This is a genomic window from Nitrospira sp., from assembly GCA_029194675.1.
GTDB lineage: Bacteria > Nitrospirota > Nitrospiria > Nitrospirales > Nitrospiraceae > Nitrospira_D.
This window is the reverse complement of record JARFXP010000001.1, coordinates 1,722,603-1,825,351: the sequence shown is the minus strand read 5'-3', so window position 1 is coordinate 1,825,351 and position 102,749 is coordinate 1,722,603. Positions and strand designations below refer to the sequence as shown.

Genomic DNA, 102,749 nt, shown 5'->3' with positions numbered 1-102,749 from the left:
GAGACGGAGATGAAGGAGAAGAAGGCCCGGGTCGAGGACGCGCTGCATGCCACCAAGGCGGCAGTGGAAGAGGGGATCGTCCCCGGAGGCGGCGTGGCCTATCTCCGCTGCGTGAAGGCGCTCGATGGACTCAAGGATGTCCCACTGGAGCAGAAAGTCGGGCTCGACATCGTCCGGCGCGCGCTCGAAGAGCCGATCCGACAGATCGCCGCGAATGCCGGGGCGGAAGCATCGGTCATCGTCGGCAAGGTTCGGGAAGAGAAGAACGTCAATGGTGGGTACAACGCCGCCACGGACGAATATGTCGACATGATCAAGTCCGGCATCATCGATCCGACCAAGGTGTCGCGGACGGCGCTACAAAACGCCGCCAGCGTGGCGGGTTTGATGCTCACCACCGAGGTCATGATCACCGAACTCCCCGAGGAAAAGAAAGAACCGGCTATGCCGGGTGGCGGACACAGCCACGGCATGGAGGGAATGTACTAAACTCAGTGCTGAGTGCTGAGAATCTGGACATGCGAAGGGCTCGGTGGGAAACCATCGGGCCCTTTGTGTTTCCAGATCGATCATACCCCGGCAACACCGTCACCACACGTACCACAGGCTCACATCTTTCATTGCCGATATGTACGATCTGGACCGATCATGATTATTTGAGAAGTGGCCTGCTTTCCACTGTTCTTGAGAAGATTCGCAAGAAGCTCAGTCGCATTCGATCGAGATAGAGATAGACGACCGGCGTTGTATAGAGGGTAAGCAACTGACTGACGAGTAGGCCGCCCACGATTGCGATTCCGAGTGGCCGTCGCAACTCCGATCCCACACCCATTCCTATGGCCAATGGCAAGGCGCCGAACAAGGCCGCCATCGTCGTCATCATAATCGGCCTGAAACGCAGCAGGCAGGCCCGGTAGATCGCCTCCTCCGGCTGTTCGCCGTCCTTCCGCTCGACATCCAAGGCGAAATCGATCATCATAATGGCGTTTTTTTTCACGATTCCGATGAGCAGAATGATGCCGATGAGCGCAATCATGCTCAATTCCGTCTTGAACAGGAGCAGCGCGAGCAAGGCGCCGACGCCGGCGGACGGAAGCGTGGAGAGGATCGTCAGCGGATGGATATAGCTCTCGTACAAAATGCCCAACACAATGTAGACCGTCAGGAGCGCGGCAAGAACCAGCACTGGTTGATTCTCGACGGATGATTGGAACGCTCTGGCTGCTCCCTGAAAACTACCTTGAATACCGGCCGGCAGTCCAATCTCCCGCATCGACTTCTCAATGGCCTCCACCGCCTCGCCGAGCGAAATGCCGGGTGCCATGTTGAACGACAGCGTCACGCCGGGAAATTGTCCCTGATGGTTGACGAGCAGCAGCGTGTTCGTTGGTTCAAACCGCGTCACCGCGCTCAGCGGCACCTGTTCCCCCGTCTGAGACCGCACATAGATCTCCTGAAGCGTGGACGGGTTCTGCCAGTATGGCGGTGCCACTTCCATCACGACGTGATACTGGTTCAGCGTCGTATACAGGATGGAAACCTGGCGCTGGCCGAATGCATCGTACAATGTGTCATCGATGAGCTGAGGGCTGAGCCCGAGTCGAGAAGCGGTGCTCCGGTCGAACACGACCAGCGACTGCAGCCCCTTGTCTTGCTGATCGCTATTGACATCCACAATTTCGCTGAGCGTTCGAAGCCGGCGCTCTACTCTGGGCGCCCAGGTGTTCAGCTCGGCTAGGTCCACGCTTTGAAGGGTATATTGGTATTGCGCGCTGCTTACCCGACCGCCGATGCGCAGATCCTGAATCGCCTGCAGCACCGTCGGCGCGCCCGGCACCTGGGCCAGCTTGGGACGCAAACGCGCGATAACATGATCCACGCTGATCTGCCGCTCCTGAAGCGGTTTCAGCGTAATGTACATGCGGCCTGAGTTCGTGCTCCCGCTGCCGCCGCTGAATCCTGTCACCGTTTCTACCGCTGGATCGCTCTTGATGAGATCCACAACTTCGGTAAGCTTCTCACGCATGGCTTGGAACGAAATGTCTTGTGCCGCCTGAATGAACCCGAACATGCGACCGGTGTCCTGCTGCGGAAAAAATCCTTTGGGAATGACGGTGTAGAGATATACGCTCAAGGCCATGGTGGCCAGCGTGAACGCGAGCATTCCGCGCGGATGGCGGAGAACCCAGGAGAGACTCCTAGCGTATCCGGCGCGCATCCCTTCGAAAAACCCCGCGCTCAGGCGGTAGCACCAGCCGTGAGATTGTCCCTGGTCTGGCCTCAGCACCCTCGCGCACATCATGGGCGTCGTGGTGAGCGACAGGACGAGCGAAACGAGAATCGCCACCGAGAGTGTGACGGCAAATTCCCGGAACAGCCGACCCATCATCCCCCCCATGAAGAGGATGGGGACAAAGACGGCGACCAACGACAACGTCATCGACAGGACGGTAAACGTGATCTCCCGCGCACCACGCAGAGCGGCCTCCATGGGAGCCATGCCCTGCTCACGATAGCGGCTGATGTTTTCCAGGACGACGATCGCGTCGTCTACCACAAATCCTGTCGCGATCGTGAGCGCCATCAGTGAAAGGTTGTCGAGACTGTACCCGAGGAGGTACATCACCCCGAACGTGCTGATCAGCGAGACAGGGACCGCCACACAGGGAATGAGCGTGGCACGGACGTCCCTGAGAAACAGGAACACCACCAGGATCACGAGGAACACGGAGATCGCCAGCGTCCGTTCGACGTCATGCAGGGAGGCACGGATGGCCGGTGTGCGGTCGCCCATGACCGAGAGTGTCATCGTCCCGGGAATGGACGCTTCCAGCTGTGGAAGCATGGCCATCACCCGGTCGACAGTTTCGATAATATTCGCTCCGGGCTGCCGGCTGATAATGATAAGCACCGCCGGGGTCCCGTTCGCCACACCCATGGTTCGTAGATCCTCGACCGACTGCTCCACAGTCGCGATGTCCGAGAGTCGTACGGCTCTACCTTCGCGATAACTCACGATCAGCGGCAAATAATCTTCAGCCTCGTAGAGCTGGTCATTCGTCCGAATTTCCCATGTCCGCTTCCCATTGGAGAGCTGACCTTTCGGACGATTCACGTTCGTCTCGCTCAACATCCGACGGACGTCGCCCAGTCCGATCCCGTACTTGTGGAGCGACGTCGGGTTGAGATCGACGCGCACGGCGGGAAGCGAGCCTCCTCCCACATAGACCTGACCAACACCGTCGATCTGCGACAGGTTCTGCTGAAGGACACTGGAAGCAACATCGTACATCCGGCCGCGACTCACGATCTCCGAGGTCAAGGACAGGATGAGAATCGGCGCATCGGCTGGGTTGATCTTGCGATACATAGGCTGGCTCGGGAGGTTGGCCGGCAGATCGCTGCGCGCCGCCATGATCGCTGCCTGAACATCGCGCGCAGCCCCGTCGATATCGCGGCTCAGTTCGAACTGTAGAGTGATGTTCGAGGAGCCGAGCATGCTGGTGGAGGTCATCTCCGTTACGCCGGCGATACGCGTGAACTGGTGTTCAAGCGGTGCCGCGACCGAAGTCGCCATGGTTTCAGGGCTCGCGCCGGGCAGCCCGGCCGACACGTTGATCGTCGGAAACTCCACTTGCGGTAGAGCGGCAACAGGAAGGAACCGGAACGCCACGACGCCGATGAGGGTCACGCCGACGGTCAGCAAGGTCGTGGCCACCGGACGCCGGATGAATGGCGAAGAAATATTCATAGCGTGCCGGGAGTCACCGCTTCCGTCCTGAGTGTCGAAGACTGCCGCAAACGGAGACGGCGCGCCAGTCGGTCGAATGCGAGGTAGACGACCGGCGTGGTGTACAGCGTCAGAGCCTGACTCAGTACGAGCCCGCCGATGATGACGATTCCGAGCGGATGCCGCAGTTCGGATCCGACTCCGGAACCGATGGCCAGCGGCAGTGCTCCGAGCAGAGCGGCCATCGTCGTCATCATGATCGGCCGGAAGCGTAACAGGCAAGCCTCGTAGATCGCCTCTACCGGCGGTCGTCCTTCCTTGCGTTCCGCGCCGAGCGCAAAGTCGATCATCATGATCGCGTTCTTCTTCACGATCCCGATCAAGAGAATGATCCCGATCAGTGCGATCACACTGAATTCGGTTTGGAAGAGCATCAACGCCAGCAGTGCGCCGACCCCCGCCGATGGCAGCGTGGACAGAATCGTAAGCGGGTGAATGTAGCTCTCGTACAGAATCCCGAGTACGATGTAGACGGTGACGAGCGCTGCGAGTATCAGCCACGTTTCGTTCGCCAACGATGCTTGGAACGCCTGGGCGGTGCCTTGAAAACTCCCCCGGATGCTGGCCGGCAGCCCGATCACTTGCGTCGCTCGTTCGATCGCCGTCACGGCCTCACCGAGGGAGGTTCCCGGTCCCAGATTGAATGACAGGGTGACGGCGGGAAACTGCCCCTGACGGCTGATCGCCAGCGGGGTCGTCGTTTCGGAGAACTGGGTAAACACGTTCAGCGGAACCTGACCTCCGGTCCACGACCGGATGTCGAGAAACTGGAGAGCCTGCGGGCCGTTCTGGAATTCCGGCATCACTTCGAGCACGACGCGATACTGGTTCAGCTGAGTGAACATCGTGGAGACCTGTCGTTGCCCGAACGCGTCATATAGGGTGTCGACGATCAGTTGAGGTGTGATGCCGAGCCGCGAGGCGGTGCTGCGATCGATGACCAAGAGGGACGCGAGCCCCTTGTCCTGTTGGTCGCTGCCCACGTCGCGCAATTCGGGCAAGGCCTGCAGCGCCTCGACCAACGTGGGAGCCCATCGATTCAATTCCTCCGGATCCGCGTCTTCCAACGTATATTGATACTGGGTGCGGCTGACACGATCCTCGACGGTCAAATCCTGCATCGGCTGCAGGAACAAGGTAATGCCATCCACGTTCGCCACATGATCTTGCAGCCGAAAAATCACGTCCTGTACGCCGACCCGGCGTTCGGCCAAGGGTTTCAGATTGATCTGGATCCGTCCGCTGTTGAGCGTCGTGTTGATCCCATCCACGCCGATGAAGGAAGACAGGCTGGCCACGGCCGGATCGGCGAGGATGGCGCGGGCCAGTGCTTGCTGGCGTTCGGCCATGGCGGTGAACGAGATCGACTGGGCCGCTTCGGAAATGCCCAGGATCGCCCCCGTATCCTGCACGGGGAAGAAGCCCTTGGGCACGGCCACATACAGCACGATCGTGAACAGGAGCATCCCGACCGCCACTGCCAGCGTGGCGGACTGATGGTTCAGTGCCCATCGGAGCGTCCTGCCGTAGGCCGCGATGGTGCGGTCGAACACCCCTTGCGTCCGGCGGTAAAAGGCTCCCTGTTCCGCCGCACGGCGGTGGCGCAGCAGTCGGGCGCACATCATCGGTGTCACCGTGAGCGAGACGACGGCCGAAATCAGGATCGTGATACTCAGCGTGACGGAAAATTCTCTAAATAAGCGCCCCACCACGTCCCCCATGAATAGAAGCGGGATCAGCACCGCGATGAGCGAGATGGATAGCGAGAGAATCGTGAACGCGATCTGCTCCGATCCTTTGAGCGCGGCCTGAAACGGTGACTCACCCCGCTCAATGTATCGCGAGATGTTTTCGATCATGACGATTGCGTCGTCAACGACGAACCCGGTCGAAATCGTGAGGGCCATCAAGGTCAGGTTGTTGAGGCTGAACCCCATCAGGTACATCGCGCCGAAGGTGCCCACGAGCGACAATGGAACCGCCACGGCGGGAGTGGCCGTAGCCGACAGGGTGCGAAGAAAAAGAAAAATGACCATGATCACGAGGGCAACGGCGAGCATGAGCTCGAACTGCACGTCGCGGACGGATGCCCGGATGGAGGTGGTCCGGTCGGTCAGCATCGTGACCTGCACGGAGGACGGCAACGCGCTCTGGAGTTGCGGCAGGATCTGCTTGATTCGATCCACCACTTCAATGACATTGGCTCCCGGTTGCCGTTGGATATTGACGAGGATGGCCGGCGTCTCGTCCATCCAGGCCGCCAGCCTGACGTTTTCCACGTCGTCGACGACGTCGGCGACGTCGGATAAGTGGACGGGCGCGCCCTTGCGGTAGGCGACGATCAGCGGCCGGTACTCGCGGCTCGACAGCAACTGATCGGTCGCGTTGATGATGGAGGCTCTCCGCTGTCCATGGAATGCGCCTTTGGCCTGATTAACGTTGGCGGCGGCCACGGTCATGCGCAGATCTTCCAACGTCAGTCCGTAGGCCGACAGGGCTCGGGGATTCGCCCGGATACGCACGGCCGGCCGCTGGCCGCCGCTGATGCTGACGAGCCCCACGCCGGAGACCTGGGAAATTTTCTGCGCGAGCCTGGTTTCGGCCAGGTCCTGGACCTGAGGCAACGGCAACGTACTCGACGTCAAAGCCAGGGTCAGGATCGGCGCATCGGCCGGATTGACCTTGTTATAGACCGGCGGGTTCGGAAGATCGCGCGGGAGGAATGTGGAGGCGGCATTGATCGAAGCCTGTACCTGTTGCTCGGCCACATCCAAGCTCAGATCGAGGCCGAATTGCAGCGTCACCACTGAACAGCCGTTCGAACTCGTTGAGGTCATCTGATTCAGACCAGGCATCTGCCCGAACTGTCGTTCGAGCGGCGCGGTCACAGACGATGCCATGACGTCCGGACTGGCGCCTGGATAAAAGGTCAAGACCTGTATCGTGGGGTAATCAATCTGGGGAAGGGCCGAGACCGACAACTGACGATAGGCCAGCACTCCGGCCAGGAGGATGGCAACCATCGATAAGGCGGTCGCCACAGGCCGCATGATGAAGAGCCGGGACGGATTCACGATCTGGCGCCTTGCTGCGGCATCTCGGATCCGGATGGAAGCGCATCAAGACCTTTGACTGGCTGGTCGTTCTGGTTCCGCACTTCGACCTTGCTGCCTTCGCGGAGTTTCTCAGTGCCGTCCACCACAACCAATTCATCGGGCGAGAGACCGGAGGTAATCGATGTGTCCTCGCCTTGAGATGCACCGACCGCAACGGTCCGTACGGCCACTGTCCAGTCGTTATTCACAATATAGACAAAGGTGCCTCTTGCTCCCCGTTGAACGGCGACGGATGGCACGATCGTGACGCCATGTTTCACTTCCAACAACAGGCGGGCGTTGACGAACTGATTCGGGAACAAAGCGCCGTCCTCGTTCGGAAACACCGCCTTGAGTCGCACGGTGCCGGTGTTCGGATCGATCTGATTGTCGACCGTCAGGAGCACGCCGGTGGCCAGTTTCTTCTTCTGCTCCCGATCGAACGCGTCGACGGTCAGTCGTTCGCCCATTTTGAGTCGTTCCAAAACTCCCGGCAAATTATCCTCCGGAATGGCAAAGACGACCCCAATCGGCATGAGTTGTGTGATGACCAGCAGACCATTGTTGTCGTTTGCGTGGACCATGTTGCCGGGGTCCACCAGACGCAAACCCACCCGCCCGCTGATGGACGCTGTGATGTGGCTATAGCCCAGTTGCAATTTGGCATTGTCGATCTGGCTTTGGTCGGCCTTCACGATCCCTTCCAGCTGACGCACCATGGCATCCTGAGTATCCAGTTGTTGCTTGGGAACGTATCCCTGTTCATACAACCCCTTGTACCGCTGCCAGTCCAGCCGCGCATTGGTCAATTGCGCCAGATCGCGAGCCATCTGTCCCTCAGCCTGGAGCAATTGTACTTCGAACGGTCGCGGGTCGATCTCCGCCAAGAGGTCGCCCTTCCGAACGAGCTGCCCTTCTTGAAACAACACCCTCATGAGTTGTCCATCGACCCGGCTCTTCACATTGACGGTATTCAACGGCACAACCGATCCGAGTCCGTTGAGATAGATACCGATGTCGCCTGTTTTTGCCGTCGCCACCACCACCGGAAATGGGCGTGCGCCTCCCGATGCCTGACCGGCGCGTGACGGATTCTCGCCTGACTTCGCCAGGAGTGCATACCCTCCCAGGGCAAGGAGACAGGCCGCGGACAGCCCTAACACCCAACGTTTCAGTGTAGTTGCAAAGCGAATCGGTTCAGACATGCCGCTGCCTACTAGGGCTGTGCACCCTTTTTGTGAATTTCCAGATAGCCACGGGAAAGTTGCCACCGCTGTTGCAGTCCCGCATACATCTCATCCAGTTCCGACTGCTGCTCCGGGGACAGCTTCTCCTTTATGTCCGCCAGTCCCTCGCTCAAGATCTGTTCAATTTCCCCTTGATGCGAAAAGCGCAGCTCGAGAATTGCGACATGAGCGCGACTGACGATCGGCTCGATCTCCAGTTGCTGTCGGGTCGTGAGCGACAGTCCCTGCGTGAGACGTTTCATGATCCGCTCGTGCTGGGCAGCCGGGCCCCTCTCTCCCCGATGCACCCGTTCGGCGTCTCCGTATAGGGAGGTTCAACAGGCACATTCCCGAAATTGCAGGCACCTCTCAGATCGATAATGCGGCTCATGATACCACCCCACGTCTGAATCGAACCACCGAGGAGCCTGTCCGACATTGACCTGAGCGCCGGCTGATCGTTCCAGGTGAGCCCGTATTCGCGGACCCACAGACGGATGCGCCTACGATCTTCGACTACCCGTAGACGTTCCGCTCCGCCTTCCGGCTTCTGCCCACTGCCCGTAGCCCCTCGCCGGGGCGTCGCCGTTGCCGACAGAGGGCGGTCCAGAGCTTACGCACATTGGGGGTCGGACAGATCAGCGCCCATTCCCCACGCACCTGCCGCATCCCGCGTAACAAGAACTGCCGATAGCCCCGGCCCTGCGTGATCTGACCGAAGACCGGCTCGCCAATCGCTTTGCGCTGAGCATAGCATCGTCGCCCGCGCGTCGTGCGGAGCGTGCGGCGCATCCGATCGGCGACCGACAAGCCCGCGGGCGGTCGTCCACGGGAAGCTCTCAGCACCACCGGGCTATGGAGTTGGCGATCCGGCGGGATGAGCGGCGTACAGCCCAGCGCCGTGAGGGCCATGACGTTCGCCTCGCTGCAAGAGCCCGCGTCCATCGTCACGATCCGGGGGACCTGCTCGGTATTCACCAGCACCTGCTCCAGCACGGCCTTGGCGGCCCGAATGGTCTGGAGCCGCTGCTCGCGGCGCGCAAGTTCGGCGGGCCGTTCATCGCCCCGCCGGTCGGGGCCATACGCCGCATCGTCCTGAGCATCGGTGGCTTCCGCCTGCGTCAACAGCCGTTCGACTTCCGCCGTGAGCCGCGCGGCTTCCGTCACCATCCGACCATAACGCATGGCCTTGTTCGAGGCATTGGCCTTGACCTTCGTCCCATCCAGCGCGATGTGCCTCAGCTTCACCAAGCCCGCCCGCTGGCAGAGCTTCAGGACCTGCACAAACCGATCAGCCAATGCTGTCAGATGCGGCTTCCGAACGTCACTGAGGGGCCGGAAATCCGGCCGCTGATTGGCCGCCAGCACCCGAAACGCCACATCCTCTTCCAGTTCCCGCGCAATCTGCCGCGAGGCCGGAATCCCCACGGCATAGGCATACCGCAATACCGTGACCAGCAGCTGGGGATGATACGGCACCGTGCCACGCGTTACGCCGCCATAGGTGGCGAGGATGGGCGTGAGATTCAGTTCCTCCACCAGATCCGTCACGAAGTACGCCAGGTGGTCCTCCGGCAACCACTCGCGCGGTGACGGCGGCAACAGTCACAAGTCATCAGGATCGTAGGGGCGAAAGGTTCGAGTGGTCATCACGTAGCCGCCTCACTCGGCACTCCGTCGATGACCGAATCCACGGCTGCACACAAGTGGGGGGTCAATGTCGGCCAGGCTCCTAGAAGGAGGTATACGGTGAACGTGGAGCACAACGTGACGAGCGTCACCGTCACCGCGACCCTTCAGGACACAAATGCCAGCATGGAGGTCAATGGACAGGAAACCAGCTCAGGCCAGGCGCGTGAAATCTTTCTTGGAGATGAGGGGGTCGAGCACCAACATTATCATTCGCGTTAACCCGCCGAATGGAAACGCCAAGACCTACCGCATAACCGTTAACCGCGCATCCAAGGGAGATAACGGAAACAATGATGGAGACGGAACCAGCGATGACAATTGAAATAGAGGGCAGAATGGAGACCATGAATATAAAGAAGATGACGACTAACGCAAATGGGGCTCTTTAGTTATCAGACCGGGTGATGACGAGATTCTTTCCATGTAATTCCAACCCTCGCTCGTATCTCGATCACGACGTACCCATTCATCTCGTTCAGATTCGAACCGGGACCACCCGGAGAGCGGTCACACTATCCAGCATCTGGTCGCCCTCGCACTAGCAGAGGTAGACCGGACCGATTATCCTCCTGTAATATCGGCATCCATGGGTGCGGTTCAAAAAAATGAACAGTTCCCCACTCACAACATCGAATGAACACGACCGGCTTTACATGAGACGGAATCATATCTACCCTGGACAACGGTTCGTCGCCGTCCTTATCTCCGCAATCGGCTTGAGCGCTTATGGCTGCAAAGACTCCGCGTCGATCTCGGATGAAGTTCAGGTACCGCTTTCCAGCCTGGCGGTCACTCCCGGCGACCTCCAGCCGGCGTTTTCCAGCAATACTACCGACTATACGGTCGATGCGCCGACATCGGCGACCGCCGTCACCGTGACAGCCGCCCCTAAGGACAGCACGACAACCATGACAATCAATGGGACCCCAACCTCTGTCGGGCAGGGGAGGTCCGTGCCGTTAGGCGCACCGGGAACAACCACAACCGTCTCCATCGTCTTAACGTCACAGACGGGCCAGGAAAGCACCTATACGGTCACCGTCACGAGACTCTTATCGAGCGACAACAATCTGTCGGCGTTGACGGTGGAGCCAGGCTCCCTTGCCCCCGCATTCGCTGCCGGCACACTGAGCTACACGGTGAATGTTGCAACCGACGTCGCCAGCGTGACTGCCTCCGCCACCAAATCCGATCCGAATGCCGTGATGTCTGGTTCGCTGACTGCTGGGGCTGGAATCGCAACCGGACAAGCCACCATTCCGCTCGGTGGGCCGGGAACAGCCACCCCTGTGTCAATCGAAGTAACCGCACCAAATGGCAACAAAAAAACCTACCACATCACTGTGAACCGCCTCTCAGGCGACAATAATCTGTCAGCCTTGACCGTGACGCCGGGATCTTTGACTCCTGCTTTTGTTGACCCGAATCACCTAACCTACGCCGTGGACGTAGCGACCGAGGTCACGGAGGTGACGGTCTCCGCAACCAAGTCAGACCCGAATGCGGTCCTGTCCGGTTCGATCGCTGATCCCGGGGTAGGGCAAGCCACCGGTCAAGCGACCATTCCACTCGGTGGGCCAGGGACGTCGACACCTGTGATCATCACCGTCACTGCCCCGAATGGAAACAGTAAGACCTACACCCTCACGGTCAACCGAGCGGCGCCCTCGAGTGACAACAATCTGTCGGCCTTGACGGTGACGGGAGGCTCCTTGGTTCCTGATTTTGCTCCAAGCACGACAGCCTACACGGTGGGCGTTCCACCCAGTGTCGCCAGCGCGACGGTCTCCGCGACCAAGTCTGATTCAGATGCAGTGTTGTCCGGTGACGTCACGGCTGGGACAGGGGTCGCAACAGGCCAAGCAACGTTTCTACTCGTACCATTGATACCAAGAACGGTGTCGATCATCGTCACGGCACCGAATGGAGCCTCAAAGCCATACACCATTACCATCACCCGAGCACTCTTATAGTACGCTTCACGCCTCTAGCAGGCTGCGGAAAAACTTGGTTAACGCCCACAATATGACTTTGAATTGTCCATATGGTGATCACGTCAGAATACCTTCAGGATGCTCAAAAAGGCTGTCCAGCAAGGCCGCAGCGAGCGAAGAGGCGAGGCGTACGCTTCGGTACGTTGAGCCTCTGAACGATGCGAGAACGCCGCTGGCGGACTGTTTCAGCATCCTGCTAGAGAAAGAGACTAATACCCCATGACCATGCATACTGTGACCGTCGTGAGACAGTATCTAACCGCCGTCTTGCTTATCGTGATCGGCTTGATAGCCGCTGGCTGTGGGGACTCGGCGACCGTAAATCCAGTGGTCGAACTCGCCAGCTTGACGGTCACTACCGGAACCACTACCGCAACACTCCAACCGGCCTTTACCGGCGGCACCACTGAATACAATGTCAACCTCACCAGCGACGTCACGAGTGTGAGGGTCACCGCACAACCGGCCGTAGCGGGCGATACGGTCACGATCAATGGCCAGGCCACGACAAGCAGCGTTATTCCCCTGGGCGCGGCAGGCACGACGACGCCGGTGAGCATCGTCGTGTCGGAATCGGACACGAATTCGAGGACCTACACAGTCCTTCTGGTGAGAGCCGGCCCAAATGGGAACAACTCGTTACAGAACTTAACCGTTTCGCCGGGCACCCCGCCCATCGCATTCAATGAGAACACACTCAACTACACAGTCGATGTTGCCAGCACCGTCGGAAGCGTCGAGGTAACGCCGACCCTTCAGGATCTTGCCGCGACAATAGCGGTGAATGGGCAGGCCGCAACCTCCGGGCAGGCCCGGCCAATCACCCTCAATCCCGCCGGTCAGAACACTCTCATTACGATCGAAGTGACAGCCCAGGACGGAACTAAGAAAAGCTACACGATTCTCGTGAATCGTGGCGGGTTATCGAGCATTAACACCTTGCAGAGCTTAACTGTTTCATCGGGAACTGGAACTACAAACCTGATCTCGTTCAGCCCTACCACAACCAGTTACCCGGTGAACGTCGCAAGCACCATAACAAGCGTGACGGTGAGGCCGGAGCTGCCACCGAATTCCAATGCGAGCATGAGCCTAATAGTGAACAGCGGGCAGCCATCCAACATTAACTCCGGAGAGGCTCGCCTCATTGCGTTGGGCCAACCGGACTCGAACACCATTATCAATATAATAGTCACCGCACAGAACGGGAATCGGAATATCTATGTCGTAGTTGTCGATAGGGCTCCGTCAAACGACAACAACCTGTCGGCATTGATAGTGAGGTCAGGCAACGCGATTCAAACCTTGTCTCCACCCTTTGCTCGGAATGCCACGACCTATAGGGTGGACGTTGCATCCAACGTCACCAGCGTGACGGTTTCAGCAACCAAGTCGGACCGGAATGCCGGCATGACCATTGGTAGCGTAACGGTTCCGGCTGGGACCGCAACGGGGCAAGCACACGTTACACTGGGCGAGCAAGGATCAGAAACACCTGTGTCGATCACAGTCACACCCCAGATTGGAAGCCCAAAGACATACAACATCATCGTAAGGAGGCTCTCGAGCAACAACAACCTGTCAGCCTTGACCGTGACGACAGGCACCGTGGCTCAAAATTTGTCTCCGACCTTCGCTCCGAACATTACCGCCTACATGGTGAACGTGGCGACCGGCGTCACCGAGGTGACCGTGTCAGCTACCAAGGCCGATCCGATTGCAACGATGACCGGCTCAGTGACTGCCGGAGCAGGGCTTGCAACGGGACAGGCGACCATTTCGCTGAATGGAGCAGGGACACCCACATCAGTGTCCATCACCGTAACGGCCCAAGATGGAACCCCGCAAATATATTCCATCACCGTAAACCGCGCAGCATCGGATGACAATAATCTGTCGGCCTTGACGGTGGAAGGCTCCTTGGTTCCTGGCTTTGCTCCAAGCACGACAGTCTACACGGTGGGCGTTCCAGCCAATGTCGCGAGCGTGACGGTCTCCGCGACCAAGTCTGACTCGAATGCGATCCTGTCCGGGTCGATTGCTGATCCCGGGGCTGGACAAGCGACCGGTCAAGCGACCATTCCGCTCGGTGGGCCGGGGACGGCCACACCGGTGACGATCACCGTCACGGCACCGAATGGAGTCACAAAGTTCTACACCATTACCATCATCCAAGCACTCTTGTAGAAACGATATCGCTATCGCATTTAAGGAGTCCAACAGATCAGAGAAGACGCCCGTTTGGCATCGCCACAAGAACAGATCTGCGAAGCGTCGCGCGACCAGTCTGATTCCGTATCAGCTTCTCTCGAGGAGAAGACAACGAAGTACCAGCAGGATCGGTTATAACTTTATCCTCTCAGCTCTACCGTCGGTCTTGAACCAGCTCAACTTGCTCATGCCGGCTCCCTACCTCTCGAACAGGAGCCTCGACCTCACCAGGAAGATCGGCCCTAGGCATACTCACTAATAAGCTCTATGCCTAATAGGGCTGCTCGCCATTCGCCCTTATACCTAAGTAGGTATGGACCAATCTTTAGGCCTCCCGTAATATCCGCTATCTTAACTTAGGTTAGCTATTAATTAAGAACACGATCCTTATCGCCTCTAAAGAAAGAGGTCAAGTCACCATGATGCGTACCATCCACGTCGTGAAACAGCATCTCGCTACCGCCTTTTTCGTCGCGATCGGCTTGATGGCCTCTGGATGCGGGGACGTAGCGACCGTCACCCCTGAGGTGGAACTTGCCGGCTTGACGGTCGGGCTCACGAGTGGCCCGGCAACACTCCAACCGGCTTTTAGCCCTGCAACGACAAACTACACCGTTAGTCTATCCAGCGACATCCAGAGCGTGACTGTGACAGCTCTACCGGCTGTATCCGGTGACAGCGTGACGATCAATGGACAAGCCACGACGAACAGCGTCATTCCCTTAAACGAAGCCGGAAAAACCACGGTCATTAATGTCATCGTGTCGGAATCGACCGCCAAGTCGAGAACTTATACGGTCGTGATCAACAGGGCAGGCTTAACAGGCGACAATTCGTTACAGAATTTGACCCTGTCGCCGGGGACCCTGCCTCCCCCTGGATTCAATCGCAACACGTTGAACTATTCGGTCGATGTTGCCAACAACGTCGAAAGCGTCAGTGTCACCCCTACTCTGTCGGATTCTGCTGCGAAGATGACTGTGAATGGGCAAGCGGCTCCCTCTGGGCAGCCTCGCACAATCACCCTCGGTCCTGCAGGTCAAACCACCAATGTCACGATCGTGGTTACGGCCCAGAACGGAAATCCAAAAACATACCTCGTTACGGTGAGTCGCGGAGTGTCCAGTAATAACAACTTGCAGAGCTTGACCCTATCACCGGGAACGTTAAACTTCAGGCCTAATATCACTAGTTACACCGTGAATGTGGCAAGCAATGCGACCAGTGTTGTAGTCACGCCGAGACTACAAGATGCCACCGCCAGCATGACCGTGAATGGGCAATCCACCAACTCCAGCCAGGCCCGAACCATTCCATTGGGCGCACCGGGTTCGAATACCATTATCAACATTGTTGTAATCGCACAGAACGGCACCCAGAGAATCTACTCCGTCAACGTCATTCGTGCCGCACTTGGCGGGAACAATAATCTCTCGGCGTTGACCGTATCGCCCGGCACCCTAACGCCCGCCTTCAGCGCTGGGACAGAGGACTATACCGTTCACGTGGGAAGTACCGTGACCAGCGTCAGGGTCACGCCTCGTGTGCAAGATACCGCGGCGACCACGACTGTGAATGGGCAAGGCACCAACTCCGGTCAAGCACGAACCATAACGTTGAATGGAGCAGGATCGAATACCTTAGTCAATATCGCTGTGACCGCCCCGAATGGCAGCCAGAAAACATACTCTGTCAACGTCATTCGTGCGGCCCTTGGCGGGAATAACAATCTGCGGAGTTTGACCGTGTCGCCAGGCATCCTGGCTCCCGCATTCAGGGCGAATCGGACCGGCTACTCGGTGAGCATCGGTAGTAACATCGACAATCTCACCGTGACCGCTACCTTGGAGGATGCAGGGGCAACCGTGATGATTAATGGTCAAGGAGCCGGCTCGGGTCAGTCACGCCCAATTCCATTAGAGCCGCCCGGCTCAACTACGGAAATTGCCATTATAGTGGTCGCTCCGAATGGAAACCCTAGGACATACCAAATCGACGTCAACCGCGAGGCGCTCGGGGGCAACAATAATCTGTCAGCGTTGACCGTGTCGCCAGGCACCTTGGCCCCCGCCTTTAATGCAAACACCACGGGATATACGGTGAACGTCGGGAGCGCCGTTACCAGCATTAATGTCTCTGCAACCAAAGTCGACTCGAATGCCGTGATGTCCGGTTCGGTGACCGCCGGGACAGGTGTCGCAACAGGCCAAGCCGCTATTCCGCTGAATGGAGCAGGGACAAGCACACTCGTGTCAGTTACCGTGACTGCTCCGAATGGTAGTTCCAAGACATACAGCATCAACGTCAACCGAGCGGCGCCAACGGCACCACCGGCGCCGGCAAGCGCACCGGATCTGACGCCGGAGAGTGACTCCGGGTTCCTCCCCGGCCAGGATGCCGACAATATCACCAACGACTTGACGCCGAGCTTCACAGTGGCCCCGCCTGCAGCGGGAGAAACTCCGAGCCTTTACATAGATGGGGTTAAAGTCAAAGAAGGGTTCGATCAGGGAGCCAACACCCTCACGCCGATGAACCCGCTTCCTGGCGGTGAATACGATATTACTGTTACCAGCACGGTGACCAATGCAGCCGGCCTTGAGTCTCTCCATAGCCCGTCCTTGAGCGTGCATATTGACAACGTAGCCCCGGGATTCCAGTAGGCCCGGGACCATGCCGATGTGAGCAATACCGCCAGGGGGATCGCCCGATTCTCCTCGTGCCATTCACATCCTCATGGCTCGTGATCCGGTCTGTTGCCTCTTGCCCCGACCAGCACAATCACTGATACGTTCAGCGTACTTTGCCTTACCTAAGTAGGTCTGGACCAATCTCAAACCCTCTCATACCATCCGAATCTGTCATCTGACCTTTTCAGGGATCGAGAGACGCATCACTTCACGCATTTCGAGAAAGTGGAGCAACACGACCATGAGGGGTACTCTGACCTTTGCAGGACAACGCTTAACCGCTGCTCTTATCATCGCGATCAGCTTCAGCGCCTCAGGCTGTATGGACTCGGCAACCGTGAACCCAGTGGCCGAACTCGCCAGCCTGACGGTCACCCCCGGAACACTCCAACCGGCCTTTACCGGCGGAACAACTCAATACACCGTCGATCTCACCCGCGAGGTCACAAGTGTGAGGATCACGGCGCAACCTGCCGTGGCGGGTGATACCGTCACGATCAATGGCCAGGCCACGACGAGCAGCACCATTGCCCTTGGTCCGGAAGGGTCGACCACTTCCGTAAGTATCGTCGTGTCGGAATCAAGCAACAATTCCCGTACCTATATCGTGCTTCTCAAGAGAGCGAGTTTATCCGGGAACAATTCGTTGGCGAGCTTGGCCGTGTCGCCCGGCACCCTGGCTCCCGCATTCAACGCGAACAGACTGAACTACAGCGTCGATGTCGCTAACAATATCGGAAGTGTCGATATAACCCTCACACTCCAGAATCTCGCTGCGACGATGAGCATAAGTGTCAACAACGGACCACCCACCAACATCAACTCCGGGGAGACACGAACCATACCGTTGGGGGGAACGGGTTCAAGCACCCTTATCGATATAGCGGTGACCGCTCAGAACGGCAATCAGAAAACCTACCGCGTAACAGTAAATCGCGGAGGATCAGGCAATAACTTCTTGCAGAGCCTGGCGATTTCACCAGGCACGTTGGTCCCGGATTTCAGCCCCGGCATAGAAGGCTATACAGTGAATTTGCCGAGCATTTTACCGGGCAACCCGACCAGCATGACGGTAACGCCAACGTTGCAAGATCTCACCGCGAGGATGAGCATAAGCGTCAACAACGGACCACCCACCAACATCAATTCCGGGGAGACCCGAAGCACTCCGTTGCCCACCCCTGGTTCAACCACCTTTATTGCTATAGTGGTAGCCGCGCAGAACGGCACCACGAAAACCTACTCCATCAACGTCATTCGTGTCGCACTTAACGGGAACAATTTTCTGTCGGCGTTGACCATTTCACCAGGCACGTTAGCCCCCTTCTTTAGCGCTGGCATAGAAGCCTACACAGTAGATGTGGCGAGCAGCGTGTCCAGGATTACTGTGACACCGACGCTGCAGGATGCCACGGCAAGCATGACCGTGAATGGAACTCCCACCAACTCCGAACAAGCTCGAACCATTTCATTGGGCGGACCTGGCTCGAACACCGTTATCAATATCGTGGTGACCGCGCAGAACGGCACCCCGAAAACCTACTCTATCAACGTCACTCGTGCCGCACTCAGCGGGAACAACAATCTGTCGGCGTTAACCGTGACACCCGGCGCCTTGTCACCTGCTTTTTCATCGAACACCTTGTCTTACACGGTAGGAGTGGCGAGCGACGTGACCAGCGTCACAGTAACCGCGACACTTTCGGATACAAATGCAAGCATGATGATCAATGGACAGGGAACAAGTTCAGGTCAGGCACGCACCATTTCGCTGGGAGCTGACGGATCAAGTACGGCAATAGAAATCATCGTGACGCCTCCAAATGGCAACTCCAAGACCTACACTGTTACCGTAAACCGAGCGGCGCTCTCCGGTGACAACAATTTGTCGGCCTTGACAGTGACACCAGGCGCCTTATCACCTGCCTTTGCTGCTTCGGCGCAGGCCTATACGGTAGGAGTAGCGAGTGACGTCACCAGCGTCACAGTAACCGCCACACTTTCGGATACAAATGCGAGCATGACGATCAATGGACAGGGAACCAGCTCAGGCCAGGCACGTGACATCGGCCTGGGAGCTCCTGGACCGACCTCAATTCAGATTGTTGTGATTGCCCCCAATGGAATCTCCAAGACCTACACCGTCACGGTGAATCGCGCGGCGCCGGCAAGCGACAACAATCTGTCGGGCGTGACGGTGACACCAGGCTCCTTGGTTCCCACCTTTGCATCAAGCACGACGAGCTACACGGTGGACGTGGCGACCGATGTCACAGAAGTGACCGTCACTGCTACGAAGTCCGATCCGAATGCTGTCCTGTCTGGAGCGATCACTGATCCAGGGGCGGGGCAAGCGACCGGTCAAGCGAACATTCCGCTCGGTGGGGCGGGGACAACCACTCCTGTGACGATCACCGTGACTGCCCCGAATGGAAACAGCAAGGCCTACACCATCACGGTGAATCGCGCACCGTAAACCAACGCCAGCGGACTCTATTCGACCATATCCATACCGACTGTTCCACTATGGCGAAGCCCTTCTGTCGCCAGGCCGAACCGCGAAATACAAGCTTGGTACTGAAAAGCCCGGCATCGAACCACTCGGATCGTACACACATCGGGTCACTACCTCTCGATTAGAAATCGATTAGAAGTCTTGACCTCATCAGTAGGATTGGCTATATTCGAAAATCCTGCTCAGTGCTTGCAGAGTTTGGGACCCTCTCGTAGCCTCGACATCTACCGTTTGGGTTCACCGCAGCAATCTATCGTTCCATGCACCAAAAGAAGTGACCGGTATTACTATGACGCGCATGTTCACCATCACCGGACAATATTTCGCCCTTATCATTCTTGCCATCATGGGTTTGCTTTCCTCTGGTTGCGGTGATTCCGCGTCGGTCTCGCAAGGGCCAGATGTGCCTCTCGCCAACTTGACGATCAGTCCTGGGGCGCTTCAGCCGCCTTTTTCGAGCAACACCGTCACGTATGGAGCCAATGTGTCACCGGCAGTCGGCGCTGTTACGGTGACGGCCACCCCTCAAGACAGCACGGCGACGGTCACGATCGCTGGAACAGCGACTCAAAGTCTTACGGTTACACTCGGAGCGCCAGGATCGAGCAAAGATATCACGATCATAGTGACGTCGACGAACGGAAGTCAGAGTACCTATACCATCACGGTCCACAGAGCAGCCTTATCAGGGAACACCGCCTTATCGGCACTGACTGTGACACCCGGCACCTTGGCTCCCGCCTTTACTCCAAGCACCATGAACTACACGGTGGACGTGGCGATGGATGTCGCGAGCGTGACGGTCTCCGCGACCAAGGACGATCCAAGTGCCGTCTTGTCCGGCTCCATCCCCAATCCCGGGCCGGGACAAGCAACAGGGCAGGCGACCATTCAGCTGGGTGCGCAGGGGTCAGCCACACCTGTGTCGATCATCGTCATTGCACCGAACGGCAACTCCGATACATACCGTATCATTGTGAACCGAGCTGCGCCGTCAAGTAACAACAAACTATCGGCCTTGACCGTGTCCGCCGGCACCTTGGTTCCGGCGTTTTCCCCTGATACGGAAAACTATACGGTGGGTGTGGCAGCTGCCAACGGATCCGTGACTATTTCTGCGACCAAGTCCGATCCGAATGCCGTGATGGCGCTGGGTTCGGTGATCGTCGGGGCGGGGACGCCGACAGGTCAAACGTCCATCCAATTGGGCCCTGGGGCAAGCCTACCAGTGAACATTATCGTGACGGCGCAGGATCAAATAAGCATAAAGCAGTATACTGTTACCGTGAGCCGACCGTTATCGTGAACCTCTTCGAATGCGAATCCCCTTGCCGGACAGAAATTCCTACCGTTTTGGATCCAGCTCGATCAAGCCCTTCCGGATGGCGAGGATGGCGGCTTGCGTGCGATCGTAGACTTGCAGCTTGTGGAAGATATTCCGGACGTGATTCTTCACCGTCTTTTCGCTCAAATCAAGGTTGTTGGCGATCTCTTTGTTGGTTTTTCCGTCGGCGACCAATCGTAGCACCGTAATCTCTCGATCCGTCAAATCATGCTCGGCCCAGGCCGACTTCTTGCCTTTCTTTTGGGCCATCAATGAGAATTCCGCCAAGATTTTACTGGCCACGGACGGATGGATCAGCGATTCGCCTCGATAGATGGCACGAATGGCCGCAACGATCTGGGACGATTCAGAGTCTTTCAAAAGATATCCGGTCGCTCCCGCGCGGACCAGATCGAAGATGTACTGTTGTTCTTCGTACATGGTCAACGCGACGATGCCGATGTGTGGAAACTCGCGCTTGATTTGTCTCGTCGCCTCGACGCCGCCCATCCGCGGCATGCTGACATCCATGAGAATCACATCGGGGAGCAGCGTACGCGCTTTTTCCACCGCTTCCATCCCGTCTTGCGCTTCGCCGATGACCTGAATGTCTTCCTTGGTCTTGAGAATGGCGGCCAAGCCTTCCCGAACCACCCGATGATCGTCGGCGATCAGAACCTTAATTTTTTCCATTCCCTGGCTCCTCCTTGTGACCCAGCGGCACCTCGACGATGATTTTCGTGCCTTTCCCCGGTTTGGACTGGACGCGCCCTTCGCCACCCACCAAGCGAGCTCGTTCCAAGATCCCCTTGATGCCAAAATGATCCCACTTTTCGGGGTCACGCAGAACGGTTTCCAGATCGAACCCGATGCCATTGTCGGAAATCGTTACGCGCAACAGATCCATCTCGATGTCCAGGTTGATTGAGACTCGGTCGGCCTTGGCGTGTTTTTCGACGTTGCTCAAGGCTTCCTGAATGATTCGAAAAAGAAAGATCTTCGTCCGTGGAAAGAGAATCTGCTCATCCCCCGTGACCGAAAACTTCGTGGCGATGTGGGTCTGGGTCTGATACGACTTGAAATAATTCGTGAGGGCTGGAATCAATTCCATCTTGTCGTAGTGCAAGGGGCGCAGATTGAAGATGACTTGGCGGGCTTCCTGTATGGCCAGCTTCAGTTGGGCCTTACTCTCCTTGAGGGTCGCCAAACTGGCTCGCGGGTTCTTCCGAAGAAGTTGCTGGCAAAGATCCAGCTTGAAGTTCACCCCCGCTAAGCTCTGCACGAGTCCGTCGTGGATCTCGCAAGCGATTCTGGTTCGTTCTTCCGTCACTGCAGCTCCGGTTTCTTTGACGTACAATCGATAGAGCGATTGGTACTTGTTCAGTGCCTTTTCAATCTCCCCGGTCGCGCGAATGCGGGCTTCGATGAGTTCCCACATGAATTTCGCGCTGGCACCGCCGATGATGGTGACACCCATACGATGAAAATCTTGGAGAAACTTCCGGACTTCTCCATCACCCGATACATCGATGATCAGATCGACAGGTTCCATCGTCAGCAGCTGTCGATAGTTGCGCGTAATCGGGATGTTGAGCTGTTTGGCCAATCCTAATCCCGGCGCTTCCGGATCACGTTCGGCAACACCGACGATCTGCACCAGTGGATCAATTGCAAAAATCTCCATGAGCGCGGTGCCCCCGCGGCCGGCCCCGATAATTGCGACGCTCGTCGCTCCGGACGTCGGCGTGTTCCGCCTGGCACGCTGCTGGGGAACCGTCTTATTCATGGATTCCACACCTCCTACACAGCTCATCGGGGTCAACAACGGACGAATGTCGAATCGGACGGGATTCCCGAGAGCTGGAAAGAGAAAGGATGGGGTCCGAAGTTGCGTCTTAACGTTCGCGACGCTGCTGAGTAAGCGTCTTCAACTCGTCCATGAACTGGTCGATGTCCTTAAATTCCCGGTACACGGATGCAAACCTGACATAGGCGACCTGGTCCAGCTGATGCAACTCCTTCATGACTTCTTCACCGACGACCCGGCTTTCAATTTCCGTCTCGCCCATCTCCTGAATCCGTTTTTCTATCCGGTCGGTGACGGCTTCGATGGTACCGATACTGATCGGCCGCTTTTCACAGGCTTTTTTCAGGCCGACGAGAATCTTATTGCGGTCGAACGACTCGCGGCGACCGTCCTTCTTTACGACAACGGGAAGAATTTCTTCGACCCGCTCGTAGGTGGTATAGCGGCGTTTGCAACCAAGGCACTCCCGGCGGCGACGAATGACCTCGCCTTCCTTGGCCATACGAGAATCGACTACCTTGTCCTCAACTTCATCGCAGAAGGGACATTTCACCGCCGTCGACCCTGCTCTCTACTATGGGCGTATCGGCCGGATGACCAAAAAGGCCATCGTTCCCATCCGCCTCACCCCGCCGTCCCAAGACGCGCCGTTCCACAGGCAAGGCCACAGCGAGCGAAGAGGCGAGGCATACTCAGGTCCGTATGGTGAGCCTCTGAGCGACGCGAGAACGAAGCTGGCGGACTTTTTCAACATCCTGTCAGTAGGAATGAATGATGGGAAACCCAGCGCACAACGCTTTGGCTTGTCTGCGAACTTCTTCCAACACCGCCGGCTCTTGTCGGTGCTGGAGGACACGATCGACTAATTCGACGATCCGCTCCATTTCCGGTTCTTTCATCCCGCGCGTGGAAACGATGGGCGACCCCAGGCGGATCCCGCTGGCCACCGCCGGCGGCTTTTCATCGTACGGCACGGCGTTCTTATTGACGATAATGCCGGCGGTGTCCAGCGCGGCATCCGCCTCCTTCCCGGTGATCCCCTTGTTCGTGAGGTTCAGGAGCATCAGGTGCGTATCGGTTCCCCCTGAGACGATCCTATAGCCGCGATCGACGAACCCTTGTGCCAAGGCCTTCGCATTGGTCAAGACCTGCTGCTGATAACGCTTGAATCCCGGAGACAGAGCCTCTTTGAAGGCGACCGCCTTGGCCGCGATCACATGCATCAAAGGTCCGCCCTGTAGCCCAGGAAATACCAGTTTGTCGACGGCCTTCGCATACTCGGCTTTACACATCGTGACGCCCCCACGCGGACCGCGGAGCGTCTTATGAGTGGTCGTCGTGACAAAGTCGGCATAGGGAACAGGATTCGGATGAAGCCCCGCAGCGATAAGGCCGGCAATATGCGCGATATCGACCAACAGATAGGCTCCGACTGATTTGGCGATCTGCTGGAAACGAGAAAAATCCAGCACGCGGGCATAGGCACTGGCTCCGACCACGACCATCCGCGGACGACATTCCTCTGCGACCTTCTGGACGGCGTCGTAGTCGATGGTTTCGGTCCGGCGATCGACACCATAGGAGAAGACACGGAAGAGAAGACCGGAGAAATTGACTTTGCTCCCATGCGTAAGGTGACCGCCCTGGGCGAGATCCATTCCAAGAATGGTGTCGCCTGCCTTCAGAACCGACAGATAGGCCGCCATGTTGGCTTGTGAACCCGAATGCGGCTGCACATTCACGTGTTCGGCGCCGAAGATTTCTTTGCACCGCTGAATCGCCAAATCTTCGACGGCGTCGGCATGCTGACATCCACCGTAGTACCGCCTGCCTGGATAACCTTCCGCATACTTATTGGTGAGCAAGGAGCCTTGTGCGGCCAATACCGCCGGGCTGGCAAAATTTTCCGAGGCGATCAAGAGTAGCTTCTCGCGCTGACGAATTTCTTCCGCCTCAATCGCGGCGTAAACCTCGGGATCTGTAGCCCTCAGGGCATCCCATGAACCGATTGCATCGCCGACCATTTTATCCATATTCACATTCCTACGCTGAAGGCTCTTCCGGCTCTTGCTTCTTCACCACATGGACGGTCACAGTCGCCACCACATCCCTAGGCATCTTGATGGGGACCGTCACCGAACCGAGTTCCTTGATCGGTTGCGCCAATTGGATTTTTCGCCGATCCACCGTGACACCTTGCGCGGCCAATCCCTCCGCGATGTCTTTGGCGGTGACGGAACCAAACATCTTATCGTCTTTCCCGACCTGCGCTTCGATCGTCAGGGCGATCGCCGACACCTTCTTGGCGTAGGATTCGATTTCCAGCTTTTCCTTCTTGGCCTTCTCGGTAGCCACTCGTTTGGCATGTTCAACGGCCTTGATGCTTCGACCATCGGCTTCGACGGCCTTGCGACGTGGCAAGAGATAGTTCCTCGCAAATCCATCGGCGACGTTGATGAGATCGCCCAGATGCCCCACCCCTTCCAGGGTTTCTTGAAGAATGACTTTCATGCCCCTACTCCTTCACATAATAAAGTGGTAGAGGATACTGATCCGGCTGCAAAATGTCAATTCTGCGAATTGAGTCTGTCAAGCCCAAATAGAAATGTCCGCTTTCTCCCAAAGTAGAAATGTCCGGTTTATGTTCCGGCCGCCGCCGGGTGGTGTCCTCGTTCCTGCCGCCATCGCTTGCGCCATGGATGATCCGCCGGCGGTTTGATCGGGCGCTGCGATCGGGACACCGCCGTGACCGCTGCCGCCGACACAGGTCGCGCCGCGATCGCGTGAAAGGCGAGCGCCCGTCCGTGGTGCGTGAGCCGCATCGTCCCATCCACATGTTCTTCGACCACCACACGAGTGGCGCGGAGATTGTCGTGAACCTGATAGAGCCGCCCTTCATGAGCAATGGTGAAGTCCTTCCGCAGACACCGGGATGTCTTGATACACAGGCTTCGCTCCAGCACCTGGGCCGTCGGCTTCGGCCGATGCAGATTGACTGCGTGCGCCGGCCGCACCGCGAACCGGCGGTTGTAGACCGGCAGATAGCCCTCCAGGAATCGGTTCGCCGCCTCGAAGGTCCCAATCCGTGCGAGGCGCAACTCCTTGACCAGTCGATCCTGGAACGTCTTAAACAGCCGCTCCACCCGCCCCTTGGCCTGTGGGGAGTGCGCCGCGATCAGCTCAACCCCCAGCTCATCCAGTGCCCGTCCGAACTGACTCTGGGGTGCCTCCCCGGCCAGCTGCTCCGCCACCGTGGGCTCAGCTGGCGACTGGTAGGTCGTATGCTTGTCCGCATAGATGGCCAGCGGAATCCCCTGGTGCCGAATGTAGCGCTGGAAGCTGTCCATCGCCGGGATCGTGCCCTCGTACTCATAGAACCGAGCAAAGACGCGACTGCTCGCATCGTCGATGTAGGCCATCAGGACACCCCACGGGCCGCGCCCCTCCAACCAATCATGATGGGACCCATCCAGTTGCACCAGTTCCCCGACATGCGCCTTGCGCGCACGCCACGCGCGATGCGGTCGCTTCCGGCGTGCGAAATGATCAATCCCCCGCTCCCGCAACCAGCGCCGCAGAGTCTCGTCGCTGACCTCGAGTCGGTGCCGCTCCGTCAACTTCTCCGCCGCCAACGTCGGCCCAAAGTCTCCATAGCGTGTCTCATACAGCCGCAGCATCTTCGCCTTGACCGGCTCCGCGATGCGCCGATTCGACGGCTTCCCCCGTCCCCGATGGACACGTCCCTGGTCGCCCTCCTCCTTTACCCGCCCAAGAAGGCGCCGGATCTGACGCTCCGTCAGCCGCAACATGGTGCCCGCCTCCTGTTGTGTGATCCGCTTGTCCCGCACCTGGCGAATCACATGGATCCGCCGCAACTCCTTGGCACTCATCATCACCCTGTCCTCTCCCACCATCCCGTCCTCCTTTGAAGAACGGGCAGTCTATCAACGAAGAGGACATTTCTACTTTGGTGAAACCGGACATTATCATTTTGGGATTACATTCTGCGAATTGAGTCTGTCAAGCCCAAATAGAAATGTCCGCTTCTTCCCAAAGTAGGAATGTCCGGTTTCTGGTCCGGCTGCTGCCGGGTGTACGCCCCGTTTCTGTAGCAGCCGCTTCCGCCACGGATGGTCCGGCTTCGGCACGATCGGGCGCCGAGGTCGCTGACCCGCCTTGACCGTCACGGCGGGGACTGCGGGCCGCACCGCGATCGCGTGGAAGCCGAGCGCCCGCCCCTGGTGCGTGAGCTGCAGGATGCCATCAAGCTGTTCTTCCCCTGCACGTGCATGGCCCGAATCGTGTCGTGAATCTGTATAGAGCCGCCCCTTGTGCGCAATGGTGAAGTCCTTCCGCAGACATCGAGTGGTCTTGAGGCACACGCTTCTCTCCAACTCCCGAACCAGTGGCAGTGGCCGATGCAGGTCGGCAGTCTGCCCCGGAGGGACGACAAGCTGCCGGTTGTAGCGGGGCAGATACGCCTCCAGAAACCGATTCGCGTCCTCCAGGGTCGTGACGCCTGCCAGCCGCAGTTCCTTCCCACTCATGAGTACCCTGTCCTCTCCGACCATCCCGCCCTCCTTGTGAGAGCGGCCCGTCTAGCAACGAAGAGGACATTTCTATCTTGGCCAAGCGGACATTATCCTGTTGGGATTACAGATGAAGGCGGGAGGTACTGAAATTACTTCATCCGATGGAATTCGACGACGTCGCCCTGCCCATCGAGCTCCACCGTAATAGGGGTCCCTTCTCTTGTCCCACTCAGAGAAGATTTGGCAAAATCTGCCGGGTAAGTCTGTTCACCCTCAGGGGTCCAAAGCCTGACACTGGATCGATCCGGATCGGCAAATTCCAACGGACCTGTGATGAACCGCCGGATCGGTGCAGAATCCGTGGAAGCGGAGAGGTCCGCCACGAGGTGGTGGTCATGCATACGCAAGGTCAAGATCTGCCCGACCTTGGCATTTTTGATCCCTATCTTGGCGTTGACGTTGACAATGCCGATGGGAGTCCGAAAGAAAATGAAATTGGACTTCAGTTTTGAGATGGTTCCGGTCAGCAACACGTGCGCCTTGGATCCATTGGTAGCCACTTGACCGATCTGAAGGTCGAACTGGAGGTCGTGCACGCCGATGACGGTGTCCGTGCCGTCAACTTCGACCGTCACTGACTGGCCGTCCTTGCGGGAACCGAGCGCCCGTTCATATGCGCCCATGTGGAATGCCTTCTCGCCTTCCGGTGTCCAGCTCATCAACTGGGTGCCGTCCTCGTGGTCTCGCTTGAACGGTCCGGTCAGATAGCGGTGGACGAGTGCTCCATCGGTTCGCTTGACAATATCAACGCCGACATGGTCTTCGTGGATCCAAAAGAATACTTCTTGAGAGGCGGGGAGTGTTTTGAGCGTGGTCTTTGAACTGAGCGACATAAGCCCGATCGGTGTTTTCAGAAAGACGATGCCAGGCTTGGCTCGCCAGACTCGACCTGTCAGCACGATGGAAGGGTTCGCTTCAGTGAGAACGGGCGCCGGAGGACTAGGTTCCTGTTGAGCAGTCGGCGGATTGTCTGTTTGTGGCTGAGCGGCCGGAGGGTTGTCGGTCTGTGGCTGGATGGCTGGCGGATTGTCGGCCTGTGGCTGGCCGACCGGAGGAGTGTCAGGAGACTGAGGAGGCGGAGTCTCGCTGGTCTGAGGCTCTACAGCTGCAGGACTCTCATTCTTAGGGGGGGCAGGTGCAACCTCCTCGGCCTCGGGTTGATTGGGCGCAGTCTGATTAGTCTGGGGCTGCGTAGCTGTAGAGGTATCGAGCTGAGTTTCCAAGGGAGTAGGATCGGAGGGCGGTGTCTGGGTCTTCTCTCCGTCCGCGAGACTTGCTGTGGCGCACCCAGCATTGACTGTTCCCAGGAGAAGCAACGCATGCAATAACCGTCTGGTGTATGAAAACCGGTCCATAGGAGGCGAATGTGTTCAGTATGGAGGTGGTGAATCTGTTGTTCTGTCTAAACGGAAACCCTTTCGAGCTTCGAAATCATGGTGTCAAGATCAATCTCACGTCGCTGATCGTCTATGCGAATAACATGAGCTCGGGACGGAGTCAACTCCAAAGCGGGGGTTGCGCGATAGAGACCAGATCGTGGTTGTCGGTCTATTTCCAACGCTTGCACCAGCAGCGGCAAAAGATTCGCGGGCTTGATCCGCAGGACGGTGTTATTCCGTTCCAGCGTGAACGGCGTGTTCACCGGTACTCCGCCGGTCGAGAGCACCACCGTCTGCTGGGTGATCGAGGTGAACGCCACCGGCTCGGAGAAGAGGACGGTCACAGTGGCATTGACGGGAGCGTTTGCGTCCCGGTTCGCGGGCTCGCGTGCAGAACCGTCGGGTCTCTTCCCATAGTTTGCATCTTAATCGGTCTATTTCCAGTCACGGGGATTATTGGAAATCCGGCCAGTCCCTCGTCTGTCTATTTTCGGGTTCAAAGGCTCAGATAAAATATCGAGAGTCCGCAGCGGATTATGTCCGAATGGAGAGGAGGACTCAAGGATGCAGACGAATGCCGCCGAGGTCGTCCGAGCCCATGATCTCACACACGATGTCCGTGAGATCGACTTGCGATTGATCTTGCCTGCAACACTGGACTTCCGACCGGGGCAATTCATTTCCTTTGAGATTCCCGTTGAAGGGAAGCCGCATCCGATGACACGTGCCTATTCGATTGCCTCACCGCCCAGTCAACGGAGCATCCTTACATTGGTCTTCAACCGTGTGGACCACGGTCCAGGGTCGACATTTCTCTTTGGTCTCAAACCCGGCGATCAGGTCCATTTCAAAGGGCCAGCGGGAAGTTTCCGTCTGCGCGACGATACACCACGCAATCTCCTGTTTGTCGCGACCGGCACGGGGATTGCCCCGATCCGGTCTATGCTCCATACCCTGTTACCCAAAGCCACCCAGCAGGTCGTGACCTTGCTATGGGGTCTCCGAGCCCAGCGGGATCTGTACTATCAGGAGGAGCTGCACGAACTGGCGACCCGACATCCCATGTTTCACAGTACCATCACATTGTCTCGTCCGGATCCGGGATGGACCGGTCCAACCGGTCGCGTCACCGCTCTGGTGCAGGAGCGTGTCAAGACGGTGGACACCCTCGCCGTGTATCTCTGCGGAAATGGCGGCATGATTAAGGACGTGACCGACTTTCTCCGCTCGAAAAGTCTTTGCCCGATCTATCGCGAGAAGTGGTACGACGAGGAGAATGAAGAGTCATGACATTGCTGTTCATGAGCTGGGCCGGATTTAGTGGTGACCAGGCAAAGATCCGCCCAGAGCGACGCGAAGCGGACGGCTCATTTGCGTACACCTAGTCCATCAAGGCAATGGTTCCTGACACCTTTCTCTCTTGCATAAGCAGTCATCCTCTCAGCAAAAAGTGTGACTATAAGCTCTATGATATGATGAACGGGATTATCATTTCGTTTCCAATTCGATGAACCCATGCACTAAATAGAGGAGAGCAACCCATGAGACTCAAAGCGAAGGACGGTAAATTTGTGAGCGATCTGGAATCCGGAAAAGCGATGTTGGAGTACCAGATTCAACTCACGAAAGCTGAGTTGAAGATGACTCAATCTGAAACAAAGCCAGCAAAAGGGAAATCAAAAAGGGTGGTGAAGAAAGTGACCATGACAAGAATCACGCCTACAGGCGTCTCGAAGCAATCGTTCTATAAGAATGAAAAGTAGTGAGGATGATCGAGAGACTTGTATCTATGATGCAATATTTGGGTAGGGTTGAAACAAAGGGGTCGAGACCACTCTTGTCCAAGGGGTCGAAGAAAAGGGAGTCTTTTCTTAACGAATGAATATGTTGCGGAAAATAAAAGGTGTCAGGAACCATTCTTATCAGGTTTTTTTCGGTCGGCCACGGAATCGCAGTGTGGACTCCAGCGACCACCGCCCGCTCTCCTCCACGGGCACGGTAACACGGTCGAGACCATTGGCGTACAAAACGGTCGGTTCTTGCACGGACGAATCGTGCGCCGTCGGAAGACAAAAGAGGACTACGCGGGAAAGACAGGAAATTTCAAAGAGAATGTTTACTTCTTTCTGACCATGAGGCGGAGTGGGGTGCCGGTAAATTGGTATGTCTCGCGCAATTGATTCTCCAAATATTTCAGATAGGAAGGCGTGAGGTCTTCCGGATGGCCGACAAACAACGCAAAGACCGGCGGTTTGGTGGCCACCTGCGTGATATAGGCGGATTTCGTCACAGCTGACGGCTTGTGCTTGCGAACCGGCAACGGATGGCTGACTAAAATCTTCTGCAGCCAGGCATTCAGCGCGCCGGTGGGGACACGCTTGGTGAACATGCGATGCACGTCCTTGAGGAGTGGGAAGAGACGCTGGACAGATTCTGGTTTCAGGGCTGATCCATACAAGATCGGAGCCCAGGTCAGAAAGGGAAATCGTCGGTGAAGTTCGAGTTCATACGCTTGGCGCGCCTCTGGATCTCCTGCCCGCAAATCCCACTTATTGATCAACAGAATGCAGGCACGCCCTTGCTTTAGGATAGCTCCGGCGATCTTGGTGTCTTGTTCCGTGACTCCTTCCAGACCATCGAGTATGAGGATCGCGATGTCGGACCGACCGATGGCACGGAGTGATCGTAGGACGCTATAGCCTTCCACCCCGCGGTCGACCTTGCCTCGCCGTCTGATGCCCGCCGTGTCGGTGAAGACATAGCGTTGATCGTGGTGCGTGACCAGTGAGTCGATCGGATCACGTGTCGTCCCCGGAATATCGCTGACCACGACCCGTTCCTCTCCAAGCAGGGTGTTCACGAGCGTGGATTTGCCGACATTCGGACGTCCCACCACGGCAACGCGAGGGAGTTGCTGCAGCTCGTCGGACTCGGCAACAGACGGAAGGAGCGGATAAATGGCGTCCAACAGCTCGGCGACACCGAGGCCATGCTCGGCGGACACAGGGTAGAGCTGGTCGGTGCCCAATCGGTAGAAGTCGGCCAGTAAGGGCTCGGACTTGGGCGTGTCGATCTTGTTGATCGCATAGAACAGGGGTTTCGTCACCCCGCGCAGCAGCCGCACGACTTCGTGATCCGGCGGGGTCAATCCTGAGCGACCGTCCAAGAGCACGATGAGGATATCCGCTTCAGCAATCGCCAGTTCCGACTGTCGTCGAATCAAGGACAACATGCTGTCGGAGGCAGACAGATCTAGTCCCCCCGTATCGACCAGCCGAAACGTTCGATTGCGGTAGGTGGCATCGGCATAGTTACGGTCGCGGGTCACACCGGGGACATCGTCCACAATGGCGATCTTCGCGCCCAAGATCTTGTTGAACAGCGTCGACTTTCCCACGTTCGGTCGGCCGATGATGGCGACGAGGGGGGGTGGTCCGCCTTCTGTTGAAAGCAACGGCAGTGTCGATTCTTGTTCGGGAGCGGATTTCGCGCGCGGCATAAGTTTGTCGGACGGTAACATAGGATTTTTCTCAAAGACAACCCGCGTCCTTCGGGTATACTTTGCCCCATGACTCACAACTCAGCACTCAGCCCCGAGCATTTCCCCAACTGGGCGCAGATCGACGACGTGCTGCTCGATATGGACGGAACGTTGCTCGATCGTCATTTCGATAATTTCTTTTTCGAGGAGGAGCTGCCGCGTCGCTATGCGGCGTTGCACGCTCTCCCATTTAAGGAAGCTCGCGATCGCCTGATGGCGATGTATCGGTCGGTCGAAGGCGAATTAGCTTGGACGGACCTGGACTACTGGACGAAGCGGGTCGGCATCGACGTGGTGGCGATGCACAAAGAACTCGATCACATGATCGGCTTTCTCCCCGGTGCCGAGGAATTCTTGCGCCATCTTCGGCAGCTCGGGAAGCGTGTGACCATCGTGACGAACGCCCATTCTACGGGGGTGTCGGTCAAAGTCGCCAAGACCGGTCTGGATCGCTACGTCAACCGGATCGTGGATGCCTTTGAGGTCGGCTATCTCAAGATGCGACCGGAGTATTGGCCCAACTGTCAGCGTTTGTTGGGTTTCGATCCGTCGCGATCCCTGTTCATGGATGACGATGAAGGATGTCTGATGGCCGCGAAAGCATTTGGGGTGGCTCACCTTATCCACAGCGCCAAGTCGAGTTCGCAATTGCCGCCGTCTCCGCTCTCCCAGTTTTTCTCCATCACCGGATTTGCTCCGCTTCTCAACGGTCGGTCACCGGTCTAACCAGCTCCGATCGCTGTGCCTTGGTACATCTCACCGCCTAGTCTAGGCACATCCTGCATGGTGAATCGATCCAGATGTGTGATTTTCAGGCCGGCTTGAATGATGAGCCGATCGATCTGGCGATTGAGATTACATCCGCAACCGATCACGTTCTGAATCGGATTGAGCCGATCTTGCCAGGCAGCGATCTTTCGGTCGTCGCTCCGGCCATGTTCCAGGAATACAAACTTCCCTCCTGGTTTGAGGACACGCCCGACCTCTTGCAGCGAGCGCACCGGATCGGGAATCGTACAGAGTGTCCAGGTACTGACGACATAATCGAAACGTCGATCGGCATAGATGAGAGTCTCGGCGGTACCTTTTTGGATGCGAACGGGAAACGAGAGGCGGGCGCTGCGTGCTGCGATTGTTTTCGGGAGGAATTGGGCTGGGTCGACCGCATGCAGCTCTGTGACGGTCTCCGGATAGTGCGGCAAATTCAGACCGGTTCCTATCCCCAGTTCTAGGACTTCACCATGGGCTGAAGCGAGTAGCACCTTGCGCAAGCGAAGAAATTCATCACCGACCATGACCCACTCCATGAGACGGGGGAAGATATGGTCGCAGTAGAACCCCATCGCGCAGCTGGTATAGCAAAGCCTAAGAAGGTAGAGTTCGAAACTGGGTGCAGTAACTCGCTTACACGACTTGTGCGCCGTCACTGGCTAGGATGCCTAGCGACAACCCACACTCACTACTGGGTACGGTGATACATCTCATGATGTTCCGGATGGTGCTCTCACAGCGAGCGGGAAGGGGCTGGAGTAGCGAAGCGACCCTAACAGCGTTCTGGTCTCTGACGCATTGGATATTTCCGAGTCTCACCATCGGCGTGTGAATCACAGCATGGTGTCCGTCGGCAGACGAGGTCATCACATCAATGGCATTGAGAACTGCTAGAAATCATCTGATGCAGCGAGTTTCTGTAGAGCGCTGTGCAGTGCCTTTGCGGCCGTCCTTCCCATCACGGCCTCGTAACTCCGTTGGGCTTTCCGCCACTGTTTCTCTGCATCAGTATACTTTGCGGTCCCCTTTGCGGTCAGCGTCACTCGACGTGTCCTTCCGTCGGTGACATCGGGCTCTAACGCCACCAAGCCTCTGCGCAGAAGCGGTCTCACGTTATGCCCAAGCGTCGAGCGATCCATCATCAAGTATTCCGCCAATTCATTCATGGTTGGCGGTGGCGATTGATGTCGACCTAATTCTCCCAGCAACGCAAATTGAGTCGTCTTCAGTCCGGTGCTCCTGAGGTGCGCATCATAGAGCACCGTTATGCGGCGGACAACTTTTCTCAAGACGGCGCAGTAGCAAGGAGGTTGTGGCGATTTCTGGTGAGCCATAGAGCTTCAGCGACGTCACTATGATTGAACGGTGATTCATTATACTCGGTTATTGATGCCCTGTCCAAAGGGCTTGACTTCAGGTGGCGCTATCGTGTAATAGGGGCATATGCGCATATATAGGGGCATATGCACACGACTCGACACTATGATCCACAATCAACCGAGGAGGTTACCCATGGCAACATCAGCACGCCCACCCAATGAGCGGCGCTATGGTTTGTCGAAAGAGATCGCTGTCGATGCAACGTTCTACAGGATGGGATGGTTACTCGGGTTGGCCGTTGGAGCTTTAACGGCCTACTATCGTTATGCAGCCTGAACGGTCGGAGATTAGAAGAGTTCCTTATCCTCATACAAGGAGATCTGAATCATGGCATCATCAACACAAACACATAATGATCGTGGGTATGACATCTCGGAGTGGTATGACTCGAAGCCGGTGAAGATCGGCTGGGCGGCGATCCTGGGGATCGGGATCTTCTGGGTCCTGTATCAGCGGGCGTTTGGGTATTCGCACGGGTTGGATTCGATGACCCCGGAATTCGATTCCGTGTGGATGGGGCTGTGGCGGTTTAACATTTTGGCGAACGCCGTGTTCTTTGCCGTGACGATCGGTTGGATCTGGATCACACGGGACCGAAATCTGGCGAATCTCGCCCCAAAACTTGAATTAAAGCGGTACTTCTACTGGATGGGGTGGTTGGTGTGCTACATGTGGGGCGTCTATTACGCGGGCAGCTATACGCTGGAGCAGGATGCGGCGTGGCACCAGGTGATCATCCGGGACACGAGCTTCACGGCGAGCCACATTGTGGCGTTCTACGGGACGTTCCCGCTGTACATCACGTGCGGAGTGGCGACCTACCTGTATGCGCAGACGCGGTTGCCATTGTACAGTCAGGCAACCTCATTCGCCTTAGTGGCGGCAGTGGTGGGGCCGATGTTCATTCTGCCGAACGTGGGACTCAATGAGTGGGGCCATGCGTTCTGGTTTGTGGATGAGCTGTTCTCGGCGCCGTTGCACTGGGGCTTTGTGACGTTGGGCTGGTGCGGGTTGTTCGGGGCGGCGGGCGGAGTGGCGGCGCAGATCGTGAGCCGGATGTCGAATCTGGCGGACGTGATCTGGAACAACGCGCCGAAGAGCATTCTGGATCCGTTCCCCAGCCAGGTGAATCCCAACGCCAAGGCAGGGTACTAAGCAGGAAGGGTGAGCAGTCCAAATAATTAGCGGTCGGCGTGAGACCAGGGGTTCGGCGCTTCGAGGTACAGAGCGCCGGGCCTCCGCCGCCGACTGCACTCCGGGAAAGAGCTTCACGTAGATAGGCTATCTGACGCTACGGACTCATCGTAAGAGGCTACCCTTGAATACCAAAATTCAAAAACTACTGTTTTGGTCGGTATTAGGCCTGTTCCTGATTTTGCTTCTCAACCTGTGGAGTGCGCCGACGCGTGCACTCGAGGAACAGGTCATTTTTAGCGATTTCATGGCGAAGCTCGAAAATGGCGACGTCGTAAAGGTGACCATCAAGGGACATCATGTCAGCGGCGTGTTGAAGGATAACTCCCGGCTTCGAACTTACTCGGCGGACTATCCTGATCTCGTCCAGGTGCTGCGAGAGAACGATGTTCAGATCGAGGTCAAACCACCCGATGAAAGCCCTTGGTATATTAGTTTTCTCGTGACCTGGGGGCCGCTCGTTCTCTTTCTCGGTCTGTGGTTGTTCTTCATGCGCCGGATGCAGACTGGGAATGCGGCCCTGTCCCTCGGGAAAAGCAAGGCCCGCATGCTGACGGATGACCGGAAAAAGGTCACATTTTCCGATGTGGCGGGAATTGATGAAGTGAAAGAGGAAGTAGAGGAAACGGTTGCTTTTCTGAAGGACCCGCGAAAGTTCCAGAAACTCGGTGGACGCATTCCCAAGGGTGTGTTGGTCGTGGGTCCTCCAGGAACCGGGAAGACATTACTGGCTAAAGCGATCGCCGGCGAGGCAGGCGTGCCCTTCTTTAGCATCAGCGGGTCGGATTTTGTCGAAATGTTCGTGGGCGTCGGGGCCTCTCGCGTTCGGGATCTGTTCGAGCAAGGGAAGAAGCATGCGCCCTGTATCATTTTCATCGATGAGATCGACGCCGTCGGACGATCGAGGGGAGCGGGGCTTGGCGGCGGGAATGATGAACGTGAGCAAACGCTCAACCAGTTGCTGGTCGAGCTGGATGGATTTGATACAGCGGAGGGCATCATTCTGGTTGCCGCGACCAATCGGCCTGATGTGCTCGACCCGGCACTGCTCAGGCCAGGCCGATTCGACCGACAAGTGGCGGTGAATCATCCGGACCTTCGAGGCCGTTCGGAGATCCTGAAGGTGCACACGAAGAACGTCCCGGTCGCAGCCGACGTAGAGCTAGAGAAGATTGCGAGAGGGACCCCTGGTTTTTCAGGTGCCGACTTGGAAAACTTGGTGAATGAGGCTGCCCTTTGGGCTGCTCGTCAGAATAAAAATGAAGTCGGAATCGTAGACTTCGAAATGGCCAAAGACAAGATCTTGATGGGTCCCGAGCGCAAGAGCATGATTCTGACCGAAGAGGAGAAACGGGTCACGGCCTATCACGAAGCGGGGCATGCTTTGATGGCCAAGCTCTTGCCGGGGACTGATCCGGTGCACAAAGTCACTATTATCCCCCGTGGGCGGGCGCTGGGTGTCACGATGCAGCTACCGACCGAGGACCGGCACAACTACACCAAAGAATTCTTGTGCAACAGACTGGCGGTCCTGATGGGGGGGCGCGTGGCAGAAGAGCTTATCTTCAACCATGTGACGACGGGCGCGGGTAACGACTTAGAGCAGGCGACGGATCTCGCCAGAAAGATGGTCTGTGAGTGGGGCATGAGCGACAAATTAGGGCCGCTCACGTTCGGGCAGAAACACGACTCGGTCTTTCTAGGGCGGGACTTGATCGCCAAACGGGATTGCAGCGAACGCGTCGCGAAGGAGATTGATTTCGAGGTGAAGCAGTTTGTCACCGAAAACTACGAACGAGCCAAGCGCGTGTTGACCGAACATATGACCGGCTTGAAAGCATTGGCCGAGGCACTCCTGGCGAAGGAAGTGCTCGATGCGCTGGACATCGACCGAATTTTGACGGAGTCCACCACGAGAAATGTGGCTGTCTAGGGAAGGGCTCAAGATCGGCGCGTGTCCTGGTCGTCTTCTTGGAAAAATTCAAGATCGATTGAGAATCCTCGACGAATAAATTGTGGAACCCTATATCCGATAAGAGGCCAAAATCATGTTCGATTCACGTCGTGGGCCAATCTGGCCGGCCAGGGAAAACAACGCTGATGGCCAAAGTTGTTGTGTCCCATGGGGCATCTCCTCGGAACGTCATGCGTATTGACAGAAACGCGGCCCCTCCACCGGTCCCTACCCAAGGCCCATAGCCCTCTTCCACCCGCTGTCCGAGGATCTTTCCGAAACGCTCTTCCCATGCAGGCGTCAGAATCTTGTGACCCTAAGAGGGCTATGTTAGATTCGCTGAATTCGGTATCGGGTCGGCCGCCGCTCTGAGAGGAGACCGGCTGATTACCAAAGGATGAACGCTTTCCCCTTACTTGGTTATGAGCAAAGGATACGATCACCGAACGATCGAGGCGAAATGGCAGCAGTACTGGGATCAGTACCGGACGTTCCGCGTCACGGAAGATCCCGGCAAGCCGAAATTCTACTGCCTCGACATGTTTCCGTACCCCTCCGGTTCCGGACTGCATGTCGGCCATCTTGAGGGATACACCGCCACCGATATTGTCTCACGATACAAACGGATGCGCGGGTTCAATGTGCTGCACCCGATGGGCTGGGACGCGTTCGGTCTGCCGGCCGAACAGTACGCGGTGAAAACAGGCATTCATCCCGCCATGACAACAGCCGAAAATATCGCCACCTTCAAGCGCCAGATGAAGCGGGTGGGGCTCTCGTATGACTGGGAGCGAGAACTCAGTACCACCGATCCGCAGTACTATCGCTGGACGCAATGGATTTTTCTGAAGCTCTTCGAGCGAGGATTGGCCTATGTGGCGGAAGTTCCCGTGAACTGGTGTCCGGCGCTCGGTACGGTGCTGGCGAATGAAGAAATCGTCGACGGCAAGAGTGAAGTCGGCGGTTTCGACGTGATCCGCAAACCGATGCGGCAATGGGTGCTCAAGATCACCGCCTATGCCGATCGATTACTTGAGGACTTGAAACTCGTCGATTGGCCTCCCAGTACGCTGGAGATGCAAAAAAATTGGATCGGGCGATCGATTGGGGCTGAGGTTGATTTTTCACTGGTCGATCAGAACGGCGTGATCCGCGTGTTCACAACCAGACCGGACACACTGTTCGGCGCGACCTACATGGTCTTGGCGCCTGAACACCCGCTTGTCGACGTGGTCTCGAGTGGGGAGCAAAAAGCTGCCGTCCAGGCCTATCGTGAATCTGCTGCGAAGAAAAGCGATCTGCAACGACAAGAGCTTGATAAGGAGAAGACCGGAGTCTTTACCGGAGGCTATGCCGTCAACCCGGTGAACCAGGAACGTTTGCCGATTTGGATTGCCGATTATGTGCTGATGAGTTACGGGACCGGCTCGATCATGGCCGTGCCGGCGCACGACGAACGAGACTGGGCGTTCGCGCAGCACCATCATCTGCCTATCCGCGAGGTGATTGCAGGTGGGAATGTGCAGCAAGCGGCCTTCACCGACACGGATGGCGGCAGGGTCGTGAATTCTGCGACCACTGACGGCAGTTTTTCGATCAATGGTCTCACTCCATCGGAAGCGATTCCAAAAATTACTGAATGGTTGGCGAAGCAGGGCAAGGGAACCAGGGCGGTCAATTACAAACTACGCGATTGGCTCTTCGCCCGACAGCGCTATTGGGGCGAACCGTTCCCGATCGTGTGGGTCGATGGAGAGGCGCGTCCGCTTCCGGAGGAGCAATTGCCTCTCGTCTTACCGGAAACGGGCAGCTTCAAGCCCTCCGGTACCGGTGAGAGCCCACTGGCCAACTTGGATGCGTGGCTGGCGACGATCGATCCATCCACCGGTAAGCCGGCACGGCGCGAAACCAATACCATGCCTCAGTGGGCCGGCTCTTGCTGGTACTACCTGAGATTCATCGATCCCAAGAACTCAATCCAGCTCGTCGACCCGGCAAAAGAGCGCTATTGGATGCCCGTGGACCTGTACATCGGGGGCAGTGAGCACGCCGTTCTGCATCTCCTGTATGCTCGGTTTTGGCATAAGGTCCTGTTCGATATCGGCGTGACGAGCGTTCCCGAACCATTCCTGAAGTTGGTGCACCAGGGCATTGTCTTGGGAGAAGACAATCAGAAGATGTCGAAATCACGCGGCAACGTCGTCAACCCGGACGACATGATCGATCAGTTCGGCGCGGATGCGGTGCGGCTCTATGAAATGTTTATGGGCCCCCTCGAGGCAATGAAGCCTTGGAGTACAAGAGGTGTGGAAGGCGTGACCCGTTTCTTGGAACGAGTCTGGCGGCTGATGGTCGATGAGCAAAGCCGGCTTTCGAGTGCTATCGTCTCGACCGCGCCGAGCCTCGACCATCAACGCCTGCTTCACCAAACGATCAAGAAAGTCACCGAGGACATCGAGGCCTTGCGTTTCAATACGGCGATCTCCCAAATGATGATCTTCACGAACGACATGACGAAGGCCCAACAGCGGCCGCGAGCTGTGATCGAGCCGTTCGTTTTGTTGCTATCGCCGTTCGCGCCGCATCTCGCCGAGGAACTTTGGGGCATGCTGGGACACGAGCCGAGTGTTTCGCAGCAGCCTTGGCCGGCCTTCGATCCGGCGATGACAGTAAGCGAGCGCATGACCATTCCCATTCAAGTGAACGGGAGACTCAGGGCTAAAATCGATGTATCCGCAGAGGCGGCGCGTGAAGAGATTGAACGGCTGGCACGTGCGGAAGCGGCGGAGTGGCTCCAAGGCAACAAGCCCAAAAAGGTGATCTACGTCGAAAAGAAGTTGCTCAACTTTGTCATCTAGGAGTGCTGAGTGCCGGGAGCTGAGTTCACAGTGAGCGGGAATCAAGAGAGAAGAGGGCAATTCTATCTTATTCTCAACACTCTCGTCCCAGTAATCATCGCCTTGGCGCTCGTCGCCTGCGGTTATCAGTTTCGAGTAGAGGGAGCGGGACCGACTATCGGAGGAGCATCTGCCACAACGTCTAAAGAACCACGGCCACGCCTCATCATTCGAACGTTGATCAACAGTAGCTTTGAGCCGAATCTGGAAACACGATACACCAATTATTTCCGAGAAGAATTTTCCACCGGAAGCGGGGCACAGATCGTGTCGGATTCCGAAGCGGCGGATCTCGTGCTGACCGGGCAAATCCTTTCGGTGATCGCGTCGTCTCTCAGTTTTACGCTGACGGAGACGTTCGAAAGGAGGGTTGAGGTGATCGTCTCGGTTCGAGTTGAAGGCGTTCGGTCCGGCAAAATGGTCTGGACACAAATCGCAAAAGGTGCATCGGAGTTCTTCGTGTCGACCGATCTCCAATTTAATCGGGCGCTGCAGGATCGCGCGGAGGAGCAGGCGGGTCGCTTTGTGGCGGCCGACCTGGCGGCGCGTTTCCTCTTACAGCTCGAAACGAGCGGCTTCACGAAGCAAGCGTCAGCACCGGCTTCTGCATCTCAATAAAAGCGAAGGTTTACCCGATGGCATCGGCGGTGAATTACGTGCAGCTGGAGTCGGCGTTGAAACAGCGGGGCGTTGGGTCCCTGTATCTTGTCGTAGGGGAAGAAGACCTCTTGCGGGATTCTGCCCTCGCTGCCATCAAGCGCGCAGCCATTGGCAGGGAAGGGGACGAATTCAATTTCGAACTATTCTATGGAGATGAAGCGAGCGGAACCGATATCAGGGACAGTGTGTCAGCAGTACCCGTCTTCGCGGAGCGACGCGTGGTCGTCGTGAAGGGGGCGGAGAAACTGACTGCTCGAGAAAGCGACCTCCTGCTCGGCTATTTGGAAAAACCTGTGGAATCCACGACGCTGGTGTTCGTGAGCTCCAAATTGGACGGTCGGTTGAAATTCTCTCAGGCTCTGACACGAGCGGCAATCGTAGTCGATTGTTCACCTCTCCGCGATGCGCAGCTGCCCGCTTGGATCGTCCGTGAAGCAGAATGGGTCGGGCTTCGCTTGGATGATGCGGCAGCCCAAGTGCTGCAGGAGTCGTGTGGTGCATCACTGTATGGCCTGCGGCGCGAATTGGAGAAGCTGGCCTCGTATGTACCTGCCGATCGTTCTGTCACCGCTGACGATGTCCACCTGCTGCGCGGCATGGATCCCGGCGTCTCGGTGTTTGATTTGACCCTCGCCATCGCAGAGTATCGTCGGGGACGAGTCCTTTCTATCCTGGCGCGCAACCTGGAAGCAGGCGAGGCCCCGCTTCGGATCCTCGGTTCTCTCGCATGGCAGTATCGCCGCCTCTGGAAAGTCAAAGAGTCGCTGACCAACGGCGGCCGTGAAGGAGAGGTGGCCAGGAGCTTGCGCATGGAGCCCTGGAAAGTCCGCGCTTTCCTCGATCGGTTTTCTGAATCACGTCTTCAAGGGACGCTGCGCCAGTTTCTCGACACCGATGGGAGACTCAAGGGTGGAAGCGGGAGTCGTCCGAAAATCGTGCTGGAGCGTCTGCTGTTGAAGCTCTGTGAGGACACTGCCGAACGTCGCGTTGAGCCCTCTCCCCGTCCTCCGGACTCACCAAAGAAGGTTCCTCCGCGAGTCGTGTCGAACGTGCGAACGATTAAGAGCCGGAACCGGACAGGTCATTGACGCGAAGAGCCAAACGTGAAATTCGGCGGGATGCGGTGTTGCGATGAAGGATGCCTTTCGAAACAGCTTTTCCGATCGCCGAGGTCGCTTCCAGCAAGCCGGCCCTGGCCTCGTCTGCGTTCTTCTCCGACACGGCGGACTGAACCTTCTTGATGAGCGTCTTGACCGTGTTGACGGTGGCCCGATTCCGCTCATGTCGCCGCTCGGCTTGGCGAGCGCGTCGAATCGTTGATTTATGAGTCTGAGGCATCGATCACTCCTAATGGATAAAGAGGTGGATTAGTATCATAGGGCGTCGCCGATCGTCAAGGATCGGCCTGAAGAAGGAGTAATGGCACGGTGAAGATCGCGGCACGAGACCGACTCATTTTCGCATTGGACGTGCCTTCAGCGGCAGAAGCAGATCGGCTCTTGGACCACCTTCAGGGACATATCTCTTTCGTCAAGGTGGGCCTTGAGCTCTACACCGCGGCAGGCCCGGCCATGGTCCAGCGGATTGTGGAGCGAGGCATGCGGGTGTTTCTTGACTTGAAGTTTCTTGATATCGAAGAGACGGTTCGTCGCGCGACGGCACGGGTCGCGTCGATGGGAGTGGATTTCTTAACCGTTCATGCGAACCGCAAGGCGCTCACGGCGGCCGCGCAGGGGCGAGAAGGGTCATCGCTCAAACTGTTGGCCGTGACTGTGCTGACGAACTTCGACAGCAACGATCTTCGCGAAATGGGCATACAACGGACAGTGCAAGATCTTGTCACAGCCCGGGCGTTGCTGGCCTCAGAGGTCGGCTGTGACGGCGTGGTGGCATCTGGTGAAGAAGCTGCAGCCATCCGCCAGAAAGTCGGTCCGCGTTTTGAGATCATCACGCCGGGTGTGCGTCCGGCGGGCAAAGGAGTCGACGATCACGCCAGAGCGACGACTCCGACCCAGACGATCGCCTCAGGTGCCGATTATCTCGTGATCGGCCGACCCATTCGTGACGCGGCAGACCCGCCGGCGACCGTCCACGCCATTCTTGCCGAGATGCAGGCTGCGTTCGACGCTCGAGGGTGAAGAAGGTCAATGGTCATGAGTCACTCGTCATTAGTTGAGGAGTGCCAGTGGTCGAAGCGTTTCCTCCTATTGACCAATGACCCATGACTAATGACTCGTCCATCGGAGGTCCTCGGTTGCGACGGCAATCCGCGCTTTGTTAATATCATCCTTCCTCAAACCTCTCGTGGTGGGTGTAGCTCAGCTGGTTAGAGCGCCGGATTGTGGATCCGGAGGTCGCGGGTTCGAAACCCGTCATCCACCCCAAAACGCTTTGAGTTTCCAATCTCCGCTGATCTCATTGACTCATAGCAGAATTGCGGCGAGCTTGAACGCCAACTGCGCGCGGGAGTGGACCTGGCACTCATACGCGAATTCAAAGAAACGGTGGCGGGACTGGTCCACCGAGCCACTCGATTTCGAGAAGCGCTTTTCAGCGAAGCTCTCAATGCCTATCTGGCCGGCGAGGGAGCCCAAGGGAAGGCCATGCTTCGGGATCTCATCAACGCCACCAGCGGAGTCGAAGAACTGGGCGCCACCCTCCAGGTATCAAGCAAGAGCTTACACCGCATGCTTTCATCTACTTATCCCATTGTCCGCTCATCTTCTCGCCGTGTTGCCGTTACCCATCCCTTCCGATAGAGTGAGTCCTACGGAATCGGAGGGCTCATTCAATGGAATTCAGCTCGGTACGTGATACGGAGTCGGAACTCCGTGTGAGGGTCTTACCGCGCGATGAGGCCCGTGAACACCTGATTGCGATCGCGGACATTCTTGCCAAGGCGCTGGATACGACGATCAGAATTCCCGGTACGTCGTGGTACATCGGGTTGGATCCATTGTTAGGACTCATTCCTGGTATCGGGGACGTCCTGGCCAATCTCATTGGAACGATCATCCTTGGGCTGGCCGCGCGTTTGCAACTTCCCCGGATTGTGTTGGCCCGCATGAGTCTGAATCTATTGATCAATGGGACGGTCGGCGCAGTCCCAATTGTCGGAGATCTCTTTTCGGTCTGGTTTCGGAGTCACGCGAGAAATGCCGCGCTGCTTCGCGAGGCGGCCATGAAACCGGATCGGGAGACCCACGCCGATTGGTTCTACGTGGCCGGAATCATCGGAGGCACAGCAGCCCTCTTGATAGCGACAATTGCTTTCGTGGTCTGGCTGGTCATCAAGTTCTGGAGGGTGGTTGCGGGTGGATAGGAAAGGGACGTCGATTGTGGTATACAACGAGCCTTCCCGATTGACTATGTTTGCCGATATCTCCTTCTCATAATCTCATGGAACGAGAAGTCAAAACCTACGTATTGAAGCGGCCTGCTGAGGAGGCAGTCCCGCGCAAGTTGTCCATCAACTATGCGGCTGCGTTGAACGCTCAGCAATTTGCGGCGGTGACGGCGGGCGATGGTCCATCGTTAGTCATTGCAGGGGCTGGGAGCGGCAAGACGCGCACATTGGTCTATCGTGTGGCCTATCTAATTGATTCCGGCGTGGATCCCTCAAATATTCTCCTCCTCACGTTCACGCGCAAGTCCGCGCAGGAAATGTTGGAGCGTGCCGGTGATCTGATTGGGACCAGCAGTCATCGGGTGTGTGGTGGGACGTTCCACTCGGTGGCCAATCTCTTGCTGCGTCGGTATGGCCGATCGATCGGCATCGAGCCTGGATTCACAATCTTGGATCGTGGCGATGCGGAGGATTTGATCGCGCTCGTGCGGGCGCAGCTGGGGCTCAATGAAAAGGACAAGCGCTTTCCCCGCAAGGGGACCATCATGGAGATGTTCAGCAAGAGCGAGAACACACTGCGCGGTCTCGATGAGATCATTCTGGAAGAGTTCAGCCATTTCGCGGATCACTCGGAGGATCTTGGGCGACTTCTGAGGGCCTATCAAGCCGCGAAGCGCCAGAAGCAACTGTTGGATTACGACGATCTGCTGGTCATGTTGCGGCAACTGCTGTTGCTGAACGAGACGGCTCGCGCGAACATTTCCCGTCAGTATCGGTACATCCTCGTCGATGAGTATCAAGATACGAATCGGTTGCAGGCCGAAGTCATCCGCCAGCTGGCAACGACGCATCAGAATGTGATGGTGGTCGGCGACGATTCTCAATCGATCTATGCGTTTCGAGGCGCGACCTTTAAGAACATTATGGATTTTCCGGTGCTGTTCCCCGGCACGACGATCTATAAACTCGAGGAAAATTATCGCAGCACCCAGCCGATCTTGAATTTGGCCAACTGCATTATCGAGGAGGCGGCGGAGAAGTATACGAAGCGTCTCTTTACGAGAAAGATCGATGGGCCGCTGCCTGCTCTGGTAGAAGCAGCCGGGGAAAATGCGCAGTCGCGCTTCATCGCGCAGAAGATTCTGGAGCTTCGGGAAGAAGGTGTGCCGCTGGATGAGGTCGCAATCCTCTTTCGTTCGAGCTTCCATTCATTTGATCTGGAGATCGAGCTCTCCCGCAAGGGGTTGCCCTTCATCAAGCGCGGTGGGGTGAAGTTTATCGAAACGGCCCATGTCAAAGATCTGCTGGCGCATGTGCGGGTCGTTGCTAACCCGCTTGATACCGTCAGCTGGCATCGCGTGCTGATGCTGGTGGAAGGTGTGGGGCCGAAGAAAGCTCAAGACCTGCTCGCGGCGATCGTGAAGGGTGAACGACCATTCGACGTCCTGTGCGGGGTGAGCGGCCGTTCTGGGCAAGGGCTCAAGAACTTGGCCGGTACGCTGGAGGGTCTGACCGGGACGGATGAGCGATCACCCGCCGAACAGGTCAATCATATCTATGAGTACTACCTACCGATTCTCAAGGAACAGTACGACGACTACCCGAAGCGCACGAGGGATCTCGATCATCTGCACACGATCGCTGAGAACTACACCGGCATCGACGAATTTCTCGCTGATCTGGCGCTGGAACCGCCGGACGGCAGCGCGGTGGATGTGGAGGCGCCTGATCGTGATCATGAACGGCTGGTGCTCTCGACGATTCATTCCGCGAAGGGATTGGAGTGGCAATGCGTCTTTGTGATTTGGGTGGTGGACGGCAGGTTTCCATCCGCCTATTCGTTTCTCACGGATGATGAATTGGAAGAAGAGCGGCGGTTATTCTATGTGTCTGTCACCCGGGCCAAGCGGCACTTGTTTTTAACGTACCCTATCAACGTGTATGACAAGACCAGCGGGATGTTGCTTTCGAAGCCATCACGGTTTTTGGACCACGTGTCCTCGGACCTTCTTGATACACTGGCCTTGGTGGAGGAAGGTGGACGAGAAGACTGGGGGATTGAGCGAGAATCGTATTATTGATCGCGGTTCTTTGGTCGCGCATCGTTCTGCACGCCTGTATGAGTCACCTCGCAATCCGATTCTTCCTGCTGTGGTGCTGCTGGTCCGGCCCATCCTTTCTCGCCGAGATCGCCGTTGCATCCATCAATGAAGACGTCAGTGCGGGACAAGCGTGGGCGCGTCTTCTCGCTGAGGCGGAACGCTTACAGTTATCGACGAAGTTTCTAAAGACGCTGCCACCGGAATTTATTCACTTTGAATTCGAGGACCTCCGTACGTATGCCGCTGAGTACCATCCCGGCGAACACCGGATGGTTCTCAATCGTTCGTTATCCTTCAACGCTGCCGGAAGGACGCTCAGGCCTCTCGGCAAAATGACACACAAGGAATTGGAAGTGCTGTACCATGAGCTGTTCCATGCCTACATGGATTATCTCGAAGCGGTTGAAGCGTCATCCGGCGAGACCGATCACCGTTCAGAACCGCTTTTGCATTTCGCGAGAGAGCAGCAAGCCTGTCGCTATGCAGAGGTGGAGATCGCTCCGATTGCTCTGCGAAAGGATGAGACGGAATCACGCTATTTGACGCAGACAGAATCGTGGGAAGCGCTGAATGAAACATGGGCGGTCTTTATCGGCTGGGCGGTCTGGAATCAGCTTGAAGCGCGGCGCAAGACCGGGAAATCAATGGTTCACGAGCGGGAGCAGGGCGATCAATGGATACGGCGATTCAAAACGGCATTCGAGAATGGGGAGCTTCGAGGGTACTATGTTCCGGAAGCTCCGGACGAGCGGCGCATCGCTCAGAAGCGATATTTGGCCGAACCATCGAAATTGACGTTGAAAGAAGCGGTGATTTTGATGAAACAAGTCCTCGGTTTTCAGCGAGATTTTATTGAGAGGATCGAAGCGTCATTTGAGTCATCTCGTGAGTCATCTCGGACATCTGCCTGTTAGACTCTCGATGGAGGGGCGATTCAAAAAGTACATGAGTCGAATTCCCCTCTTGACATGACGGAAGTTCATCAATAGAATCCAACATTTCGTGATCTAGCCTATCCGGGCCGTCAACGAATCAATCTTTTGAGGATTGAGGAAGAAAGCGGTGTACGCGTAGGCCCATTTGTCTTTGTTGAGCGGTTGATCGACAAGAGCGTCCGCTACGTGTGCTGCAATTTGCTTTGTATAGAACAATTGAAACATCGTGGGCAGTTACCTTAAGTGGTCAAAAGGGGCAGATTGTAAATCTGCTGACTGATGTCTACCAAGGTTCGAATCCTTAGCCTGTCCACCATAACAGCGCTTGCTCGACACGTTGGTTTGTATAGAACAATGAAACATCGCGGGCAGGTACCCAAGTGGCCAAAGGGGGCAGACTGTAAATCTGCTGGCTTATGTCTTCCAAGGTTCGAATCCTTGCCTGCCCACCAAGCAGAGCAGGTAAGTGCTGAGTAGGGAGTGCCGAGTCCTGAGTGCGAAAACCGTTCGCGAATTCAAGTCTCAGCGCTCAGCACTTCAATGCTAAAGAGATGCGGGCGTAGCTCAGTGGTAGAGTTCCAGCCTTCCAAGCTGGCTGTCGTGGGTTCAAATCCCATCGCCCGCTCCAAACCGAGCTTGCTCGACCCGGAGCGCTAGAGAATGGGGCGCGACGGGAGAAGGCCAACAGTGTTGAACGCCCACGTAGCTCAGTTGGTAGAGCACGTCCTTGGTAAGGACGAGGTCACGCGTTCGATCCGCGTCGTGGGCTCCAAACCGAGCTTACTCGACCCGAAACGCTTCTTTATGATGCGCGACGGGATAGGCGCCTCAAGTGTCTGGTAATGAATCTAAGGCTTGACCCGACCAGGAACCAATAAGATTGCTCCCGGTGACAGGATAAAGGCCTCAAGTGTAAGTTTTTGGATTGAATAGGCTTGCTCATGCCGCCGCCCCAGAATATGTGGCGGAGAGATAAAGAGGGGTGACATATGGCGAAGGCGAAATACGAGCGGAAGAAGCCGCACGTGAACATCGGGACGATCGGGCACGTGGACCACGGGAAGACGACGTTGACGGCGGCGTTGACGAAAGTGTGTGCGGACAAGGGGATGGCGAAATTCATCAGTTATGACGAAGTGGCGAAGGCGAGTGAGAGCCAAGGGCGGCGGGACGCGACCAAGATCATGACCATCGCCATCAGCCATGTGGAGTATGAGACGGACCAGCGGCATTATGCCCACGTCGATTGTCCGGGCCACGCCGACTACGTGAAGAACATGATCACCGGGGCCGCGCAGATGGATGGGGCGATTCTGGTGGTGAGTGCGGCGGACGGCCCGATGCCGCAGACCCGCGAGCACATTCTGTTGGCCCGGCAAGTGGGGGTGCCCTACATCGTGGTGTTCTTGAACAAGGCCGATAAAGTCGACGACAAAGAGCTCTTGGAGTTGGTGGAGTTGGAAGTGCGGGAGCTGCTCACGAAGTACGGGTTCCCGGGGGACAAGACGCCCATCATCCATGGCAGTGCGCTCAAGGCGATGGAGGCGGATCAGGGCGAATTGGGGGTGCCCTCCATCCTGAAGCTGTTGGAGGCGGTGGATACGTACATTCCGACGCCGCAGCGGCCGATTGACAAGCCCTTTCTCATGCCGATCGAAGATGTGTTTACCATCAGCGGCCGCGGGACGGTGGTGACGGGGCGCTGTGAGCGGGGCATCGTGAAAGTGGGCGACGAAATCGAGATCGTGGGCTTGCGGCCGACGCAGACCACGGTGGTGACGGGGGTGGAGATGTTCCGCAAAGTGCTCGATGAGGGGCAGGCGGGGGACAACATCGGCGTGCTGTTGCGGGGCACCAAGAAGGAAGATGTGGAGCGCGGGATGGTGTTGTGCAAAGGGAAGACCATCACGCCGCATACGAAGTTCAAGGCGGAGATCTATGTGTTGACGAAGGAAGAAGGGGGGCGGCATACGCCGTTCTTCAACGGGTATCGGCCGCAGTTTTACTTCCGGACCACCGATGTCACGGGGGTCGTGCAGCTGAATCCGGGGGTCGAGATGGTGATGCCGGGGGACAACGTGAGTGTGACGGCGGAGTTGATCAGTCCGATCGCGATGGATCAGGGGTTGCGGTTTGCCGTGCGCGAGGGCGGCAAGACGGTCGGCTCGGGTGTCGTCACGGAGATTCTGGCGTAAGGAAGCTGATGGACGGACAGGAGTTAGCCTGACACGAGAGGTCCTCAACGTGTCAGCAGGCAGTCCCGTCAGCTGATATCAGGGAGAAGGAGATGCGCGAGATCATCGACATGGCTTGTACGCTCTGCAAACAACGGAATTACTCGTCCATGAAGAACAAGAAAAACGATCCGGATCGGTTGGAACGAAACAAGTTCTGTAAGTTCTGCCGAAAGCACACGCCTCATAAGGAAGTGAAATAAGTGCTGAGGGCTGAGATGTGAGCGTTGAGTCTTGGAAGCGACACGCGAAAACTCGGCCCTCAGCGCTCGTTCCTCAGAACTAAAAAGAGAGGGGCATGGTGTTAATGGCAGCACATCGGTCTCCAAAACCGAGAGTCTGGGTTCAAATCCTAGTGCCCCTGCCAAACCAAGCTTGCTCGTACCGTCGGCCTCCCAATCGAGGCCAACGGGATACAGCCCGCAGGTGTTTAGGGCGAAGAAACGGAGTCGCTGATGTTTAAGCGCATGACAGAGTCGGTTCGGCTGTTCGTGACGGACGTACGAGCAGAGCTGAAAAAGGTTTCATTCCCGAGTCGTGCGGAAACTATCGGCTCAACGACGGTGGTGATTGTGTTCTGCATCTTAATGTCGCTGTACTTGTCCGTCGTTGACTCATTCCTCTCATGGTTGGTCGGCAAATTCATCTAAGCCTGCCGAGAAGAGAGGTAAGTGAAGTTCAGCGGTAATTCATCGAAGACGTGAGGGTGGTGCATGACAAAGAACTGGTACGTCATCCATACGTACGCTGGTTTTGAGGGGCGAGTAAAGACCAGCCTCATGGAGCGTGCAAATCAAATGGGGCTCGTCGAGAAGGTCGGGCAGGTGCTCGTTCCGACGGAGGATGTGATTGAAATCAAGGACGGGAAGCGACGGACTTCTCGACGAAAGTTCTTCCCCGGCTATGTCCTCGTGGAGTTGGAGTCTCCATTAGGGGATGAGACGTTGCAGATGATCAAGGAAACACCGAAAGTTACGGGATTTGTCGGTGGAGGCACGGTTCCGACTCCTCTGACCAATGAGGAAGTGGAGTCTTTGCTCAAACAGGTCGATGCGGGACAGGCCGAGCCTCGGGAGCAGATTAAATTTATTAAAGGTGACAACGTTCGCATCATCGATGGTCCCTTCCTTGGGTTCAACGGTCTAGTTGACGAAGTCGATCAGTACCATAGTCGGGTAAAGGTGATGGTGAGTATCTTCGGCCGGTCGACCCCGGTTGAATTAGGCTTCTTGCAGGTGGAACGGATTTAGGCGGATCGATCCATGTCAGTTTAGATCACGATCGGGGCCTGAATATTGATTTCCGGTCGCGAAGGAGAAAGAGAACGAAATGGCGAAGGAAGTTTCGGCACAGATCAAGTTGCAAATTCCGGCCGGCAAGGCCAATCCTGCTCCTCCTGTCGGCCCCTCCTTGGGTCAGCATGGAGTCAATATTATGGAGTTTTGCAAGCAGTTCAATGCCAAGACCCAGAAGGAAGGGGACAGTATTATCCCTGTCATCATTACCGTTTACAAGGACCGTACCTTCAGCTTCATCATGAAGACGCCCCCGGCTTCGGATCTCCTGAAGAAGGCCGCAGGCATCATTAAAGGATCCGGTGTGCCGCAGAAGGATAAAGTAGGGAAAATCACCAGACAGCAGTTGAACGAAATTGCGCGGAAAAAGATGACCGATCTGAACGCGGCGGATGTGGAGGGAGCGGAGAAAATCATCGAAGGGACTGCCCGTAGCATGGGAGTTGTCATTCAAGGCTAATTTCGAGATCGAAGGAGCGTCCGGCGATGGGAAAGAAAATGAATGCAGCGATCAAGAATGTCGAGCCGCGCGTCTATGGGTTGCGTGAGGCTGTTGAAACCGTCAAGCGATCGGCCTATGCGAAGTTCGACGAATCGGTCGATCTCGCGCTCAGGCTGGGTATTGATCCGAAGCGCTCGGATCAACTGGTTCGAGGGACGGCCTCGCTTCCCCACGGAACGGGAAAAAAGGTTCGCGTTCTGGTTTTTGCCAAAGGCGAAAAAGAGCAGGAGGCGCGGCAAGCGGGGGCCGACCATGTTGGAGCTGACGACTTGATGGAAAAAATCAAGGGTGGATGGATGGATTTCGATTGTGCGATTTCCACGCCGGACCTTATGGCCTCTGTCGGAAAACTCGGTAAGGTGCTTGGGCCTCGTGGGCTGATGCCGAATCCGAAGACCGGCACCGTGACCTTCGAAGTTGGAAAAGCGGTCAGTGACATCCGGAAGGGGCGTGTGGAATTCAAGGTTGAAAAGGCGGGGATCGTGCATGTCCCGGTCGGAAAGGTATCCTTCGATCCGGCGAAGCTGTATGACAATGCCTCGGCCATCATTGAATCCGTCATCAAGGCGAAGCCCAGCTCATGCAAAGGGCGTTATCTCAAGAGTGCCACGATTGCAAGTACGATGGGTCCTGGTGTGAAACTGGATACCGTTGCCCTAACGAAGCAGTGGGGCTGAGCAACGCGTTCGACGCGAATCGTTTATTGCGATTCGCGTCGAACGGATAACGATTAGCGACCAGCGACCGGAGGGGAAGCAATGAAGAAGGAAGAGAAGGTTACGGCAGTGGAGGAGTTGACCGAAAAATTCGGTCGCGCGCGGCTGGCTATCTTGACGGAATGCGTCGGTCTTCCGGTCAACCAGGTCACCGAGCTGCGCAAGCAGCTCCGCGGGGCCAAGGCGGAGTATCGAATCGTGAAGAACACGCTCGCGACGCGTGCCGCCGAGGGGACGATATTGGCCGGACTCAAGGCACATCTCAAGGGTCCGACCGGGGTGGTCATCGGCTATGACGATCCGGTGTTGCCGACAAAGGTGCTGAAGGATTTCATCGGCGCGGAGAAGCGCGAAGAGAAGATTCGGATGACGGCCGGTGTGCTGGAAGGCAAAATTCTCCAGCCGGCTGAGCTGGCCGCCGTTGCGAAGCTGCCGAAGAAAGAAGCGCTCGTGGCCTTGCTACTGTCGGCCATGCAGGGGCCGATTCGTGGCGTGGTCTACACACTGAGCGCGGTCTTGTCGAAGTTTGTGCGAGTTGTTGCAGCCATTCAAGATAAACGGAAAGGAGAAGGGGACATGCCGGCTACGGAAGGGAAATTATCGCAGGAAGAATTGATCAAGGCGATCGAAAGCATGAGCGTGCTCGATCTGGCCGAACTGGTGAAGGGGCTTGAGGCGCGGTTTGGCGTCACGGCGGCGGCGCCGGTCGCGGTGGCGGCGGCTCCGGCGGCGGGCGGTGGTGCAGCGGCTCCTGCTGAGGAGAAGACGTCATTCGACGTCATTCTCGCGTCGGCGCCGGCCGACAAGAAAATCCAGATCATCAAAGTGGTGCGGGAGCTGACGAGTCTCGGCCTGAAGGAAGCCAAGGATCTCGTGGAGGGTGCGCCGAAACCCGTCAAGACCGGGGTGGCCAAGGAAGAAGCCGACACGACGAAGAAGAAGCTCGAAGAGAGCGGTGCCAAGGTCGAAATCAAGTAAAAGTGTCATCGGTCACTGGTCAATCGTCTGAAGCACGGTTGCATGATCCCCGATGACCAGTGACCTCTGTTCACCGCCAACCAGCGTGGAGGAGTAGGAATGTCCGAAACGACGTTACAAGAATTCGTCGAGCGGAAAGATTTTTCTCGCATCCGAACCAATATCGATATTCCAGATCTGATCGAGATTCAGAAGCGTTCCTACGAAGAGTTTTTGCAGTTCGAGGTTGAATCGGAGAGACGGAAGGATCACGGATTGCAGGCAGCGCTGGCCAGCGTGTTTCCGATTCCGGATTATAACAACACGGCCGTGCTCGAATTTTCGAGCTATACGTTGGGGACGCCGAAGTATGACGAACGCGAATGTCTGGAGCAGGGTATGACCTTCGCCGTTCCGTTGAAGCTGCGCGTCCGTCTGGTGGTGCTCGATAAGGAGGATAAGGGGCCTCGCAAGAAAGTGCTCGATGTGCGTGAGCAGGAAGTCTATGTCGGTGAATTGCCTCTCATGACCGAGCGAGGGACCTTTCTCGTCAACGGGACCGAGCGAGTCGTCGTCAGTCAGCTTCATCGCTCGCCGGGTGCGTCGTTTACGCATGACAAGGGCCGAACCCATGCGAGCGGTAAGGTGTTGTACTCGGCTCGCATTATTCCCTATCGGGGCTCATGGCTAGATTTCGAGTTCGATGCCAAGGATATTCTCTATGTGCGGATCGATCGTCGTCGGAAAATGCCGACCACCATTCTGTTGAAAGCCTTCGGTTTTTCGAGCGACGACCTGCTGAAGATGTATTACCCTGTCGAAGAGATTCGCGTGTCGAAGGGGAAGATGTTCCGCAAGCTGGATCCCGAAATCCACCACGGACTTCGGTGCTCCGTCGAGGTGACGGACAAGGGCGGGAAAGAGCCGTTGGTGCGAGAAGGGGCCAGGCTGACGAAAGGTCTGATCGCGAAGCTGAAGGCTTCGGGAGTGAAGGAGATCCCCTTACTGCCCGCTGAGTTGGTGGGCCGGGCGGTGCTCACGGAATTGGTCGACTCGAAGCAGAACCAGTTGGCGGAGAAAAATCAGCGATTGACGGCGGAGATCGTCGAGCAGATCGCCGAAAGCGATGTGGAAGAATTCAAGGTCATTTATCTGGACATGGCGACCGCGACGCCCGTGATTCTTGACACCTTGGAGATGGAGAAAATCGGCTCCAAGGAGGAAGCGATGGTCGAAATCTACCGTCGCCTCCGTCCGGGGGAGACGCCGTCAGTCGACACGGCGAGAGCGCTGTTCGACAACCTATTTCTGAATTCCAAGCGCTACGATTTGTCTCCGGTCGGCCGGCTCAAGTTGAATAAGAAGCTTGGTTTGGACTTGCCCCTCGATCAGCGCACCCTGACCGCTCAGGACATCGTGGAAGTCATCCGCTACCTGGTCAATTTGAAGATCGGCAAAGGGGAAATCGACGACATCGATCACTTGGGTAATCGCCGTGTGCGATCCGTCGGCGAACTCCTTGAAAATCAATTTAGGCTGGGCTTGGTGCGGATGGAGCGAAGCATCAAGGAGCGCATGAATCTTCTTGATATGGAAACGGTGCTGCCGCATGACTTGATCAATGCCAAACCGGTTGTCGCGGCCGTCAAGGAGTTTTTCAGCAGCAGTCAGCTGTCTCAATTCATGGACCAAACCAACCCTCTGGCTGAAATCACGCACAAACGGCGTCTGTCGGCTCTTGGTCCAGGCGGACTCACGAGAGAGCGGGCCGGGTTCGAAGTTCGAGATGTGCACCCGTCCCACTACAGTCGTATTTGCCCGATCGAGACGCCGGAAGGCCCCAATATCGGATTAATCACATCGCTGGCCACCTACGCGCGGATCAACCAGTTCGGATTCATTGAGGCACCGTATCGGAAAGTCGTCAAGGGACGCGTGACTGATGAAATCGAGTTTCTCTCGGCGATCGAGGGCGACAAATACATCATTGCTCAGGCTAACTCGAAATTGGATGGGACGGGCAGGCTGGTATCGGAAACCGTTTCCTGTCGCCACGGCGGAGACTTTGTCCAGGCCACTCCGGATAAGATTGAGTACATGGACGTGTCACCGAAGCAAGTGGTGAGCGTCGCGACCGCGCTCGTGCCGTTCCTGGAACATGACGATGCCAACCGTGCGCTCATGGGCTCAAACATGCAGCGTCAGGCGGTTCCCCTCGTGACGTCCGAGGCTCCTCTGGTTGGGACCGGGATGGAAGCGGTGGTGGCGCGAGATTCCGGGTATGTTATCCAGGCTCGTCGCGCCGGGGTTGTGGAAAGCGTCGATGCCACCCGCATCGTAGTACGCGCCGATTCAAAGGACGGCAAGAGGGGGAAAGATTCCGGGCTGGACGTCTATGACCTCATCAAATTCCAGCGCTCGAACCAAAATACCTGCATCACGCAGACCCCCGTCGTTCGCCTCGGCCAGCCGGTCAAGAAAGGACAGGTGCTTGGGGATGGGCCGGCGATTGATCATGGAGAGCTCGCGCTGGGCAAAAACGTCCTTGTGGCGTTCATGCCATGGGGCGGCTACAACTTCGAGGACGCCATATTGCTCAGCGAAAAATTGGTCCGAGAGGACGCCTTCACCTCGATTCACATCGAAGAGTTTGAGGTAGAGGCCCGGGATACCAAGCTGGGGAAGGAAGATGTGACGCGGGATATTCCCAATGTCGGAGAAGAGGCGCTGAGAAATTTGGACGAGAGCGGGATCATCCGCATCGGTGCCGAAGTGAAGCCGGGCGATATCCTGGTAGGAAAGGTGACGCCCAAAGGCGAGACTCAGCTGACCCCGGAAGAAAAGCTGCTCCGCGCGATCTTCGGTGAGAAGGCCGGCGATGTGAAGGATACATCGCTAACCGTGCCTCCGGGAGTGGAAGGGATCGTGGTCGATGTCAAAATCTTCTCTCGCAAAGGACTCGACAAGGATGAGCGGTCGAGGAGCATCGAAACCGACGATCAAATGAAGTTGCAGCGCGATCACCACGAAGAGCTGCGGATCATCGACGAAGAAAAAACGAAGAAGATTCGGAAGTTATTGCTCGGTAAGGTGGTCGGTCGCGATCTGATGGACCCTGAGGGCGGCGACGTCATCTTGAAGAAGAAGGGTAAGCTGACGGCGGAAGTCCTCCGGCGATTGCCCGACGATACGGTGCGACACATCATCCTGAGTGATCCTGATGAGCAAAAAGAACTGGAAGATGTCGAGCGACGGGCGAAGGAGCAGATCGAAATCCTGCAGACGCTGTACGACGAAAAGGTGGGGCGCTTAAAGCGGGGCGATGAGCTGCCCCCCGGCGTCATCAAGCTCGTTAAGGTCTACATCGCGATGAAGCGCAAGATTCAGGTCGGGGACAAAATGGCTGGTCGACACGGCAATAAAGGTGTCGTGTCTCGGGTCCTGCCTGAAGAAGATATGCCCTATCTACCGGACGGGACCCCGGTGGAAATCGTGCTGAACCCTCTGGGTGTGCCGTCCCGTATGAACGTCGGGCAAATTCTGGAGACTCATCTCGGATGGGCGGCGAAGGCCTTGGGGATTCAAGTGGCCAGCCCTGTATTCGATGGCGCTGCGGAGAAAGAAATTAAGGATCTGCTAAAAAAGGCCAAATTGCCGGTGAGCGGTCAGTCGCAACTCATTGACGGCAAGACAGGTGAGCCGTTCGGCAGTCCGGTCACTGTCGGGTACATGTACGTCCTGAAGCTCCACCATCTGGTGGACGACAAGATCCACGCACGGTCCATCGGCCCATATTCTCTCGTGACACAACAGCCTCTGGGCGGCAAGGCTCAATTCGGGGGACAGCGGTTGGGAGAAATGGAAGTCTGGGCGTTACAGGCCTATGGGGCAGCCTCGACTCTGCAAGAGTTCCTGACCGTCAAGTCAGACGACGTGCCGGGTCGATCGCGCATGTATGAAGCGATTGTCAAAGGTGAGCCGTTCCTCGAGCCCGGGTTACCGGAGTCATTCAATGTGTTGGTCAAGGAGCTGCAGAGCTTGGGGCTTGATGTAGAGTTGGTCAAAACGCAGGACTAACCGCTTGTGTGCCGGTCGAAGGCCGGCATCAGAGGAGGTCATTACCTTGGAAGGCGTATATACATTGTTTGAAAAACAACGGGATTCTGTGTCGTTCGATTCGATGCGAATTCGCATTGCATCGCCCGAGAAAATCCGATCGTGGTCCTATGGTGAGGTCAAGAAACCGGAAACGATCAACTATCGGTCGTTCAAGCCGGAGAAAGACGGGCTGTTTTGTGCCAAGATCTTCGGTCCTACCAAGGACTGGGAGTGCAATTGCGGAAAATACAAGCGCATGAAGCACCGTGGGATCGTGTGCGACAAATGCGGGGTCGAGGTGATCCAATCAAAGGTTCGACGCGAACGGATGGGGCATATCGAGCTGGCTGCCCCTGTCGCCCATATTTGGTTTCTGAAGGGTGTCCCAAGTCGGATCGGCACCTTGCTGGATATGAGCCTCAAGCAGCTCGAGAAAATTCTCTATTTTGAGAGTTATGTGTGTGTGGATCCGGGCTCAACCGATCTGGCGGAGAAAGAGTTGGTGCCGGAGGATAAGCTGCGTACCCTTGTTTCTGAGTTCGGTTCGAGCGGGTTCAAGGTCGGAATCGGGGCAGAGGCCATCCGCGACTTACTGAGAAAGGTCGATATCAACGCGCTGTGGGACGAATTGCAGGTCAAAGCAAAAGCGTCAACCTCGGCAGCCATGAAGAAGAAGTACGCCAAGCGCTTGAAAGTGCTGGAGGCGTTCCGCAAATCAGGGAATAAGCCGGAGTGGATGATTATGGATGTCATTCCGGTGCTGCCGCCGGAGTTGCGTCCACTGGTTCCGCTCGATGGAGGACGGTTCGCCACATCCGATCTGAACGACCTCTACCGTCGTGTCATCAATCGAAATAATCGGTTGAAACGATTGATGGAGCTGAAGGCGCCGGGCGTCATCATCAGGAACGAGATGCGGATGTTGCAGGAAGCGGTGGATGCCCTCTTCGACAACGGCCGCCGAGGGCGCGCGATTCGTGGCCCGAACAAACGTCCGCTGAAATCCTTGAGCGACATGCTGAAGGGAAAGCAGGGACGGTTCCGGCAGAACCTGCTCGGGAAGCGCGTCGATTATTCCGGCCGTACCGTAATCGTCGTCGGTCCGGAGTTACGGCTCCATCAGTGCGGGTTGCCAAAGAAAATGGCGCTGGAATTGTTCAAGCCGTTCATCTTTCACAAGCTGGAAGCCAGAGGGGCGGCCACTACCATTAAGAGCGCCAAGCGGCTGGTCGAAAAGGAACGGCCGGAGGTCTGGGATGTCCTCGATGAAGTGATCCGAGAGCATCCGGTATTGCTGAATCGAGCTCCGACGCTCCATCGGTTGGGTATTCAAGCGTTTGACCCCGTGTTGGTGGAGGGCAAGGCGATCAGATTGCACCCGCTCGTCTGTGCGGCGTTCAACGCGGACTTCGATGGGGATCAAATGGCGGTCCACGTCCCGCTGTCCGTCGAAGCACAGGTTGAAGCGCGGGTTCTCATGATGTCCATCAACAACATTCTCTCGCCGGCCAACGGGAAACCGATCGCGGTGCCGTCGCAGGATATGGTATTGGGCTGTTATTGGTTGACGAAGGAGCGGATAGGCGCCAAGGGCGAGGGGAAGGTGTTTGGGTCCCCGGAAGAGGTCCGGATTGCCTTTGATGCGAGGGAAGTGGAAGAGCATGCGCGGGTCAAGGTGCGCCTGGCGGGTTCGCTGGTGCAGACGACCGTCGGGCGTGTCTTGCTGTCCGAAATTCTTCCTCCGGGCTTGCCGTTCGGGAATGCGAACAAGCTCATGACCAAAAAGGAGATGACGAAACTCATCGATGCCGTGTATCGGCAGACTGGTCATCGAGATACCGTCGAGTTTCTGGATAAGATTAAAGACATCGGTTTTGCCTATGCGACGAGAGCCGGCTTGTCGATCTGTATCGACAATATGCATATCCCGAGTAAGAAGGAAGACTTCATCGGGAAAGCGCAACGCGAGGTGAACGAGATCGAGAAACAGTATTCAGAGGGCTTGATCACGAACGGCGAACGATACAACAAGGTGATCGACATTTGGGCGCACGTCACCGAGCAGGTGGCCAACGAGATGATGAAGGAGCTCGGCGCCGGAGGTGATCCGGCGAAGGCTGAATCGTTCAACCCGATTTTCATGATGGCCGATTCCGGTGCCCGCGGCAGTTCGCAACAGATTCGACAGTTGGGCGGCATGCGCGGGCTGATGGCCAAACCGTCCGGTGAGATCATTGAAACCCCGATCACCGCTAATTTCCGTGAAGGGTTGACGGTGTTGCAGTACTTCATCTCCACCCACGGTGCTCGTAAGGGGCTTGCCGATACGGCGCTGAAAACCGCCAATTCAGGGTATCTGACTCGGCGATTGGTCGATATCGCCCAGGACGTCATTATCAACGAGTTCGATTGTGGAACGCGCGACGGTATTATTGTCAGCGCCTTAGTCGAAGGCGGTGAAATTATCCAACCGTTGGAGGAGCGTGTCCTCGGTCGGTTAGCGGCAGAGGATATTCGTGACCCTGTCACAGGGGAAATCATTGTCTCTTGGAGCGAAGAGATCAACGAGGAGTTGACGAAATCGATCGTTGAAGCCGGAGTCGACCGTGTGAAGATTCGCTCCGTGCTGACCTGTCAATCGCCGCGTGGTGTCTGTCGTGCCTGTTACGGCCGCGATCTGGCACGAGGGCGGCTGGTGGAAAAAGGCGAACCGGTCGGCGTCATTGCTGCACAATCCATCGGCGAGCCAGGCACACAGTTGACGATGAGGACCTTTCACATCGGCGGCACGGCCAGTAAGGTCGTCGAGCAAACGGTGCTTGAGGCGAAGCATGCCGGACGAATTAAGTTCATGAGTTTCGATGCCAAAAAGAATGCCGATATCCACAATGCCGGTATCGCGGTGCGCAATAAAGAGGGTGAATGGGTCGTGATGAATCGCAATACGAAGGTTGCGATTGTCGATGACAGTGGACGGGAACGTGAGAAGTACCCCGTGGTGTATGGGGCCAAGATCAAGATTAAAGACGGCGATCCGGTGGTCGTCGGCCAGAAATTAGTCGAGTGGGATCCGTACTCGCTGACGATTTTAACGGAGATCGGTGGGAGGGTGGCATACGGTGATATTGTCGAAGGCGTCACGATGAAAGACGAGTTCGACGAAGTGACCGGCTTGTCGCGCAAGGTCATCATTGAACATACCGGTCAGACGCTTCGCCCTCGTGTATCGATTAAGGATGAAAGCGGCAAGACGGCCAAGGTGCCCGGCGGATCTAATGCTGTGGCCAGGTACTTATTACCGGTCGGAGCTCATATCTTTGTCGAAAAAGGGGCCACGGTCTATCCCGGTGATGTCTTGGCAAAGATTCCTCGTGAAACGACTAAGACCAAGGACATCACGGGAGGTCTTCCGCGTGTGGTGGAACTTTTCGAGGCAAGGAAGCCGAAAGAACAGGCGGTCATCACCGAGATCGACGGGGAAGTCTCCTACGGCGGTTTCGTGAAAGGTCAACGCAAAGTCCTTGTCGACAATAAGATGGGCGATGTGAAGGAATATTTTATTCCCAAGGGCAAGCACGTCAATGTCCATGAAGGCGACTGGGTGCGGGCAGGGGAGCCGTTAATGGATGGATCAGCGAATCCGCATGACATCCTTGACGTGCTGGGTCCGAACGAATTGCAGAAGTACCTTGTGGACGAAGTCCAAGACGTCTATCGATTGCAAGGAGTTTCGATTAACGACAAGCACATCGAAATCATCGTGCGGCAAATGTTGCGGAAGGTACGGGTCGAAGACCCGGGAGATACCCAGTTCTTGCCGGGCAGTCAGGTCAGCAAGAGCGTCTTCGAAAAAGAAAACGAACGGGTGCTCGTCAACGACGGGAAGCCCGCCTTAGGCAAGCCCGTCTTGCTTGGGATTACCAAGGCGGCTCTTACGACAGACAGCTTTATTTCTGCGGCATCGTTCCAGGAAACTACCCGCGTTCTCACTGAAGCAGCGATCAATGGACGCGAAGATAATTTGTTGGGCTTGAAAGAAAACGTCATTGTGGGCCGGTTGATTCCGGCAGGGTCAGGGTTTGAGGAATACCGAGATACGTTCGTCATTAGCGAAAAATCGGAGACGGCAGCCGTAGGGGTTACACCTGCTGTGCCATCTGATGTGGCTGTCCCGGCGGTTTCAGGAGATGCTGCTTGATCCTTAAGTAAACGCTCAGAATGCCGCCTACTTGACAGTGGGATATCTCGTCATTATAATCCTGCGGCTTTGCACGTGACGGTTGGTGCTCGTTCATATTGAAAGGCTTTGAACTCGATGCCGACGATCAATCAGCTGGTTCGAAAAGGACGAATCTTCGTAAGAGCAAAGACGAAGAGTCCTGCGCTTAAGTCCTGTCCCCAGAAGAGAGGGGTGTGTCTTCGGGTATACACGACGACGCCAAAGAAGCCGAATTCGGCATTGCGGAAAGTTGCGCGCGTGCGTCTCACGAACGGTATGGAAGTGACAACGTATATACCCGGTGTGGGACACAATCTTCAGGAGCATTCGATCGTGCTTGTGCGCGGAGGCCGTGTCAAGGACCTGCCTGGTGTTCGATACCATTTGGTCCGCGGCGCGTTGGATGCGGTGGGTGTGGCGGACCGGAAGCAGAGTCGTTCGAAGTACGGAGCGAAGCGGCCCAAGTAAATTTTTAGGAAGTCTGGAAATCATCACACTGATTGGATAGGTCGATATGCCACGCAGTAGGTTTTTAGGGCAACGAGAAGTGCTTCCCGATGTCCGGTACCGCGATAAGCTGGTCGGGAAGTTTATTAACACGCTGATGAGTAACGGGAAAAAGAGCACGACGGAACGGATATGCTATGGTGCATTTGATTTTATCCAGGAGAAGACCGGCGGCGACCCGCTGAAAGTGTTTAAGGCAGCTGTGGATAATGTGAAGCCGATCGTTGAAGTCAAGTCTCGTCGGGTGGGAGGTGCTTCCTATCAGGTTCCGGTTGAAATCAGGCCGGCACGCCGAGTCTCGTTGGCGCTTCGTTGGTTGTCGCAGTTTGCCCGTACGCGCGGTGGGAAAAGTATGCGCGAAAAGCTCGCAGCCGAGCTATTGGATGCATCGAACAATACGGGGGCTGCGGTCAAGAAGCGGGAAGACGTACATCGGATGGCGGAGGCCAATAAAGCGTTCGCTCATTATCGCTGGTAGCGTCGTTCTGTGCTGCAGTTGAGCCGTGCTGCGATCCGCAGATCCTGGTGCTCTATACGTCGCAGCAGTGTGATGCGGCTTAATCTGCAGCACAAGTGTTTTTAGAGGGGTTGAAGTGGCTCGTCAGACATCGTTAGAGCGCACAAGAAACATCGGGATCATGGCTCACATTGATGCGGGCAAGACTACGACCACCGAGCGGATTCTCTACTATACGGGTATGACTCATAAGATGGGCGAGGTCCATGAAGGTGCGGCCACGATGGATTGGATGGAGCAGGAGCGAGAGCGAGGCATCACCATTACGGCCGCCGCTACAACCTGTTTTTGGCGCGATCACCGCATCAATATTATTGATACGCCGGGGCATGTGGATTTTACGATTGAGGTAGAGCGCTCCCTTCGGGTTCTCGATGGGGCGGTGGCGGCATTCGATTCTGTGCAGGGTGTTGAGCCTCAGTCCGAGACGGTTTGGCGTCAGGCGGATAAATATCACGTCCCTCGCATTGCCTTTATGAATAAGATGGACAGGATCGGGGCTGATTTTTATGGCAGCGTTCAATCCATTATCGATCGGCTCGGGGCAAAGCCTGTTCCCATTCAGATCCCCATCGGTCGCGAGGCTGAATTTCGAGGATCCATCGATCTGGTCCGGATGAAGGGATACTTTTACGACGATGAGACGCTGGGTGCGAAGTACAAGATCGATGAAATTCCCGGTGATCTTCTCGCTCAGGCCAAAGAGTATCGCGAGAAGATGCTCGACGCAGTCGCAGAATTCGATGACCAGGTGATGGAAAAGTATTTGAACGGTCATCCGTTGACGGAAGAAGAAGTCATGCGTGCGATCAGAGCCGGGACCATTTCGATGAAAATCACTCCCGTGCTCTGTGGGTCAGCCTTCAAGAACAAGGGTGTGCAGCAGCTATTGGATGGTGTGGTCGACTATCTGCCGTCACCGCTCGATATCCCTCCCGTTCTGGGGATGGAACCGCACAGCGGCAAGGAAGTGGCAAGGAAGGTGGATGATGGTGAGCCGTTTGCGGCGTTGGCGTTTAAAATCATGTCCGACCCATTTGCCGGTCAATTGACCTTTTTTCGTGTCTATTCCGGGACTCTGAGGACCGGCACGCCGGTCTTGAACGTGACGAAGGGGACGAAGGATCGGATCGGACGTCTCTTGAAAATGCACGCCAATAAGAGAGAAGAAATCGATGAGGTTCATGCCGGAGACATCGTCGCGGCGGTAGGGCTCAAAGGGGCCACCACCGGAGATACCTTGGCAGATGAGAAGCAACCGGTGTTGCTCGAGGTTATGAAATTTCCTGAGCCCGTTATTGCAATGGCGATTGAACCGAAGACCAAGCCGGATCAGGAGAAGATGGGCTTTGCGCTTCAGAAGTTGGCGCAGGAAGACCCTTCATTCCGTGTGCGGACGGATGAAGAGACGGCACAAACGATCATTGCCGGGATGGGGGAGCTTCATCTCGAAATTATTGTTGATCGGATGTTACGCGAATTCAAGGTTGAAGCGAATGTCGGGAAGCCTGAAGTGGCGTTCAGGGAAACGATCCGACGGAAGGCCGAAGCTGAGTCTAAATATATCAAGCAGACAGGGGGCCGTGGGCAGTATGGTCATGTCGTGTTGACGGTTGAGCCGTCTGAGGCTGGGAAAGGATTGGAGTTCGTCAATAAGGTTGTGGGCGGGGCGATTCCAAAAGAATATATTCCTGCTATTGAAAAAGGTGTCCGGGAGCGGATGGAAACAGGAGTGGTTGCCGGCTATCCTCTGCGGGATGTGAAAGTGACGGTCATCGATGGCTCATACCATGACGTCGATTCGAATGAAATGGCGTTTAAGATCGCGGCTTCGATGGGCTTTGCGGATGCTTGCAAAAAAGCCGATCCCGTCTTGCTCGAGCCGATTATGAAGGTCGAGGTCCTGGTTCCTCAGGAATTCATGGGGGATGTTATCGGTAATTTGAACGGGCGAAGGGGGAAGGTGCAGGGGATGAAGGTTCGAGCCGGCGCTCAGGCAATCGACGCCGCCGTGCCTTTGATGGAGATGTTCGGCTATGCCACTGACCTTCGATCTCGGACGCAGGGACGCGCCACCTACAGTATGGAATTTGATCGGTATGATCAGGTGCCGAAGAATATTGCAGAAGCCATCATCAAGAAATAGCGGTTCGTGAATCAGGGGGAGGGAGTGGGTTATGGCGAAGGCGAAATACGAGCGGAAGAAGCCGCACGTGAACATCGGGACGATCGGGCACGTGGACCACGGGAAGACGACGTTGACGGCGGCGTTGACGAAAGTGTGTGCGGACAAGGGGATGGCGAAATTCATCAGTTATGACGAAGTGGCGAAGGCGAGTGAGAGCCAAGGGCGGCGGGACGCGACCAAGATCATGACCATCGCCATCAGCCATGTGGAGTATGAGACGGACCAGCGGCATTATGCCCACGTCGATTGTCCGGGCCACGCCGACTACGTGAAGAACATGATCACCGGGGCCGCGCAGATGGATGGGGCGATTCTGGTGGTGAGTGCGGCGGACGGCCCGATGCCGCAGACCCGCGAGCACATTCTGTTGGCCCGGCAAGTGGGGGTGCCCTACATCGTGGTGTTCTTGAACAAGGCCGATAAAGTCGACGACAAAGAGCTCTTGGAGTTGGTGGAGTTGGAAGTGCGGGAGCTGCTCACGAAGTACGGGTTCCCGGGGGACAAGACGCCCATCATCCATGGCAGTGCGCTCAAGGCGATGGAGGCGGATCAGGGCGAATTGGGGGTGCCCTCCATCCTGAAGCTGTTGGAGGCGGTGGATACGTACATTCCGACGCCGCAGCGGCCGATTGACAAGCCCTTTCTCATGCCGATCGAAGATGTGTTTACCATCAGCGGCCGCGGGACGGTGGTGACGGGGCGCTGTGAGCGGGGCATCGTGAAAGTGGGCGACGAAATCGAGATCGTGGGCTTGCGGCCGACGCAGACCACGGTGGTGACGGGGGTGGAGATGTTCCGCAAAGTGCTCGATGAGGGGCAGGCGGGGGACAACATCGGCGTGCTGTTGCGGGGCACCAAGAAGGAAGATGTGGAGCGCGGGATGGTGTTGTGCAAAGGGAAGACCATCACGCCGCATACGAAGTTCAAGGCGGAGATCTATGTGTTGACGAAGGAAGAAGGGGGGCGGCATACGCCGTTCTTCAACGGGTATCGGCCGCAGTTTTACTTCCGGACCACCGATGTCACGGGGGTCGTGCAGCTGAATCCGGGGGTCGAGATGGTGATGCCGGGGGACAACGTGAGTGTGACGGCGGAGTTGATCAGTCCGATCGCGATGGATCAGGGGTTGCGGTTTGCCGTGCGCGAGGGCGGCAAGACGGTCGGCTCGGGTGTCGTCACGGAGATTCTGGCGTAAGGCTCAAACCTGTCGATTGACAGCTTAGGAGTAATGAAGTGAAAGTCGATCAGCGGATCAGAATCAGATTGCGGGGTTTTGACTACCGAGTGTTGGATCAATCGGTATCTGAAATTGTCGAAACCGTTCGACGCAGTGGAGCCAGAGTAGTCGGTCCGATTCCACTTCCTACGAGAATTGAGAAGATTACCGTTCAGCGATCGACGCACGCCGACAAAAAATCTCGTGAGCAATTTGAGATGCGTACGCACAAGCGATTGCTCGATATAATGGAACCCACGCCTGAGACGATGGATTCGTTGATGAAGCTGAATTTGGCGGCGGGGGTGGATGTAGAAATAAAGTTGTGAGTTTTGAGCCCTGAGTGCTGAGTTTTAAATCTGAGCACTCAGGACGCAGCACTCGGTACTGGATGGATATGACAAACGGACTGATTGGGAAAAAGCTGGGAATGACTCAAGTTTTCGATGAGAGTCGCTTGACGCCGGTGACGGTGATTGAGGCGGGTCCGTGCCGCGTCGTGACGGTGAGGACTAAGGAGAGGGATCAGTACGAAGCGGTTCAGCTGTCATTCGGCGAAGTCAAAGAACGCAAGCTATCGAAGTCGGAATTGGGTCATCTGAAGAAAAATCAAGCGCCTCCCAGTCGTGTGTTGCGCGAGTTTAGAAAGGACGGGGAGCCGACGGTTGGCCGGTTAGTCACGGTGAGTCTGTTCAAGAAGGGCGACTGGGTCGATGTGATCGGCGTATCGAAGGGTAAAGGATTCCAAGGTGTCGTCAAGCGACATCACTATGCGGGTGGCCCTGAGTCGCATGGGTCCATGTTTCATCGGGCGCCAGGTTCGATCGGTGCAAGTTCGTTTCCCTCTCGCGTGTGGAAAGGGAAGACCCTGCCAGGTCATATGGGATCGGAGCGGGTCACGGTCCAGCGGTTGAAAGTCATCGAGTCACGACCCGAAGAAAATCTGCTCTTTGTCCGCGGGGCCGTTCCTGGGGCCACTAATGGTGTCGTTGTCGTGCGAAAGTCGAAGAAGAGCTAGCATGCCTACTATCGATCTAATTGATTTACAGAAAAAGAAGGTGGGTACGGTCGATTTATCCCCGCAAGTATTCGGCAGTGAGCCTCGTCTGGCGTTGGTACATGAAGCGGTCGTCATGCAACGCGCCTGTGAACGCAGGGGGACGGCCTCTACGTTGCGGCGAGGTGAAGTGAGCGGGTCTGGGAAAAAACCGTGGAAACAAAAGCATACGGGACGTGCACGGGCTGGGTCGCTTCGCTCTCCCGTCTGGCGTCATGGAGGGAGTGTTTTTGGACCGAAGCCTCGGAGCTACGCCTATTCCATGCCGAAGAAAAAGTATCGTATTGCGCTGCAGAGCGCCTTATCGGCTAAAGTGGCGGAGAACAAATTGTTTGTCGTGTCGGATCTTTCTCTGCAACAGCCCAGGACGAAGTTATTAGCCCAAGCGTTAAAGCAATTCACTGGGGGTGATCACACGCTGGTGATCGTCGGGAAAGAACAGTCGGATATCTTGAAGGCTGCAGGCAATTTGACTGCAGTGAAAGTGCTCAGTGCCGAACAGTTGAACGTGTACGACGTTGTTCGTGCCCAAGTGATCATGATCGCTGAGCGAGAACTCGGTCCTGTGAGCGAGGTATGGTCATGAAAGTTGATAGCCACAGGGTCTTGATTCGACCGCTATTGACGGAGAAGATTACCGGACTCCGCGAAAAAACGAATACGGTCGGTTTCGTGGTTCATCCTGACGCGAATCGCATTCAAATCAGGCAGGCAGTCGAGGCACTCTTAAAAGTCAAGGTTGAGAAGATCAACATCATGAATATCCGAGGAAAAATCAAGCGACTCGGCCGGTTCTCAGGTAGGCGCTCCGATTGGAAGAAGGCGCTGGTGACCCTTAAGGAAGGGGAGAAGTTGGAGATGTACGAAAGCGCCTAGTGGAGTCTGATAGTCTGTCGGTTCGAGAAGTTTGGTAAGGTGGGAGTATCATCATGGGGTTGAAATCGTATCGGCCAACGTCTCCAGGTCGCCGGGGTATGACGGCCGTGGTGACCGAGGGATTAACCAACAAGAAGCCAGAGAAATCGTTGACTGCTTTTCATCTCCGGAGTGGAGGGCGGAACAACGATGGTCGGATGACCGTCCGGTTTCGTGGCGGAGGACACAAGCGCCTCTATCGTAAGATCGATTTCTTGCGCGATAAAGTCGGGGTTTCGGCGAGGGTGGAAGCGATTGAATACGATCCAAACCGATCCGCGAGAATCGCACTCTTGAAGTATCGGGACGGGGAGAAGCGGTATATCTTGGCTCCCGTCGGGCTGGGCCTGAACGATGAAATACAATCAGGTCCGCAGGTGGAGATCCGACCGGGAAATGCACTTCCCTTGGTGCATATGCCTCTTGGTACGACCATCCACAATCTTGAATTGAAGGCTGGAAAGGGAGGCCAGTTGATCCGAAGCGCCGGCGGCTTCGCGCAGGTCATGGGGCGTGACGGCGATTATGTGCAGGTGCGCCTGAAATCCGGAGAAATGCGCAGAATCTTGGGAATCTGTATGGCGACCGTCGGACAAGTCGGAAACGTCGATCACGAGAACGTCAGCGTTGGAAAGGCTGGGCGGAGTCGTTGGAAAGGAAAAAGACCACATGTGCGAGGGGTCGTCATGAACCCTGTCGACCATCCGCATGGCGGCGGCGAAGGAAAGTCAGGGCAAGGAAACCCGCACCCCGTCTCTCCATGGGGTCTTCCGACCAAGGGCTACAAGACCAGGCAGAATAAGAAGACGGACAAGTTCATTATTGCTCGACGTAAGTCAGGAGTTCGCAATGCCTAGATCGGTAAGCAAAGGAGCGTTTGTCGACGGTCATCTTCTCAAAAAAGTCGAACAGATGAATGAGACGAAGGACCGCAAGTTGATCAAGACGTGGTCGCGACGATCGACAGTCGTTCCCGACATGATCGGCCATACGTTTGCGGTCCATAACGGGAAGAAATTCATCCCCGTGTTCGTGACCGAGAACATGGTCGGTCATAAACTGGGTGAGTTTGCACCGACTCGGTTTTTCAAGGGACATGGCCAGGCCAAGACCGAAAAAGCCGTCGCCTTGAAGTAGATAAAATTAGTGGATGAGTTTATCGAGTGCCAACGCAAAGCGTGGCGCTATCGATCATGGGGAATTGTTCGGTAACAGGGTTTTGAAAATGACTGAAGCACATGCAATTCTGAGGTTTGTTCGTGTTGCGCCGCGCAAGGCCAAGCCGGTGATCGATATGATTCGCGGAAGGCAGGTGCCCATGGCTCTGGCCATCCTGAAGCACACGCCCCGTCATGCTGCGCGGGTGGTTGAAAAGATCGTCCGTTCCGCTGTGGCAAACGCCGAGCAGAAAGAAATGGGCGACAGCGAATCCATGGTGATCTCCAAGGCGTTCGTCGATTGCGGTCCGACATATAAGCGTGTGCGTGCCAGGTCGATGGGGCGAGCTAATGCAATTCAAAAACGCACGAGCCACATTACAGTCGTCGTGACGACACCCGAAACTCAGGACAAGAGGAAATAGCTCACTTCTCTCTATTGAGGCATACAACGCATGGGTCAAAAAACACATCCGATCGGTTATCGACTGGGCTACAACTATACCTGGAGTTCTCGCTGGTATGCGGGAAAGGATTACGCCAAGCTGCTCCATCAGGACGTCAAGATTAGGAAAATGGTCAAGGGCCGGCTGTATCATGCCGGCGTATCGAAAGTCGAAATCGAGCGCTCCGGCGATCAAACCAGGGTGATCATTCATACAGCTCGCCCCGGTATCATCATCGGACGCAAGGGAGCTGAGGTCGATAAGTTGAAGACCGACCTTGAAAGACAGTACGGAGGGCAGGTCTACATCACGGTCAAGGAAATCAAGAAGCCTGAGCTTGATGCACAGCTGGTCAGCGAAAATGTCGCGACTCAGCTGGAGAAGCGCGTAGCCTTTCGGAGGGCTATGAAGCGAAGCGTTCAGTCTGCCCTAAGGCTTGGTGCCCAGGGAATCAAGATCATGGTGGCCGGTCGCCTGGGTGGCGCCGAAATCGCCAGGACGGAGTGGTATCGAGAAGGGCGTGTGCCGCTGCATACGCTTCGCGCCGAAATAGATTATGGATTTGCTGAAGCGCATACGACCATGGGGCAGATCGGGGTGAAGACCTGGATCTACAAAGGAGAGCTTCTTCCTGTTCAGCCTATCAAAGCCGAATCATCTTTAGATCGACGGTTTGGGTGAGGAGATCGAGCCGTGTTAGCGCCTAAGAAAGTCAAATTCAGAAAAATGCAGAAAGGCCGGATGACGGGGAAGGCCTATCGTGGGGGGCAGATTACCCTGGGAGAGTTTGGTCTGAAGGCATTGGAGCCAGGATGGGTGACCAGCAGACAAATTGAGGCTGCGCGCATTGCTATTACTCGGTATGTGAAGCGGGGAGGGCAGGTATGGACGCGTATTTTCCCCGATAAGCCGATCACCAAAAAGCCGGCGGAAACTCGAATGGGCAAGGGAAAGGGCAATCCTGAATACTGGGTTGCTGTCGTGAAGCCCGGCAGGATTCTTTATGAGATGGACGGAGTCACTCCGGAAACGGCTCGAGAAGCTTTTCGGCTTGCATCACACAAATTACCCATTGCAACGAAGTTGGTCATTCGTGGAGAGTTTGGGTAGGTTTTGGGGGATCTGAAGAGGAGCAGGGGATATGGCGTTGGACGTCAAAGAACTCCAGCAGCTGGGGGCAGGTGAACTTGTAGACAAAGAACGGCAACTTGTGCAAGAGCTGTTCAATCTCCGTTTTCAGTTCGGTTCCGGTCGGCTCGATAATCCCATGCAAATCCGGAAAACTAAGCGGGATATTGCGCGGGTGAAGACTGTTCTCCAGCAAGTGAAGGCTCGATCAGAGGGCGCTAAAAGGTAGGGGACTCTATGGCTGAGGTGGTAAAGCGTCGCCATTGGTATGGCGATGTCGTCAGTAACAAGATGCAAAAGACGGTCGTCGTCGTGGTTTCGAGATCGGTCGTGCATCCGGTCTATAAGAAGGTTCTCAAGCGGGTGACCAGACTGAAGGCCCACGATGAAAGTGGCGCGTGTAAAGTGGGAGATCGGGTCAAGCTCGTGCAGACCAGGCCTTTGAGCAAGCAAAAGAACTGGCGCGTTGTTCAAGTCATGGAAAAGGGTCAACCTGAAAAGTAAGCAGCAGTATTTCTTATGGTCCTCAGTTTTTTGTCGCGGGTAGGAATAGAGCGATGATTCAGAACTACACCTATATGGATGTGGCCGATAATTCGGGTGCGAAACAGGCCATGTGTTTTCATGTTTTCGGAGGGACGAGACGGCGTTATGCGTCGCTCGGAGATGTCGTGGTGGTGGCGGTCAAGGAGGCGATCCCTCAGGCCAGTGTCAAGAAGGGGGATGTGAGTCGGGCCGTCATTGTCCGAACGACCAAGGAGGTTCGTCGTGAAGACGGGTCCTATATTAAGTTTGATCGAAACGCGTGCGTCTTAATCAACAAAGAGGGTGAGCCGATTGGAACGCGTATCTTCGGTCCCGTTGCCCGCGAGCTCCGCTGGAAGAAATTCATGAAGATCATTTCTTTGGCACCTGAAGTTTTGTAAGGCAGAACGAACGAGAGGCATCGTGGAAGTACTCCGAAAAAGCAGAATCCGAAAAGGGGATACAGTCGTGGTGGTTTCTGGCCGTGAACGAGGCAAGACCGGAAAGGTTTTGTCGATCGACCTGCGTGCCGGGAAGGTGGTTGTGGAGAAGCTGAATATCATCAAGCGACACACAAAGCCGAACCAGAAGGCTAAGCAGGGGGGCATTCTGGAGAAAGAGGCACCTCTTCAAGTTTCCAACGTCATGTTTCTCTGCCCAGTCACACACAAGCCTACCCGAATCGGGATTCGAGTTTTGGAAGACGGGCGACGCGTGCGCTTTAGCAAGAAATCCAACGAGACTGTGGAATAGGTTACGCAATGGCCAAGGACCCGAAAAGCCGATCTAGTAAGCCGTCAGAGCGAAAATCATCAAAGCAAGAGCCGGCTCCGCAATTGGACCAGGGAAGCGAGGAGTCCAAGTTCCGACCACGGCTTCGCGACATATATGTGCAGCAGGTGGTCCCCGCACTCATGAAGGAGTTTGGGTACAAGAACGTGATGCAGGTTCCCAAGCTTGAGCGGGTGGTGTTGAACGTCGGAATGGGTGAGGCGATTCAGAATGTAAAGCTCTTGGAGAGTGCTGTGACGGAATTGGGAATGATCACCGGTCAAAAGCCGGTCGTGACTCGAGCCAAAAAAGCCATCGCCGGATTCAAGCTCAGACAAGGGTTGCCCATCGGCGCGAAGGTGACGCTTCGTAGCCGGAGGATGTATGAGTTTTTCGATCGACTAGTGACGTTGGCGCTTCCTCGAATACGAGACTTTCGCGGTGTCTCTCCCAAGGCCTTTGATGGTCGGGGGAACTATACCCTTGGTCTAAAAGAGCAGCTCATCTTCCCTGAAATCAAGTACGATGAGGTGGCCTCGATCCATGGAATGGACATTACGGTTGTGACCACAGCCAGGACGAACGACGAAGGGAAGGCTCTTTTGAAGCACCTGGGTATGCCGTTCCGCGCGTGAAAGCGGCATGGATCAACAGCGTCTGTTTGAACGGAAGGAGTGCGTGTGTCACGATTGGCACTGAGAAATAAGGCGGCGACGAAACAAAAGTTCTCCACGCGGGACTATCATCGGTGTGGAGTGTGTGGTCGGGTTCGCGGATATCTCCGTCGGTTTCGGATGTGCCGAATTTGTTTTCGGGTGATGACTCTGCGCGGAGAGATTCCCGGAGTGCGAAAATCCAGCTGGTAGCTGGTGTGCTCGCGCCGGTGACTGACAATGGAGGAGAGAAGGATATAGCATGGTTACCGATCCGATCGGCGATCTTCTTGTTCGTTTAAAGAATGGCGCACAACGCCGTTATGAAACCGTCACGGTTCCTACCTCGAAGCTGAAGCGTGCCATTTTGGAGATCTTGAGGAAGGAAGGTTATGTTGATGCGGTCGAGGATGGCGTTCATGACGGGCATCCCGTTCTGACTGTGCGTCTTCGATACGTGGGCGAAGGGCAGCCGATGATCACGGGGCTGGAGCGCGTCAGCAAGCCGGGACGTCGCGTCTATGTCGGAAGTCAGGATATCAGGAAAGTCCGCAATGGGATCGGTGTGTCTATCCTTTCTACATCAAAAGGAGTCATGACCGACCAGGAGTCCCGTAAGAGTCGTCTTGGGGGTGAGGTTCTTTGCTCGGTATGGTAACCAGATGAGTCGCGTTGATCTCGATCAAAGGGTATAACAGACCATGTCCCGCATTGGAAAAAAGCCGATTGCAATTCCGGGTGGAGTAGAAGTCAAGGTTGCCGGATCAACCGTATCCGTCAAAGGCCCATTAGGCAAGCTGGATTGGTTGCTCGTGCAAGGGGTGGACGTTGTCGTCAATAATGGCCAAGTGGTTATTGGACGATCGAATGACGATCGTAAATTGAGGGCCTTGCATGGGCTGACCCGTGCGGAATTGAGCAACATGATCCACGGAGTCACCAAGGGATACGAACGTTCGCTTGAAATCACCGGAGTGGGTTACAAGACCCAAATTCAGGGTCGCACATTAAGTTTCAATGTGGGCTATATCAACCCAGTGATCTATGAGGTGCCGACGAGCATCGATGTGAAGGTGGACAAGCAAACGCTCATCAACATCAAGGGAGTTGATAAGCGCCTGGTGGGCCAGGTGGCGGCTGATCTGCGGGCCATTAAGTCGCCGGACGTCTACAAACAAAAGGGCGTTCGCTACGCGGGCGAGACATTGCGCAAGAAAGAAGGTAAGACCGGGAAATAGGAACTGGCCATGAATGCTGCAGACAAAGTTCAACAGCTTGATCGACGGCGCCGACGAGTGAGACGTACGATTTCCGGGACGGGAGAACGACCACGCCTGAACGTATTTCGGAGCGCGAACCATATTTATGCTCAAATAATCGATGACATTCGAGGCGCCACCCTGGCGGCTGCGTCATCGCTCGATAAATCATTACGGAAGTCCCTCAAGTCGACCGGTGGAATTGAAGCGGCCAAGGCGGTAGGGAAATTGATCGCCGATCGTGCCAAGGCCGCTCAGGTAAGCACTGTGGTTTTTGATCGAGGAGGCCGGATGTATCACGGCCGAATCAAGGCGCTTGCAGATGCGTCGCGTGAAGGGGGCTTGCAATTCTAGATCGGTCTGGAGACAAGGCGAGCAGAGGAAGCGTGTGATCTGTGCGCCGAACGGTAACTGAACTTAGGACTGCGGGGTAAGAGCGTGCGAGTCAATCCCGATGAGTTAAGCTTGAAGGATAAAGTCGTATTCATCAATCGCGTTGCCAAAGTGGTGAAAGGTGGAAAGCGGTTCAACTTCTGTGCGCTTGTTGTGGTCGGTGACGGCCATGGGTGGGTCGGGATAGGCAAGGGAAAAGCCGCTGAAGTCCCGGTTGCGATTTCAAAGGCCGTAGAACAAGCCAAGAAACACCTCGTTCACGTCGCACTGAAAGGCGGAACCATCCCACATGAGGTGCATGGTCTGTTTGGGGGAGAGCACGTGTTGCTTAAGCCGGCCGTCGACGGTACCGGAATCATTGCCGGGGGGGCGGTTCGTGCCGTCGTGGAGTTAGTCGGTGCGCATAATGTCATCGCAAAAACGTTAGGCCGTGGAAACCCCTTCAATGCGGTTCGCGCGACGCTAGATGGGCTTACCCAATTGAGAAACTTGGATGATGTTCTTCGCTTTCGTCGGCAAGCAGTTGCCGAAGGGCGAGAAAGGGCTACGGTTTGATGGGCTCCGCAAAGACTTCAAAAGCTCCCAATCATGATGTTCAAACTGTGCGCGTGACATTGCGACGTAGCGCCATCGGAACACCTGAACGGCATCGCCTTGTCTTGCGCGGTCTGGGTCTTCGACGTATTCGACAGACGGTTATCCATCCCGACACGCCTCAGGTGCGAGGAATGATCCGTAAAGTCGGTTATCTGCTTGAGGTTGGAAATCCATGAACCTCCATGATTTGACTCCCGCACAAGGAGCAACGAAGCGACGGAAACGCATAGGACGTGGACCTGGGTCCGGTCACGGGAAGACCGCCACGAAAGGTCACAAGGGACTGCTGGCTCGATCAGGGGGTGGCAAACGTCCAGGATTTGAAGGCGGGCAGATGCCCTTGGTACGCCGGCTGCCCAAGTTCGGGTTTACCAACCCGGCACGGACGGAATATGCCATTGTCAACATTAAGAGTTTTGAGCGGTGGGCCGGCAACGAGACGGTCACGCCACAAGCCATGGTTGATGCCGGACTAGTGAAGCGAAAAAGGTTGCCGATTAAAATTCTTGGCAATGGCGAGTTGAAGAGATCGCTCGTTGTTCAGGCGCATAAGTTCAGTAAATCGGCTGAAGCCAAGATCCAAGCGGCCGGAGGGCGAGTCGAGGTCATCGGCGGTGCTTGAACGGCTCCTGACCAGTTTTCAGAATATCTTCAAGATCCCCGAGCTGCGTACTCGTGTGCTCTTTACGCTCGGCATGCTTGTGGTGTATCGGATCGGGTCTCACATCCCGACCCCTGGTATCAACGGTGAAGCCCTTTCAGAGTTTTTGCAAAAACAGGGGGGGGCCTTGTTGGGCTTCCTCGATATTTTCTCAGGCGGTTCATTATCCCGCCTGACGATCTTTGCGCTGGGCATTATGCCCTACATCAGCGCATCGATCATCCTCCAATTGTTGACAGTCGTCATCCCGCATTTGACCAAATTGGCCAAGGAGGGCGAACGAGGTCGGAAGAAGATTATTCAATATACCCGGTTCGGGACGATCGGTATTGCCCTGATTCAGGGGTTTGGTATTGCGGTTGGATTGGAACAAATGAATCAGGGAGCGTTCGTGCTCAATGCGGGATGGGGATTTCGTCTCATGACGGTCATCACCTTGACGGCCGGCACGGGGTTCCTGATGTGGCTCGGCGAACAGATCACTGAGCGAGGGATCGGCAATGGAATCTCTTTAATCATTTTTGCCGGGATTGTCGCCAGGCTGCCTGCGGCCGTGGCGCAGACCTACAATCTGTACGAAATCGGTCAGCTCAATGCGTTTTTATTGATTGGATTGACTCTTTTGATGATCGGCGTGGTCGCCGCCATTGTTTTTTTGGAAAGCGGGCGCCGGAAAATTCCAGTGCAATATGCAAAGCGGGTGATCGGGCGACGGGTTTATGGAGGACAGAGCACGCACATTCCATTGAAGATCAATACGGCCGGGGTCATTCCGCCCATATTTGCATCGTCGATCATCGCATTTCCTGCGACCATTGCGGGGTTTTTTGAGACGCCATGGGTAAAATCGATCGGGACGCAGCTAGCTCCCGGATCGCTGCTTTACACGTTGATGTATGTGGGGCTCATCATCTTTTTTTGTTTTTTCTACACCGCAGTGGTCCTTAACCCCGTGGATATGGCCGACAACATGAAAAAGTACGGAGGTTTTATTCCTGGTATCAGGCCTGGTCAACGAACCTCCGACTATATCTACAATGTCCTCACGAAGATTACATTTGCCGGTGCCATCTATCTGGCCATCGTCTGTGTGATTCCTGAATTTCTCATTTATAAGCTGAATGTGCCATTTTATTTTGGCGGCACCTCCCTGTTGATCGTTATTGGTGTGGGTCTGGATACGGCCCAGCAAATTGAATCCCATATGTTGATGCGGAATTACGAGGGATTTTTAGGCAAGGGCATGGCTCCGTTGCGCGGGAGAAGCGGGTAGGAACATGCGGCTTGTGTTTCTCGGTGCTCCGGGTGTTGGAAAAGGTACGCAGGCTGATAAGGCCGCCGTTCAGTATCGCATTCGTAAGATTTCAACCGGTGATTTACTTCGGGAGGCGGTTCGGAATAGGACGCCCCTTGGTCTTGAAGCCAAAGAGCATATGGATCAGGGACGGTTGGTTCCAGATTCAGTCGTCATAGGACTGGTACGGGAGAAACTGGCTGATTCATCACACGCCAACGGGTTTATTCTCGATGGATTTCCAAGGACGGTTCATCAGGCCGAAGCGCTTGCGAAGGTGCTCGCTGAACGAGGCTTTCAGCTGGATCGAGTGATTCATTTCAGGGTTTCTCGAGAAGAAATTGTAAAGCGGTTGAGCGGGCGTCGGAGCTGTCCCAAGTGCCAGGCGACCTATCATGTGGGGTTTGCTCCATCCAAGAACGGCAATCTCTGTGACCGGTGTGGAGCGGCGTTGGTTCAGCGAAGCGATGATCAGCCGGAAGCGATAGAGATGCGTCTTCGTGTGTATGAAGAGCAGACAGCACCGTTGATCAGCTTTTATGAGAACAAGCATGTATTGTCGCATCTCAATGGTGCCGAAGCAGTTGAGACGGTCTATCAAAATCTCGTGAGAGAGCTGACGGCATACCAGACGGCATGATCATTCTGAAAACGCCCTCCGAGATTACGGTGATGGCAGAGGCGTCAAGAGTGGTAGCTGAAGCGCTCGCGATTGTGAGGAAAGCAGTCTGTCCAGGTATCAGCACGGAAGACTTGGACGGTATTGCCGAGGAAGCGATACGGGCCAGAGGGGCGGTTCCAGCGTTTAAAGGGTACCGGAACTATCCCAAAACTCTTTGTGCATCCGTGAACGAACAGGTCGTTCACGGTATCCCTTCGAAGCGAAAGCTAAAGGAGGGGGATATCATCGGCCTGGATCTCGGTGCTATTGTCGGTGGGTTCTACGGGGATTCTGCCGTGACGGTCGCGGTTGGGCGGATTCCAGAAGCAACAGAAAAACTGGTTCGAGTGACGGAAGAGGCACTCTATCTTGGGATCAAGCAGGCTGTGGTCGGCAACCGTTTGACAGACATTTCGAACGCTGTACAACAACATGTTGAATGCGCTGGCTTCTCGGTTGTCACGGAGTTTGTGGGGCATGGGATTGGTCGGCAACTGCATGAGGAGCCTCAAGTTCCTAACTATGGGAAACCGAGTCAGGGGCCTCGATTGCAACCAGGTATGGTTCTGGCGATCGAACCAATGGTGAACATGGGTCGGAGTGCAGTGCGTGTTCTTGGGGATCGGTGGACAGCGGTCACGGTAGATGGAAGCCTATCTGCGCACTTTGAGCATACGATCGCCGTCCAACCCAACGGAGCGCCTCGCATTTTGAGTCAATTGGAGAAAACCTAGATTCGGTTCATCAGGAAAGAATACAGCAGGACGTGGCAAAAGAAGACATTATCGAAGTCCAGGGATTGGTAGCGGAGACGCTTCCCAACGCCATGTTCCGGGTCAAGCTGGATAACGGCCATATCATACTGGCTCACATCTCTGGGAAAATGCGGATGCATTTTATCCGTATCCTTCCCGGCGATAAGGTCACGGTGGAAATGTCACCATACGATTTGACCAGGGGCCGCATCACCTATCGCTTCAAGTAACGGGAGTGGCGAATTGTTATGAAGGTCAAATCATCAGTGAAGCCTATATGTGCCAAATGCAAGGTTGTCCGTCGTCGGGGGGTCGTGCGGATTTTATGCAAAAACCCACGCCATAAGCAGCGACAAGGATGAAGAAAAGTGCCGAGCCATGAGTGCTGAGTTCTGAGCCGGCATTACACCCAGTCCCAATGAGGAGACATTTCATCACTTAGAACTCAACGCTCAGCACTCAGAACTGGAGGGGGGAATGGCACGTATTGCCGGCATCGATTTGCCACGGAATAAACGGACAGATATCGGATTGAGCTACATCTATGGAATCGGACGGATATCGGCTCAGAAGATTCTCAATGAAGCGGGAATCGATGGAGCGGTCCGGGTCAAAGACTTGAGCGAAGATAGGATCGTCAAGTTACGCGAAATCATCGAGCGTGATTACAGGGTCGAAGGAGATCTACGCAAAGAGGTGTCGCTCAATATCAAGCGGCTGATTGATACGGGGACCTATCGAGGGTTGCGCCATCGCAAAGGCCTACCTGTCCGCGGACAACGAACTAAGACCAATGCTCGGACACGTAAAGGACGGCGCGCAGGCGTCAGTAGCAAGCCGAGACCCACGGCGACCAAAGGGGCCTGAAGCACCTAGTCTGCAGAAACAGCCGAAGGAGTTCGCATGAGCGTCAAAAAAGGGAAAAAGAAGGAACGTCGGATAGTCCAAAGTGGAGTGGCACATGTTCAGGCCTCATTCAACAATACGATTGTGACTATCACCGACATGAGCGGAAACACGGTGGTGTGGGCAAGCGCAGGCAATCAAGGGTTCAAAGGATCGAGGAAGAGTACCCCCTTTGCTGCTCAACGAGCCGGAGAGGCTGCAGCGCGAAAAGCCATGGAAAGCGGGATGCGGCAAGTCGATGTGTATGTGAATGGACCAGGTTCCGGTCGCGAATCAGCGATCCGTTCACTTCAAGGAGCGGGCTTGCGGATCAATCTCATTCGCGATGTCACGCCGATTCCGCATAATGGGTGTCGGCCTCCCAAACGTCGGCGAGTGTGACCATGCATGGATGCTCAGCGTAGCTGAGCGAGATCGCAGGAGCTGTTTTCGGTGAATCACTAAGTTAGTTGCGAGGAGGGAGCAGTGGCAAAGTATCGTGGTCCAGTCTGTCGGTTGTGTCGGCGAGAAGGTGAGAAACTTTTTCTCAAAGGCACGCGTTGTATGACGGAGAAGTGCGCGGTCGAGCGCCGGAGTTATCCGCCTGGCCAACATGGGCAGGGACGACAGCGAACTTCTGACTATAGTCTGCAGCTGCGCGAAAAGCAGAAGCTGCGTCGGATCTACGGCCTTCAGGAACGCCAATTCCGCGGCGTCTTTGAACGTGCAGAACGACAGACCGGCGTCACGGGCGACGCCCTGTTGCGTTTACTCGAATGTCGCGTGGACAATGTCGCCTATCGATTAGGGTTCGGTGCATCGCGCAAGCAAGCTCGTCAGATGGTGAGTCATGGTCATTTCACCATCAACGGTAAGAAGATCACGGTGGCCGGGGCACTGGTGAAACCGGGAGATGTGATTGAAATTCGTGAACGGAGTCGGGACTTGGCCGCAATCCAGGCAGCATTGGAATCGGTTGATAGTCGAGGCATTCCTGATTGGCTTGAGCTTGACAAAGGAGCGTTCAAGGGCACCGTTCGCGCATTGCCGGCTAAGGAGCAGATCACGTTGCCGGTCAACGAACAGATGGTCGTGGAATTATACTCGCGATAGTTCGCTGTTCTGAGGTGGGTTCTTTCGAAATCGGGGTTATCTGTCGAGGTCATAGTTATTCGATGGTATGGAGGGTGGGTCATGATCAAAGCGATGAAAGACTTTCAGATCCCAATGCGGGTGGAAGTCGACAAGGATGCACATTCTCCCACATTTGGACGATTCACCACGGAAGCGTTTGAACGGGGGTTTGGCACCACGATCGGTAATGCCCTCCGTCGCATATTGTTGTCGTCGCTCACAGGGGCTGCGGTGACCACTGTGAAGATTGAAGGGGTCGTGCACGAGTTTTCGACGATTTCTGGTGTGGCGGAAGATGTCACGGCAATCATTCTGAATATCAAGAGCTTGCGTCTGGCGCTCCACACGGGTAAACCGAAAACGATACGGTTGAAAAAGAAGGGGCCTGGAGAAGCAAAGGGGTCAGACATTCTTCACGATGGTGACGTGACGATTCTGACGCCTGATTTGCACATCGCCACTCTCGACAAGGATGCGACGCTGGACATCGAGATGACAGTGAAACATGGCCGTGGTTATGTACCGGCCGAGCGTAACAAAGAAGAGGGATTGTCGATCGGGGTGATAGCCATCGATTCCATTTTCTCTCCGATCAGGAGGGTCAATTTCCATGTCGAGAATGCGCGGGTCGGCCGTATGACCGACTATGACAAACTGACGATGGAGATCTGGACAGACGGCACCATCAGCCCTCGCGACGCCCTTTCTACCGGGGCCGGGATATTGCGTGAACATCTGGATATTTTTATCAATCCTGAAGAGCGCAGCGATGGGAAGAGCGAAGCGGGCTACGAGGAATCTCAGCGGGAAGTGAACAAGAATCTTGCTCGTAGCGTGAATGAGTTGGAATTGTCCGTTCGGGCGGCCAATTGTCTGAAGAATGCGAATATCAAGACAATCGCCGACCTTGTGCAAAAGTCGGAAGGTGAGATGCTCAGGACAAAAAACTTCGGGAAAAAATCCCTCAACGAAATTAAAGAAATTCTTTCTGAAATGGGACTTTCGTTAGGAACAAAGATAGAGGCCGGGCCTCCACACAATGGAAGCCCAAAACCTGAATGACGCGTTCGAATCAAAAGGATTACCGTGCGACATAGAAAAAAGGGGCGACAACTTGGGCGGCAGACGAAGCATCGAGGGGCATTGTTTCGGAACTTAGTGACCTCGTTGTTAGACCAGGAGCGCATTGAGACCACAGGAGCCAAGGCTAAAGAGATACGAGGGTTTACCGATCGCATGATCACCCTTGGCAAGGAAGGTACGCTGCCGGCGCGCCGTCGAGCCTTAGGATTTCTTCGCAGTAAGGCCGTTGTGTCTAAGCTATTTAGTGATGTGGCGACACGATTCAAAGATCGATCCGGTGGGTACACCAGGATCATCAAAACTCGTCGCCGTATTGGCGATGCGGCTGAAATGGTTGCTATCGAATTAGTATCTCGTCAGGAACCAGCCATAAAGAAAAAGTCCGAGACTCGTACTGCTCAACCTGCATCCACCGAGGCCGGAACATCGCCGTAGTTTTTTGGTCGCGACTATTCTGCTGCCAATATCGAGACTCCCATGTGGCAACACATGGGAGTCTTTTTGTTTGTGCGCCCAGCATGGGTGATGGATAGGAGGTGCAAGTCCTCTGGGGAGTTGGTCGCAGCGATCCACACGAACCACAAGGTGACTGGCCGCAAGGTCAGCGCTGAAGGAAGTGGCTAGCCCGTCTTCCGCAGTTTGCCGTGGGAAAGTGACGCGCTTGCTCTTCTGCTGTCCTGAACGCAGCCTGATTTCAGGGCCTGCTCTCAGGCCAGGGCGTGTCGTGCAGTCCGCCCCCTTGCCCGGACGTGGGCAGCCGTCAATACTCGGCACCCATCAGGGACGACGGGCAACATCCCCGGGGTGCGTGTCGAGCGGGTGCGGCATGTGGGCGCTGGCGACCGGGGCTTGCTGCTCTGGAAGAAGCTGGGCCGGGCCGACTGCTGCCGGGAGCCTCTCCCGTCCGGTCGAGCGGAGATCCCGTGGTCGGGCATGGCCGCTCGGTTGACGCGTGCCCGGTGCTGCGCCCCGTCCTCTGAGGGGCCGATCGCCGAGTCAGGGGAGGACCAGACGGCTCGTGACGCTCGGCGGGGAGTGCCCGGAGAGACGAGCACCGAGGACCGGCTCTCGCGGGCCCTGGAGGCGCGGCGGCCACACAAGGATGCGTGTGGCCGGCCTTGACACACGCACGACGGCGAACGCGTTGGCGCCCCGTTCGGGTGTCTGTTGGCTGCCCTCCCCGCCACCGACTTTAGAACGTCGCGCGGCAGATCGGACGAGTATTGAGCCGGGCCGCCGCCCGGTTCACGGTCACCGGCAACGCGGGCGGCGGCGGAACAGACGCCCGACGCTCCCTCCCCATCACACAGAACGAAGCCCGGTCCCACTGGGCGCGTGAAACCGGCGGCCACGCCCGCCGCGGGACTGCGCGTGATCCCAAGACCGTGGGGAAGACCGCGAGCCAGCTGACCGAGGGCGAAGACCGTTTCCGTCTCGACACACACGCCGTGGGGCTGCGCCCGCTCTTCCCCCAGAACCAGGCCCGGACTCACGCCCACAGCCTGGTGGGTGTCCTGGCCCTGACGCGGTGGCGATCGCTCCCGCAGGGGATGAACGCAGCGGGGCTCGGCACGGCTCCGAGGACACGCTTCGAGGAGAGGCGGGCCCGGCAATCCCTTGCTGGGCCCCGGCCAACACGGGAGAACACCCGCCGGCTCAGGATGGGAGCGACCGCTCCCAAGGACCTGACGGGGCGGCTTCAGCGGATGACGCTGCTGCTCCCCACCCAACCCACGGGACTCGAACAGGTCATGACGACAATGGCCTGATCGTCCAGCTAACGTATGGGAAGAATGACCCCGGTTGTCAATAGTGGACGCCATGAGTTGCAGTCTCACGCCGCCGGCAGCTGACGGGCCCACTGCTGGGCAAACACCGCGGGCGAGCAATTTCCCAGCCTGGAATGCCGACGCTGACGGTTATAGAAGAGCTCGATGTACTCCGTGATCTCTCGCCGAGCCTGCTCCCGTGTTTCATACCGCCGGTGGTGCACCAGCTCATTCTTGAGCGTTCCCCAGAAACTCTCCATCGGCGCGTTATCATAGCAGTTGCCTTCCGACTCATAGACGGGGTCAGGCCGAACTGCCGCAATTGCGCTTGATAGTCCTGGGCACAATATTGAGAGCCGCGATCAGAATGATGAATGAGCCCCGGGGCCGGGCGCTTGGTGTCGAGAGCGTTCCTGAGCGCCCCCTGCACCAAGTCCGTCGTCATCCGCGCCCCCATCGCATGCCCAACCACCTCACATGTATACAGATCTTTGATCCCCGCCAGATACAACCACCCTTCTGCGGTGGGGATATACGTGATGTCGGTGACCCAGGTCTCGTTCGGGCGCGTGGCGACAAACGTTTGGGCCAAGACATTCTCCGCCACCGGCAGCGAGTGCTTTGAATCCGTCGTGGTCGTGAACCAGCGCACCTGTTTGCAACGTAGTCTCAGTTTCTTGCGTAGCCGTTTGATGCGTCCGACCCCAGCGGGGAACCCATCCTCACGCAATTCCGCTTGGAGACGTTCCGGCCCATAGGTCTGCCGGGTGCGCACATGCGCGGCCTGGATCGCCACTTCTAGGCGCGCGTTCTCCTGAGCGCGCTTCGAGGGACGGCGCGTGCGCCAGGCATAGTACCCACTTCGGGACACCTCCAGCACCCGACACAACACACTCAGGGGATACTGGGGCCGCAGCGTCCTCATGAGCGCGTACCGGGCAGCTGCGCCTTGGCAAAGTACGCGGTGGCTTTTTTTAAGATGTCGCGCTCCATCCGCGCCTCGGCCAGGTCGCGCTTCAGCCGAGAGACCTCGGCCTCCAGCTCTGTCACGGGCCGTCGGCTCTCCCCCAGCGTCGCGAGCTGACCGCGCCGGGCTCGACACACCCAGTTCTCGAGCGTCTTGCCCGACATGGCCAGGCGTCTTGCTACCTCTGGAATCGTCAACTTCTGTTCCAGGACCAGCTGCACCGCTTGCTCACGGAACTCCTTCGTATACTGCTGTCGCGGAACTCGTTCCATCTCACACCTCCAGACCTCAGATCATAGGTTGAAGGCGTCCACTTTTTCGAGCCTAGCACAGAACTCGTTGCAGCCTTGTTACCTGCGGAAGACGGGCTAACGGCTTCGAACAGGGACCTGGGGCCTCTACGCGCGTATGCTCGCTTGACCAAACCGTGGAATAGAGGAGAGTTATGCGGGATACTTCGTCGTGTCATCGGCAGGGCGTTGTCTTAGACGGTGAGTTGGATCAGGAACGGCGACCCAGCCCGGAGACGAATTCATCACTTGGATCGGTTTAGACCCAGGGCTCGCTTGAAGACCGTAGCGAATCCGAAATACCCGAAGGAATCTTTGAGGTTAGAATAGAGCCGCTTGATTGTGCCCATCTCCGCATTGGTGACATACTCCATCGTCAAAGCAATCCGCTCTTCACCTTCTCCGAGCGGCGTGACCGCATGCCAGAGCTTGTCCCCATTGAAAATCACCATATCGCCGGGTTCAGTGATCAGCTCAAGGTGGCGCGGCTGCTTGGTCGGGTGGTCTTTGAAAAGCTCACACACCAACTTGCACTGGGTTGACCGATCAACAAGCCCCATCAAGATCGTGTAACGAGCGCCCTTATAGTATGACGTATCGTAGTGGAAGCCGATATGGTCGCCCGGTTCAGTGTAGTAGTAGAGGGCGCAGGAATGGGGATCGTTGTCTGGGCAGTACATCAACTTTGCGTTAACGAGACGGTTCAAGAATTGCCTGAATGATTCAGAGCGGTAGAGGTCGAGAAAGCGGGGAGCTTTCTCCTGCACGGTATAATAACTGACGCTCCCGCCTTTCTTATGCCCAGGAATGTAGTTTCGATTGAGTTCTGCTTTCACCCCTTGAGCCTGAGGGACGAACACCTCCGCGACCAAGGCACGGGGCAGGAATTGTTTGATCACCAGGAATTCGTTTTGCTCCCAATATTCCTGGTGAAGCCGTTCGAAATCCAATCTTGCCACCGCTTGATCGACGGCTTCGACCACGGATCCCGTTTCAACTGTCATGCCTCACGCACCTCCTTGAGTCCAGATCTCAACCGTCATTTGTCAGGCGCCCATCGTGAGGCATTTCCTCCTCTACCACCGCTCGGCGCTTGACCAGTGACATGTGACGCGGTCGTCGTAGGACTAGGGTCCGTTCAACACCGGAGCCCTGACGACTTCCGCATCCGACGGTGTCTTAAAGTCGAACACCTCATTACCTAATCCCAGGTTTGGTTTCAAGTTTGAAAATTCAAAGACGGCGACATTGCCGCTGATCTCATGGAGTGACACCGTACGGATATAATGGGTTTTAGGGAAGACCTCGACGATGATTTTCTGAAGATTCTGGGCGGATTCCTGATCCTTGGCTTTGGGAATCAGCGTGATAAGGGGGATCCCACCAAGCCCCCTGCTTTTTCCAATGGTGGGTTCAACGTCAAACGACTCATCCAATTTGGCCGCTCCCTGCAACAGTTCCAACGGTGCTTTGGAGGCGGCCATCTGAGTCAATTTCCCGACCAGAACCTGCTTATGTTCGGGGACGTACACCTTCACATCTTCCTGGTTCACATAGATTTGCTCAGTCGCCGGATCCAAATAGTCCCATCGCAAGCGGCCTGGCTTTTTGATATACACCTTGCCGGCTGACGTCACGGGCCGCTCGAACCCCTCAATCTTCGTTTTCTGAGAAAAGTCGGCCTGCAGATCTTTCGTTTTTTCGTATCGAGCTTGCAGTTGCTTGACGACTTCGCGAACTTCCTGCAACGCCTTTTCATCAATCGGCCCGTCTGCCCCCCAGGCCGGCAAGACGAGCGCGACAATCAATGGAGCTGTAAGCCACCAACGCATCATGCTTCCGCTGCTTCCGCCGCTCCCACCGGACCACGCCGACCAAGCACCTCCCGACGCCCATCGCGACCCGCTGCCCCCACGATGCCCTCTGTCTCCATTTGTTCAATCATACGGGCCGCGCGAGGATAGCCGACCCGCAGTCGACGCTGAATCAACGAGGCCGATGCCTGTCCGGTTGACAGGACCAGATCTTTGGCCTGTTCATACACCTCGTCTTTGGCATCCTCCTCTGCCGCTTCCTCTATCTTCAGGGATTGCAGCTCCTGATTGTAGATCGGGAGCGCTTGTTTCTTCACAAACTCAACAACTGAACGGACATCGTCGTCCGAGACAAAAGATCCATGCAGACGAGCGAGGCGGCCGGTGCCGGAGGCCAGGTACAGCATATCGCCTCGGCCGAGGAGAGCCTCCGCTCCATTCGCATCGAGAATGGTTCGTGAGTCGGTCTTCGAAGACACTTGAAACGCGATCCGTGCAGGGAAATTCGCTTTGATCAAGCCGGTCAGTACATCGACGGACGGGCGTTGGGTTGCCAGCACCAGATGAATGCCGGAAGCCCGTGCCATCTGTGCGAGCCGGGCGATCTTATCTTCCACATCTTTCGGAGCCACCATCATCAGATCCGCCAGCTCATCGATCATGACGACGATAAAAGGCAGCGGCTCCGGCGGCGTCGGTTTTGGCTGCATGCAACCCCGTTCACCCTCGGCAATCGAGCTTTCACCGGCAGAGAGACGCTCCTCTTCTGAGAGAAACTGCATCGGGAGCTCAGTCTGCTCAACGCCCGTTAGGTGATTTTCAGCAAGCGCCTCATGCAATCCGACGACCTTGCGATTGTACGCATCGACATTCCGCACGCCAGCCTCCGCCAGCAACTTGTACCGCCGTTCCATTTCAGCAACGACCCAACCCAGCCCTCTTGCGGCGGATTTCGGCTCGGTAATCACCGGTCGTAACAGATGCGGAATTCCCTCATACGATTGGAACTCGAGCATCTTTGGGTCAATAAGCAGGAGTTTCACTTCACTGGGCTTGGCGGAAAAGAGAATGCTGAGCAACATCGTGTTCAAACTGACACTCTTCCCGGCGCCGGTGGCGCCGGCTACCAAGAGATGCGGCATCGTCTTCAGATCGGCCGTCATCGGGGCGCCGAAGATGTCCTTGCCCAACGCCAGTGTCAGTCTGGACCTTGCACGACGAAAGGCATCGCTCATGACGACTTCCTTCAGCGACACCGTCTCTCGAGACCGGTTCGGCACTTCGATCCCGACCACTGATTTCCCCGGCAACGGCGCCACGATGCGTAGACTCGTTGCCTTGAGAGCCAACGCAAGGTCATCAGCCAGATTCACGATGCGGGCCACCTTCGTGCCGGGCGCCGGCTCGAATTCGTACATCGTGACGACGGGACCGGGCCTTACTTCCGTCACGATACCCTCGATGCCGAAGCTCATCAATGCTCGCGACAAGACCTCGGACTGCGCTCTTAATTCTTCATCCGACATCCGATCCAGGGGTCCTGAAGGATCGCTTAACAGAATCTCAGGGTCAGGCAGCTGATAATCCACAGGCTCAGCCGGTGGAACAACCGGTTCCGGTTCAGTCGTTTGCGCGTCAACGGTCGCGGCTATGACAGGGAATGGCTGGATGACCGGACCCGGTGATGACGGAGTTGGGCTCGGTTCTGACCCTTCGATCCTTTCAACAGCCGACGCTTCTTCCTGGGTGACGGCGGTTGGCCTGGAAGACTTCACCCGTGACCGTCGATTGACGGACTCCTTCTGGACCTCGATTGATCGCTCAGGCATCACTGCGGACAGGCCCTCGCGGAGAACGGCCCAATGTTCCGGCATCCGACGCACGGCTTCGACCAGCGACAGAGGCGTTGTCAGAAGAAGAGACACGAGAAATCCCGTAATAATCAGGATATGGGCTCCGGTTCCGGCAAAGACGGCACGGAGCCCCTCGGCGATTGTCAGACCGACGACACCACCAGCCATCCCACGGGAAATCAACCCGCTGGTTAGTGTCGGAACCCCCGTTGTTTCAAGATGCAGAAAAGCACCTAAAAAGAATACCGCTGCTAGGGAACTGGCGGCCGTCCGTAGCCTGAGACTCACCGGCACCTGAGAGAAACAGCGAAATCCCAACCGCCCCAGCAACACGGGAAAGAGATAGGCCGCTCCACCGAGACCATAAAAAACAGCTCCGGCCAAGAGAGCTCCGAATGAACCGATGAGATTTCGAGGCGGGTCGGCGTTCGCTGCACCGGCCGCCACAATCTTCGCCTCCCCCGGTACAAATGATAAAAGGCTCAAGAGCATGAGCAAGCTCAACGCGATCAAGATCACGCCGATCACTTCGCGCTGAATATGAGAAGAGGGGGATGGGGCGCGGCGGGCTTCTCTCCGCTTAGCCCTCGTGGTGGCACCCATGCGGGGGATGCTAGCACAGGGGCAGAGTCATTTCAAACAAACGGGCATTCATGCTTCTGGTCTGGTGCGCCCTGGATAGGAAGAAATCGGGGCGTTATAACGGAACCGGTGGTGATGTATGCCGGATGATCTTGCCTTCAACCAGGTAGACCACGAGCTCGGCGATATTGGTCGCATGATCGGCCACTCGCTCGAGAGACTTGGCGATAAAGCTCAATCGAATGGCACGACTAATAGTCTCTGGCTTTTCCATCATAAAGGAGAGCAACTCTCGAAACAACTGTTCCATCAAATCGTCGACAAAATCATCATCCACGATTACTTTTCTGGCCAGCTTCGAGTCCTCTTTGACGAAGGCATCGATGCCTTCCTTCACCATCACCCGTGCAAGGCTCCCCATCCTCGGGATATCGATGTAGGGCTTGAGTTGAGGTTCTTCGTTCAGTTCGATCGCTCGCTCACAGATACTTTCCGCCAGGTCGCTGATGCGCTCGAGCTCAGTGGACAGTTTCATGGCCGTGGTCACCAACCGAAGATCGCGCGCCGCAGGCTGGTGGAGCGCTAACAACTCAATAGACGCCTCGTCGATCTCCACGTCCATTGCGTTGACCTTGTGGTCTCGTTCGATTACTCGGCAGGCCAGGGCCGCATCGCGCGTGACCAGGGCGGTCAACGCCTTATCGATCTGATCTTCGGCAAGACCGGCCATTTGCACCAGCTTCATCTTTAATTGTGCAAGTTCTTCGTCGAAATGTCGTTGTTGAACCATAGGTCACCCGAATCGCCCAGTGATGTAGTCTTCCGTTTGCTTCTTCGAAGGGTTCGTGAACAGCTGTTTTGTGAGCCCGAACTCTACCAATTGGCCAAGGTACATGAAGGCCGTCAAATCGGACACCCGTGCCGCTTGCTGCATGTTGTGCGTCACGATGACGACTGTCAACTCCTTCTTGAGCGAAAACAGCAATTCTTCGATGGTCCCCGTGGCGATCGGATCCAGCGCGGAACAGGGCTCGTCCATTAGAAGAACCTCCGGCTTGACCGCGAGGGCCCGAGCGATGCAGAGACGCTGCTGCTGACCGCCGGATAAGCCGAGGGCGCTCTTGTGAAGTCGGTCCTTCACTTCTTCCCATAAGCCGGCCCCTCGGAGACTTCTTTCGACGATCTCTGCCAACACCGTCCGGTTCTTCAAGCCTTGCAACCGAGGACCGTACTCGACATTTTCATGGATCGATTTTGGGAAGGGATTGGATTTTTGAAACACCATCCCTACACGTTTCCGAAGATCCGTGGTATCGATCATCGGGTTAAAGATATCGACCTCGTCAATGAGGATATTTCCCTTATGCCGTGCGCCCTCGATGAGGTCGTTCAAGCGGTTCATGCATCGTAACAACGTGGATTTTCCGCACCCGGAAGGCCCAATGAACGCGGTCACTTGATTCTGGGGAATATCCATGTCGATATTAAACAGGGACTGGACCGGCCCGTAGAAAAAGTTGAAGCCCTGCACCCGAAGCTTGGGCTTCTCTTGAGCACTGGGCTGATGCGGCACCTTGAAATCATCGGAGTCCATACTCTCCATCTCCAGAGTGGAAGAAGGGGGTGAGACACTGGACTTTATTTCAAACTGCTGATCCAGCATATTTCCTCCTCAGTCTATTTCTTAAAACGATGCCTGTGAGGTTAAGTATCACAACCACAAGAATCAATACCAATGTGGTGACATACACCATCGGCTTGGCGGCCTCAACGTTCGGCGATTGGAAACCCACATCATAGATATGAAACCCCAAGTGCATGAATTTTCGGTCCAAGTGTAGAAACGGCCAGATCGCGTCGATCGGCATAGCAGGGGCCAGCTTCACCACCCCGGTCAACATCAACGGAGCGACCTCGCCGGCCGCGCGAGCCATGGCTAGAATCAGTCCGGTCAGAATCCCCGGGAGCGCCGTAGGAAGGACAACCCTCCACATCGTTTCCCATTTGGTGGCACCCAACCCGACTGATCCTTCCCGGTATTCTCGCGGTACTGCAGCCAATCCCTCTTCGGTCGCGACGATCACGACGGGAACGGTCAAGAGCGCCAGCGTCAAAGAGGCCCAGAGGATGCCACCCGTTCCAAAGGTCGGAGTCGGTAATCGCTCAGAGAACCACAGCGCATCAATCGTACCGCCGACGCCATACACAAAAAATCCTAAGCCGAACACGCCGAAGACGATCGAGGGAACCCCGGCGAGATTGTTGACGGCAATCCTAACGGTCCGCACGATGACTCCCTGGGGGGCATACTCTCTGAGGTACAGGGCGCCGATGACGCCGAAGGGAGTCACAACCAAGCTCATGATGATCACCATCATGACGGTGCCGAAAATGGCCGGAAAGATCCCACCCTCCGTATTGGCTTCGCGTGGTTCCGTCGTCAAAACTGTCCAGACGTTGCCGACATAGACCCAGACCTTTTCCAAGGTCGAAAGATCGTTGGGTCTCAGGACCCGCATGACTTGGCCGAGCGACATGGATTTTTCTTTGCCATTGGCGTCGACGACGAGCAAGCTGTACTCATTCTCCGCCTCGCTCGATTCCGCATGCCGAAGCAGGGGCGGTAGGGACTGCCATACGGCATCCGCGCCATCGGCTACGACCTGGTCTTCCTCGACAAGCGTCCGCAGACGTCCATAGAAGTTACCCCACTCGCGTCGTTCCACCATGACGAGATCGACCGGCTTGGTCTGTTCAATGATCTGATCGGTATTGATCCACCGATAGTCCAACCCGTAGAGATCTCGATTGCCGATCTTTATCCTGATGCGTGGGATCCCTTTCGGACTCACTTCTTCACCGGCTAACTGGCCGATCACGTGTTTTCCGTCTTTCAGGGTCAATTCGACCAGGTCAGCTGGCCAGAAATAGCCGAAGCCGTTGATGACGATGAGAACGAGGAGTCCCCCGATCATGAGGAGCGAGAGGGAGAGTCCTGCACCGCAGCTCCAAATGAAGAGTTCGCCGCTGCCAAAAAACTGCTTGACCCACAATTTCATCGGGCCACTCTTGGTATCAGATTACCTGAGCTTTTCGCCATGAATCCTGTTCAAGTTAGAATTGACTGTATTTCTCCCTGAGTCGTTGTCGAATCAGCTCGGCTGCCGTGTTGAGGATAAAGGTGGCCACAAAGAGGAGCAGCCCCGCCAAGAAGAGTGTGCGATACAAGGTGCCACCGTGTGGGGCTTCAGGAATTTCGACTGCGATATTTGCGGAGAGGGTTCGAAACCCGTTGAAGAGGCTCCAATCCATGATCGGCGTATTGCCGGTCGCCATCAGGACGATCATGGTCTCTCCGACAGCTCGGCCAAGTCCGATCATCAGAGCCGAGAAGATGCCAGGACTGGCGGAGATGAGGACGAGATGGGCAAGTGTTTGCCATCGGGTCGCACCAAGGGCTAAGGAGCCGGCGATCAGATTCTTGGGAACGTTTGAAAGGGCCTCCTCCGAAATACTATAGATGATGGGAATGATGGCGAACCCCATGGCTACGCCGACGACGATGGCATTCCGTTGGTCATAATTTAGGCCGAGGTGCGCATCCAGCCATTTCTTATAGTTGCCATCGAAGAGGAATGCTTCCCACCACGCGTTGGTCTCAAGACAGCCCCAGACAACGGCGACGACAATCGGCATGATGAGCAACGCTTCGACGCCCGGCCGGACACGGTGGCGAAGGGAGGCCGGCAACATCAGATAAAGCGCGGCAGAAACGAGGATGGCCAAGGGAATCACATGCAGCATCCCGGCCATGGCCGGGAGGTTCCGCTCCAAAACCGGCGCAAACCAGAGTCCGGCCAGAAATCCGAGAACCACGGTGGGAAGCGCCGCCATGATTTCAATCGTCGGTTTGATCTTGGCTCGCAGGTCCGGATGCATGAACATCGCGGTGTAAATCGCCGCCAAGACTGCCAGCGGAACCGCCAGTAAAACGGCATAGAAGGTGCCCTTTACGGTACCAAAGATGAGCGGAGTCAGGCTGAACTTTGGCTCAAAGTCGTCCGACCCGCTCGAGGATTGCCAGACAAGTTTTGGTTGATCATAACCTTCGTACCAGACCGGGGAGAACAAGGTTGCCCATGTAATCTCCGGATATGGATTCGCAATGTGGTAGTGGACCAGGCGATTATCCTCAGTCAAGCCCACCAGGCCATCGGCTTTCGGAGAAAAATAGGTGCTGCGGAGCGCCCCCTGTTGTGGCGTGAGAGTCAGCAACGTTTGTTCGGACGTCGAGTGATGCAACCGGATTTCTCCCCCGGCATCGGTGGTGATGAATCCCTTATCCCGTTGGGAAATCGTGATGTCGGTGACCGCGCTCAGATGAGGGGTAAACAGATGGATGGGTTTCATCTGGGTGACATTCGTTCCAGGATGCTCGCGCACAGGCATCCACACGGTAAGCTGTCCCGAGGCGCTCCCGACGACGAGCGATCGGTCGCCCATCAAGTAAGCGAGCGCGGTAATGGCCTCCTCTCGCTCGGATGCCTGTGTCGTCTCGGTCAAAACAGGCTGCGCTGGTGTCCGTACGTCCAGTTGGTACAGTTTGCCCTCTGCTGTTCCCACCGCAAGAATCTCCGCCCGACTCCCGAGCGTAAGTGCGGTGATCCGGCCTGGTACAGTGGACGTGAGGTCGACTTGCGTGATAGAGGCAGCGGCCGTGCCATCCGGGCGCGATGTTGTTCGGCTCGTGGTCAGCCAGAGATGTTGGTCTTGCAGCAGTGCCGCGACCCGAACATCGGATTCCGTCCTCTGGTAGGCCATTTTGGTGATCGCTTGTGGAGTCGGTGTGGCAACGATCGGTACCCCGACCGTGACGGACGGAGAGATCGTGCGATCGTTGCCTTTGAACTCATGGGTAAAGTCGATCGTCACAGGGATGACACGCCCGTCCCCCGTACCCATGGCGAGGGAGTGCCCCTTCCCGAAAGCTCGCGCTACCGCTGTGACGGAGCCGTCCGGCAACAAACCTCGCGAAGGAATTGTTGATACGGGGGATGTGGCTCCTCCTAAGAAGACAAACTCCAAGGAGTCACCGCGTAGCACATAGGCGAGTTCTTGCTGTTCGTCGATGCCGGTGAGGGCTGAGGTCGATGGCCGCTCAAGCGGAGAGAGTGAAATGGGTTCGGTCGAGGTCGCGTGGGGCGCTTGAAAGAGTGGGATGACTTCTCCCACCAGAAAGACACACATCCCCAGAATGCAAAGGATGATGCTGATCCCGCCTGTCTTGATGATTAAACGTGTGAACTTATCCGTGATTGATCTGATTTGGCGTCGACTGAACAGTCCACCCACAAGAGCCTGGGTCGGAATTGAACCCCAGCCTGAAGCATGCTCTCCTTGGGTAGCGGGTGTCGAACTGAATGGCGGTATGTTCATGATCTAACTGCGGTTTCTCTCCCAGACGTTGTCACCTCGCCATCCGTTGAGTACTTCTCCCAGGATCGTGCACGACCTCACACTCTTCATTGCTGATCCTTACCAGATCGAGGCTTAAAACCTATTCGACTTTTACCACTTCCTTTTCAATCAGAGATTGTGGGAGAGGGAAGAAACCATCCTTAATGACGATGGCTTGCCCTTCTTTGCTATAAACAAACTTGATGAACTCCTTCACGAGCGGATCGAGCGGCTTGTTGGGTGCTTTGTTGACGTAGATCAGCAGATGACGCCAGAGTGGATACGACCCGTTCAGGGCATTCTGCTGCGTCGGAGCAATGAAGGGCGCTCCTTCTTTTTCAGCCACGGGGATAGCTCGCACACCGGACGTCATATAGCCGATACCACTGTAGCCGATCCCCGCTTGATCCTCTGTGACCCCCTGCACCACCGATGCAGAGCCGGGCTGTTCTTTGACTTCATCCTTGAAGTCGCCGTTTTTCAGCGCATACTCCTTGAAAAATCCGTAGGTGCCGGAAGCCGAGTTACGGCCATAAAGACTAATCGGAGAATCCGCCACTTCTCCAGTAATTCCCAACTGAGCCCACCGTTCGAAGTTTGCTGAAGCCCCAAGCCGACGAGTTTTGGAGAAGATCGCATCGATCTGCGCCATCGTGAATCCCTGGACAGGGTTGTCTTTGTTCACGTAGACGGCAAGCGCATCGATAGCCACAGGGAACGCGGTAGGTTTATATCTGAACTTTCTTTCGAAGGAATCGGCCTCGGTGTTTTTCATCGTACGGGACATCGGCCCAAGTTGCGCTGTGCCTTCGATCAAGGCCGGAGGCGCGGTGCTTGAGCCCTTCCCTTCGATTTGTATTTTGACGCTTGGATATTGCTTGCGAAAGCCTTCGGCCCAGAGCGTCATAAGATTATTAAGCGTGTCCGAACCAATGCTGTTGAGATTGCCCGATACCCCGCTGACCTTGACATACCCTTTCAAGGCTGTGTCCAACACGATCACGTCATCGGCATAGGCCGGAGGGAATCCCGAAGCAAGGGCTCCTAGCAGGGCGAAGCCACACAGACTGAATCGTTTGGCTGATATTTTCATCGACACTCCTTTCATCGTTTCCTGGTGGTAAGGAGGAGCGTAATCCTAGTGCCCAAGCGTTACACGAGCATTACCACCGTGTTACCACGGTGTTACGTCGATCTAATTTTGACGCTCAGATACCCCCAAACACGGACTGTTCTACCAGGTCCGTACAAGGAAATATCCTCAGTAGTTCCACTGCAGCTGAGTACGGATAATGTTCCCTTCCTGAGTTCCATATGGGGCCGTTCGCGTATTCGTTCGTTCGGTGTTGGCCCATGCGATCGTGAATTCCAGGGCCTTAACGATTTGCCACTCGACCCCGAGTTCCCATTCCCGAACAACGGTGGACGGTGCATTGGTCCGGTTCTTCCTCCCGCCGTCGTATTCTTGCCAGCGCACATAAGGTGTCAGGTGGGTCAACCAGGGCTTATTTACTTCCCACCTATACATCCCCATGACGTAGCCGCCCTGGAGAGTGCTGTCTTCAATCGCATTTTCGGCTTCGTTCAACCGTGGACCACGGCCCCAATTCCATTCCACTTGGATACCCACGGGTTGAGGAAAGAGCACAAAATGCACGGCGACCCGCTCGTCCAGGTAACTCCCGTTATCTTCTACCCTTGGAACACCGGGGAGGCCGGTACCTGACACAGCGGGATTGAACGTCCCACGGAACGCATCCGCGCCGAACTGGATGATCTGCCCATATGGCAATTCAAGGGGATAGGTGGAATGCACGATGAGATGTTTATTATCATTGCGTTCCGAGATATTGATGCCTTGACCGTTATAGACGCCGATACCGAAGACGCCGTAGTCGCCGGCGCCTTTGAGACCCGAATCGACAAGTCTTCTGAATAATTTTCTGGTTTCAGCCGGCGAATAATAAATGAACAATCCGAGGTCCCGCTCTCCCGGCACCGCGCTATTAAGCGCGTCGCTCCGGTCGAAGGGGGCGCGCTGTTGGGAGGACTGCATATTTTCAAAGCCAAATGGGACCTTCGATAGCCCTGCTCGAATCCGCAGTTCTTTTGGCGCTAGGTGGGGTAAGGGGAGAAAGATATCGGCATAGGCGTCGCGAAGTTGGACAAAGTTATTGCCTGCGTCTCCCGTCACGCCCGAAAGAGAGGCGGAGAAATCCGGCTGAATATAGACGGACAACCAATCGGTAACATCACCTGAAAAAACGAGGCGCATGCGGCGAAGCGTGAAGCCCGAAGGGTCATTGATGGTGGCATCAGAATCATCGAAGACGATATCTTTATTGTCAGGGAGGTAACTATAGCGAAATTGCGTATAGCCTCGTATGCTGAGTTTGTCGTACCATCGTTCTGTCGTCGGCCGCTGTTGAATAATCCCTTCTTCTCTTTCCCGATCGGCTTTCAGCTTGACCCATTCTTCCTTCGTGATCTGCCCCTTCTCATAGAGCAGATCCTCCAGGCTGGCTTGGGCCACATTGGCATTACAGACCAACCAGAGACCGATCACACACATACCGACCGCAAAGCACCATCCCTTCATTACAATTCCCTCCATTTCCTAGTTGGTTCTGTAGTTCATATTCGCACTGTGCCAGATGTGCGAGATCACACGATCTGGGACAGGTATAGGGAGCAATGGTTAAGATGGCACTACGAAATTGTTACTGATTTGTTAAATCAGCTACGATTTGATGAGTAGGAAGGCGGGAGAGTGCTGGCCCGGCGATTCATCATGACAAATCAGTGGTGTGTTTGCTCAATTGATGGGGCACCTGCCGCTGCATACGCTGCGGCGCTGTGTCGCACGTTATCCGGGCCGCTACACGACACTGACGTTCTCGCATCTCGATCAGTTCCTGGCGATGGCGTTTGCGCAGCTCACCTTTCGCGAGAGCCTGCGCGACATCGAGACGTGCCTGCGCGCCCATTCAAGCAAACTGTATCACCTCGGCATTCGCGGCAGCATCACGCGAAGCACGCTCGCCGACGCCAACGAGAAACGGGATTAGCGCATCTGTCGCGATCTGGCCTTGAGTCTCAATGCCTTCGAGGCGGGAAGCTTCTACGTGATGGATCGCGGCCTTCTCGACTTTGGGAGGCTGCATGCCCTGCATCGGGCGGAGGCGTTCTTCGTCATCCGCGCCAAGTCGAATCTTCAGCATCGAAGGCGATGGGCAACTCATAGTAGGCGATACCGTTCTTCTGGCAAAGAGCCAGTTCTTCCTTCAAAATTGGCCGAGAGGCATCGGCGATATCGATCTCGCCTCGACAGAAGTTTTTGAATCCGCCGCCTGTCCTCGCAATGCCAGCGGTCACTCGAATCTTCCCGCGATTGGCATTCCGAAATTCTTCCGCCACCACTTCGGTTAAGGGATACACGGTACTTGAGCCATCCACCTTGATCATGGCCGAGTGCTCTGGCTGTGTTGGATGACTTGCCAGAACAAAAGTCGCCCATAAGCCGGCCACGATCATACACCGCAAGTATTTCATAATCAGCATTCTCTCCCCCTTTGATTCAGATAGCGCAATAATATATTCATTCAGTTCCGTGACATCTTCCCACTGACCTCTAGTTTTGAGAATAAGCCGTCAAATCTTTTCCCCATCTCATCCATGTAGTATTGGATAAACGCCTCTTCTTCCTGTGAGAGCGGGGAGTCGAATGAGTGCTTGGAAAGAAGACGTTCGCAGCTACGGCCATAATCTTGAACGACTTGCCGAATGGAAAACATGGAATCGCTCCTTTCTGTTCGATGGGCCTTGAAGTGATGTGTGATCGGCATCATGACGGTCGAAGAATTGAAAACCGGGTTGGTGATGTTCGCGATAACCACGTACGTCCGGCGCTATCGTTCACCTTCTTGTGCGATGAGCTTACGGCTCATTGATTTCGGCGCCGTCACTGGTGCGTCAACTCTGGGTTAACTCAACACTGAACATAGGGGGAGAATTTTGTGTCCAGCGAACGGTAGAACATTTAGTGACTTGTAAGAGAATTTACGAGGCCGTAACATGGAGGCCTCATCCCGTTAATCGTAGAAAGGCAGTCTAGTATCTTGCCCTCAGGAGCTAAGGATGGATAGAATGAAGAACTCTGGTGTGATCCTTCTCTTTGGCGTCGCTCTCCTACTTTCCCTTACGGCTTGCCAGAATCGACCTTTTCCAACCCTGGCCATGTACGAGGATCCATCGCGTTTTGTCCGACTTGAAGTAGATCCTACAGTGGGGGGGAGTCATTCTCACCCGGCCGACATCACGACTGATAGGATGGCGGCTGTTCTATCGGGCGTGATAATCGACGACGCGCGCCTCCGCATTCCATCCTTGCCCTTTACGAGCAAGGACGAGGAGCCGCCACGGCATCCGGCATTCACCGAAGCCGAAATCAGATTCCTTGCTCCCTTAGTCGCAAAAGGTCTGGGGACGGCGACATCCGAGGAAATCGTCACCTTTTATCAATCCACTCAGCAGACCGCGCGCAATAAAATAGTGACCTCCGGCGGGATCTTTATCGATGGCGACGAGCTACACCTCATATTCGGCAACTATCGTTCCCAGACCAACTATGCGTCGGACCCTGGAATCGGGGCCGCGATCGATGGACAATCGAGGCCGCTGCAGCCCATTGCCCCTCAGGAAACGACACTTTATTTCGAACCGACCGCGGCTGTTGCCCCCTCACGAGAAGGCATCTTGAGCAGACTGTTCCGACCAGACCGACGAGAGATAGTCGTACTGTTTAAGAAGCTACCAAGTAGAGCTTCAGACGTAGGCCACAAACCAGATTGACTGCCTGCTGAAGCTAATCCGGTCTCTCCTGCTCGTTCTCTCTCTGCTTGGTAAACAAACCATCAATAGGAGAAGCGTGGGGGGGCCAGAAGCCGGCTAGGGATGAAGCTCGGTTAAGAAAATGTACACCATGGCCTACTACGGCTTCGGAACGGGTTTATACGGCTGGTCTTTCGAATCTCCTTTTGGAAGTTCACGGCGCAGCTGTTCTACCTGATCTTGCAACTGCTGCGTACGCTTATTCTGCTCATCAAGCCGAATTTTGAGGTCTTCATTGGCACCGGAGAGTTCTCGAATTTGGAGTTGCAGATCATCAGGCGAGGCACTGCCCTGACGGCTTTCTGGTGGCACTGCGGCAGGCTGGGGGACTGGTGTCATCGTTCCCGCTTGATTCATGCGCCCAGCTGGAATCTTCTCCGTCTGAGCCAGAATCTCTTTGACAACTAGAGAAATATGAACCCTCTCGAAGTGCGCCCATCGTGGCACTTCGAGATCCGGAACGGTTGCCGCGCGAGCTGGACGAGTCACCCACAGTTTCATGCCTTTGGTATCCCGAAGATCTTTATGCGCCGAATCCTCCCCCCCGCCGGTGTCGGTACGAATAAAGGAAGAATGGTCTTTCAGGACCACATGGAGATAGCGCCCACGAAAAAACAAGAAGCCGACCGTTCGATCCTCACTATAGGTCACGTCCGGCTTCGGCAGCGAGAAAGACACTCGCTCCGTGGGATGCGCCTCACGGAAGGCCGTGGCGAGATGTGCCGAAATTACCGATAACTCTTTGGGCGTGAAAAGTGGGACCGGTTGAGGGTTTATGAGCAGTCCAACAATGGTCCCACTATACCCACTGACCTGAAGGACCTGAAGCAGCGATTCGAGTTCTCTGGGAGTTAAATCCATCGGATGATTGTTCAAAACCGTCTGGCTGGACGGGCGCACTGAGGGGTCACCTTCAATACCGATCCTGATGCCCTCTCGGTCATACACCAATCGTCCATGCTGAAAAAGGGGGTTAAAAAGGGCGCAGCCAGATAGATTTCCGATTGTGAGGATCAGCGACAAAAAGCAGAAAGTGGTCCCCATTATGATTGAATGAAAGCTGACAAACCGTCGACCTCTAATACCATCGGCAACATTCATGAGTCGTATATCGAGTGCCACAACTATGGATTCTTCGCGCAAACCGTCTCTTGCTTAAGGGGTACATATCCTGCTCCCACGTATGGAAAATCTGCAATGTCTTTCCCCTGCGTGTTCCAGAAATGTAGACATTGGGCTGCTACAATCGGGAAGTTTCGGGAGAGATCAGCGACAGTGATGACTTTCGACGGCTGAGTCGTCCCGACAACCATCACTCGATTGCCACGCTGGAGATCCGCCGTGTCGATTTGCCCCTGATAGATAACGACAAAATCTCCATTGTTCTTCCTGTTATCCTTTGGTCCATAAATCGGTTTGTCGACGATGGGCAACTGAGCAACGACGATCGTTACTGTGTCGCCGGATACCTCTGAGTGCACGATACGCCCCCCAAGCTGAACCTTTGTCGATTCGGATTCATCGGCCATCATACGCCAGCGGGAAAAATCAAAATTACGGTCAACGCCCTCCATAGCCTTGGCGGGGAAAACCGTGTAGCTGGGAGCGCAGGCGCTCACCACTGCCGATGATAGGACGAGAAGACCAGCAACAATTCTCACATTCACCTCCTTACACCGTTCCAGTACGGAGTGTCAAACCGACGATGAAGCTAACGAATCATCATGCGCACTCATTACATATACCGTAACTGGACCATCAAGAAGAATGCATTGTTCGCGAATGGGTCTGTGGCGGAGTTATATGGCGGTGTGTTAGGTCCGGTTCCAAGGCCGGCGTGGTGTCGGAACTCGTAATTGAACTGGATTTTGGACTGCATTTTCGGCGGGAAATTTTCGAAATAATAGGTGAAGCCGAGGATTTGCCTAGTGTAGAGGTCGTTCCCCATGCTGGTATTGGGGTCGAATTGCTCATACATGTAGACCGGCTCAAAGTTTTCGAGCAGCCCTTCCGTAAAGAGATACTTTGCCAGAACGTACCATGTGCGTCGTTGCACGCCCGGTGCACCGGAACCACCGCAGGTGTCAAGGCAGGCGCCGTCGGCCGGAGTTCCTACCGTGGTCGCATTCGAACCGTCATGTCCTTGCCAGTATTCTCCGTAGGTCGTGAAAGCAGGCAGGAACCTTGGGTTGTAGCGAAAATCTACGCCATAGCGGTCAAAGGTCCCTTTACCTCGACCATTAATGAACGTGCCGGCGTTGTTTGATGTGCCCTGAATGGTGGTGAAACTTACAAACGAGACGTCGTCCCCAAAAAGACGCCAACGGGTGTAGAATGCCTTAGGCTGATTGGCCCCCCCGATCCCCGCTGCAGTATTGACGATCGCATTGGCTTGAAAGTTATTGTTATTCATGATACCGACCACGTATTCGAGGCGGTTCCAAAGCTTGCCTCGAACGTCGACAAAGTAATCGCGTTCTTGAATAAACTCAATGGCCCCACCCGTACCGTTCTTATTCTGTGGTGGTCCACCACCTCCTCCCACAGCAGTCAAATAGGGAGAACTGATGACATCCCGAAGACCTCCGGACGTCTCAGTGAAGATGCCGAAGGGCATCCGGAAGACCCCCATCTTGATGACATTGAGAATGGGCGCCCATGCTTGGACCGGACGAACGTCGATATAGGCTTCTCGAAAGGAAGTTGTAGCGGTCGGAACTGACGTACCGGACAGGGGCGTGTTGTTCGTCAGACCGCTACTTTGAAATTCCAACAAGATGTGCCAGCGAGGAAGATAGTCACTCAGCTTTCCCCAGAAAACCAGCTCTGCTCGGCGAATAAACAAACTATCTTGACTTCTCCCTTCGGGAACACTGGCGTCGACGTGCCCATACACAAATTGCAGCGCGTTCAGGCCGAAATTAACCTTGTCCCTGAGGATCGGAAGTACTTCAGTTTTGCTTTTCCAATCCTCCAGGGTTTCTAACCGCTTTGTTTGCTCTATGGCCTTGTATTCTTCTTCCGCGCGAATTCTGAGCCACTCATCCTTAGTAATGGATCCCCTTTGGAGGAGAAGATCTTCCAGCGATATTCCGCCCTGTGTGGCCTGGCCTGCCGACGGTGATCCTTGTTTTTCCGGCCCTGCTTCGACCTGTTGAGCCATGAGCACAGGAGTAGGCAACGGCTTCATACTTGTTGAAAGGTCCTGGGCCAATATGGGTTGCTGGAACAACGCGACGGTCGCGGCTGTGAGTGCGGTAATAAGCATCACTCGGGCAGTATCCGCCGCCCGGCACAGTCCTCTCATGTGAAATCCTCCTGGGTAAAAATTGCGTAGCGCGTCGAAACTCGAATTGCGTTGTTCTCACCGGATTTTGACTGATCATTGACTCAGTCCGGTAGGAACGCCGAAGGCAACGGCCCTGCGCTCAGCTTGGGCGGGAGGTAAGGGGAACAATCCCGCCTTCATCATAATCTCTTCCGCCTCCCGACTTATGATGAAGGTTAAGAATTCCTGGACTGCCTCAGGCAAAGGCCTCTTGGGCGACTTGTCGAAGTGCAGATACAACACAGCTTGCAACGGATAGGTCTGATCAATTACCGTTTCTCGAGATGGTGATACAAACGGCATCCCTTCCTTCTCCGCAATTGGGAGGGCTCGTACATTTGACGCATGCAAGTCCAGTCCGCTGTAGCCTATCGCCGTCTGGTCTCGCTCGATATTGAAGATAACTGTCGCCCCGCCAGGATGTTCTTGGACGCTTGATTTGAATTCACCGCCACTGAGCACATGTTCCTGAAAAGCTGACCGGGCTTCCGACCGTCTATCACGGCCATGGAGCTGGATTGCCGCCTCCTTCCAGCCTTCACCCAATCCAAGTTGTCCCCACTGGGAAATGGCTGTCTTGAATCCTCGTTTCCGCGTGGACGAGAACATGGCATCAGCTTGGTCTAGAGTCAGGCCAGGCAGTGGGTTCTCCTTGTGCACATACAGCGCGCCGGCACCGATGGCTATAGGCACGGTAGTCGGTTCATAGTCATGTTGAGCGACGAATTCTTTCACTTCGGCGTCAGAGAGCTGATGCGTTGTAACCAGCAGTTTGAAGCTGGATTCCCGATCGTCCATCATCATGATCTTGCCGGTTTTGTGATGCGGAGGCTGCAGAAACTCGGACACCGCTTTCGGGCTTTCTTTTTTTAAATCGATGT

Annotated in this window: 96 protein-coding genes, 6 tRNA genes and 6 pseudogenes (1 of these 108 only partly in view); 75 read left to right on the top strand and 33 right to left on the bottom strand. The window is 55.9% G+C overall.

Annotated elements, in window-relative coordinates; translation table 11 throughout:
- A partial coding sequence (locus tag P0120_08980; protein MDF0674450.1) for a TCP-1/cpn60 chaperonin family protein occupies window positions 1-489 on the top strand: 489 nt, incomplete at its 5' end.
- 163 nt (window positions 490-652) lie between these two features.
- On the opposite strand, the gene P0120_08975 is transcribed toward P0120_08980, so the two are convergent.
- The 5 genes and pseudogenes from P0120_08975 to P0120_08955 all read right to left on the bottom strand — a co-directional run bounded on the left by P0120_08975 (window position 653) and on the right by P0120_08955 (window position 9,716).
- On the bottom strand, window positions 653-3,751 hold the full coding sequence (locus P0120_08975) for a multidrug efflux RND transporter permease subunit (protein ID MDF0674449.1): 3,099 nt from the start codon (window positions 3,749-3,751) through the stop codon (window positions 653-655).
- On the bottom strand, window positions 3,748-6,864 hold the full coding sequence (locus tag P0120_08970) for a multidrug efflux RND transporter permease subunit (GenBank protein ID MDF0674448.1): 3,117 nt from the start codon (window positions 6,862-6,864) through the stop codon (window positions 3,748-3,750). The genes P0120_08975 and P0120_08970 overlap by 4 nt, the downstream gene beginning before the upstream one ends.
- Window positions 6,861-8,090: an MdtA/MuxA family multidrug efflux RND transporter periplasmic adaptor subunit gene (locus tag P0120_08965; GenBank protein ID MDF0674447.1), complete on the bottom strand. Its 1,230-nt coding sequence runs from the start codon at window positions 8,088-8,090 to the stop codon at window positions 6,861-6,863. Before P0120_08965 ends, P0120_08970 begins: the two co-directional genes overlap by 4 nt.
- Before the next feature lie 11 nt (window positions 8,091-8,101).
- Window positions 8,102-8,374, bottom strand: a complete 273-nt coding sequence (locus tag P0120_08960) for a hypothetical protein (protein MDF0674446.1) — start codon at window positions 8,372-8,374, stop codon at window positions 8,102-8,104.
- Between the two features lie 346 nt (window positions 8,375-8,720).
- Window positions 8,721-9,716 (bottom strand): annotated as a pseudogene (locus tag P0120_08955) (transposase).
- Window positions 9,717-9,860: 144 nt separating this feature from the next.
- Between P0120_08955 and P0120_08950 the strand changes: the two are divergent.
- The 6 genes from P0120_08950 to P0120_08925 all read left to right on the top strand — a co-directional run bounded on the left by P0120_08950 (window position 9,861) and on the right by P0120_08925 (window position 20,519).
- On the top strand, window positions 9,861-10,022 hold the full coding sequence (locus P0120_08950; GenBank protein ID MDF0674445.1) for a cadherin-like beta sandwich domain-containing protein: 162 nt from the start codon (window positions 9,861-9,863) through the stop codon (window positions 10,020-10,022).
- Window positions 10,023-10,456: 434 nt separating this feature from the next.
- On the top strand, window positions 10,457-11,776 hold the full coding sequence (locus P0120_08945) for a cadherin-like beta sandwich domain-containing protein (protein ID MDF0674444.1): 1,320 nt from the start codon (window positions 10,457-10,459) through the stop codon (window positions 11,774-11,776).
- A gap of 240 nt (window positions 11,777-12,016) precedes the next feature.
- Window positions 12,017-13,984 (top strand): cadherin-like beta sandwich domain-containing protein, encoded by a 1,968-nt coding sequence (locus tag P0120_08940; GenBank protein ID MDF0674443.1) that lies wholly within the window; start codon window positions 12,017-12,019, stop codon window positions 13,982-13,984.
- A gap of 443 nt (window positions 13,985-14,427) precedes the next feature.
- On the top strand, window positions 14,428-16,671 hold the full coding sequence (locus P0120_08935; protein MDF0674442.1) for a cadherin-like beta sandwich domain-containing protein: 2,244 nt from the start codon (window positions 14,428-14,430) through the stop codon (window positions 16,669-16,671).
- Window positions 16,672-16,939: 268 nt separating this feature from the next.
- On the top strand, window positions 16,940-19,174 hold the full coding sequence (locus P0120_08930) for a cadherin-like beta sandwich domain-containing protein (protein MDF0674441.1): 2,235 nt from the start codon (window positions 16,940-16,942) through the stop codon (window positions 19,172-19,174).
- A gap of 328 nt (window positions 19,175-19,502) precedes the next feature.
- A complete protein-coding gene (locus tag P0120_08925; GenBank protein ID MDF0674440.1) occupies window positions 19,503-20,519 on the top strand; it encodes a cadherin-like beta sandwich domain-containing protein in 1,017 nt (338 codons plus the stop codon).
- 39 nt (window positions 20,520-20,558) lie between these two features.
- On the opposite strand, the gene P0120_08920 is transcribed toward P0120_08925, so the two are convergent.
- From P0120_08920 to P0120_08880, 9 genes and pseudogenes are all read right to left on the bottom strand, one after another.
- Entirely contained in the window at window positions 20,559-21,230 is a 672-nt protein-coding gene (locus P0120_08920; protein ID MDF0674439.1) for a response regulator transcription factor, read from the bottom strand.
- Window positions 21,217-22,323 (bottom strand): sensor histidine kinase, encoded by a 1,107-nt coding sequence (locus P0120_08915; protein ID MDF0674438.1) that lies wholly within the window; start codon window positions 22,321-22,323, stop codon window positions 21,217-21,219. The genes P0120_08920 and P0120_08915 overlap by 14 nt, the downstream gene beginning before the upstream one ends.
- Before the next feature lie 109 nt (window positions 22,324-22,432).
- Window positions 22,433-22,897, bottom strand: a complete 465-nt coding sequence (nrdR, locus tag P0120_08910; protein ID MDF0674437.1) for a transcriptional regulator NrdR — start codon at window positions 22,895-22,897, stop codon at window positions 22,433-22,435.
- Window positions 22,898-23,102: 205 nt separating this feature from the next.
- A complete protein-coding gene (locus P0120_08905) occupies window positions 23,103-24,377 on the bottom strand; it encodes a serine hydroxymethyltransferase (GenBank protein MDF0674436.1) in 1,275 nt (424 codons plus the stop codon).
- A gap of 10 nt (window positions 24,378-24,387) precedes the next feature.
- Entirely contained in the window at window positions 24,388-24,855 is a 468-nt protein-coding gene (gene rplI / locus P0120_08900) for a 50S ribosomal protein L9 (protein MDF0674435.1), read from the bottom strand.
- A 128-nt stretch (window positions 24,856-24,983) separates the two neighbouring features.
- Complete coding sequence (locus P0120_08895) at window positions 24,984-26,258, bottom strand: ISNCY family transposase (protein MDF0674434.1); 1,275 nt, start codon at window positions 26,256-26,258, stop codon at window positions 24,984-24,986.
- Between the two features lie 72 nt (window positions 26,259-26,330).
- Window positions 26,331-26,915, bottom strand: coding sequence for a hypothetical protein (locus P0120_08890; protein MDF0674433.1), 585 nt, complete (start codon window positions 26,913-26,915; stop codon window positions 26,331-26,333).
- Between the two features lie 110 nt (window positions 26,916-27,025).
- Window positions 27,026-28,291: a hypothetical protein gene (locus P0120_08885; GenBank protein MDF0674432.1), complete on the bottom strand. Its 1,266-nt coding sequence runs from the start codon at window positions 28,289-28,291 to the stop codon at window positions 27,026-27,028.
- Between the two features lie 47 nt (window positions 28,292-28,338).
- A pseudogene (locus tag P0120_08880) lies at window positions 28,339-28,689 on the bottom strand (Ig-like domain-containing protein).
- 190 nt (window positions 28,690-28,879) lie between these two features.
- Here P0120_08880 and P0120_08875 point away from each other — a divergent pair.
- Window positions 28,880-29,605 (top strand): FAD-binding oxidoreductase, encoded by a 726-nt coding sequence (locus P0120_08875; GenBank protein ID MDF0674431.1) that lies wholly within the window; start codon window positions 28,880-28,882, stop codon window positions 29,603-29,605.
- Between the two features lie 251 nt (window positions 29,606-29,856).
- Entirely contained in the window at window positions 29,857-30,078 is a 222-nt protein-coding gene (locus P0120_08870) for a hypothetical protein (GenBank protein MDF0674430.1), read from the top strand.
- 353 nt (window positions 30,079-30,431) lie between these two features.
- On the opposite strand, the gene der is transcribed toward P0120_08870, so the two are convergent.
- Entirely contained in the window at window positions 30,432-31,835 is a 1,404-nt protein-coding gene (gene der / locus P0120_08865) for a ribosome biogenesis GTPase Der (GenBank protein MDF0674429.1), read from the bottom strand.
- A gap of 48 nt (window positions 31,836-31,883) precedes the next feature.
- Between der and P0120_08860 the strand changes: the two genes are divergently transcribed.
- Window positions 31,884-32,582 carry an HAD hydrolase-like protein gene (locus tag P0120_08860; GenBank protein MDF0674428.1) on the top strand — a complete coding sequence of 233 codons (699 nt, stop codon included), beginning with the start codon at window positions 31,884-31,886 and terminating at the stop codon, window positions 32,580-32,582.
- Here the strand turns inward: P0120_08860 and P0120_08855 are convergent.
- Complete coding sequence (locus P0120_08855) at window positions 32,579-33,199, bottom strand: class I SAM-dependent methyltransferase (protein MDF0674427.1); 621 nt, start codon at window positions 33,197-33,199, stop codon at window positions 32,579-32,581. The two genes, P0120_08860 and P0120_08855, sit on opposite strands and share 4 nt — an antisense overlap.
- 220 nt (window positions 33,200-33,419) lie before the next feature.
- On the opposite strand from P0120_08855, the pseudogene P0120_08850 reads away from it, so the two are divergent.
- Window positions 33,420-33,515 (top strand): annotated as a pseudogene (locus P0120_08850) (IS1595 family transposase).
- A 2-nt stretch (window positions 33,516-33,517) separates the two neighbouring features.
- On the opposite strand, the gene P0120_08845 reads toward P0120_08850, so the two are convergent.
- Window positions 33,518-33,961: a MarR family winged helix-turn-helix transcriptional regulator gene (locus P0120_08845; GenBank protein MDF0674426.1), complete on the bottom strand. Its 444-nt coding sequence runs from the start codon at window positions 33,959-33,961 to the stop codon at window positions 33,518-33,520.
- 178 nt (window positions 33,962-34,139) lie between these two features.
- On the opposite strand from P0120_08845, the gene P0120_08840 reads away from it, so the two are divergent.
- The 6 genes from P0120_08840 to holA all read left to right on the top strand — a co-directional run bounded on the left by P0120_08840 (window position 34,140) and on the right by holA (window position 41,800).
- Entirely contained in the window at window positions 34,140-34,283 is a 144-nt protein-coding gene (locus P0120_08840; protein MDF0674425.1) for a hypothetical protein, read from the top strand.
- 51 nt (window positions 34,284-34,334) lie between these two features.
- Window positions 34,335-35,162 carry a methane monooxygenase/ammonia monooxygenase subunit C gene (locus tag P0120_08835; protein ID MDF0674424.1) on the top strand — a complete coding sequence of 276 codons (828 nt, stop codon included), beginning with the start codon at window positions 34,335-34,337 and terminating at the stop codon, window positions 35,160-35,162.
- A gap of 163 nt (window positions 35,163-35,325) precedes the next feature.
- Complete coding sequence (gene ftsH, locus P0120_08830) at window positions 35,326-37,134, top strand: ATP-dependent zinc metalloprotease FtsH (protein ID MDF0674423.1); 1,809 nt, start codon at window positions 35,326-35,328, stop codon at window positions 37,132-37,134.
- A gap of 443 nt (window positions 37,135-37,577) precedes the next feature.
- Window positions 37,578-40,013, top strand: a complete 2,436-nt coding sequence (gene leuS / locus P0120_08825; protein ID MDF0674422.1) for a leucine--tRNA ligase — start codon at window positions 37,578-37,580, stop codon at window positions 40,011-40,013.
- Window positions 40,014-40,022: 9 nt separating this feature from the next.
- Complete coding sequence (gene lptE, locus P0120_08820; GenBank protein MDF0674421.1) at window positions 40,023-40,670, top strand: LPS assembly lipoprotein LptE; 648 nt, start codon at window positions 40,023-40,025, stop codon at window positions 40,668-40,670.
- A gap of 17 nt (window positions 40,671-40,687) precedes the next feature.
- On the top strand, window positions 40,688-41,800 hold the full coding sequence (holA, locus tag P0120_08815) for a DNA polymerase III subunit delta (GenBank protein MDF0674420.1): 1,113 nt from the start codon (window positions 40,688-40,690) through the stop codon (window positions 41,798-41,800).
- Here holA and rpsT read toward each other — a convergent pair.
- The gene (gene rpsT / locus P0120_08810; protein ID MDF0674419.1) at window positions 41,772-42,050 is read right to left on the bottom strand and encodes a 30S ribosomal protein S20; all 279 of its coding nucleotides are present in this window, start codon (window positions 42,048-42,050) and stop codon (window positions 41,772-41,774) included. The two genes, holA and rpsT, sit on opposite strands and share 29 nt — an antisense overlap.
- An 89-nt stretch (window positions 42,051-42,139) precedes the next feature.
- On the opposite strand from rpsT, the gene pyrF reads away from it, so the two are divergent.
- From pyrF to rplQ, 56 genes and pseudogenes are all read left to right on the top strand, one after another.
- Window positions 42,140-42,850 carry an orotidine-5'-phosphate decarboxylase gene (pyrF, locus tag P0120_08805; protein ID MDF0674418.1) on the top strand — a complete coding sequence of 237 codons (711 nt, stop codon included), beginning with the start codon at window positions 42,140-42,142 and terminating at the stop codon, window positions 42,848-42,850.
- A 169-nt stretch (window positions 42,851-43,019) separates the two neighbouring features.
- A tRNA-His gene (locus P0120_08800) sits at window positions 43,020-43,096 on the top strand.
- Between the two features lie 84 nt (window positions 43,097-43,180).
- Window positions 43,181-43,471 (top strand): hypothetical protein, encoded by a 291-nt coding sequence (locus P0120_08795; GenBank protein ID MDF0674417.1) that lies wholly within the window; start codon window positions 43,181-43,183, stop codon window positions 43,469-43,471.
- A gap of 32 nt (window positions 43,472-43,503) precedes the next feature.
- The gene (locus P0120_08790; protein MDF0674416.1) at window positions 43,504-44,034 is read left to right on the top strand and encodes a DUF4112 domain-containing protein; all 531 of its coding nucleotides are present in this window, start codon (window positions 43,504-43,506) and stop codon (window positions 44,032-44,034) included.
- 77 nt (window positions 44,035-44,111) lie between these two features.
- A complete protein-coding gene (locus tag P0120_08785; protein MDF0674415.1) occupies window positions 44,112-46,139 on the top strand; it encodes an ATP-dependent helicase in 2,028 nt (675 codons plus the stop codon).
- Window positions 46,140-46,177: 38 nt separating this feature from the next.
- On the top strand, window positions 46,178-47,074 hold the full coding sequence (locus P0120_08780) for a hypothetical protein (GenBank protein MDF0674414.1): 897 nt from the start codon (window positions 46,178-46,180) through the stop codon (window positions 47,072-47,074).
- Window positions 47,075-47,323: 249 nt separating this feature from the next.
- A tRNA-Tyr gene (locus tag P0120_08775) sits at window positions 47,324-47,411 on the top strand.
- 50 nt (window positions 47,412-47,461) lie between these two features.
- Window positions 47,462-47,547: transfer RNA gene (locus tag P0120_08770), tRNA-Tyr, on the top strand.
- Between the two features lie 101 nt (window positions 47,548-47,648).
- A tRNA-Gly gene (locus P0120_08765) sits at window positions 47,649-47,723 on the top strand.
- Between the two features lie 68 nt (window positions 47,724-47,791).
- Window positions 47,792-47,867 (top strand) — tRNA-Thr (locus P0120_08760).
- 217 nt (window positions 47,868-48,084) lie between these two features.
- Entirely contained in the window at window positions 48,085-49,290 is a 1,206-nt protein-coding gene (gene tuf, locus P0120_08755; protein MDF0674413.1) for an elongation factor Tu, read from the top strand.
- 92 nt (window positions 49,291-49,382) lie between these two features.
- Window positions 49,383-49,532 carry a 50S ribosomal protein L33 gene (rpmG, locus tag P0120_08750; GenBank protein MDF0674412.1) on the top strand — a complete coding sequence of 50 codons (150 nt, stop codon included), beginning with the start codon at window positions 49,383-49,385 and terminating at the stop codon, window positions 49,530-49,532.
- An 89-nt stretch (window positions 49,533-49,621) separates the two neighbouring features.
- Window positions 49,622-49,696, top strand: a tRNA-Trp gene (locus P0120_08745).
- A gap of 88 nt (window positions 49,697-49,784) precedes the next feature.
- Window positions 49,785-49,979 carry a preprotein translocase subunit SecE gene (gene secE, locus P0120_08740; protein ID MDF0674411.1) on the top strand — a complete coding sequence of 65 codons (195 nt, stop codon included), beginning with the start codon at window positions 49,785-49,787 and terminating at the stop codon, window positions 49,977-49,979.
- A 63-nt stretch (window positions 49,980-50,042) separates the two neighbouring features.
- Window positions 50,043-50,579, top strand: coding sequence for a transcription termination/antitermination protein NusG (gene nusG, locus P0120_08735; protein ID MDF0674410.1), 537 nt, complete (start codon window positions 50,043-50,045; stop codon window positions 50,577-50,579).
- Window positions 50,580-50,658: 79 nt separating this feature from the next.
- Window positions 50,659-51,084 carry a 50S ribosomal protein L11 gene (rplK, locus tag P0120_08730; protein MDF0674409.1) on the top strand — a complete coding sequence of 142 codons (426 nt, stop codon included), beginning with the start codon at window positions 50,659-50,661 and terminating at the stop codon, window positions 51,082-51,084.
- A gap of 26 nt (window positions 51,085-51,110) precedes the next feature.
- Entirely contained in the window at window positions 51,111-51,803 is a 693-nt protein-coding gene (rplA, locus tag P0120_08725; GenBank protein MDF0674408.1) for a 50S ribosomal protein L1, read from the top strand.
- 81 nt (window positions 51,804-51,884) lie between these two features.
- A pseudogene (gene rplJ, locus P0120_08720) lies at window positions 51,885-52,391 on the top strand (50S ribosomal protein L10).
- 27 nt (window positions 52,392-52,418) lie between these two features.
- A complete protein-coding gene (gene rplL / locus P0120_08715; GenBank protein MDF0674407.1) occupies window positions 52,419-52,820 on the top strand; it encodes a 50S ribosomal protein L7/L12 in 402 nt (133 codons plus the stop codon).
- Between the two features lie 99 nt (window positions 52,821-52,919).
- Window positions 52,920-56,876, top strand: a complete 3,957-nt coding sequence (gene rpoB / locus P0120_08710; GenBank protein ID MDF0674406.1) for a DNA-directed RNA polymerase subunit beta — start codon at window positions 52,920-52,922, stop codon at window positions 56,874-56,876.
- Between the two features lie 46 nt (window positions 56,877-56,922).
- Complete coding sequence (rpoC, locus tag P0120_08705) at window positions 56,923-61,095, top strand: DNA-directed RNA polymerase subunit beta' (protein ID MDF0674405.1); 4,173 nt, start codon at window positions 56,923-56,925, stop codon at window positions 61,093-61,095.
- A gap of 117 nt (window positions 61,096-61,212) precedes the next feature.
- Window positions 61,213-61,584, top strand: coding sequence for a 30S ribosomal protein S12 (rpsL, locus tag P0120_08700; GenBank protein ID MDF0674404.1), 372 nt, complete (start codon window positions 61,213-61,215; stop codon window positions 61,582-61,584).
- Window positions 61,585-61,630: 46 nt separating this feature from the next.
- Entirely contained in the window at window positions 61,631-62,101 is a 471-nt protein-coding gene (rpsG, locus tag P0120_08695) for a 30S ribosomal protein S7 (GenBank protein ID MDF0674403.1), read from the top strand.
- A gap of 115 nt (window positions 62,102-62,216) precedes the next feature.
- Window positions 62,217-64,286, top strand: coding sequence for an elongation factor G (fusA, locus tag P0120_08690; protein ID MDF0674402.1), 2,070 nt, complete (start codon window positions 62,217-62,219; stop codon window positions 64,284-64,286).
- Between the two features lie 31 nt (window positions 64,287-64,317).
- Window positions 64,318-65,523, top strand: coding sequence for an elongation factor Tu (gene tuf, locus P0120_08685; GenBank protein MDF0674401.1), 1,206 nt, complete (start codon window positions 64,318-64,320; stop codon window positions 65,521-65,523).
- Between the two features lie 38 nt (window positions 65,524-65,561).
- Window positions 65,562-65,873, top strand: coding sequence for a 30S ribosomal protein S10 (gene rpsJ, locus P0120_08680; GenBank protein MDF0674400.1), 312 nt, complete (start codon window positions 65,562-65,564; stop codon window positions 65,871-65,873).
- A gap of 68 nt (window positions 65,874-65,941) precedes the next feature.
- Window positions 65,942-66,562 carry a 50S ribosomal protein L3 gene (gene rplC, locus P0120_08675; protein ID MDF0674399.1) on the top strand — a complete coding sequence of 207 codons (621 nt, stop codon included), beginning with the start codon at window positions 65,942-65,944 and terminating at the stop codon, window positions 66,560-66,562.
- Between the two features lies 1 nt (window position 66,563).
- Window positions 66,564-67,187, top strand: coding sequence for a 50S ribosomal protein L4 (gene rplD / locus P0120_08670; protein ID MDF0674398.1), 624 nt, complete (start codon window positions 66,564-66,566; stop codon window positions 67,185-67,187).
- Window positions 67,184-67,477 carry a 50S ribosomal protein L23 gene (locus P0120_08665; protein MDF0674397.1) on the top strand — a complete coding sequence of 98 codons (294 nt, stop codon included), beginning with the start codon at window positions 67,184-67,186 and terminating at the stop codon, window positions 67,475-67,477. The genes rplD and P0120_08665 overlap by 4 nt, the downstream gene beginning before the upstream one ends.
- A 53-nt stretch (window positions 67,478-67,530) precedes the next feature.
- The gene (gene rplB, locus P0120_08660) at window positions 67,531-68,373 is read left to right on the top strand and encodes a 50S ribosomal protein L2 (GenBank protein ID MDF0674396.1); all 843 of its coding nucleotides are present in this window, start codon (window positions 67,531-67,533) and stop codon (window positions 68,371-68,373) included.
- The gene (rpsS, locus tag P0120_08655) at window positions 68,366-68,653 is read left to right on the top strand and encodes a 30S ribosomal protein S19 (GenBank protein ID MDF0674395.1); all 288 of its coding nucleotides are present in this window, start codon (window positions 68,366-68,368) and stop codon (window positions 68,651-68,653) included. The genes rplB and rpsS overlap by 8 nt, the downstream gene beginning before the upstream one ends.
- 88 nt (window positions 68,654-68,741) lie before the next feature.
- Window positions 68,742-69,098, top strand: a complete 357-nt coding sequence (gene rplV, locus P0120_08650) for a 50S ribosomal protein L22 (GenBank protein ID MDF0674394.1) — start codon at window positions 68,742-68,744, stop codon at window positions 69,096-69,098.
- Between the two features lie 30 nt (window positions 69,099-69,128).
- Complete coding sequence (gene rpsC / locus P0120_08645; GenBank protein MDF0674393.1) at window positions 69,129-69,800, top strand: 30S ribosomal protein S3; 672 nt, start codon at window positions 69,129-69,131, stop codon at window positions 69,798-69,800.
- 12 nt (window positions 69,801-69,812) lie between these two features.
- Window positions 69,813-70,229 (top strand): 50S ribosomal protein L16, encoded by a 417-nt coding sequence (rplP, locus tag P0120_08640; GenBank protein ID MDF0674392.1) that lies wholly within the window; start codon window positions 69,813-69,815, stop codon window positions 70,227-70,229.
- Window positions 70,230-70,266: 37 nt separating this feature from the next.
- The gene (gene rpmC, locus P0120_08635; protein ID MDF0674391.1) at window positions 70,267-70,476 is read left to right on the top strand and encodes a 50S ribosomal protein L29; all 210 of its coding nucleotides are present in this window, start codon (window positions 70,267-70,269) and stop codon (window positions 70,474-70,476) included.
- A gap of 8 nt (window positions 70,477-70,484) precedes the next feature.
- A complete protein-coding gene (rpsQ, locus tag P0120_08630) occupies window positions 70,485-70,751 on the top strand; it encodes a 30S ribosomal protein S17 (protein MDF0674390.1) in 267 nt (88 codons plus the stop codon).
- 53 nt (window positions 70,752-70,804) lie between these two features.
- The gene (gene rplN, locus P0120_08625; GenBank protein ID MDF0674389.1) at window positions 70,805-71,173 is read left to right on the top strand and encodes a 50S ribosomal protein L14; all 369 of its coding nucleotides are present in this window, start codon (window positions 70,805-70,807) and stop codon (window positions 71,171-71,173) included.
- Between the two features lie 22 nt (window positions 71,174-71,195).
- Window positions 71,196-71,525 carry a 50S ribosomal protein L24 gene (gene rplX, locus P0120_08620; protein MDF0674388.1) on the top strand — a complete coding sequence of 110 codons (330 nt, stop codon included), beginning with the start codon at window positions 71,196-71,198 and terminating at the stop codon, window positions 71,523-71,525.
- Between the two features lie 8 nt (window positions 71,526-71,533).
- Window positions 71,534-72,178: a 50S ribosomal protein L5 gene (gene rplE / locus P0120_08615; GenBank protein MDF0674387.1), complete on the top strand. Its 645-nt coding sequence runs from the start codon at window positions 71,534-71,536 to the stop codon at window positions 72,176-72,178.
- Window positions 72,179-72,223: 45 nt separating this feature from the next.
- A complete protein-coding gene (locus P0120_08610) occupies window positions 72,224-72,409 on the top strand; it encodes a type Z 30S ribosomal protein S14 (protein ID MDF0674386.1) in 186 nt (61 codons plus the stop codon).
- 49 nt (window positions 72,410-72,458) lie between these two features.
- Complete coding sequence (gene rpsH / locus P0120_08605; protein MDF0674385.1) at window positions 72,459-72,854, top strand: 30S ribosomal protein S8; 396 nt, start codon at window positions 72,459-72,461, stop codon at window positions 72,852-72,854.
- 43 nt (window positions 72,855-72,897) lie between these two features.
- Window positions 72,898-73,434 carry a 50S ribosomal protein L6 gene (rplF, locus tag P0120_08600; GenBank protein MDF0674384.1) on the top strand — a complete coding sequence of 179 codons (537 nt, stop codon included), beginning with the start codon at window positions 72,898-72,900 and terminating at the stop codon, window positions 73,432-73,434.
- A 9-nt stretch (window positions 73,435-73,443) separates the two neighbouring features.
- A complete protein-coding gene (gene rplR / locus P0120_08595; protein ID MDF0674383.1) occupies window positions 73,444-73,809 on the top strand; it encodes a 50S ribosomal protein L18 in 366 nt (121 codons plus the stop codon).
- An 84-nt stretch (window positions 73,810-73,893) separates the two neighbouring features.
- Window positions 73,894-74,403, top strand: a complete 510-nt coding sequence (rpsE, locus tag P0120_08590; GenBank protein MDF0674382.1) for a 30S ribosomal protein S5 — start codon at window positions 73,894-73,896, stop codon at window positions 74,401-74,403.
- Window positions 74,403-74,621 (top strand): 50S ribosomal protein L30, encoded by a 219-nt coding sequence (rpmD, locus tag P0120_08585; GenBank protein MDF0674381.1) that lies wholly within the window; start codon window positions 74,403-74,405, stop codon window positions 74,619-74,621. The genes rpsE and rpmD overlap by 1 nt, the downstream gene beginning before the upstream one ends.
- Window positions 74,618-75,067, top strand: coding sequence for a 50S ribosomal protein L15 (rplO, locus tag P0120_08580; GenBank protein ID MDF0674380.1), 450 nt, complete (start codon window positions 74,618-74,620; stop codon window positions 75,065-75,067). The genes rpmD and rplO overlap by 4 nt, the downstream gene beginning before the upstream one ends.
- The gene (secY, locus tag P0120_08575) at window positions 75,060-76,379 is read left to right on the top strand and encodes a preprotein translocase subunit SecY (protein MDF0674379.1); all 1,320 of its coding nucleotides are present in this window, start codon (window positions 75,060-75,062) and stop codon (window positions 76,377-76,379) included. The genes rplO and secY overlap by 8 nt, the downstream gene beginning before the upstream one ends.
- Window positions 76,380-76,383: 4 nt before the next feature.
- Window positions 76,384-77,040 carry an adenylate kinase gene (locus tag P0120_08570; protein ID MDF0674378.1) on the top strand — a complete coding sequence of 219 codons (657 nt, stop codon included), beginning with the start codon at window positions 76,384-76,386 and terminating at the stop codon, window positions 77,038-77,040.
- A complete protein-coding gene (map, locus tag P0120_08565; protein MDF0674377.1) occupies window positions 77,037-77,795 on the top strand; it encodes a type I methionyl aminopeptidase in 759 nt (252 codons plus the stop codon). Before P0120_08570 ends, map begins: the two co-directional genes overlap by 4 nt.
- Window positions 77,796-77,827: 32 nt before the next feature.
- Window positions 77,828-78,046 (top strand): translation initiation factor IF-1, encoded by a 219-nt coding sequence (gene infA / locus P0120_08560; GenBank protein ID MDF0674376.1) that lies wholly within the window; start codon window positions 77,828-77,830, stop codon window positions 78,044-78,046.
- Window positions 78,047-78,064: 18 nt separating this feature from the next.
- Window positions 78,065-78,178 (top strand): 50S ribosomal protein L36, encoded by a 114-nt coding sequence (gene rpmJ / locus P0120_08555; GenBank protein MDF0674375.1) that lies wholly within the window; start codon window positions 78,065-78,067, stop codon window positions 78,176-78,178.
- 115 nt (window positions 78,179-78,293) lie between these two features.
- Window positions 78,294-78,683: a 30S ribosomal protein S13 gene (gene rpsM / locus P0120_08550; GenBank protein ID MDF0674374.1), complete on the top strand. Its 390-nt coding sequence runs from the start codon at window positions 78,294-78,296 to the stop codon at window positions 78,681-78,683.
- 36 nt (window positions 78,684-78,719) lie between these two features.
- Window positions 78,720-79,103 carry a 30S ribosomal protein S11 gene (gene rpsK / locus P0120_08545; GenBank protein ID MDF0674373.1) on the top strand — a complete coding sequence of 128 codons (384 nt, stop codon included), beginning with the start codon at window positions 78,720-78,722 and terminating at the stop codon, window positions 79,101-79,103.
- Window positions 79,104-79,187: 84 nt separating this feature from the next.
- Entirely contained in the window at window positions 79,188-79,814 is a 627-nt protein-coding gene (gene rpsD, locus P0120_08540; GenBank protein MDF0674372.1) for a 30S ribosomal protein S4, read from the top strand.
- Between the two features lie 81 nt (window positions 79,815-79,895).
- Window positions 79,896-80,897: a DNA-directed RNA polymerase subunit alpha gene (locus P0120_08535; protein ID MDF0674371.1), complete on the top strand. Its 1,002-nt coding sequence runs from the start codon at window positions 79,896-79,898 to the stop codon at window positions 80,895-80,897.
- A gap of 24 nt (window positions 80,898-80,921) precedes the next feature.
- Window positions 80,922-81,353 (top strand): 50S ribosomal protein L17, encoded by a 432-nt coding sequence (rplQ, locus tag P0120_08530; protein ID MDF0674370.1) that lies wholly within the window; start codon window positions 80,922-80,924, stop codon window positions 81,351-81,353.
- 1,399 nt (window positions 81,354-82,752) lie between these two features.
- On the opposite strand, the pseudogene P0120_08525 reads toward rplQ, so the two are convergent.
- The 10 genes and pseudogenes from P0120_08525 to P0120_08480 form a co-directional block, all read right to left on the bottom strand.
- A pseudogene (locus tag P0120_08525) lies at window positions 82,753-83,926 on the bottom strand (IS3 family transposase).
- 263 nt (window positions 83,927-84,189) lie between these two features.
- Window positions 84,190-84,948 carry a 2OG-Fe(II) oxygenase gene (locus P0120_08520; protein MDF0674369.1) on the bottom strand — a complete coding sequence of 253 codons (759 nt, stop codon included), beginning with the start codon at window positions 84,946-84,948 and terminating at the stop codon, window positions 84,190-84,192.
- A gap of 123 nt (window positions 84,949-85,071) precedes the next feature.
- On the bottom strand, window positions 85,072-85,779 hold the full coding sequence (locus P0120_08515; GenBank protein MDF0674368.1) for an outer membrane lipoprotein carrier protein LolA: 708 nt from the start codon (window positions 85,777-85,779) through the stop codon (window positions 85,072-85,074).
- Window positions 85,776-88,214, bottom strand: a complete 2,439-nt coding sequence (locus P0120_08510) for a DNA translocase FtsK 4TM domain-containing protein (GenBank protein ID MDF0674367.1) — start codon at window positions 88,212-88,214, stop codon at window positions 85,776-85,778. Before P0120_08510 ends, P0120_08515 begins: the two co-directional genes overlap by 4 nt.
- A gap of 94 nt (window positions 88,215-88,308) precedes the next feature.
- On the bottom strand, window positions 88,309-88,983 hold the full coding sequence (gene phoU, locus P0120_08505) for a phosphate signaling complex protein PhoU (GenBank protein ID MDF0674366.1): 675 nt from the start codon (window positions 88,981-88,983) through the stop codon (window positions 88,309-88,311).
- Window positions 88,984-88,986: 3 nt separating this feature from the next.
- Complete coding sequence (pstB, locus tag P0120_08500) at window positions 88,987-89,787, bottom strand: phosphate ABC transporter ATP-binding protein PstB (GenBank protein ID MDF0674365.1); 801 nt, start codon at window positions 89,785-89,787, stop codon at window positions 88,987-88,989.
- 49 nt (window positions 89,788-89,836) lie between these two features.
- Window positions 89,837-91,252 carry a phosphate ABC transporter permease PstA gene (gene pstA / locus P0120_08495; GenBank protein ID MDF0674364.1) on the bottom strand — a complete coding sequence of 472 codons (1,416 nt, stop codon included), beginning with the start codon at window positions 91,250-91,252 and terminating at the stop codon, window positions 89,837-89,839.
- Between the two features lie 55 nt (window positions 91,253-91,307).
- Window positions 91,308-93,629 carry an ABC transporter permease subunit gene (locus P0120_08490; protein ID MDF0674363.1) on the bottom strand — a complete coding sequence of 774 codons (2,322 nt, stop codon included), beginning with the start codon at window positions 93,627-93,629 and terminating at the stop codon, window positions 91,308-91,310.
- 121 nt (window positions 93,630-93,750) lie between these two features.
- Window positions 93,751-94,743 carry a phosphate ABC transporter substrate-binding protein gene (locus P0120_08485; protein MDF0674362.1) on the bottom strand — a complete coding sequence of 331 codons (993 nt, stop codon included), beginning with the start codon at window positions 94,741-94,743 and terminating at the stop codon, window positions 93,751-93,753.
- 168 nt (window positions 94,744-94,911) lie between these two features.
- Window positions 94,912-96,249, bottom strand: a complete 1,338-nt coding sequence (locus P0120_08480) for a porin (GenBank protein ID MDF0674361.1) — start codon at window positions 96,247-96,249, stop codon at window positions 94,912-94,914.
- 208 nt (window positions 96,250-96,457) lie between these two features.
- On the opposite strand from P0120_08480, the pseudogene P0120_08475 reads away from it, so the two are divergent.
- Window positions 96,458-96,712, top strand: a pseudogene (locus P0120_08475) (DUF4372 domain-containing protein).
- 130 nt (window positions 96,713-96,842) lie between these two features.
- Here P0120_08475 and P0120_08470 read toward each other — a convergent pair.
- A complete protein-coding gene (locus P0120_08470) occupies window positions 96,843-97,202 on the bottom strand; it encodes a substrate-binding domain-containing protein (GenBank protein ID MDF0674360.1) in 360 nt (119 codons plus the stop codon).
- Window positions 97,203-97,796: 594 nt separating this feature from the next.
- Here P0120_08470 and P0120_08465 point away from each other — a divergent pair.
- Window positions 97,797-98,501 carry a hypothetical protein gene (locus P0120_08465; protein MDF0674359.1) on the top strand — a complete coding sequence of 235 codons (705 nt, stop codon included), beginning with the start codon at window positions 97,797-97,799 and terminating at the stop codon, window positions 98,499-98,501.
- 138 nt (window positions 98,502-98,639) lie between these two features.
- Here P0120_08465 and P0120_08460 read toward each other — a convergent pair whose 3' ends face one another.
- From P0120_08460 to P0120_08445, 4 genes are all read right to left on the bottom strand, one after another.
- Window positions 98,640-99,488: a hypothetical protein gene (locus P0120_08460; protein ID MDF0674358.1), complete on the bottom strand. Its 849-nt coding sequence runs from the start codon at window positions 99,486-99,488 to the stop codon at window positions 98,640-98,642.
- Window positions 99,489-99,664: 176 nt separating this feature from the next.
- Entirely contained in the window at window positions 99,665-100,201 is a 537-nt protein-coding gene (locus P0120_08455; GenBank protein MDF0674357.1) for a Slp family lipoprotein, read from the bottom strand.
- 74 nt (window positions 100,202-100,275) lie between these two features.
- Window positions 100,276-101,847 carry a hypothetical protein gene (locus P0120_08450; GenBank protein ID MDF0674356.1) on the bottom strand — a complete coding sequence of 524 codons (1,572 nt, stop codon included), beginning with the start codon at window positions 101,845-101,847 and terminating at the stop codon, window positions 100,276-100,278.
- Between the two features lie 75 nt (window positions 101,848-101,922).
- A protein-coding gene (locus P0120_08445; GenBank protein ID MDF0674355.1) for a substrate-binding domain-containing protein crosses the window boundary here: on the bottom strand, window positions 101,923-102,749 show its 3' portion. The gene runs 253 nt beyond the window's last position; 827 of the gene's 1,080 nt are visible here — the last part of the coding sequence; its start codon lies beyond the right edge, outside the window; it ends in the stop codon at window positions 101,923-101,925.

Bases quoted from the DNA above. Each gene is read 5' to 3' on its own strand.
- rpsK (MDF0674373.1), top strand. From the start codon at position 78,720: ATGAGCGTCAAAAAAGGGAAAAAGAAGGAACGTCGGATAGTCCAAAGT.
- P0120_08570 (MDF0674378.1), top strand. From the start codon at position 76,384: ATGCGGCTTGTGTTTCTCGGTGCTCCGGGTGTTGGAAAAGGTACGCAG.
- der (MDF0674429.1), bottom strand. From the start codon at position 31,835: ATGTTACCGTCCGACAAACTTATGCCGCGCGCGAAATCCGCTCCCGAA.
- rplC (MDF0674399.1), top strand. From the start codon at position 65,942: ATGACAAACGGACTGATTGGGAAAAAGCTGGGAATGACTCAAGTTTTC.
- P0120_08885 (MDF0674432.1), bottom strand. From the start codon at position 28,291: ATGGACCGGTTTTCATACACCAGACGGTTATTGCATGCGTTGCTTCTC.
- rplB (MDF0674396.1), top strand. From the start codon at position 67,531: ATGGGGTTGAAATCGTATCGGCCAACGTCTCCAGGTCGCCGGGGTATG.
- rplL (MDF0674407.1), top strand. From the start codon at position 52,419: ATGCCGGCTACGGAAGGGAAATTATCGCAGGAAGAATTGATCAAGGCG.
- P0120_08925 (MDF0674440.1), top strand. From the start codon at position 19,503: ATGACGCGCATGTTCACCATCACCGGACAATATTTCGCCCTTATCATT.
- P0120_08940 (MDF0674443.1), top strand. From the start codon at position 12,017: ATGACCATGCATACTGTGACCGTCGTGAGACAGTATCTAACCGCCGTC.
- rplE (MDF0674387.1), top strand. From the start codon at position 71,534: ATGGCCAAGGACCCGAAAAGCCGATCTAGTAAGCCGTCAGAGCGAAAA.
- rpmJ (MDF0674375.1), top strand. From the start codon at position 78,065: ATGAAGGTCAAATCATCAGTGAAGCCTATATGTGCCAAATGCAAGGTT.
- rplI (MDF0674435.1), bottom strand. From the start codon at position 24,855: ATGAAAGTCATTCTTCAAGAAACCCTGGAAGGGGTGGGGCATCTGGGC.
- P0120_08905 (MDF0674436.1), bottom strand. From the start codon at position 24,377: ATGGATAAAATGGTCGGCGATGCAATCGGTTCATGGGATGCCCTGAGG.
- rpmD (MDF0674381.1), top strand. From the start codon at position 74,403: ATGGGCTCCGCAAAGACTTCAAAAGCTCCCAATCATGATGTTCAAACT.
- P0120_08890 (MDF0674433.1), bottom strand. From the start codon at position 26,915: ATGGTCGGAGAGGACAGGGTACTCATGAGTGGGAAGGAACTGCGGCTG.
- rpsS (MDF0674395.1), top strand. From the start codon at position 68,366: ATGCCTAGATCGGTAAGCAAAGGAGCGTTTGTCGACGGTCATCTTCTC.
- phoU (MDF0674366.1), bottom strand. From the start codon at position 88,983: ATGGTTCAACAACGACATTTCGACGAAGAACTTGCACAATTAAAGATG.
- rpoB (MDF0674406.1), top strand. From the start codon at position 52,920: ATGTCCGAAACGACGTTACAAGAATTCGTCGAGCGGAAAGATTTTTCT.
- P0120_08945 (MDF0674444.1), top strand. From the start codon at position 10,457: ATGAGACGGAATCATATCTACCCTGGACAACGGTTCGTCGCCGTCCTT.
- rpsQ (MDF0674390.1), top strand. From the start codon at position 70,485: ATGGCTGAGGTGGTAAAGCGTCGCCATTGGTATGGCGATGTCGTCAGT.
- P0120_08790 (MDF0674416.1), top strand. From the start codon at position 43,504: ATGGAATTCAGCTCGGTACGTGATACGGAGTCGGAACTCCGTGTGAGG.
- P0120_08875 (MDF0674431.1), top strand. From the start codon at position 28,880: ATGCAGACGAATGCCGCCGAGGTCGTCCGAGCCCATGATCTCACACAC.
- pstB (MDF0674365.1), bottom strand. From the start codon at position 89,787: ATGGACTCCGATGATTTCAAGGTGCCGCATCAGCCCAGTGCTCAAGAG.
- P0120_08915 (MDF0674438.1), bottom strand. From the start codon at position 22,323: ATGAATAAGACGGTTCCCCAGCAGCGTGCCAGGCGGAACACGCCGACG.
- rpsM (MDF0674374.1), top strand. From the start codon at position 78,294: ATGGCACGTATTGCCGGCATCGATTTGCCACGGAATAAACGGACAGAT.
- P0120_08855 (MDF0674427.1), bottom strand. From the start codon at position 33,199: ATGGGGTTCTACTGCGACCATATCTTCCCCCGTCTCATGGAGTGGGTC.
- P0120_08920 (MDF0674439.1), bottom strand. From the start codon at position 21,230: ATGGAAAAAATTAAGGTTCTGATCGCCGACGATCATCGGGTGGTTCGG.
- P0120_08450 (MDF0674356.1), bottom strand. From the start codon at position 101,847: ATGAGAGGACTGTGCCGGGCGGCGGATACTGCCCGAGTGATGCTTATT.
- P0120_08965 (MDF0674447.1), bottom strand. From the start codon at position 8,090: ATGTCTGAACCGATTCGCTTTGCAACTACACTGAAACGTTGGGTGTTA.
- rplO (MDF0674380.1), top strand. From the start codon at position 74,618: ATGAACCTCCATGATTTGACTCCCGCACAAGGAGCAACGAAGCGACGG.
- pstA (MDF0674364.1), bottom strand. From the start codon at position 91,252: ATGAAATTGTGGGTCAAGCAGTTTTTTGGCAGCGGCGAACTCTTCATT.
- P0120_08780 (MDF0674414.1), top strand. From the start codon at position 46,178: ATGAGTCACCTCGCAATCCGATTCTTCCTGCTGTGGTGCTGCTGGTCC.
- P0120_08845 (MDF0674426.1), bottom strand. From the start codon at position 33,961: ATGGCTCACCAGAAATCGCCACAACCTCCTTGCTACTGCGCCGTCTTG.
- rpmG (MDF0674412.1), top strand. From the start codon at position 49,383: ATGCGCGAGATCATCGACATGGCTTGTACGCTCTGCAAACAACGGAAT.
- map (MDF0674377.1), top strand. From the start codon at position 77,037: ATGATCATTCTGAAAACGCCCTCCGAGATTACGGTGATGGCAGAGGCG.
- P0120_08470 (MDF0674360.1), bottom strand. From the start codon at position 97,202: ATGAAATACTTGCGGTGTATGATCGTGGCCGGCTTATGGGCGACTTTT.
- P0120_08535 (MDF0674371.1), top strand. From the start codon at position 79,896: ATGATCAAAGCGATGAAAGACTTTCAGATCCCAATGCGGGTGGAAGTC.
- P0120_08870 (MDF0674430.1), top strand. From the start codon at position 29,857: ATGAGACTCAAAGCGAAGGACGGTAAATTTGTGAGCGATCTGGAATCC.
- holA (MDF0674420.1), top strand. From the start codon at position 40,688: ATGGCATCGGCGGTGAATTACGTGCAGCTGGAGTCGGCGTTGAAACAG.
- rpsC (MDF0674393.1), top strand. From the start codon at position 69,129: ATGGGTCAAAAAACACATCCGATCGGTTATCGACTGGGCTACAACTAT.
- P0120_08835 (MDF0674424.1), top strand. From the start codon at position 34,335: ATGGCATCATCAACACAAACACATAATGATCGTGGGTATGACATCTCG.
- P0120_08480 (MDF0674361.1), bottom strand. From the start codon at position 96,249: ATGAAGGGATGGTGCTTTGCGGTCGGTATGTGTGTGATCGGTCTCTGG.
- P0120_08665 (MDF0674397.1), top strand. From the start codon at position 67,184: ATGAAAGTTGATAGCCACAGGGTCTTGATTCGACCGCTATTGACGGAG.
- P0120_08520 (MDF0674369.1), bottom strand. From the start codon at position 84,948: ATGACAGTTGAAACGGGATCCGTGGTCGAAGCCGTCGATCAAGCGGTG.
- P0120_08485 (MDF0674362.1), bottom strand. From the start codon at position 94,743: ATGAAAATATCAGCCAAACGATTCAGTCTGTGTGGCTTCGCCCTGCTA.
- P0120_08975 (MDF0674449.1), bottom strand. From the start codon at position 3,751: ATGAATATTTCTTCGCCATTCATCCGGCGTCCGGTGGCCACGACCTTG.
- rplF (MDF0674384.1), top strand. From the start codon at position 72,898: ATGTCCCGCATTGGAAAAAAGCCGATTGCAATTCCGGGTGGAGTAGAA.
- P0120_08935 (MDF0674442.1), top strand. From the start codon at position 14,428: ATGATGCGTACCATCCACGTCGTGAAACAGCATCTCGCTACCGCCTTT.
- rplD (MDF0674398.1), top strand. From the start codon at position 66,564: ATGCCTACTATCGATCTAATTGATTTACAGAAAAAGAAGGTGGGTACG.
- rplR (MDF0674383.1), top strand. From the start codon at position 73,444: ATGAATGCTGCAGACAAAGTTCAACAGCTTGATCGACGGCGCCGACGA.
- rplN (MDF0674389.1), top strand. From the start codon at position 70,805: ATGATTCAGAACTACACCTATATGGATGTGGCCGATAATTCGGGTGCG.
- rpsG (MDF0674403.1), top strand. From the start codon at position 61,631: ATGCCACGCAGTAGGTTTTTAGGGCAACGAGAAGTGCTTCCCGATGTC.
- P0120_08490 (MDF0674363.1), bottom strand. From the start codon at position 93,629: ATGAACATACCGCCATTCAGTTCGACACCCGCTACCCAAGGAGAGCAT.
- P0120_08510 (MDF0674367.1), bottom strand. From the start codon at position 88,214: ATGGGTGCCACCACGAGGGCTAAGCGGAGAGAAGCCCGCCGCGCCCCA.
- P0120_08960 (MDF0674446.1), bottom strand. From the start codon at position 8,374: ATGAAACGTCTCACGCAGGGACTGTCGCTCACGACCCGACAGCAACTG.
- rplK (MDF0674409.1), top strand. From the start codon at position 50,659: ATGGCGAAGGAAGTTTCGGCACAGATCAAGTTGCAAATTCCGGCCGGC.
- leuS (MDF0674422.1), top strand. From the start codon at position 37,578: ATGAGCAAAGGATACGATCACCGAACGATCGAGGCGAAATGGCAGCAG.
- tuf (MDF0674401.1), top strand. From the start codon at position 64,318: ATGGCGAAGGCGAAATACGAGCGGAAGAAGCCGCACGTGAACATCGGG.
- rplA (MDF0674408.1), top strand. From the start codon at position 51,111: ATGGGAAAGAAAATGAATGCAGCGATCAAGAATGTCGAGCCGCGCGTC.
- rplV (MDF0674394.1), top strand. From the start codon at position 68,742: ATGACTGAAGCACATGCAATTCTGAGGTTTGTTCGTGTTGCGCCGCGC.
- P0120_08895 (MDF0674434.1), bottom strand. From the start codon at position 26,258: ATGGTGGGAGAGGACAGGGTGATGATGAGTGCCAAGGAGTTGCGGCGG.
- P0120_08860 (MDF0674428.1), top strand. From the start codon at position 31,884: ATGACTCACAACTCAGCACTCAGCCCCGAGCATTTCCCCAACTGGGCG.
- rpsH (MDF0674385.1), top strand. From the start codon at position 72,459: ATGGTTACCGATCCGATCGGCGATCTTCTTGTTCGTTTAAAGAATGGC.
- tuf (MDF0674413.1), top strand. From the start codon at position 48,085: ATGGCGAAGGCGAAATACGAGCGGAAGAAGCCGCACGTGAACATCGGG.
- P0120_08840 (MDF0674425.1), top strand. From the start codon at position 34,140: ATGGCAACATCAGCACGCCCACCCAATGAGCGGCGCTATGGTTTGTCG.
- rpsL (MDF0674404.1), top strand. From the start codon at position 61,213: ATGCCGACGATCAATCAGCTGGTTCGAAAAGGACGAATCTTCGTAAGA.
- P0120_08785 (MDF0674415.1), top strand. From the start codon at position 44,112: ATGGAACGAGAAGTCAAAACCTACGTATTGAAGCGGCCTGCTGAGGAG.
- secE (MDF0674411.1), top strand. From the start codon at position 49,785: ATGTTTAAGCGCATGACAGAGTCGGTTCGGCTGTTCGTGACGGACGTA.
- nusG (MDF0674410.1), top strand. From the start codon at position 50,043: ATGACAAAGAACTGGTACGTCATCCATACGTACGCTGGTTTTGAGGGG.
- P0120_08930 (MDF0674441.1), top strand. From the start codon at position 16,940: ATGAGGGGTACTCTGACCTTTGCAGGACAACGCTTAACCGCTGCTCTT.
- P0120_08515 (MDF0674368.1), bottom strand. From the start codon at position 85,779: ATGATGCGTTGGTGGCTTACAGCTCCATTGATTGTCGCGCTCGTCTTG.
- P0120_08465 (MDF0674359.1), top strand. From the start codon at position 97,797: ATGAAGAACTCTGGTGTGATCCTTCTCTTTGGCGTCGCTCTCCTACTT.
- rpsT (MDF0674419.1), bottom strand. From the start codon at position 42,050: ATGCCTCAGACTCATAAATCAACGATTCGACGCGCTCGCCAAGCCGAG.